Source organism: Novosphingobium guangzhouense (genome assembly GCF_002896965.1).
Classification (GTDB): Bacteria; Pseudomonadota; Alphaproteobacteria; order Sphingomonadales; family Sphingomonadaceae; genus Novosphingobium; species Novosphingobium guangzhouense.
Map to the genome: position 1 here is coordinate 115343 of NZ_LYMM01000084.1, position 114849 is coordinate 230191.

Annotated in this window: 87 protein-coding genes and 2 pseudogenes (1 of these 89 running past the window's edge); 49 read left to right on the forward strand and 40 right to left on the reverse strand. The window is 62.5% G+C overall.

Going from position 1 to position 114849, the window contains the following annotated elements; genetic code table 11:
• The 4 genes from A8V01_RS25040 to A8V01_RS25050 all read left to right on the forward strand — a co-directional run.
• Positions 1-547: the end of a PepSY-associated TM helix domain-containing protein gene (locus A8V01_RS25040; RefSeq protein ID WP_103098973.1), read on the forward strand. Its footprint begins 1049 nt before the window's first position; the window shows 547 of its 1596 coding nt (coding positions 1050-1596); its start codon lies off the left edge, out of view; it ends in the stop codon at positions 545-547.
• Between the two features lie 44 nt (positions 548-591).
• On the forward strand, positions 592-915 hold the full coding sequence (locus A8V01_RS25045) for a hypothetical protein (protein ID WP_146037385.1): 324 nt from the start codon (positions 592-594) through the stop codon (positions 913-915).
• Positions 916-1221: 306 nt separating this feature from the next.
• A complete protein-coding gene (locus A8V01_RS28825; RefSeq protein ID WP_170066062.1) occupies positions 1222-1377 on the forward strand; it encodes a hypothetical protein in 156 nt (51 codons plus the stop codon).
• Between the two features lie 66 nt (positions 1378-1443).
• Positions 1444-2295: a siderophore-interacting protein gene (locus A8V01_RS25050; protein ID WP_103098975.1), complete on the forward strand. Its 852-nt coding sequence runs from the start codon at positions 1444-1446 to the stop codon at positions 2293-2295.
• 18 nt (positions 2296-2313) lie between these two features.
• On the opposite strand, the gene A8V01_RS25055 is transcribed toward A8V01_RS25050, so the two are convergent.
• The 7 genes from A8V01_RS25055 to A8V01_RS25085 form a co-directional block, all read right to left on the reverse strand.
• On the reverse strand, positions 2314-3345 hold the full coding sequence (locus tag A8V01_RS25055) for a c-type cytochrome (RefSeq protein WP_103098976.1): 1032 nt from the start codon (positions 3343-3345) through the stop codon (positions 2314-2316).
• Positions 3342-3932 carry a cytochrome c oxidase assembly protein gene (locus tag A8V01_RS25060; RefSeq protein WP_103098977.1) on the reverse strand — a complete coding sequence of 197 codons (591 nt, stop codon included), beginning with the start codon at positions 3930-3932 and terminating at the stop codon, positions 3342-3344. Before A8V01_RS25060 ends, A8V01_RS25055 begins: the two co-directional genes overlap by 4 nt.
• Positions 3929-4306: a hypothetical protein gene (locus A8V01_RS25065; RefSeq protein ID WP_103098978.1), complete on the reverse strand. Its 378-nt coding sequence runs from the start codon at positions 4304-4306 to the stop codon at positions 3929-3931. Before A8V01_RS25065 ends, A8V01_RS25060 begins: the two co-directional genes overlap by 4 nt.
• On the reverse strand, positions 4306-6828 hold the full coding sequence (gene ctaD, locus A8V01_RS25070) for a cytochrome c oxidase subunit I (protein WP_103098979.1): 2523 nt from the start codon (positions 6826-6828) through the stop codon (positions 4306-4308). The genes A8V01_RS25065 and ctaD overlap by 1 nt, the downstream gene beginning before the upstream one ends.
• Positions 6825-7775: a cytochrome c oxidase subunit II gene (gene coxB, locus A8V01_RS25075; protein ID WP_103099049.1), complete on the reverse strand. Its 951-nt coding sequence runs from the start codon at positions 7773-7775 to the stop codon at positions 6825-6827. The genes ctaD and coxB overlap by 4 nt, the downstream gene beginning before the upstream one ends.
• 83 nt (positions 7776-7858) lie before the next feature.
• Positions 7859-9163 carry a PQQ-dependent sugar dehydrogenase gene (locus A8V01_RS25080; RefSeq protein WP_103098980.1) on the reverse strand — a complete coding sequence of 435 codons (1305 nt, stop codon included), beginning with the start codon at positions 9161-9163 and terminating at the stop codon, positions 7859-7861.
• Positions 9160-9579, reverse strand: a complete 420-nt coding sequence (locus A8V01_RS25085; protein WP_103099050.1) for a DUF2231 domain-containing protein — start codon at positions 9577-9579, stop codon at positions 9160-9162. The genes A8V01_RS25080 and A8V01_RS25085 overlap by 4 nt, the downstream gene beginning before the upstream one ends.
• A 390-nt stretch (positions 9580-9969) precedes the next feature.
• Here A8V01_RS25085 and A8V01_RS25090 point away from each other — a divergent pair, with 390 nt between their 5' ends.
• Both A8V01_RS25090 and A8V01_RS28830 read left to right on the forward strand, forming a co-directional pair.
• On the forward strand, positions 9970-12072 hold the full coding sequence (locus A8V01_RS25090) for a TonB-dependent siderophore receptor (protein WP_170066063.1): 2103 nt from the start codon (positions 9970-9972) through the stop codon (positions 12070-12072).
• A gap of 211 nt (positions 12073-12283) precedes the next feature.
• Positions 12284-12445, forward strand: coding sequence for a hypothetical protein (locus A8V01_RS28830; protein WP_170066064.1), 162 nt, complete (start codon positions 12284-12286; stop codon positions 12443-12445).
• 273 nt (positions 12446-12718) lie between these two features.
• Here the strand turns inward: A8V01_RS28830 and rpoD are convergent, their stop codons facing one another.
• Positions 12719-14752: an RNA polymerase sigma factor RpoD gene (gene rpoD / locus A8V01_RS25095; RefSeq protein WP_103098982.1), complete on the reverse strand. Its 2034-nt coding sequence runs from the start codon at positions 14750-14752 to the stop codon at positions 12719-12721.
• A 219-nt stretch (positions 14753-14971) separates the two neighbouring features.
• The gene (locus tag A8V01_RS29605; RefSeq protein WP_103098983.1) at positions 14972-15643 is read right to left on the reverse strand and encodes a cold-shock protein; all 672 of its coding nucleotides are present in this window, start codon (positions 15641-15643) and stop codon (positions 14972-14974) included.
• Between the two features lie 314 nt (positions 15644-15957).
• Here A8V01_RS29605 and A8V01_RS25105 point away from each other — a divergent pair, with 314 nt between their 5' ends.
• From A8V01_RS25105 to A8V01_RS25165, 13 genes are all read left to right on the forward strand, one after another.
• Positions 15958-17187: an FAD-dependent oxidoreductase gene (locus A8V01_RS25105; protein WP_103098984.1), complete on the forward strand. Its 1230-nt coding sequence runs from the start codon at positions 15958-15960 to the stop codon at positions 17185-17187.
• Between the two features lie 220 nt (positions 17188-17407).
• Complete coding sequence (locus tag A8V01_RS25110) at positions 17408-17926, forward strand: sigma-70 family RNA polymerase sigma factor (RefSeq protein WP_103098985.1); 519 nt, start codon at positions 17408-17410, stop codon at positions 17924-17926.
• A gap of 58 nt (positions 17927-17984) precedes the next feature.
• Entirely contained in the window at positions 17985-18974 is a 990-nt protein-coding gene (locus A8V01_RS25115) for a FecR family protein (protein WP_103098986.1), read from the forward strand.
• A gap of 151 nt (positions 18975-19125) precedes the next feature.
• On the forward strand, positions 19126-21525 hold the full coding sequence (locus A8V01_RS25120) for a TonB-dependent siderophore receptor (protein WP_103098987.1): 2400 nt from the start codon (positions 19126-19128) through the stop codon (positions 21523-21525).
• A 4-nt stretch (positions 21526-21529) separates the two neighbouring features.
• The gene (locus A8V01_RS25125; RefSeq protein WP_103098988.1) at positions 21530-22243 is read left to right on the forward strand and encodes an energy transducer TonB; all 714 of its coding nucleotides are present in this window, start codon (positions 21530-21532) and stop codon (positions 22241-22243) included.
• A gap of 383 nt (positions 22244-22626) precedes the next feature.
• The gene (locus tag A8V01_RS25130; RefSeq protein WP_170066065.1) at positions 22627-24033 is read left to right on the forward strand and encodes an OprO/OprP family phosphate-selective porin; all 1407 of its coding nucleotides are present in this window, start codon (positions 22627-22629) and stop codon (positions 24031-24033) included.
• 69 nt (positions 24034-24102) lie between these two features.
• Complete coding sequence (locus A8V01_RS25135; protein WP_103098990.1) at positions 24103-24630, forward strand: MaoC family dehydratase; 528 nt, start codon at positions 24103-24105, stop codon at positions 24628-24630.
• Positions 24631-24727: 97 nt separating this feature from the next.
• Positions 24728-26113 (forward strand): MFS transporter, encoded by a 1386-nt coding sequence (locus tag A8V01_RS25140; protein ID WP_103098991.1) that lies wholly within the window; start codon positions 24728-24730, stop codon positions 26111-26113.
• Between the two features lie 2 nt (positions 26114-26115).
• On the forward strand, positions 26116-27531 hold the full coding sequence (locus A8V01_RS25145; RefSeq protein ID WP_103098992.1) for an MmgE/PrpD family protein: 1416 nt from the start codon (positions 26116-26118) through the stop codon (positions 27529-27531).
• Between the two features lie 2 nt (positions 27532-27533).
• The gene (locus A8V01_RS25150) at positions 27534-28706 is read left to right on the forward strand and encodes an acyl-CoA dehydrogenase family protein (RefSeq protein ID WP_103098993.1); all 1173 of its coding nucleotides are present in this window, start codon (positions 27534-27536) and stop codon (positions 28704-28706) included.
• Positions 28703-29941 (forward strand): CaiB/BaiF CoA transferase family protein, encoded by a 1239-nt coding sequence (locus tag A8V01_RS25155; protein WP_103098994.1) that lies wholly within the window; start codon positions 28703-28705, stop codon positions 29939-29941. Before A8V01_RS25150 ends, A8V01_RS25155 begins: the two co-directional genes overlap by 4 nt.
• A 70-nt stretch (positions 29942-30011) precedes the next feature.
• The gene (locus A8V01_RS25160) at positions 30012-30761 is read left to right on the forward strand and encodes a GntR family transcriptional regulator (RefSeq protein ID WP_103098995.1); all 750 of its coding nucleotides are present in this window, start codon (positions 30012-30014) and stop codon (positions 30759-30761) included.
• 11 nt (positions 30762-30772) lie between these two features.
• Positions 30773-31591, forward strand: a complete 819-nt coding sequence (locus A8V01_RS25165) for an HpcH/HpaI aldolase/citrate lyase family protein (protein ID WP_211295162.1) — start codon at positions 30773-30775, stop codon at positions 31589-31591.
• A 4-nt stretch (positions 31592-31595) separates the two neighbouring features.
• On the opposite strand, the gene A8V01_RS25170 is transcribed toward A8V01_RS25165, so the two are convergent.
• A complete protein-coding gene (locus A8V01_RS25170; RefSeq protein ID WP_170066066.1) occupies positions 31596-32477 on the reverse strand; it encodes an acyl-CoA thioesterase in 882 nt (293 codons plus the stop codon).
• Between the two features lie 389 nt (positions 32478-32866).
• On the opposite strand from A8V01_RS25170, the gene A8V01_RS25175 reads away from it, so the two are divergent.
• The 5 genes and pseudogenes from A8V01_RS25175 to A8V01_RS25195 all read left to right on the forward strand — a co-directional run bounded on the left by A8V01_RS25175 (position 32867) and on the right by A8V01_RS25195 (position 42298).
• A complete protein-coding gene (locus A8V01_RS25175) occupies positions 32867-37111 on the forward strand; it encodes a beta strand repeat-containing protein (protein ID WP_245892816.1) in 4245 nt (1414 codons plus the stop codon).
• A 23-nt stretch (positions 37112-37134) separates the two neighbouring features.
• Positions 37135-38208 carry a TIGR03032 family protein gene (locus A8V01_RS25180; protein WP_103098997.1) on the forward strand — a complete coding sequence of 358 codons (1074 nt, stop codon included), beginning with the start codon at positions 37135-37137 and terminating at the stop codon, positions 38206-38208.
• 122 nt (positions 38209-38330) lie between these two features.
• On the forward strand, positions 38331-39695 hold the full coding sequence (locus A8V01_RS25185; protein WP_103098998.1) for an LLM class flavin-dependent oxidoreductase: 1365 nt from the start codon (positions 38331-38333) through the stop codon (positions 39693-39695).
• 743 nt (positions 39696-40438) lie between these two features.
• Positions 40439-40825 (forward strand): hypothetical protein, encoded by a 387-nt coding sequence (locus A8V01_RS25190; protein ID WP_103098999.1) that lies wholly within the window; start codon positions 40439-40441, stop codon positions 40823-40825.
• A 12-nt stretch (positions 40826-40837) separates the two neighbouring features.
• Positions 40838-42298: pseudogene (locus tag A8V01_RS25195) on the forward strand (amidohydrolase).
• A 107-nt stretch (positions 42299-42405) separates the two neighbouring features.
• Here A8V01_RS25195 and A8V01_RS25200 read toward each other — a convergent pair.
• Genes A8V01_RS25200 through A8V01_RS25210 form a run of 3 tightly spaced genes read right to left on the reverse strand, consistent with a single transcriptional unit; the run spans position 42406 to position 46741 of the window.
• Positions 42406-42765: a response regulator gene (locus A8V01_RS25200; protein ID WP_103099000.1), complete on the reverse strand. Its 360-nt coding sequence runs from the start codon at positions 42763-42765 to the stop codon at positions 42406-42408.
• Positions 42762-46184, reverse strand: coding sequence for a CheR family methyltransferase (locus A8V01_RS25205; protein WP_103099001.1), 3423 nt, complete (start codon positions 46182-46184; stop codon positions 42762-42764). Before A8V01_RS25205 ends, A8V01_RS25200 begins: the two co-directional genes overlap by 4 nt.
• Positions 46181-46741: a PAS domain-containing protein gene (locus tag A8V01_RS25210; RefSeq protein ID WP_245892817.1), complete on the reverse strand. Its 561-nt coding sequence runs from the start codon at positions 46739-46741 to the stop codon at positions 46181-46183. The genes A8V01_RS25205 and A8V01_RS25210 overlap by 4 nt, the downstream gene beginning before the upstream one ends.
• 283 nt (positions 46742-47024) lie before the next feature.
• On the opposite strand from A8V01_RS25210, the gene A8V01_RS25215 reads away from it, so the two are divergent.
• Both A8V01_RS25215 and A8V01_RS25220 read left to right on the forward strand, forming a co-directional pair.
• The gene (locus A8V01_RS25215; protein ID WP_103099003.1) at positions 47025-47276 is read left to right on the forward strand and encodes a hypothetical protein; all 252 of its coding nucleotides are present in this window, start codon (positions 47025-47027) and stop codon (positions 47274-47276) included.
• A gap of 44 nt (positions 47277-47320) precedes the next feature.
• Entirely contained in the window at positions 47321-47464 is a 144-nt protein-coding gene (locus tag A8V01_RS25220) for a hypothetical protein (protein ID WP_211295164.1), read from the forward strand.
• Positions 47465-47507: 43 nt separating this feature from the next.
• Here A8V01_RS25220 and bdcA read toward each other — a convergent pair whose 3' ends face one another.
• Positions 47508-48221, reverse strand: a complete 714-nt coding sequence (bdcA, locus tag A8V01_RS25225; RefSeq protein ID WP_103099004.1) for an SDR family oxidoreductase — start codon at positions 48219-48221, stop codon at positions 47508-47510.
• Positions 48222-48406: 185 nt separating this feature from the next.
• Between bdcA and A8V01_RS25230 the strand changes: the two genes are divergently transcribed.
• Positions 48407-49318 carry a LysR family transcriptional regulator gene (locus A8V01_RS25230; RefSeq protein WP_103099005.1) on the forward strand — a complete coding sequence of 304 codons (912 nt, stop codon included), beginning with the start codon at positions 48407-48409 and terminating at the stop codon, positions 49316-49318.
• A 33-nt stretch (positions 49319-49351) separates the two neighbouring features.
• Here A8V01_RS25230 and lldD read toward each other — a convergent pair whose 3' ends face one another.
• Entirely contained in the window at positions 49352-50500 is a 1149-nt protein-coding gene (gene lldD, locus A8V01_RS25235) for an FMN-dependent L-lactate dehydrogenase LldD (protein WP_103099053.1), read from the reverse strand.
• 34 nt (positions 50501-50534) lie between these two features.
• The gene (gene fucP / locus A8V01_RS25240) at positions 50535-51848 is read right to left on the reverse strand and encodes an L-fucose:H+ symporter permease (RefSeq protein ID WP_211295166.1); all 1314 of its coding nucleotides are present in this window, start codon (positions 51846-51848) and stop codon (positions 50535-50537) included.
• 160 nt (positions 51849-52008) lie between these two features.
• Here fucP and A8V01_RS25245 point away from each other — a divergent pair, with 160 nt between their 5' ends.
• From A8V01_RS25245 to A8V01_RS25285, 9 genes are all read left to right on the forward strand, one after another.
• On the forward strand, positions 52009-52890 hold the full coding sequence (locus tag A8V01_RS25245; RefSeq protein WP_211295168.1) for an amidohydrolase family protein: 882 nt from the start codon (positions 52009-52011) through the stop codon (positions 52888-52890).
• The gene (locus A8V01_RS25250; protein ID WP_245892818.1) at positions 52887-55262 is read left to right on the forward strand and encodes a glycoside hydrolase family 95 protein; all 2376 of its coding nucleotides are present in this window, start codon (positions 52887-52889) and stop codon (positions 55260-55262) included. The genes A8V01_RS25245 and A8V01_RS25250 overlap by 4 nt, the downstream gene beginning before the upstream one ends.
• A 9-nt stretch (positions 55263-55271) precedes the next feature.
• Positions 55272-56015 (forward strand): SDR family oxidoreductase, encoded by a 744-nt coding sequence (locus tag A8V01_RS25255; RefSeq protein WP_103099006.1) that lies wholly within the window; start codon positions 55272-55274, stop codon positions 56013-56015.
• Entirely contained in the window at positions 56012-57283 is a 1272-nt protein-coding gene (locus tag A8V01_RS25260; RefSeq protein ID WP_103099007.1) for an L-fuconate dehydratase, read from the forward strand. The genes A8V01_RS25255 and A8V01_RS25260 overlap by 4 nt, the downstream gene beginning before the upstream one ends.
• A complete protein-coding gene (locus tag A8V01_RS25265; protein WP_103099008.1) occupies positions 57283-58059 on the forward strand; it encodes an L-fucose dehydrogenase in 777 nt (258 codons plus the stop codon). The genes A8V01_RS25260 and A8V01_RS25265 overlap by 1 nt, the downstream gene beginning before the upstream one ends.
• Before the next feature lie 243 nt (positions 58060-58302).
• A complete protein-coding gene (locus A8V01_RS25270) occupies positions 58303-59313 on the forward strand; it encodes a zinc-binding alcohol dehydrogenase family protein (protein ID WP_103099009.1) in 1011 nt (336 codons plus the stop codon).
• A 13-nt stretch (positions 59314-59326) separates the two neighbouring features.
• Positions 59327-60172: a fumarylacetoacetate hydrolase family protein gene (locus A8V01_RS25275; RefSeq protein ID WP_103099010.1), complete on the forward strand. Its 846-nt coding sequence runs from the start codon at positions 59327-59329 to the stop codon at positions 60170-60172.
• Between the two features lie 58 nt (positions 60173-60230).
• Positions 60231-62963 (forward strand): TonB-dependent receptor, encoded by a 2733-nt coding sequence (locus tag A8V01_RS25280; RefSeq protein ID WP_170066067.1) that lies wholly within the window; start codon positions 60231-60233, stop codon positions 62961-62963.
• 117 nt (positions 62964-63080) lie between these two features.
• Positions 63081-63884, forward strand: coding sequence for an IclR family transcriptional regulator (locus A8V01_RS25285; RefSeq protein WP_103099012.1), 804 nt, complete (start codon positions 63081-63083; stop codon positions 63882-63884).
• 105 nt (positions 63885-63989) lie between these two features.
• Here the strand turns inward: A8V01_RS25285 and A8V01_RS25290 are convergent, their stop codons facing one another.
• The 11 genes and pseudogenes from A8V01_RS25290 to A8V01_RS25345 all read right to left on the reverse strand — a co-directional run bounded on the left by A8V01_RS25290 (position 63990) and on the right by A8V01_RS25345 (position 85177).
• Positions 63990-66044 carry a TonB-dependent receptor gene (locus A8V01_RS25290; protein WP_146037386.1) on the reverse strand — a complete coding sequence of 685 codons (2055 nt, stop codon included), beginning with the start codon at positions 66042-66044 and terminating at the stop codon, positions 63990-63992.
• A gap of 287 nt (positions 66045-66331) precedes the next feature.
• Positions 66332-66946: pseudogene (locus tag A8V01_RS25295) on the reverse strand (alpha/beta fold hydrolase); the annotation flags it as partial.
• Positions 66947-67389: 443 nt separating this feature from the next.
• Complete coding sequence (locus A8V01_RS25305; RefSeq protein WP_103099015.1) at positions 67390-70902, reverse strand: glycosyl hydrolase 2 galactose-binding domain-containing protein; 3513 nt, start codon at positions 70900-70902, stop codon at positions 67390-67392.
• A 22-nt stretch (positions 70903-70924) separates the two neighbouring features.
• A complete protein-coding gene (locus A8V01_RS25310; RefSeq protein WP_103099016.1) occupies positions 70925-73504 on the reverse strand; it encodes a glycoside hydrolase family 3 protein in 2580 nt (859 codons plus the stop codon).
• A gap of 81 nt (positions 73505-73585) precedes the next feature.
• Positions 73586-76528, reverse strand: a complete 2943-nt coding sequence (locus tag A8V01_RS25315) for a TonB-dependent receptor plug domain-containing protein (protein ID WP_211295170.1) — start codon at positions 76526-76528, stop codon at positions 73586-73588.
• A 219-nt stretch (positions 76529-76747) separates the two neighbouring features.
• Positions 76748-77653 carry an ROK family protein gene (locus A8V01_RS25320; protein WP_170066068.1) on the reverse strand — a complete coding sequence of 302 codons (906 nt, stop codon included), beginning with the start codon at positions 77651-77653 and terminating at the stop codon, positions 76748-76750.
• A 184-nt stretch (positions 77654-77837) separates the two neighbouring features.
• Positions 77838-79796 carry a glycoside hydrolase family 84 protein gene (locus A8V01_RS25325; protein ID WP_211295179.1) on the reverse strand — a complete coding sequence of 653 codons (1959 nt, stop codon included), beginning with the start codon at positions 79794-79796 and terminating at the stop codon, positions 77838-77840.
• 7 nt (positions 79797-79803) lie between these two features.
• Positions 79804-81984 carry a hypothetical protein gene (locus tag A8V01_RS25330; RefSeq protein ID WP_103099019.1) on the reverse strand — a complete coding sequence of 727 codons (2181 nt, stop codon included), beginning with the start codon at positions 81982-81984 and terminating at the stop codon, positions 79804-79806.
• Between the two features lie 4 nt (positions 81985-81988).
• Positions 81989-83320 carry a GntT/GntP/DsdX family permease gene (locus A8V01_RS25335; protein ID WP_103099020.1) on the reverse strand — a complete coding sequence of 444 codons (1332 nt, stop codon included), beginning with the start codon at positions 83318-83320 and terminating at the stop codon, positions 81989-81991.
• Between the two features lies 1 nt (position 83321).
• Complete coding sequence (locus A8V01_RS25340; protein ID WP_211295181.1) at positions 83322-83714, reverse strand: RidA family protein; 393 nt, start codon at positions 83712-83714, stop codon at positions 83322-83324.
• Entirely contained in the window at positions 83711-85177 is a 1467-nt protein-coding gene (locus tag A8V01_RS25345; protein WP_103099059.1) for an N-acyl-D-amino-acid deacylase family protein, read from the reverse strand. The genes A8V01_RS25340 and A8V01_RS25345 overlap by 4 nt, the downstream gene beginning before the upstream one ends.
• An 86-nt stretch (positions 85178-85263) precedes the next feature.
• On the opposite strand from A8V01_RS25345, the gene A8V01_RS25350 reads away from it, so the two are divergent.
• The gene (locus A8V01_RS25350; protein ID WP_211295183.1) at positions 85264-86514 is read left to right on the forward strand and encodes an alanine racemase; all 1251 of its coding nucleotides are present in this window, start codon (positions 85264-85266) and stop codon (positions 86512-86514) included.
• A gap of 39 nt (positions 86515-86553) precedes the next feature.
• On the opposite strand, the gene A8V01_RS25355 is transcribed toward A8V01_RS25350, so the two are convergent.
• Together A8V01_RS25355 and A8V01_RS25360 are read right to left on the reverse strand one after the other, a co-directional pair.
• Complete coding sequence (locus tag A8V01_RS25355) at positions 86554-88881, reverse strand: GH92 family glycosyl hydrolase (protein ID WP_103099021.1); 2328 nt, start codon at positions 88879-88881, stop codon at positions 86554-86556.
• Between the two features lie 59 nt (positions 88882-88940).
• A complete protein-coding gene (locus tag A8V01_RS25360) occupies positions 88941-90407 on the reverse strand; it encodes a glycoside hydrolase family 125 protein (protein ID WP_103099022.1) in 1467 nt (488 codons plus the stop codon).
• A 212-nt stretch (positions 90408-90619) separates the two neighbouring features.
• On the opposite strand from A8V01_RS25360, the gene A8V01_RS25365 reads away from it, so the two are divergent.
• From A8V01_RS25365 to A8V01_RS25375, 3 genes are all read left to right on the forward strand, one after another.
• Entirely contained in the window at positions 90620-91834 is a 1215-nt protein-coding gene (locus A8V01_RS25365) for an ROK family transcriptional regulator (protein ID WP_103099023.1), read from the forward strand.
• 218 nt (positions 91835-92052) lie between these two features.
• On the forward strand, positions 92053-92457 hold the full coding sequence (locus A8V01_RS25370; RefSeq protein WP_103099024.1) for a (R)-mandelonitrile lyase: 405 nt from the start codon (positions 92053-92055) through the stop codon (positions 92455-92457).
• Positions 92458-92503: 46 nt separating this feature from the next.
• Positions 92504-92962 carry a (R)-mandelonitrile lyase gene (locus A8V01_RS25375; RefSeq protein WP_245892820.1) on the forward strand — a complete coding sequence of 153 codons (459 nt, stop codon included), beginning with the start codon at positions 92504-92506 and terminating at the stop codon, positions 92960-92962.
• Positions 92963-93066: 104 nt separating this feature from the next.
• On the opposite strand, the gene A8V01_RS25380 is transcribed toward A8V01_RS25375, so the two are convergent.
• From A8V01_RS25380 to A8V01_RS25405, 6 genes are all read right to left on the reverse strand, one after another.
• Positions 93067-93798, reverse strand: coding sequence for a YoaK family protein (locus A8V01_RS25380; RefSeq protein WP_103099062.1), 732 nt, complete (start codon positions 93796-93798; stop codon positions 93067-93069).
• 52 nt (positions 93799-93850) lie between these two features.
• Positions 93851-94159 (reverse strand): alkylphosphonate utilization protein, encoded by a 309-nt coding sequence (locus A8V01_RS25385; RefSeq protein WP_103099025.1) that lies wholly within the window; start codon positions 94157-94159, stop codon positions 93851-93853.
• On the reverse strand, positions 94156-94443 hold the full coding sequence (locus A8V01_RS25390; RefSeq protein WP_103099026.1) for a helix-turn-helix domain-containing protein: 288 nt from the start codon (positions 94441-94443) through the stop codon (positions 94156-94158). The genes A8V01_RS25385 and A8V01_RS25390 overlap by 4 nt, the downstream gene beginning before the upstream one ends.
• A 102-nt stretch (positions 94444-94545) precedes the next feature.
• On the reverse strand, positions 94546-96786 hold the full coding sequence (locus A8V01_RS25395) for a CHASE2 domain-containing protein (protein WP_103099027.1): 2241 nt from the start codon (positions 96784-96786) through the stop codon (positions 94546-94548).
• Positions 96786-98150: a FecR family protein gene (locus A8V01_RS25400; protein ID WP_245892821.1), complete on the reverse strand. Its 1365-nt coding sequence runs from the start codon at positions 98148-98150 to the stop codon at positions 96786-96788. Before A8V01_RS25400 ends, A8V01_RS25395 begins: the two co-directional genes overlap by 1 nt.
• On the reverse strand, positions 98131-98817 hold the full coding sequence (locus tag A8V01_RS25405) for a response regulator transcription factor (RefSeq protein ID WP_103099029.1): 687 nt from the start codon (positions 98815-98817) through the stop codon (positions 98131-98133). Before A8V01_RS25405 ends, A8V01_RS25400 begins: the two co-directional genes overlap by 20 nt.
• 274 nt (positions 98818-99091) lie before the next feature.
• Between A8V01_RS25405 and A8V01_RS25410 the strand changes: the two genes are divergently transcribed.
• Positions 99092-99976 carry a sensor domain-containing diguanylate cyclase gene (locus tag A8V01_RS25410; RefSeq protein WP_170066069.1) on the forward strand — a complete coding sequence of 295 codons (885 nt, stop codon included), beginning with the start codon at positions 99092-99094 and terminating at the stop codon, positions 99974-99976.
• Here A8V01_RS25410 and A8V01_RS25415 read toward each other — a convergent pair.
• From A8V01_RS25415 to A8V01_RS25425, 3 genes are read right to left on the reverse strand one after another with little or no spacing between them, the layout of a single operon-like run.
• Positions 99967-101343, reverse strand: coding sequence for a HAMP domain-containing sensor histidine kinase (locus A8V01_RS25415; RefSeq protein ID WP_103099031.1), 1377 nt, complete (start codon positions 101341-101343; stop codon positions 99967-99969). The genes A8V01_RS25410 and A8V01_RS25415 overlap by 10 nt on opposite strands.
• Positions 101336-102010, reverse strand: a complete 675-nt coding sequence (locus A8V01_RS25420) for a response regulator transcription factor (RefSeq protein WP_103099032.1) — start codon at positions 102008-102010, stop codon at positions 101336-101338. Before A8V01_RS25420 ends, A8V01_RS25415 begins: the two co-directional genes overlap by 8 nt.
• A gap of 34 nt (positions 102011-102044) precedes the next feature.
• Positions 102045-102731, reverse strand: a complete 687-nt coding sequence (locus A8V01_RS25425) for a DedA family protein (protein WP_103099033.1) — start codon at positions 102729-102731, stop codon at positions 102045-102047.
• Between the two features lie 289 nt (positions 102732-103020).
• Here A8V01_RS25425 and A8V01_RS29470 point away from each other — a divergent pair, with 289 nt between their 5' ends.
• Positions 103021-103206 carry a hypothetical protein gene (locus tag A8V01_RS29470; protein ID WP_245892822.1) on the forward strand — a complete coding sequence of 62 codons (186 nt, stop codon included), beginning with the start codon at positions 103021-103023 and terminating at the stop codon, positions 103204-103206.
• Between the two features lie 112 nt (positions 103207-103318).
• Positions 103319-104662 carry a GMC oxidoreductase gene (locus A8V01_RS25430; RefSeq protein WP_245892823.1) on the forward strand — a complete coding sequence of 448 codons (1344 nt, stop codon included), beginning with the start codon at positions 103319-103321 and terminating at the stop codon, positions 104660-104662.
• 10 nt (positions 104663-104672) lie between these two features.
• Here A8V01_RS25430 and bktB read toward each other — a convergent pair whose 3' ends face one another.
• Positions 104673-105854 carry a beta-ketothiolase BktB gene (gene bktB / locus A8V01_RS25435; protein WP_103099034.1) on the reverse strand — a complete coding sequence of 394 codons (1182 nt, stop codon included), beginning with the start codon at positions 105852-105854 and terminating at the stop codon, positions 104673-104675.
• Positions 105855-105899: 45 nt separating this feature from the next.
• Positions 105900-107540, reverse strand: coding sequence for a long-chain fatty acid--CoA ligase (locus A8V01_RS25440; RefSeq protein WP_103099063.1), 1641 nt, complete (start codon positions 107538-107540; stop codon positions 105900-105902).
• Positions 107541-107848: 308 nt separating this feature from the next.
• On the opposite strand from A8V01_RS25440, the gene A8V01_RS25445 reads away from it, so the two are divergent.
• From A8V01_RS25445 to A8V01_RS25470, 6 genes are all read left to right on the forward strand, one after another.
• Positions 107849-108628 carry an IclR family transcriptional regulator gene (locus tag A8V01_RS25445; protein ID WP_103099035.1) on the forward strand — a complete coding sequence of 260 codons (780 nt, stop codon included), beginning with the start codon at positions 107849-107851 and terminating at the stop codon, positions 108626-108628.
• A 104-nt stretch (positions 108629-108732) separates the two neighbouring features.
• Positions 108733-109434, forward strand: a complete 702-nt coding sequence (locus A8V01_RS25450) for a carboxymuconolactone decarboxylase family protein (RefSeq protein WP_170066070.1) — start codon at positions 108733-108735, stop codon at positions 109432-109434.
• A complete protein-coding gene (locus A8V01_RS25455) occupies positions 109427-110314 on the forward strand; it encodes an SMP-30/gluconolactonase/LRE family protein (RefSeq protein ID WP_245892825.1) in 888 nt (295 codons plus the stop codon). Before A8V01_RS25450 ends, A8V01_RS25455 begins: the two co-directional genes overlap by 8 nt.
• Positions 110315-110379: 65 nt before the next feature.
• Entirely contained in the window at positions 110380-111555 is a 1176-nt protein-coding gene (locus A8V01_RS25460) for an acyl-CoA dehydrogenase family protein (protein ID WP_103099038.1), read from the forward strand.
• A 7-nt stretch (positions 111556-111562) separates the two neighbouring features.
• Positions 111563-112684 carry an acyl-CoA dehydrogenase family protein gene (locus A8V01_RS25465; protein ID WP_103099039.1) on the forward strand — a complete coding sequence of 374 codons (1122 nt, stop codon included), beginning with the start codon at positions 111563-111565 and terminating at the stop codon, positions 112682-112684.
• A 127-nt stretch (positions 112685-112811) separates the two neighbouring features.
• On the forward strand, positions 112812-114455 hold the full coding sequence (locus A8V01_RS25470) for a flavin-containing monooxygenase (RefSeq protein WP_245892826.1): 1644 nt from the start codon (positions 112812-112814) through the stop codon (positions 114453-114455).
• Positions 114456-114849 lie beyond the last annotated feature (394 nt).

Below are 114849 nucleotides of genomic sequence, written 5' to 3' on the forward strand. Positions count from 1 at the left end.
CCGATGGGCCTATTTCCTGATGGGACTGGCCGGCGCCTTCCTGTTCTACACGGGTAACCTGCTGTGGGTGGAAAGCCGCCGCAAGCGTGAGCGCAAGTCTGGTGCGCCTCAACAGACCCGCGCCACGCGGGTTCTGGGCGCGCTGACCGCAGGAGTTCCGCTTGGCTGCGTGGCAGGAATTGCGGTGACGCTGGCCGCGGCGAAACTGCTTGGCCCCGCTGCCACATATGGCGTGCACAGCGCCCTCTATTACGCCGTCTTTGTGGTCTTCACCGTCTGGGCGCTTGCACGTGGAGCGGCCAAGGCGGGATCGGAACTCTGCGTCTTTGGCGCCATCGCCATGCTTTGTATCCCTGCAGCAAGCATCTTGGGCGGCAAGAGCCTTTACGATCATTCGGAACTGGTGCTGGTGGATATAACGGCGGTGCTGATGGCAATCGCATTGCTTGCAATGGCATCCGCAGCACGATCCCGTGCCCGGACCGGGTCTCGCGATAGTGTTTGGTCGTCCTTGTCGGCCGAACCTGCACCCCGGTTCGTGCCTTGACGAAAACCCGCTCCCTGAGCCGACGCCCGCACGTGGAACGGCAGGTGCTTGCCATTCTACGAGGGCATGAGGGGGCAGCCGGCGGCCGCGGCGTAGCGGACGACTTTGCTCGTCTGCGCGATCTGGCACGGGCGGGCGGGTACCCCGTCCTGCCGGTTGGCACCCCATACGTCGGCGCCAGTGAACTGATGCTGCTGTCGTGGCTCGCCGTCGCGCAGCGGGTCGTCGCTCCCGGATGCCAGGCGCCATCGCAGGATGACCTTGCATCGGTGATATCGACGTGCGCCGAAAGGCTGAGTGCCAAGGGTCTGCGGCTCTATCCGCTCACGTTATACGCGCACCGGCTGCGCGAATTCGCCAAAACCTGAGGATTGCGAGTTTATATTCGCGAATGAAAAAGAAACTGCTTGCATATGAGAATGTGTCGCAATAGCATTTGAATCGTAGCTTGTCTCTCTCGTCAAGCCACAAGCCCGCAAGGAACGCTTGTCATGGGGCGTTCCTTCATCCTGTGACCCTTGGTCGGGGCGGCTCCTTGCCTTGCTCGTCCCGACCACCTTTTCCGCCCCCGTGTCGTGTCACGTTCGGCCGTTAAGAAAGGCGCAGGCCCGCAGATCGCTTCGAACGAGGCATAGCGGCTGACGCGGAGCGTCATGGAAAGGAGATCGTCTGTGATGTTCGATCAGATCGACGTCGCCTATTATCGCCGCCTTGCCCGGGAAGAGCGCGACAAGGCGACCAGAGCTGTCGGAAGGCTGGCCGAACGCTGCAGGCAACGTGCCTTGCACTACGAAGCCAAAGCCTGTGCACTCGCGGCGCCCCCATCCTGAGCGCATGCCGCGATCCGCGCCTGCGTTGCCTCCATGTCCCGTCTATCTTTGTCCGAGGATCATCGAATGACCGAATCCACGACCGCCCCAGTCAGTCCCGCATCCCGCCCGTCCAGCGCGCTGCGGGGTGAGGACCATGACAAGGGCCTGCATGATGTCCTTGCTGTGGTGGAAACAATTGAGCGTCCCGGCTTCTCGGTCCAGCGCATCGGAGTGCGGCTCCAGGGCTCGACGCAAGACCCGAACTGGTGCGTGCCCAATGTTGCCTTTCGCTTGCATTTTCGTCACGAAGGAGAGGAAATTTCACGGATTTATACGGTACGTGACAGCGACGGAGCGGGGCGTTTTCGCTTCGACGTGGTGCTGCACGAGGGCACGAGCCCGATGATGCAGTGGGTCGCGGGCGTGAAGGTTGGCGACAGTTTCGCCCTGACGGGGCCGCGTCCGCATATGAGCCTGCCCGAGACAGGGGGGCGCAAGATGGCGCTGTTTCTTGATGAGACTGCGATCCCGGCGCTATATTCTCTGCTGCAGCGCTGGCCCGATGGGGTGACCGGCGAAGGCTGGGTGGTTACGCGTGATCCGGTTGCGTTTGCCGAACTGCCCAGAATCGATGGGCTGCACCTGGCTCATCTCTATCCTGTCGAGGGAGAGGATATGCTCTTGCGCTACGCCAGGGAACTGCCGGATGCCCCGGACCGGGTGGTCTGGGCCGCTGGTGAGCGCCGCGAAATGCGCGCGATCCGCCAGCACTTCACGACGCTTGGTGTTTCCAAAAAGGACGTGGCGATCACCGGCTATTGGGGCCGCGGTCTAAGCAATACGCAGATCGATGAGCGGCGTAAGGCCGATTACGAAGCCGTGTTGGCCCGTGGCGGGACTCTGTCTGATTACGACGACCTCGCTGTCGAAGTCTGACGGCGGTTCCTACCGGCCTTATGGTGTTGCGCGCGACAGCGCTTTGGCGAGCTGGTCGATGTCTTCGGCCGGGATGCGCCGGGCGATCACCGCCATCGGTTGCCGGGGCTTGTGCACATCGATTACGGTGTCGTCTCCGCGCCATTGGCGCAGGCGTTCGGCGAGGTATTCCGGTCTTTGCCCGGCGATGCGGGGGGGCGGCTTTCCTTCGGCGTGGCAGCTTGCGCAGGCGGGAAGTTGCGCCTCGGGCAGCCCTTGCGCCGCGATGGGGTGCAGAGGGACGATGGAGGTGCGCGGAAGTCCTTCAAGCCCTGCATAGTATGCGGACAACGTGCGGATAGCGCGGTCGTCGAGCCCGGCGGAAGCGGCCTGCATTGCCGCGCTGCCTCGCTTTCCTGCGCGGTACTGGCGCAAGGCTTGCGCGATGTAGGCGGTATCCTGTCCGGCGATGACGGGGATGTCGGGCTGACCCCTGCCCATTCCGTCCGCACCGTGGCAGCCAGTACAACCGGCGGCGGCGGACGGCGCGGCGGCTGTCAGGGCCTGCTCCGTGAAGTCGCGGTACTGCTGCGTAGTCATCGTCGGCAGGCGACGCACGAAGCCGACCATGCGGCGCACTTCGTCGTCGCGGCCCGAGGCAGGCCATGCGGGCATGCCGGTGTACTTGACCCCGTGGCGGATGATCCAGAACAGTTCGCGGTCGGTGTAGTGGCCTGCCGTCTTCGCAAGATCCGGCGCGGGTGGGGTTGCCGCCTGCATGACCGGGGATGGCGGTTCGCCCGGCGCGCCGTGGCAGACCTGACATGCCTGTCGGAAGTGGCCGGCCGCGCTGACGAGGCCGCTGTCGTCGCGCACCGACTTCGGCGTTTGCACCGCGCTGTAAGTGCGGGCGGAGTTCTGCATGGTCCAGTGGAGGAACCAGTCGGTGATCTTCCAGTGGCCGGAGGACGCGGCAATCGGCACCAGCCCTGCCGCAGCGACACCAAGACCCAGCGCTACAAGCGCACAGAGGACGAGCACGACGCGCCCGATCGTGATCTTTACCATCATGCCGAAGCGCTCCTTTCTCCGCGCAGCAAGGCGCCAAGCAGGGCAAGGCCGCCGACCATGTAACTGATCCCGCCGACCACCAGCATGACCACGCCGCCAAGCTGTTGGTCCGCCAGCGGGTCGAGCTCGCCGGAGTGGTGCATCCCATGATAGAGCGGGCGAGGCGCCAGGCCGATCAGCACGCCAAGTAGGGTCATGTGCATCGAGGTTAGCAGCAGCGCACCGATGCCGCTGACCCGTGCGGGGCTGTGGAGAGCTGCGCTCCACAGCAGGAAACCGGCGGCAAGGAAGCTCAGGTGTTCAAGCGCTGCCAATACCGACGATGCATCAGCAGCGGCGCGCAGGGTGGGGAGGTGCCAGCCCCAGACAGTCAGGAGGTCCAGCAGCATCATCTTCATTGGCGTTATGACGCGGGGCCAGCGCTGCGCCGGATCTGCGTGGTTCCCGGTCGTCGCAAGCGCCAGCAGCGGTGCTGCCACGGCCACCGCGATCATGTGGCCGGCCATGTGCCCGGTCATGCCGTGGTCCGACAGCGCCCAGCCCACCGGCATCAGAACAAGGCAGGATATCAGCGCCATACGCCTCATCGGCAGTCTCCGATGAACACGACAGGCAGTGCGCTGAACAGCACCGACACGAAACTGAGGCCCGCCAGCAGCAGGGTCGATTTCGCCAGAAAGCGCAGCCGGTCGACCTCGGTGCCCTGCTCGTGTGGAGGCGGGTCGCCAACGGTGCGTTGCTGCTTCCAGGCGACCCAGCCGGACAGCACGATCAGCCCGAGCGCGATCACGGTGCCGACCGTGAACAGCATCGGGAACTTCGCGAAGCGCCCGTCCTTGGCGCAGGAAATCGCCGCCCACAGGTAGCTGAACAGGAAGTGTCCGGCCCAGACCGTGGGCGGTACAATCAGCGTCCAGAGCGTGACCTTGAGCCTTTCGTGCCACTTGCGCCGCTCACCCATCATGCGAACTCCGGGAACAGACCGATGGTAAGGTAGGTCACCGCCACCGTCAGCGCGAGGAAGTGCATGTAGACCGTGACGTTGCGGATGTCGGCGTCGTGCTGCGGCGTCATCTTGCCTGCCAGGCTGCGGGCGAGCACGTAGGCGAGCATGATCGCTGCAACCCCGCAGTGCGCCGTGGTCCAGATCGCCAACGTCCAGACGATCGCGGGGTAGCTGTGCGCCTGCGGGTCCATACCCGAGAGCCATGGTCCGGCAAGACCTGCGTAGATACCGGCAAGGCTGGCCGCGATGCCCAGCAGCACCAGCACGCGGGCAAGACCGATCTTGCCGCGCGCGTGTATTTTTCGCGCCCCGACTGTTGCCAACCAGCTTGCCAAGCCGACTGCCAACGCCGCCATCGGCCAGAGGACACCCGGCCCATCTGCCATCGCCATCGGCGGAAAATCCGCGTGCCGGGTCCAGAAGAAGTAGTATCCGAACACCAGCCCCGAAAATGCCGTCGCATCGGCCATCATCGTGATGAACATCGCCCACCACCCCGGCGCTGCATCACCCGAGATATAGAGCGGCAGTTCGATGCCGTGGCCGATCGGCTTGCAGGGCTTTTCAGGAATCTCCGCAGTCCCGGTCCATAGCCATGCTAGCACCAGCGCCAGTGTCAGCATGCCCGAGACGAGCGCGGCCCAGTAGAAGTGGTAGGTCGTCAGGATGAACACCCCGCCCAGCGCCACCGCCGTCAGTATCGGCAGCCAGCTCGGCCCGCCAAGGCGGATGACGGAAACCGGCCGCGCGTCCAGAACCGAGGTCACGATCGTTTCGCGCCGGCCCTCCTCAGCATCGGGCAGGAAATAGCGGCCTTCGTCCACCTTGCGCACGAAATCCTCCTGATCCCAGATCGGATAGCGGCTCTCGATCAGCGGGATAGATCGGATGCCCCAGTCCTCGTCATCGGGATGGGCGAGCCACTCCAGCGTGCCCGCAGCCCACGGATTGCGCGGGGCCTTCTGTCGCCACGGCGAGCGGCACAGGTCCAGCACGATCACCGCCACGCCCGCCGCGATCACGAACGAACCGATAGTGGATGCCAGGTTGAGCCCGCCAAGGCCAAGCTCCTCCGGGTAGGTGAAGACGCGGCGCGGCATCCCCTCCAGCCCCGACAGGTGCATCGGAAAGAAGCACAGGTTCGCGCCCACGAAGATCAGCCAGAACGCCGTGCGCCCCAGCCTGTCGGACAGCTTTTTGCCCGTAATCAGCGGCCAGTAGTAATAGAGCCCGGCGAACAGTGGCATCAGCGTACCGCCGATCAGCACGTAATGCAGGTGCGCGACGACGAAGTAGGTATCGTGCGCCTGCCAGTCGAACGGGGCCACGGCCACCATCACACCCGTCAGGCCGCCGATGACGAAGATCGCAAGGCTGCCCGTCGCGTAGAGCAGCGGCGTCGACCAGACCACGCGGCCCGCCCAGAGCGTCACGATGAACACGAAGATCTGCACCGCCGTGGGTATCGCGACCGCCTCCGACGCGGCGGAGAAGAACGCGAGGCTGATCTTGGGCAGCCCGGTCGCGAACATGTGGTGGACCCAGAGGCCAAAGGACAGGAACGCGGTGCCCACCGCCGCCAGCACGATCCATGGATAGCCCAGCAGGTGCCGCCGCGCGAAGGTGGGCACCAGCATCGCGAACAAGGCGATGGAGGGCAGGAAAACGATGTAGACTTCCGGGTGACCGAAGATCCAGAACAGGTGCTGCCACAGCAGTGGATCGCCGCCGCGCTGCGCATCGAAGAACGGCCAATCGAGCAGGCGCTCCATCTCGAACAGCACGTCACCCGCGATCAGCGGCGGGAAGGCGAACAGGATCATCACCGCGACGACGAGGATGTACCAGGCGTAGAGCGGCATCAGGTTGAGCCGCATTCCCGGCGGACGGCACTTGAGCACGCCGACGATCAGTTCCACCGCAGCGGCGACCGAGGACACCTCGATGAAGGACAGCCCCAGCATCCAGATGTCGGCACCAAGGCCGGAGAGGTCCGTGCGCGTGGTCAGCGGCGGGTACATGAACCACCCGCCATCGGGCGCGGCATCGAAGAAGATCGAGCCGGAAACGAAGACCCCGCCGATCAGGAACGACCAGTACCCGAAGGCGGAAAGACGCGGGAACGGCAAGTCGCGCGCGCCCAGCAGCTGCGGCAGCAGGATGATCGAGACGGCCTCGAACATCGGCACGGCGAAGAGGAACATCATCACCGAGCCGTGCAGCGTGAACAGCTGGTTGAATGTCCCCGCATCGACGAGATCGTTGTCCGGAACCGCCAGCTGCATGCGCATGATGAGCGCGAGCACGCCTGCGAACAGCATGAAGCCGAAGGCGGTCAGCACGTACCACACGCCGACGCGGTTGTTGTTGGTGTCGGTCCAGCGCAGGAACAACCCCTTGGGCGGCTCCCACACTTTTCGGAGCCGCGCTTCCTGCGCTTCGCGCAGTGCAACGTCGTCCTGATCGTAGAGGCTCATCGTCCGTGCTCCTTCAGCCAGCGGGCGATGGCCAGCGCGTCCGCTTCGGGCATCGCGGCGTAGGCTGGCATGCGGGCTCCGGGCTTGGACTTGTGGGGATCGCGGATGAAGGCGGCGGTGTTCGCCACGGTCGGAGGAAGGATGCCTGCGCCCAGCGTGCGGCGCTCGCCGAAGCGGGTGAGGTCGGGGCCGATGCCCTCGCCGCCGTTCAGGGAGTGACATGCATTGCAGCCACTGGCCTCGAACAGCGCGGCGCCGCGTCCCTCCGTGCGCATCGGCGGTTCGCGGCTGGCGGCGAGCCATGCATCGAAGGCGGCGGGCTCCATGGCGATCACGTCGAACGCCATCAGCGCGTGGCTGAGGCCGCAGAACTCCGCGCAGATGCCGCGATAGGTGCCCGCCTTGTCGGCCTTTACGACGAGGCGGTTGGTGCGTCCCGGGATCATGTCCATCTTGCCTGCGAGGCCGGGTATCCAGAAGCTGTGGATCACGTCGGTCGCGGTTAGTTCGAACACCACGGTGCGACCCACCGGGATGCGCACCTCGTTGGCGGAGATCAGGGGCGGCTGGCCTTGCGGCTTGTAGCGCACGCGCCACCAGAACTGCTCGCCCTCGACATGCACGCGCAAGTTCTGCACGGCGTCAGGCAGCGGGCGCATCGCGGGCAGGGCCCAGACCAGCAGCGCCGTCAGCACCACCGTCGGCACGATCGCGCCGAGCCAGAGCACCATGCGCATGCCGCCCGCGTGATCGAGTCGCCCCTCCGGCGCGCGCACCGCGAGGACAAAGACCAGCGCTACCCCCAGCGCGATAACGACAGCGCCGATCACCAGCACCGTGGTCATCGTCAGCGTCGAGCGCGCCTCCAGCCCGAACGGCGCCAACGCGGACTGATGGCTGTTGCAGCCCGCTAGCAGCAGCGCGCCAACGATGATCGATTTACGCAAGCATTCTTCCCCTGTGTTGCGCAAGGCAACGCATGGGGCGGCCGGGGGTTCGATCCAGTCGCGTTACAAAGGGTTTCTGCTATTCAGCGCGCGGCGGAGGGCGTGATGCGCCATACCGTGTTGGACAAGTCGTCGGCGACGATCAGCGCGCGGCGGACCGGATCGTACGTCACGCCGACCGGACGGCCCCGTGCCTTTCCATCGGGGCCGATGAAACCGGTCACGAAATCACGCGGCTTGCCGGAAGGGCGGCCGTTGGTGAAGGGAATCCACACGACCTTGTATCCGGCCAACTGGCGACGGTTCCAGCTCCCGTGCTCACCCACAAAGGCGCCGTCAGCGTAATTGCCTCCGAAGCCGCCTCCGGTCAGGAATGTCAGCCCGAGCGCGGCGACATGCGAGCCGAGCGCATAATCGGGGGCGATGGCCTTGCGCACCATCTCCGGCTTCTGCGGACGGACGCGCGGGTCTACGTGATCGCCGTAATAGCTGTAGGGCCAACCATAGAACGCGCCCGGCCGCACGGAAGTCAGGTAATCCGGCACAAGATCGGCGCCCAGTTCGTCACGCTCGTTGACGACGGCCCAGAGCGCCTGTGTCGCGGGATTGATCGCCAGCGCTGTGGGATTGCGGATGCCCGAGGCGTAAGTACGGTGCGTGCCGTTCTCGCGGTCGATTTCCCAGACGACGGCGCGTTCTTCCTCCAGAGCCATGCCGCGTTCGCCAACGTTGCTGTTGGAGCCGATGCCGACATAAAGGCGGGTGCCGTCGGCGCTGGCGGTGAGCGACTTGGTCCAGTGGTGGTTGGGATTGGCGGGCAGTTTCGTCACCACGTCGCCGGGACCGTCGATGTGAGTCGCGCCATCGCGATAGGGGAAGCGCAGAAGCGCGTCCTGATTGGCGACATAGAGGTCGCCATCGACCAGCGCCAGGCCGTAAGGTGCATTAAGGCCGTTGATCAGCACGGTCTGCAATTCGTATCTGCCGTCACCGTCGCGATCGCGCAGAAGAGTTACGCGGTTGCCGCCCTTGCTGCCGCTCTTGCCAAGGCTCTTGATATAGCCGGCGATCACGTCCTTGGGGCGCAGCTTGGGAGCGCTGCCGCCGAGGCCCTCGGAAACCAGCACGTCGCCGTTAGGCAGAACCAGGGTCTGGCGGGGGACTTTGAGGCCCGTCGCGATCGGGGTGATCGTAAAGCCCTGCGGGACACTGGGCATGGCGCCGTTCCAGCCCGTGGGGCGCGCGATCTTCATCGGCGGGAGCAGCGTTTCCTTCTGTCCCGGAAGTTGGGGGCGGGCTCCGGTCTGGTCGAGATTGGGCGCCTTGTCGCAGGCGGAGAGGGCCAGCGGGACGGCTAGCGTCAGCACGGCATGTCGAAGTGTGGTCATGCGTGCGCCTCCTTCGGCACCGAATAGCCGATCCAGCCCGCAGCCAGAGCCAGCACGGTGGAGATCACGGATAGGGCAAGACCGGTTGTCCCGACCGAACTCCAGCCGTCATGGCTGTGCTGGAATGCGTTGATAAGGCCGACAACGAACAGGGCACCCAGAATTATCGCAAGCCCGCGGCTTCCCGTGTACCGCATTACCGCCCGCACGAGCGCCCATGCCAGCGACAGTCCGGTGAAGACCAGTGCTCCTGCGATCAGCCAGGCTGCGAAATTCGACCACTGCATCTCGGAACTGTTGAGATAGGTTGCGTCCGCCGCCAACGCTCCGGGAAACAATGCCACCGGGAATGCGAGCAGGATTCCGTGAAGAGGATGCAACGCCGTGGGAGCGTTGCGTGAAAAGGCTGCGGGCAAGTCGGGTTCCTTCAATGCCTCGGGTCAGGATACAATCTGCAAATGCGCCGGGTAGCGATGAGTTGCCGACAAAGCCCTGCAGCCCGATATCGCAGGTGAACACCGCTCGGTCTGCGCTTCCCTTTCATCGAAGTAGTCAAGCGCGACAAACTGGCGTGTAATCCGCACCGGTCTCGTCCGGTCCTGGCAGTTAGCTCTCCTGTGGTGTTTCGGCAGCCATATGGCGTTGCAATATGTCACTAAAGCCGCTTGTTCACCGTAAGGCGCTGATTATTATACTTTTGGGCGATGACAATAATGCGATTGATTCGCATAAGCGATATCACTATTGCAATGCAGCATTTTGCAAGGGGGCGCGTCATTCGTAAGTTTGTAGTTCTGAAGTCACTGGTGCTGGCTGCTCCGATCCTCTCCACCCCGGCTTGGGCGGAAGGAGAGGAGAATGACGCTATCGTCGTTAACGGGCGCTCCGAAAGCCTCTACGGGATCACGAATGCCAGCACCGGCATGAAGATCGACGTACCGGTGCTTAAAACACCGCAGTCGGTCACGGCGATTTCCAATCAGGTAATTCTGGAGCAATCGGCTGAGACGCTGACCGACGTTCTGCGCAATGTCAGCGGTATCACAGAGGCGAATTCCTTCGGCAACACTGGCGACAATTTCATCATTCGCGGGTTTGAAAGCGGGCAAGGCTCAGTGCTGCGCGACGGCTACCTGAGTGTTCAGGTTCGCGCGCTCAATGCCTCTACCGAGCGGGTGGAAGTGCTTAAGGGGCCAGCCTCACTGCTCTATGGGCGGTTCGAGCCGGGTGGCCTTGTTAACGTTGTCACAAAAAAGCCGCTGGACACCTTCCACTATACCGTCAGCGGCAATTTCAGCACGCGCGGCCAGAACCGCCAGATGGCAGACGTTACCGGTCCGCTGGGCGGCGGTTTTGCCTTCCGCCTGATCGGCGAGCGTGAAGACAGCGATTACTGGCGCAAGCACGGCCACGACATAGAGCGCACGTTTATAGCGCCCAGCCTGTCGTGGAGCGGTGGCGCCCTCAGCATGCTGGCGACCTACGAATACACCGATAGCACCCAACCGTTCGATCGTGGCCGGGTCTATTACAACGGAAAGCGGCTTGATACCCCCGCCACCCGCTACTTTGGCGAAGCGTTCACCACGCTCAAGCAGAAGCTTCATTCAGGGAATGTGCTGCTGGCTTACGGCGTTGCCCCCGGCTGGCGGGTCGAAGCGAAGTACGCCATCCAGCGGACGTCCGGCTCGGACCTGCAGGTCCGTCCGCGCAGTCTGGTCGTCGGTCCCGATGGTCAGGCGACCGGCGAGCTGATCCGTAGTCTGGATGGCAACCGGGATCTGCACGACAACCGCGACTACTTCTCGCTGAACCTGCACGGTGACGCGCGGCTGTTGGGTGTGCGCCACAAGCTGCTGTTCGGCGCGGATTACGAAACGTTCGAGAGCCTGCGCGGCTTTCAGGTGGACTCGCCGCGCCGGGGCGGTTTCAATGTCTTCGATCCGGTCTATGGATTGTTGGATCAGAACTACGCCAATCTGACCGTCACGCCCAATTCGTCGACGGTGGACCGGTACAAGACGATCGGTCTGTATGTCCAGGATCTGGTGATGCTGGACGACGCCTGGACGCTGGTGTTTGGCGGGCGGTATGAGACGTTCAAGGACTTTACGCGCAGCGGCTCCAACATCAGTGATCGCTCGGAAACGGACACGTTTCTGCCGCGCCTTGGGATTGTCTATCAGCCCCAGCCCAATGTCTCGGTCTATGCCAGCTACTCTCGCGCATTCGCGCCCAATCCCTCGGTTCCGGCGGAGGGCAGCCAGCCCGCTTCCGGTCCATTCCCGCCGGAGCGCAGCCGAAGCTACGAGGCGGGTGTTAAGGCGCAGGTGTTCGCCGGCGTCACCACCACGCTGGCGGTCTACGACATCCGCAAGAACAACGTGCTGGAGACGGTCGATATCGGCGATGGCAACACGATCACTGAGGCCCGCGACAAAGTGACGTCACGCGGCGTGGAGTTTGATCTCGTTGGTGAAATTACGCGCCGATTGAGCGCCATAGTGTCCTATGCCTATACCGATGCCCGTGATCCGCAGAGCACCTTCAGCGACAGCGTCATCAACGTGGCGAAGCACACCGGTAGCATCGCGCTGTCCTATCGGCCCGGCGGAGTACTTGAAGGCCTGTCGTTGGGCGGGGGCGCTTATCATGTCGGACGACGCTATGGCGGCCTTTCGCAAGCGGCAGATGGCTCGACAACGGTGCCGTTCCATCTGGACAGCTATACGACGTTCGATCTCAACGCCGGCTATACGCTGCAAGTGGCAGGCGGTCACAGTGCCTATGCGCGCCTTACCGTGCGCAATCTCACCAATCGGAACTACGACCAGTCCGCTGGGAACGCCCTACGCGTCGTGCCGGGGCAGGCTCGTACTTTGTTCGCGACGATCGGCATGAGGATGTGAAGTCAACCTGACCGTGGGCTCAGTTCTTGGTCAGGGAGCTGCATCCACTTTCCTCAGGTCAATGTGGTGTCAGAACTCTCTTCTAGGCAGGCAGCCCCGAAGTCGGACGATCCAAGGCCCTCAGCCGCAAGCGTGCTGTTGCAGGTACGGTCAGTCCAATCTTTCATCCGGCGCTGCAAAAGGCTTTCGAAATGGCGTGTTCAGCAAGGAAATGCAGACGAAGTTGAGCGGCGCCTGCATGTCATGCGTGGTTCGCGTCGGCGAACCGGTGCTGGCGACCAGCGGTATCGAGCCGACGCTTGACTCGATCAACGACGTCCAAATGAAGAATATGCAGCAAGAGGCGGAGAAAAGCCTGAGGAACATCGCTTGACGTGCCGCCTCGCAGCCGGTCGATGGACCGGCTGACGAATTTGAGGAACCTGGTGCGGGGGCAGCTGTAGACTCCGCATAATTTCAACGCTGCCCGCACGAAACGAAAAATTTGGCCCTATCCGTCTCGGTGAGACAATCGGGCAAAAGCGGAGATGTTTTCCTATAGCCAATGCGGTTCGGACCCGATCTTCTCAATACAGAGCGCCTGCACCGCCGATATCGGGGATCGGTGCAGCCGTCCGCACTTGATCAGATGTTGAGCGAACTGCGTTTAATCGAGGAACGCTCTCATGATGCGTGAACGGCTTGGGTGTTTGAGCTTGCGCAGTGCCTTGGCCTCAATCTGACGGATACGTTCTCGGGTTACGGAGAACTGCTGCCCGACCTCTTCCAGAGTGTGGTCGGTCGGCATGCCGATGCCGAAGCGCATGCGCAGCACGCGCTCTTCACGCGGCGTCAGCGATGCCAGCGTGCGAGTGATCATTTCCTTCAGGTTGTTCTGAATCGCCGCGTCCACCGGGATCACGGCGTTCTCGTCCTGAATGAAGTTGCCGAGGCTGCTGTCTTCCTCATCGCCGATCGGCGTTTCGAGGCTGATCGGCTCCTTGGCGATCTTCAGGACCCTCTTCACCTTTTCGAGCGGCATCGAGAGTTTCTCGGCCATTTCCTCAGGCGTAGGCTCGCGGCCCTGATCGTGGAGGAACTGACGGCTGGTGCGCACCAGCTTGTTGATCGTCTCGATCATGTGAACCGGGATACGAATCGTGCGGGCCTGATCCGCGATCGAGCGGGTGATCGCCTGCCTGATCCACCAAGTCGCATACGTCGAGAACTTGTAGCCGCGGCGATACTGGAATTTGTCGACCGCCTTCATCAGGCCGATGTTGCCTTCCTGAATGAGATCCAGGAATTGCAGGCCACGGTTCGTGTACTTCTTGGCGATCGAGATCACCAGACGCAGGTTCGCCTCGACCATTTCCTTCTTGGCGATGCGCGCTTCGCGCTCCGCCTTCTGGACCATGTTGACGATGCGGCGGAATTCGGGAAGCGCCATGCCGGTGGCCGTGGCGATGTCCGAGACTTCGAGGCGGATGCGCTCGGCAGGGCCAGCCTCGTTTTCCGCGAAGGCAGCCCACTTCTTGTCCTTCCCGGCCACTTCGGCGACCCAGGTGTCGTCCAGTTCGCGGCCCGTGTAGGCTTCGAGGAAGTCGGCACGCTTCACCTTATGACGTTCGGCCAGACGCAGCATCTGGCCGCCCAGCGTCGTCAGGCGGCGGTTGAAGGAGTAAAGATTGTCGACCAGCTGTTCGATCTTGGTCGCATGGAACTGCACCGATTCCACTTGCGCGGTAAGATCCTCGCGCAGTTGAAGGTACTGGTCTTCCTTCGCGGCTGGGAAATCGATGCCCAGCGCCAGCGCTTCCAGGCGATCGCTCTGCAGGCGTTCGAAGGTGCGGAACAGTTCGGTGATAAGCGCGAACTTTTCCAGCGCCTCAGGCGTAAGTGCGGCTTCCATCTGGCTGAGGGAGAGGGTGTTGTCCTCCTCATCGTCCTCGACCCTGCGCTTGGGGATCGGGTTGCCGTCCTCGTCGACTTCCTCCGAGTTGTCCTCGCCGGAATCGTCATCGTCCTTGAAGGTAGGGCCGGCCGTGGCAGCGGAAATCTCGCCGTCGGCTTCACCGTCCTCGCCCAGATTCTCCGGCTGCGGCTCCTTGGAAAGCATCGCGTCGAGATCGAGAATCTCGCGAAGTTGCATGTCGCCGTTGTTGAGCGCTTCGGACCAGCCGATGATCGCGTGGAACGTCATTGGGCTTTCGCAGAGCCCCATGATCATCATGTCGCGGCCGGCTTCGATGCGCTTGGCGATGGCGGCCTCGCCCTCGCGGCTGAGCATCTCAGCGGCGCCCATTTCCTGCAGGTACATGCGGACCGGGTCGTCGGATCGCGCGGCCGTGTCGGCCTTGCGGGTCTCGCCGGGGCGGCGCCGGGAATTGCCTTCGTCGAAATCGGATTCCGAACCCGAATCATCATCGCGACCATCGATGGCCTCGGCGTCGCCTTCCTGCTCGCCGTCCTCGTCGTCATCATCGTCGTTTTCGATGATCTTGACGCCCATTTCCGAGATCGCGGCCATGATGTCCTCGATCTGGTCGGTGGTCATCTGGTCCTGCGGCAGAGCGGCATTCAACTCCTTGACCGTGATGACGCCCTGGCTTTTGGCGCGCGCGATGAAGCGCTGGACCGAACCTTTGTCCAGGTCGAGAAGGGGAGAGTCGTTGTCGCCGCTGCGATCGTCGTTGGTCATGCTATCCATTGTCGTCTTATTGGCCTGCCCATGATGATTACGCCAGGACAAGGCTAGGTTCCGAGGTCATCAGCCAGAAATGAAACGTCTAGGGTCTGTGTTTCAAGCACTGTGGGCGGGTATCGGTTCCGATCGGATCAGGTCCGCCCTGTTTTTGCGCATTTGAAGCACGAGATGAAACCATGGCCACCTGAAGCAAGGTGGCCATGGCCAGGTTGGTCAGCGCTGGACCAGATTTACGGCCGACGCCTTGCCGCGGCGATCGATCTCGATCTCGAATTCCAACTGATCACCTTCCGCAAGGCCATGCAGGCCGGAGCGCTCGACGGCGCTGATGTGCACGAACGCATCAGGCTGGCCATCATCACGGACGATGAAGCCGAAGCCCTTGGTGCCGTTGAAGAACTTGACCGTGCCGGTGGCCTTCTCGCCAGTCGACTGGCGCTGAGCGGGAGCCGGAGCACGCTCGCGACGTTCGGCGACGATGACTTCGCCAACGATGGTCAGTTCGGATGCGGAAACCTTGCCGTTGCGCTCGACCAGCTGGAATTCCAGCTGCTGCCCTTCCGCCAGCGTTTCGAGGCCGGCGGCCTGCACCGCGCTGATGTGCACGAATGCATCGTCGCCGCCGTCTTCAAGCTGGATGAAGCCGAAACCCTTGTCGGGGTTGAAGAACTTGACCGTTCCACGGCCCTGACCCACGACCTGGCCCGGACCGCCACGCGAACCGCCGCCGCCAAAACCACCGCCGCGCGATCCACCGAAGCCACCGCGCTGGCCACCGCCGAAGCGATCACCACCACCGAAGCGATCGTTGCCGCCGCCCCAGCGATCATCACCACCGCCGAACCGGTCGCGACCATAGCCGCGATTTCCCCTGTCGAATGTCATATTCTTAATACCTTAAGCTACGTCCGAAGAAATCTATCCTCGCGAGTGAACGTAGCACGCAAGGCCCCGGAGCCTGTTTCTGGATCCAGAACAAGGGCCGTAGCAGCACAATCGCGTCTTGGCGACCAGAGTTCTGCGGACGGTTCGATCTAGCACGCAGACCGCCTTTTCAAGGCGGCGAGAACACTTTCGTCCAATCTGGATGAATAGTCCGGTCGCCGTCGGCGGGCTTCGGCCGAGCATCCCGCATTCCACGATGCCGGTTTTGCGGCAATCTTGTTGGATGGGCCGGTATACTGCGTTAGAGACCCATTATGCGGGGGCTGAATATTGCGATTGCAGGCTGTGGGCCATGCGGACTGGCGACGGCGCTGATGTTTCGTCGCGCGGGGCATCATGTCACACTGTTCGAGCGCTTCGACACACCACGGGCCCTAGGGTCTGGTTTGATGCTGCAGCCCACGGGCATGGCAGTCCTTTCTCGAATAGGATTGCTGGATGACGCGCTGGCGCGCGGTGCACGCATTGATCGGTTGTTCGGCAAGGCTGGAAAGCGGGTCGTCCTCGACGTTCGTTATTCCGCGCTGCGCCACTCAGGCATGTTCGGCATCGGCATCCACCGCGCCAGCCTGTTTGCGATCCTTCACGAGGCAGTTCGCCATTCGGGCATTGTAATCCACACCGGACACACTTTGGTCGGGAGCGCCTTGGTCGGGACGAAGCGCAGGCTGAACTTTGCCGATGGCGGCACGAGCGATGTCTATGATCTGGTGGTGGACGCGCTTGGCACGCGCACGCCACTGGCCCCGCCGACCGGCCGGGAACTGGCCTATGGAGCGCTGTGGGCCAGCCTTGACTGGCCGCAGGATGCCGGGTTCGATCCCCATGCGCTTGCGCAGCGTTACCAACGCGCAAGCATCATGGCAGGCGTCCTGCCCATAGGAACCCCGCCGGGCGAAACGACCTTCAAGGCCGCATTTTTCTGGTCCCTTCGTGCCGATCGCCTGGAGGACTGGCGCCGGGCGGGTCTGTCGCCATGGAAGGCGCAGATTGCTGCGATCTGGCCTGAGTGCATGCCTTTGCTTGATCAGATCCATGATCCCGACCAACTGACATTCGCACGCTATGCACATCGAATTCTTGCGGTGCCGGCGGAACCGGCGCTGGCTCATATCGGCGACGCCTGGCATTCGGCCAGCCCTCAGCTTGGCCAGGGCGCCAACATGGCCTTGCTCGACGCCTGGGCGTTGGCGAAGGGCCTTGCGGAGCATGACAGCGTCGATGAAGGGGTTCGGCACGGTATCAGACTGCGCCGCCGCCATGTGCTGACCTACCAGTGGCTTACGGCGCTGTTCACCCCGGTCTATCAGTCAGACAGCCGCTTGCTGCCGTTGATCCGCGACTGCGTCGTTGGCCCGCTATCCAGGCTTTGGCCTGCCACGACGATTCAGGCCGCGATGGTCAGTGGGCTCACAGGCAATCCGCTGCCGCCACTGGAGTTGGCTGATGACCTGCAACTCGGAGCCCTAACCCGCGCGGCGTAAGGATTGGGTTTGAGCGAAAAACTGCTTCCTTCGGCCAGATGCTGGCCTTCAGAGGGCGGTGAGATTGGTGCCAGCGCGCCCTTCTCGGAGTCTTGCAGCACAAATTCGGTTTGCGATTGAACCCTGATGGAAGGCTTGTCCCGCGCAGCGTCCACCCGGCGCTGTTTTCCACACATTCAGATGAATTGCATATCCTTCGCAATAGCATTAATGGGCGCGCATGAGTGGAAATGCGGCTGCTCTTTCAAGCCTTATCATCGCCGAGCGCAACGCCTTGCTTCGCAGGGCCGAGCGCCTTGTCGGAAACCCGGCCGATGCGGAGGAGGTCGTCCAGTCGATGTGGCTCAAGGTACAGGGGCTGACGGACGATCAGCCGATCCTGTCCAAGCGCGCGTATCTGTTTCGGCTGGCGCGCAACCTTGCGTTCGATATGCGGCGCTCGCAACAGCGGCGTGGGCGTCTGGCCGATGATGTACAGGGTATTCTGACTGAAAGCGATGATGCCCCCGGGCAGGATCGAATTCTGGATTCCGCGCGCGTGCTGGAGCGGGTACGTCAGGCGGCGCTTGCGTTGCCGGAACCCACGCGCACCATTTTCCGCCTTAATCGCTTTGAAGGTGAAACACACAAGGGCATCGCGCGAAGGTTGTCGATCAGCACCACGACTGTGGAGAATCATATACGTCGCGCGCTTGAAGCGTTGGCTGCCGCGCGTGACGGGTACGATCCGGCGGCGTAGTAGGTCTTAACAACTGACGGGTTGGGTGGCGCCGCCGCCCGTGCGTCTAGGCAATATCATGGGCGGAGCGATCAGGACCATCATGACGGTGCAGGGGAACGACACTGCCGAAACGCGCGGCGAGAGGGCGCGGGCATGGGTGGTGCGGCTGGCGTCAGGCGACATGACGGCGGCAGAACTGGACGAATTGAGCCACTGGAGCGCTGCCGACCCGCGCAACCGGGCTGCATTTCTGCACGAAAGGCAGTGCTGGCAGGACCTTGCTTCGCTGGAGAGCGCCTTCGCGGCTGACCCGGAAGTAGGCGTGGTGCCGGGGGCCCGATCCGCAAAGTGGGGGCGAGGTTCTGTGCTGTTTTCTGCTGCCGCAGCAGTCGCGATTGTCTGGTTGGCTGGGCCAGCAGCTTATGTGTGGCTGAATGCCGATGCCATCAGCGCTCCAGGCGAGATCCGGCACGTCGCTCTGCGTGATGGTTCTCAGGCCGTGCTTGACAGCGACAGTGCGATCTCGATCGATTACGGCAGGGGCGGGCGCAAAATCAGGCTGCTGAAAGGGCGAGCCTGGTTTACGGTGCGTCACGGCGATACACGGCCGTTTCGGGTAGACACTGCCGGTGGCACGGTGCGTGACATTGGTACGGCGTTTGAAGTAGACGATACCGAAGCTTATTCGCGCGTGGGCGTGACCGAGGGCGCGGTGGCGCTTGAAAGTAACAGGCCGCTTGTCCTTCATGCAGGTCAGCGAGCGCGGTTTGGGGCTGGTGGACAAGCGGTACTGCTGAACGGACTGCCCGTTGATCGGATCGGCACCTGGCGTCGAGGCGAATTGCTGCTGCGCCAAGTGTCGCTGGAAACCGCAATACGCGCCGTGGCTCGTTATCGCCGCGCGCCGGTGTTCATTCTGGCCAATCTTGCGGATAGCAAGCCGATAAGCGCAAGTTTTCGCACCGATCGGCCCGACGAAGCGCTTGATACTCTGGCTGCCATGCGGGGGCTGGAATTGGCCCGCCTGCCCGGTGGAGTGCTCCTGCTGCGTCGCGCAACGCGCTGAATTTTTACTCTGCCGCAGATTTTTTGTTTTTCAACTTGGGTGCCGGGCATGCCCGGACGTCAAACCCTGTGACGCGATATTGCAAGTCGCTTGCAATATCGCCCCGCGTCCTTCCGGGAGGCGGGGCATGATCCGCTTTACGGGGGAATAGATGAATTCGGTTTCCAAACGTCTGGCCATGGGGTTTCTGGCCAGTACCACACTGCCGCTTGGGGTGATTGTTCCGCAAGCGGCAGCGGCTCAAGGAGCGCAGGCGCGTTCATTTGACATCGCGGGGCAGCCGCTTGAAGGAGCCTTGCTGGCGTGGATGCGGCAGGCCGGGATGCAGGTAGGCTATGAGCCGGGCGATGTCGCCGGGCGCACTTCTGCCACAGTATCGGGCACCTATTCTGCGCAGGAGGCACTGTCGGTGCTTCTGGCCGGGTCAGGGCTTGGATATCGGCAGACCGGCAGTGGAGCGGTTCGTCTGGTTCGTGCGCCTCAAGGGGCTGAGGCTTCGCCGGGCGGAACGGTGCTGGGCCCAGTCCGGGTGCAGGGACAGGGTGCACGCAGCGCGAACAGCGATGTCATCGAGACGGCGACAGGCCCGGTTCCCGGCTATCGCGCTACGCTGAGCGCTACGGCAACCCGCACCGACAGCGTCATCCGCGACGTGCCGCAATCCATCCAGATCGTGCCACGCGTGGTGATCGAGGATCAGGCGGCGGTACGCCTCACCGACGTCATCCAGAACGTATCGAGCGTTCAGTTGAATGGCACCGCAGGCAATCGTGCCGAGACATATAGCATCCGCGGCTTTGTCAGCGCCCGCTATGCGATCAACGGCTTTCCCCTGACCAGTGGCATGGACCGGCCGGAAGCCTTCTTTGACCTTGCCAACGTCGAGCGCGTCGAGGTGTTGAAAGGCCCGGCTTCGGTGATGGTAGGGCTTAGCGAGCCGGGCGGCGTGATCAACATCGTCACCCGTGCGCCTGCGAAAGAATTCCACTTCGACGGCAGTTTCCAGGGCGGCAGCTTCGATTTCTATCGCGGCGAAATGTCGGTAACCGGTCCCCTCAATGCGTCAGGCACGCTGGCAGCGCGGGCGACTGGCGCCATCCAGACAAGCAACGGATTTCGCGATGGGGCCCGTAAGAGCGAGCGTGCCTTTGGCGCTGCCGCCTTGCGCTGGCAACCCGATGGCCTGACGCAAGTGGATCTGACCGCAGACTACGTCGATCAGAAGGTGCCCTTTGATCGCGGATTGATCGCGGATGACGACGGCAACTACGTTCACGATGCGCGCACTTATTACGGTGAGAACTGGTCTACCACCGGCGCTGAGAAACTGGTGCTGGGGCTTGCCGCACAGCGGCAGATGAATCCGTGGCTGATGCTGCGCTTCACCGGGCGGTACACCGATGCGCTGGTAACCGACAGCAATGCGGTCGACCTGCAGGGGATCGCAGATGGCATGGTGCGCAGGCGCATCACCAACCGAACCGAGGATTCGAAAGACCTGACAATGCGATTCGAGGCACTGGCGGATGCCTTCACCGGCCCGCTGGAACATCGCATCATGGCAGGTGTCGAGCACAATCGCGGGGATTTCGCGTTCTGGTCCGCCCGGGCCAACATCTCCTCGATCGACATGGTCGAGCCGATCCATGGCGTAACGCCGACGCCGGTAGCCACGGTCAACAACATCTACGATTACGAAGGCCGCAACTGGGGCTTCTACCTTCAGGACCAGATTGCCCTGGGCGAGAAGTGGAAAGCATTGGCCGGGCTTCGCTATGACCGTGCCCGTTCATATACGTGGGACAGGCTTGACGAGAGCGAGACACCGACCCACGATAACGCGCTGACCTTCCGCACCGGCCTAGTCTATCAACCCAGTGCGTCCGTTTCGCTATATGCCAGCTATACGCAAAGCTTCCAGCCACAGCAGGGGCAACTGGTTGATGGCACGCTGCTCGATCCCGAAAAGGGCGAGCAGTACGAAGCAGGCGTGAAGCTGGATATTCTGGATCGCCTGTCGATTACCGCCGCGGCATTCCAGATTACCAAGCAGAATGTTGCAACGGAGGATCTGGATAATCCCGACTTCTCGATCCTGACGGGGGAGCAGCGGGTGCGCGGCCTGGAGATCGACCTGACTGGCGAAATCCTGCCGGGCTGGAATATAATCGCCAATGCCAGCCATCTCGATGCTGAAATCACGCGGGACAATACCTTTGCGGTGGGCAATCGCCTGAACGGCGTGCCGGCTTTCAGTGGCCGACTCTGGACGAGTTATGGCTTTTCGTCGGGGACGATGAAGGGCCTTACACTTGGCGGTGGCATCCGCGTGGTCAGCAAGCGTGAAGTCGATCTCGACAATCGCTTCTCTATCGCCGGGTACGAAACGTTCGATGCATCCATTCGCTACGCGTTCAATGAACATTGGGAAGTCTCGGTCAATGCAGAGAATCTTGCCGATCGCTTCTTCGTGGAGGCGGTGCAGGGCGACAACAACCTTTACCCAGGAACGCCGCGCCGCGTGATCGGCACGCTGCGGGCGCGGTATTGACACTATGTTGATGCGCACGGGGGCGGGAGGGGAAACAGTCATCGTCGTAAGGGGCTATCGCCCCGAACGGCAGCGCGGTTTCGCGCTGGCATTGACGGCGCTTGTCTTCTGCCTGCCCCCGCTATGCATCGCTCTGCTGAGTTGGCATACGGTGACGCAAGGTGCCCCTGCAGCGCCGCATGTTGCAACCTTTGACGTGGCGGATCCGGCCCCGCAACACGATGAGCCGGTCCTGCAGGAACAGGAAGTGTCAGAGAAGTCGCCTCCTGTTCCGCAGGCCGTGCCCGAGTCCACGCCACGTCCGCTTGTCGCGCTGCAAAGTCCGGTCTCCCCGAAGCCCGCACCGTCGCAATTGCCCAAGGTTGCCGCAGCGGTCCTTCCTGAAAGCGCTCCGCCGCCGGCACAGAAGCCACGTCCGGGCGGCAGAAGTGAAGCTCCCGAAACCTGGCATGCGCGGGTCCTGGCTCGGCTCAACGCCAGCAAGATTTACCCCTCTTCGGCACGCGCACGCAGGCAGCAAGGCGCGGTGTGGGTGAGCTTCACCGTCAACCGCCAGGGGCAGGTCCTGAGCGTGACCCTGAAAGAGTCTTCCGGCTTTGCATTACTTGACCGTGAGGCACTGGCGCTGCCTAAGCGGACATCCCCATTGCCGGCGCCGCCCGACGATGTGGTCGGCCGCGAAATCGAACTAACCGTGCCTGTCGAGTTCTATTTTTAAGCCATCAGACGCGGTCGTCCGCGGATTGCTTCGCATTCGACGTCCCACTTCGGTGCGCAATCGCATTTAAGGGATGTGCCATATCGGGCCAGCCAGCGCGCGTCCGAGGCATCTTTGGGGCTCCGGGCGCAATCCGCACCCATCTCATCCGAACTTACATAAAATGTTTGTACGGACAATTTACAATCTGTCTCACATCGGCAATGACGGCCCCTCTCAGCCCGCACAGACGGGCGAACTCGACAGAGGATGATTTGATGCGGGTACGTCATGCCATTTTAATTTCCAGCGTCTTTCTATCGGTAGCGCCACAATATGCCTTGGCGCAGTCGGCGCCGGAGGCTGACACGACATATCGGACCCTGGTGGCATTGATCGACGAGATGGTTGCCAACAAACTCATCACTAGGGAAAAGGCAGATGCCCTGCTGGCTAGCGCAAAGGCCAAGGCAGGGGAGCCGGTGACGGCACCAGTGCCATCGACGCGCTCCACCCCCGGTCAACTCGCAGCGCAGTCCGGCACGCCGCCGCCGCCCGCGCGGAATAATACGGCTTCAGAGGCCAAGGTTGCGGCGGTAGAGGCCGGTAACGCACAAGTCCAGGACGGCGCCGGGGGCGTCAACATCCCGGCCGACCTCAATGTCGACTGGAGTCGCGGTGCACCGGTCTTCTCCAGCAAGGACGGCAACTTCACCTTCAAGCCGCGCGGGCGCATCCTGGCCGATATTTCTTCCACCAGTGGATCTGACTACGACAGGCGTAACATCACCGTCTCGACCCTGCGCCAGTTCCGCTTTGGCGGCGTTGGCACGGTGGGCGACCACCTGTTCTACCAGTTCGAGGCGGATTTCCGTCGTAACTCAGTGGAAGTCGTGAACACATTTCTGGGCTATAAGACCAAGTTCGGAAAGGTTAATGCCGACATCCGCGCGGGTAATCTCATTACGGATCGCGGCATCGACATCGGCACCGCGGCTACGGCGAACCCTTTCATCACAACCAACATTAACACGATCGCACTGGCGACCCAGGGTGGGCGGGCCTACCTTATGGGGATCGCCGCAAGGGCAGGGCAGAAGAATTGGCACTGGAGCGTTGCGGTTCACGGCGATGCGCTGGATTCGGACTTCACCCGCAACGACCACCGCATGTTCCTCAGCCGCGCGCACTGGAATCCCGTCCTGACCGACAAGGCCATCGTCCATGTCGGCGGCTGGGCTTATTCCGAGCACATTCCCGCCGCAACGGCATCCGTGTCGGTCAACCAGTTCATCTCGGGCGCGCTCAACAACAGCGTACAGGTGAATGTCGCGACGCTCAACGGCGCTACTGGATCTAAAGCGTTCGGTGTCGAGTTTGGCGGCGTATATGGCCCGGTCTACGCCTTCTCCGAATATGGCGAGCGCCACGTCAAAGGCGGTCCGGCGGCTGCTTTCGACACGGCGAAGTTCAAGACACTTTCCGTGAATGGTGGCTTCTGGCTGACGGGGGAGAAGCCTACCTACACTTCGGTCAGCGGCACCTACGTAGCACCCAAGGTGCTTAACCCGATCACCGAAGGCGGATCGGGCGGCATCGAACTGGTTGCTCGCTACGAGCATCAGGACAGTTCCGGCGCACCGCTGGGCGGCACCGGATGGGCCGCAACCGCAGGCGTAAACTGGTATCTCACCAACTACTTTCGCCTGATGCTCGACGGCATCCACTGGGAAACCAACAACCTTACCGGATCGTACCTCGGCAAGGATTCCGGCAACACGATCGCCGCACGCGCCGAAGTCGCTTTTTAACGTTCAGACGCTTGCGCCAAGGCATGTCTGTGATAATGTCCGGACAAACATACAAGGAGAGTCGATAACATGACCTTGACCGCGCAGAAGGTCGGTGAGAACCGATACCGCGCCAGCTATGGCCGCTATCTGGAAGATTTCACTGTCGGCGACATCTACGAGCATCGCCCCGGTCGAACGATCACTGATGCAGACAACATCCAGTTCTCGTTGATGACGATGAACTACCATCCGATGCATTGCGACGCGCATTTCGCGAAGGAGAGCGAATTCGGTAAGTTGCTGGTCAACAGCGGCCTGACCCTGGCGATTGTGCTGGGCATGACGGTCAATGACGTCAGCGGCAAGTCGCCCGCCAACCTGGGCTGGACCGACATCAAGCTGACCCATCCGGTCTTCGCCGGGGATACTCTCTACGCCGAATCCGAAGTGCTGAACGTGCGCGATTCCGCATCCCGTCCCACGCAGGGTATCGTCACCACGCGCACGCGTGGTTTCAATCAGGACGGTAAAATGGTGATGGAGTTCACCCGCAACTCCCTGATTTACAAGCGCGGCTACGCGCCGGGTGACGTTCAGTCAGCAGCGGGCGCGTAATTCCAGCAGGCGACGAGATAGCGCCGGTCGCCGTCCGAACGACCTCTACAAGAGGCGGGAGGCGCCCGGTGGTAAGGAGAGGATTAACGTGACTTTGATGCCAAGAACCGTTCATGCAGGGGCCAGGCTTGATCGCTTGCCGGTCTCGCGTTTCCATTGGCGTATCCTTGGCCTAATCAGTGCCGGTGCGTTCCTTGATGCTTTCGACGTCTATCTTGCAGGCGGCGTGATGGCCGCAGTGAAGTCCGAAGGTTTCGGGACCTTGCCGCAAGCCGCAGCGTTCATGTCCATGACGTTCCTTGGAATGCTGCTGGGCGCCGCGATGGCTGGCTACGTGGGTGATCGGTTCGGGCGTCGCTATTCCTATCAGTTCAACCTCGCGCTCTTCGGGTTCGCATCCATCGCGGCGGTTTTCTCTCCTTCGATGACATTCTTGATCGTCTGCCGCTTCATAATGGGCCTAGGTCTAGGGGCGGAACTGGTCGTCGCGGCAGGCACGTTGGGTGAATTCATTCCGCCCAGCCATCGTGGCCGTTGGGGCGCGATTCTGGGCGCGATCATCGGTTCGGGCCTGCTGATCGCAACTTCGATCGGCTATCTTGTCATCCCCAATCTGGGCTGGCGATACATGTTCGCAATCGCCGGAGCGGGTGCCATCGGCATCTGGGTCCTGCGCAAGAACATGCCGGAATCCCCGCGCTGGCTGGAATCGATCGGCCGCGCCGAGGAGGCCGAGGCAGTCCTGAAGGAGATTGAGGCAGAGATCGCAGCCGAAAAAGGACCGCTTGCTCCTTACCCGAAGACTGCAAGCGCCGCTCCGGCCCATGCGCCGCTGTCGCGCCTTTTCGCATCGGACATGCGCGGACGGCTTGCTGCCGCCACGCTCACGGCGATTGCCGCCAACGTCTCGGTCTATGGCTTCGTTGCATGGCTGCCCACTTTCCTGGTCAGCAAGGGGCAGACGATGGTGCAGTCGCTGGGCTTCACCACGCTGATGTCGTTTGGCAGCATCGCCGGTTCGCTGGTGGCTGTGGCCATCGCCGACAAGGTCTCGCGCCGTGCTTCGCTGATTATTGCGGGGCTTCTCATCATCCTGTTCGGGGCGATCTACCCCAACGTCGAGGGCACCGTGCCGCTTGCGATCGCCGGCTTCCTGCTGGTGAGCAGCATCTACATGCTGACCGCCATCGGCCTGTTCCTCTACGTGCCCGAGATGTTTCCCACAGCCTATCGCCTGCGGGGCACCGGTTTTGCGGGAATGTGTGCCCGCGCGGGTTCGATGCTGACGCCGTTCATGACCGTTTGGCTGTTCGAGCACTTCGGTCTTGAGGGTGTTCTCATGATGGTTGGTACGGTTCTGGCACTGATGATGATCGCCGTGGTGGCCGTTCGGGTCGAAGGACGCGGTGCCTCGCTTGACGAGATAGCGCAGGACCCGAGCGCAACTTCGGAAAAGCACGCTGTCGGCTTTGCGGGAGAGTGAACATGATTGCCCGGAATTACGCCGATTTCGCTAGCCGTCTGACGCTTGACGCCGTGCCGGAGCGGGTACGCGAGCGCGCCTGCCACCTGATGCTGGATTCGATCGGCACCGGCATCGCGGCTCTTGGCGAAACCTGGGAACAACGCGCCTTTGCAGCTGCGCAGGATCTCGGGAAGGGGCGCTCGGCCGTCCTTGGCCATGGACGGTCGTTGGCTCCGCGCGAGGCGGCGCTGGTCAACGGGTTGCTGATGCATGGCCTGGATTACGACGACACGCATTCGCGCGGCATCATCCACGCGACGGTAAGTAGCCTTCCCGCTGCCCTTGCTGCCGCCGACCATGCCGCCGCCGACCATGCCGGAGCGAGCGGCGCCGATCTGCTGCGTGCCTACATCGTGGCCATGGAGGTTTCCACCCGAGTTGCCACCGTTGCAGCCGGCGGCTTCCACCGTCACGGCTTCCATCCAACGAGCCTGTGCGGTGCCTTCGGGGCGACAGTGGGCGCGGGGCTTCTGATGGGGCTTGATGCGCAGCAGATCGGCATGGCCCAGGGGATTGTCCTGTCGATGACGGGCGGCAGCCTCGAATTCCTGGAGGATGGCGCCTGGACCAAGCGTCTGCATCCCGGCTGGGCAGCCAGTTCCGCGCTGACCGCCGCGACGATGGCCAAGCACGGGTTCGTCGGCCCCAAAGCAGCTTATGAAGGACGCTTCGGGCTCTATTCGCTCTATCTGCGCGATGGTGCGCCTGCCGGTCTGGCGGATGCCTGTACGGGCCTTGGTGAAAATTGGGAGATCGAAAGCGTCTCGGTCAAGCCGCTGCCGGCCTGCCACATGACTCACGCCTCTGGCGATGCGGCCGCTGCGATCTGCGCCGAGCATGGCTTGGCGGCCGGCGATATTGCCCGCGTCACGGTACTGGTCCCTGAAGCGGTGATCCCCATAGTGTGCGAGCCCGCCGCGCCCAAGAAGGTGCCAGCAACCAGTTACGATGCGCAGTTTTCGATCCCCTATGTCGTGGCGACAGGGCTGCTCAGGGGCCGCTTCACGCTCGACGAACTGGATGGCGCGGCTCTGGCCGATCCGGAGGTGCTCAGACTGGCGCAGAAGGTGGAGTACGCAGCCGACCCCGACACAGACTATCCGGTGCACTTCACTGGCGAAGTGATCGTCGAGACGACAGGCGGCCGTCGCATCACGAAACGCGAGGCGGTCAACCGGGGCGCGGCCGACCGCCCGCTTTCCAATGCCGAAATCCGCGCCAAGTACCACGACAACGCAGCCCGCTGCGTGACGGCTGCGCAGGCCGACGCGATCGCCGATGCCGTGCTGGACATTGCCAACCATCCCGCAGCGCGCCTGAGCGATTTGCTCGCCGCTGCCGCCCCCGTTGAAATTCTGGAAGGAACCCCCGCGTGAACATGGAAAGCCCGATCACCAGCCAGGGCGCCACGCCCGAAGAGGAACAGATGATCCTCGACACTGTCGAGAAGTTCCTTGAGGCTGAAGTGAAGCCCCACGTCCACCAGTTGGACCACGATGACGAATATCCGCAGGCCATCGTCGACAAGATGAAGGAGCTGGGCTTCTTCGGCCTGATGATCGATCCGGAGTTCGGCGGCTTCGGCATTTCGACGCTGACCTATGCGCGCATCATCGAGAAGATTTCCGCGGTGTGGATGTCCGTTTCGGGCATCATCAATTCGCACATGATCATGGCGATGACCGTCCAGCGTTGCGGCACCGAGGAGCAGAAGGCGCATTACCTCCCGAAATTCGCGACGGGCGAGCTGCGCGGCGGCATTGGTCTGACTGAGCCGGATGCGGGCACCGACCTGCAGAACATCCGCACCGTCGCCAGGCGTGAGGGTGACGAATACGTCGTCAACGGCAACAAGATGTGGATCACGAACTCTGGTTCGGGCAACTGCATCCTTCTGTTGGTCAAGACCGACCCGACAGCAGAGCCGCGCCACAAGGGCATGAGCCTGCTGATCGCCGAAAAGGGGCCCGGCTTCGTCGTCTCCAAGAAGCTGGAGAAGCTGGGTTACAAGGGGATCGACAGCTGCGCGCTGGCCTTCGAGGATTACCGTGTGCCGGTGGAGCGCCTTGTCGGCGGTGTCGAGGGCAAGGGCCTGAAGCAAGTGCTGGGCGGTCTCGAGCTGGGTCGCATCAACGTGGCCGCGCGCGGCCTTGGCATCGCGCAGGCGGCTCTCGAAGAATCCGTCGCCTACGCGCAGACCCGCAAGACCTTCGGCAAGCCGATCTGCGAACATCAGGCGATCCAGCTCAAGCTGGGCGAGATGGCCACCCGCGTCACCGCTGCGCGACTGCTGACCGAGAATGCGGCAATGGCCTATGACCGTGGCGAGCGCTGCGACATGGAAGCGGGCATGGCCAAGTACTTCGCCACCGAAGCTGGCCTTGAGAACGCAACCGAGGCGATGCGCATCTTCGGCGGCTATGGCTATTCCAAGGAATATCCCATCGAGCGCCTCTACCGCGATGCCCCCCTGCTGACCATCGGTGAGGGCACCAACGAGTTGCAGCGGATCATCATCGCCAAGCAGATCATCGCAAGGAACCCGGCATGAACGCCCCTGCTTCCGAAATTATGGCTGACACTCTGCAATCCGGCCTGCAGCCGCTGGCGGGCCTGCGCATCGTCGCGGTCGAACAATACGGCGCCGGTCCCTTCGGCACCCAGCAACTGGCCGACCTCGGCGCCGAGGTCATCAAGATCGAGAACCACAAGGACGGCGGCGACGTGGGCCGTCATGTCGGCCCGTACTTCTTCGGCCCGGAGGACAGCCACTTCTACGAAGCGTTCAACCGCAACAAGAAGAGCCTGGGTGTAGACCTCAAGAGCGCTGAGGGCCGCGCCGTGCTGGAACGTCTGGTCGCTTCGGCGGACGTCGTCTTCAACAACCTGCGCGGCGATCTTCCCGCCAAGCTGGGCCTCGATTACGCCAGCCTTTCGGCCGTCAATCCGCGCATCGTCTGCGCACACCTTTCGGCCTACGGCCGCACCGGCAGCCGCGCCAACTGGCCGGGTTACGACTATCTTATGCAGGCAGAAGCGGGCTATCTTTCGCTGACCGGCGAGCCGGAAGCACCACCCTCGCGCTTCGGCCTTTCGATCATCGACTTCATGACCGGCACTACTGCGGCCATGGCAATCCTTGCCGGTGTCGTTTCGGCGCGGGCACAGGGGGTGGGCCGTGACTATGACGTCAGCCTGTTCGATGTGGCGCTGTCCAATCTCAACTACGTGGCCGAATGGTATCTCAACGGCGGCGTCACCGTGGGGCGCACACCGCGTTCGGGTCACCCGTCGTTGACCCCCAGCCAACTTTACACCACGCAGGACGGCTGGATATTCATCATGTGCAACAAGGAGAAGTTCTGGCAGGCCATGGCACCGCTGATAGGCAGGCCGGAATGGGCATCTGACCCGCGCTACGCGACCTTCAAGGCGCGCCTTGAGAACCGCGACGCGTTCAATGCAGACCTCGACGCCGTGCTCGCTACTCGCACCACCAATGAGTGGATGGAGGTTTTCGCGGGCAAGGTGCCTGCCGCCCCTGTGCTTGACGTGGGACAAGCGCTGGAGAACCCCTTCGTGCGCGAACAGGGCCGGATCATCGACTTCGCTCATCCCGAGCATGGCGCGCTGCCCGGAGTGGCCGCGGCGGTGCGGGCGGGTGGCGCGGCTCATCCGGCCAAGGCTGCGCCTGCGCTGGGTCAGGATACCGACGAGGTGCTTGCTTCGCTTGGTTTCGGCGCGCCGGAAATAGCGTCCTTGCGCGAAAATGAGATCATCCGCTGACATCTGCCATATCCTTGGGCTACGGAGAGATTGTCCGGACCATCGGACATAGCGTGCCAAAGGATATGAGATGACGCCGCCGCTTCAGCAGCAACCCCGCTATCTTCAACTCGCCCAGACCCTGATTGCAGAAATCGAGTCCGGGCGGTTCCCCGTTGGCGCGCTCATCCCGACCGAGTTCGAGCTGTGCGCGCAGTTCGGGGCGAGCCGCTTCACCGTGCGCGAGGCGATCAAGCGGCTCGTGCAGTTGGGGATGGTTACGCGGCAGGCCGGTGTCGGCACGCGCGTTGTGGGTCCGCGCCAGCAGAGCGGCTATGTGCAAGTGATCGAAGGGCTGACCGACCTTCATCGCTTTACGTCCGAAACGCGGCTCGACCTGCATGGACGTGAAGTGGCAGAGGTGACGGGCGACCTGGTGGATGCATTGCAGGCGCGGCCGGGCGAGGCATGGTTGATTCTCGACGCTACCCGTCGCACCGAGGCCGGGGTCGCCATTGCTCTGTCACGGATTTACATACACCCCGCTTTTCGAGGTGTAGCGCTACGGGAAGGCGAAGATCACACGCCGATCTATACCCGCATCGAACAGCAGTTCGGGGAACAGATCGTCGAAGTGCGACAGACCATCGAAGGTATCGCCGTCAACGCCGCCTCGGCCGAGCGGCTGGGAGTAAAGCGCGGGACGCCCGCCCTGCGCGTAACCAGAACTTACTACAACCGACGCGGGGAGGTGGTTGAAATGGCCGTCAGCACTCATCCCGCCGACCGTTATTCCTACTCGCAGACTTTCCGCCGCGACGATCGCGGCAACCTAACCTGAGAGGACCTTTCATGTCGTTGCCCGCCCGTTCCATCCTGTTCGTTCCCGGCGACCGGCCCGAGCGTTTCGAAAAGGCTGCCGCCAGCGGGGCGGACATGGTAGTTGTCGATCTGGAGGACGCTATCCTGCCCGAGCGAAAAACGGAGGCCCGCGACACTGTCTATCAGGCCCTGGCGATGCTTTCCGCACCGCGCTTCGTGGTGCGCGTGAACAGCGTGGGATCGCAATGGCATGAGGACGATGTCTGGGCGCTGTCCGGTCTGCCGGGCCTTGCCGGCCTGATGCTGCCCAAGGCGGAAAGGGCTGACGATTTCGCCGCTATGCGGGCTGCCGGGGTGCCGCTGCACGGGCTGGTGGAGACAGTGCGCGGCGCGCTTGGCCTTCCGGGCCTTTGTGCGGCCGAGGGGCTGGTGCGGCTGCATTTTGGCACCGTCGATTTCCAGGTCGATGCCGGGATCGACGGCGACCGTGAGGAGATTGACGCGATTCGTACGCAAATGGTGCTACATTCGGTGGCTGTGGGCTTGCAGGCCCCCGTGGATGGCGTTTCCACGGATTTGTCCGACGAGGGGCAACTGATTGACGACGCGGCACGCGCGCGGCGGTTCGGCTTTGGCGGCAAGCTTTGCGTGCACCCGCGCCAGGTTGCGTCGGTCAACGCGGCATTCTCGCCCAGCGCGGCCTCGGTAGACTGGGCGCGCCGCGTGGTAGCGGCGCTTTCGGGCGGGCATGGCGCGGTGGCGGTTGACGGCAAACTGATCGACAAACCGATCGTCGATCGTGCGAACCTGGTTCTGGCGGCGGCCGAGAGTTACGGCGTGCCTGCCTGAACCGTCAGGGTGTGTGAGGGACCGTTCCGCCTGCGGGACGGTCCGGCCGCAGGCGGATGAGGCCTTCCTGCACGGTGCTGGCGATCAGTCGGCCGTCGCGGGTGTAGATCGAGCCGGACGCCCGGCCTCGGCCACGTCCGGCCCAGTTGCTTTCGGTTGCGTAGAGCAGCCAGTCGTTCAACGTGGGTTCTCCATGGAACCAGACCGCATGGTCAAGGCTGGCGGTTTGCATGCTGGTTTCGAACATGTTGATGCCGTGCGGGATCAGCGCGGAACTGAGCAAGGCATAATCCGACACATAGGCAAGCATCGCCCGTTGTACCGTGTCATCCGCCATTACGGGTGCGCGCAGGCGAAACCATGTGCGCGAAACCGGTTCGTCCTTCCCTTGTTGCAGAAATGAGGGGTAGCCGATCGGGCGCATCTCGAACGCCGATCGGCGTTCCAGATATGCGCGCGCCACGTCATCAATGCTGTTGCCGTAAGTCTTGGCGAGTGCGTCAAGCGGCAACACCTCTTCCGGGGCGGGTACTATCGGCATCGCCGTGGCATGCTCAAGGCCGTCTTCGCTCTTGTGGAATGAGGCGGTGAGGCTGAGCAGGCGCACGTCGTTTTGCTCCACTACGACGCGGCGCATCGCGAAGCTGCCACCATCGAACTCTCGATCGACCCGCAATGCAAGCGGTTCTGCCTCGCGTCCGGGGCGCAGGAAATGGGCGTGCAGGTTATGCGCGGACTTGCCTTCGACCGTATGTTGGGCAGCGTTGAAAGCCTGCGCCACCAAATGGCCGCCGAACGTTCGCCCTGTTGCTCCGGGAATGGGAGGTGCGATGAACAGGTCAGTGTCCTTACGTTCAAGCATGAACTGGCTGACAAAGGCGTGCACCAGGTCAGCATCGGTTGAATGTACGGACAAATCTGTCATCGGCGTTTGGTATAGGATTTTGAAGCGCTGCGCTAACTGAATTCCTGGCTTCTTTCAGGGCGGATCAAGGTCGGTGCTGACCGCTTCCTCGATCGCTGAACGAGGTCTCATTGCCTTGAAGGGCCTTGCGCATGGGGCCTGTCGTTCCGGCCGCGAATTGTCGAGCGCCAAAAATACCACCTTACGCAATATCATCAATGACATGCGACCTTTGTTTCGTGGCGATAATCCCGGCCATTTGCGGTGAGTGCAGAGTCGATATGTAGTTCTACTCTGCTTATCGCATACGTACTTGCCTTATTGAGATACTTTCGTAGTCTACGTACTTATCCATATTGAGGGGCACCAAAATGGATAAGCGCGTTGCGTTGCTGGGCAGGTCGTCACATCGGCAGGCTACCAATCTGTTTCTCGGATCCGCTCTGGCAAGCATGGCCGTTGGCCTTGCCGCGCCTGCGCAAGCACAGCATGCCTGTGGGTCGCCGGAAGATGGCGTAGTGATCTGCGCGCAGGCTGGAAATCCTTATCCCGATGGGATCGAATATTCGGCGCCTGCTGCCGATCCGGCGCTTGACCCCGGCCTCGATCCGTCCGCGCCGGTGCTTGACCTGACGGTCGTGCTGGAGTCGGGGGTGCGCATCGCGCCCACCAGCAGCGTGCCGGGTGTGGCGGTGATCGGCTTCAACGATGGCTCGGTGACTCTGGACGGCGGCAACAATACGACGATCGAGGTGAGCGGCACGGGGGCGCTGGGTGCGTTGGGGCTCACCAATTATGGCGATCTTACGATCAACACTGACAGCATCGTCGCCAATGGGCGCGCCTCGGGCGGGATCAACGCCAACTCCAACGAAGGCGACATCACCATCACCGCCAACACCATCGTGGTGACGGGCAACAGCGGGATGGGCATCAGCACCAATTCCTATCGTGGCGACGTGGCCATCGACGTCGGTACCGTATCGTCCTCGGGATACTATGTCGGCGGCATCAATGCCTATGCCGGGCATGGCGATATTGCGATCACGGCGGATGAAGTCCACACAACAGGCGGCAGTTTCTATAGCTACGGCTCCACCGCGATCGAGGCGCGGGCCTACGGCGGTTCGGTCGGCATGGATCTTGGAGTCGTGTCGACCGAAGCGGATTACTCGAACGGCATCACCGCAGTGTCCTTCGCCCCAGATGGCGTGGTCGATATCTCCGCTGACACGATCACCACTGCCGGCTTCGCTTCGCTGGGCGTGCTGATGCAGGGCGACATGGCTAACCTCTCGGTCGAGAATGTCAGAACAAGCGGTGATGGCGCGTATGGCGCTGTGATGTTCAGCACCGGTGCCGCCGGCGCCAGCTTTACTTCCACCGGCACCGTATCGACCAGCGGTGAGGACGCGGCGGGCGTCTTCGTGAAGTCGTATTATGGCGGTAGCACCGTGATCGACGTTGCCAACGTCACCACGCAGGGTGCCAATTCAACTGCCGTCTACGGCTATTCACAAGTAGGCGAGGTCACGATTACGGTCCATGACGCATCGACCGTGGGCAACAATTCGCCGGCCGTGGAAGCGATAGGCTATAGCGCTGCCGTCACCGCGACAGGTACGGTCGCGACGCAGGGCGACACTTCGCAGGGCATCGTGGCGGTGGGGTTGCTGGGCGACGCCACCGTCGTCAACACCGGATCGATCAGCACCAGTGGGGACGGTTCGACAGGTATCTACGCAGGCGCCTATTACGACGTGAGCGTGAGCGGAGCGGGCTCCGTACAGACGAGCGGGGACGGCGCGATCGCCATAGAGGCGTTCAGCCTTTACGGCGGGATCAACGTCACCGCAGGTTCGGTGGCGACGAGCGGTGAATACGCGCAGGGCATTCATGCCTATGCGGCAAGCTTCTACGGCGGGAGCGATGTGACTGTGAACGTCGGCTCGGTAACGACCAGCGGAACACTGTCGGACGGTATCGCCGCACTTTCTCTGACCGGCAACGTCGATGTGGCATCGACCGGGGCGATCTCGACGGCGGGAGACGGCGCGTTCGGTGCCTATGCCTTCAGCCTGCTGGGCGACGCCTCGATCACCGTGAATGACGTGACCACGACCGGAGACGATGCTGTCGGCGTGCAAGCCTATGGCTATAATGCGCAGGTCACCGTCAACGGCGATCTGTCCACCAGCGGAACCGACGGCGGCTTCTACTTCGGTGCGGACGGCGTGCAGGCGACAGGCTCGTTCGGGACGGCTGCCGTCACCATCAACGGGTCAGTCACGACATCGGGGAACTACGCCACGGGCGTTTTCGCAAGCGGTTATTACGGTGCAACTGTCACGAATTCCGGTGCGATCGCAAGCAGTGGAGATTTCGCCAACGGCGTTACCGTGCAGGCGATCTACGGACCCGGTGTGGTAGTCAACGAGGGCACGATCGCGACATCGGGAGAGAGCAGCGCGGGCATCATTGTCGACGGTTATGACGATGTTGGTGTGCAGGGCTCAGGCTCAGTGACAACTTCTGGCAATTATTCGGCAGGCATTGGTGTATCGACGATCTACGGCACAGCGACGGTAGCCATCGGCTCGGTTGCGACTACCGGTGAAGTGGCGACGGCAATCAATGCCTATGGTTCGCAGGAAGCCACGGTAAGTGTCGGGACGGTTGCCACGCAAGGAACGAATTCGCTCGGTGTGTTGGCGGGGAGTTATGGCAACGTCAGCGTGACGGCCGGTAATGTCTCCACCACCGGAGATGATAGCGACGCGATCCGCGCGGCGGCGTTCGGTGCAGGCAGCACGATCAGCATCAATGCCGGTACGCTGAGTACGACAGGCGCGAACAGCGCTGCGATCACCGCGCTCGGGTTTGGCGGCGATGTGGAGGTCAACCTTACGGGCGCGGTTTCGGCGGCGCAGGGTACGGCGGTGACGATCCAGTCGGCAGGCGATGTGACCGTTGTAATCGGCGCGGCATCGTCGGTAACGGGGGGGAACAACGGCATCGACACCGACGTCGAGGGCACTTCGACAATTACTAATGCAGGCACGCTCAACCCTGGCAGCGGTTATGCCATTGCCGTGGCGGGCGGCCCTGCCTTGATCGCCAATTCCGGGACAATCAACGGGCGCGTGCTGCTATCGGCAGGCGATGATCGCTTCACCAATACTGGTCTGTTCCGCGCCAGTGCCGGCAGCGACTTCGGCGCGGGCTATGACGTGTTCACCAATACCGGCACAGTGCTTGTTGATGCGCCGGGTACCATGCCGGTCAGCGTGTCCTTCACAGGGCTGGAGACATTCGCCAATTCGGGCCTCGTCGATATGCGTAACGGAGTGGTAGGCGATCAGTTGACGCTGCCCGGCGCCTTTACCGGATCGGGGGCGAGCCGGCTGGGTCTGGACCTTGTCTCAAGCGAAGCGGGCGTGATGACGGCCGATCGGATGAATGTGGGCACGGTGACCGGGACGACGCAAATCCGGCTGGCGCTGAACGGCACATTCTATGTCACTCCAGGGCTGACACTGGTACAGGCTGGTGCAGCATCCTCACCCACCGCCTTTACCCTTTCGCCAGATACTGCCGAAGTCGGTTTCGTGGCGCTCGATCTTGTTTATCGGCCGACGACGTTTGCATATCAGCTTGTTGGCACGCCGGGCGCGGGAGCGTATCGCGCGGCCAAGGCGCTGGAGGGAGCGCAGAGCCTTTGGTATCGCTCGGCAGACGCGGTAACTGCCCATCTTTCCTCTGTGCGTGACGGGCGGTTGTCCAATGGTGCAAATGCGGGAGGTTTCTGGCTGCAGATGTCCGGCGGCGTCGACAAACGGGACGAGATGCGTGCTGTCAGCCAGTTCGGCATCACGCGCAGCTACGACCTTGATTATCGGCAGGATTACTTCGGTGGCCAGCTTGGCTTCGATATCGGCACTATGGGCGAAAAAGGCGGCGTCGTCTTTGGCCTGACGGGCGGCTATCTTTCATCCTCCTTGCGCTTCAAAGAAGCCACGCGGTTCGATTATGACGGGGTTAACCTGGGTGCTTACGCATCGCTGCAGGCGGGTGGGTTCTTTGCCAATGCGCTGGTCAAGTATGACCATTATTGGATCGATGCGCATGGCGGATCGACTGGCTACAAGGCCAGCTTCGGCGGCGATGCCATCGGGGCTCAGGCAGAGGCCGGGGCGCGTTTCGGATCGACCGGATTTTTCGCTGAACCGCTGGCAAGCATCGCCTATGTGCGCACCAGCCTCGACGATCTTGATGCGCTTGGCCAGGTGCTCGACTATGGCCGCGCTGACGGGCTGCGCGGCAAGGCGGGATTGCGCATCGGCGGCACCAGACCTATCGGCGGCGGCAACATGCTTACCTTCTACGCCAGCGGCATGGCGGTGAAGGAATTCAAGGGCAGGGATGGTGCGACCTTCGTGTCCGGCCCTTACGCCCTGGCGCTCGGCAATCGGCGCATCGGCACTTATGGGCAGGGCTCTCTGGGCCTGAACGTGACGACGCCGGGCGGCATCAGCGGCTTCATCGAAGGGACGCTCGATGCCAGCGGAGAATATAGCGGTGTAGGAGGGCGGGCCGGGATCAAGATCCCGTTCTGAGGCATCCCGACAAGTAGGACATCATGACAGAGACAGACAAGGCTCCGGCGAACGGGCCGACCAACATCTCGGTCTCGCGCGGGCTGGCGGACTGGCTCGTGCGGCATCGCGCCAGCTTCGCCTTCACCTCCTACCAGACGGGGCAGCTTTTTCTGACCGGCGTGCTGGCGAACGGCACAATCTCGTTCAACCAGCAGAATTTCACCCGCGCCATGGGGGTCTGTTACCAGCCGGGGCGGCTTTATCTCGGTTCGCTTCATCAGGTCTGGCGGCTGGAGAACATGCTGAAACCCGGACAAGTCGCCAACCAGCAGTTTGACATGACGCTGGTGCCGCGCAACGCGCAGACGACGGGCGATGTGGACGTTCACGAAATCGGCACCGACCGGGCGGGGCGGGTCATCTTCGTCAATACGAAGTACAGCTGCCTGGCCACGCTGGATCTCAATCACAGCTTCCGTCCGATCTGGAAGCCCCCTTTCATCTCGAAACTGGCGCCAGAGGATCGTTGCCATCTGAACGGAATGGCGTTTCACGATGGGCGCCCCCGCTACGTCACGGCCGTCAGCCGCAGTGATATCGTCAACGGCTGGCGTGAACGACGATACGAAGGCGGGGTGCTGATCGACGTGGAAACCGACCGAATCGTTACCGACCAGCTTTCGATGCCGCACAGTCCGCGCATCGATGGCGCGTCGGTACTGGCGCTTGACAGCGGGCGTGGACAAATCATCCGCATCGATCCGGCAACCGGCGTAAAGACTGATATCGCCTTCTGCCCCGGCTTCCTGCGCGGTATGGCGCTGCATAACGGGCATGCGTTCGTCACCGTTTCCAAGCCGCGCAACGGAACGTTCGCAGGGCTCGAACTTGATGGCGAGATGAAGCTGCGTGACGCCGAGCCGTGGTGCGGTGTTCTGATAGTGGACCTTGCCAGTGGCAGCATCGTCGAGTGGATCAAGCTGGAAGGCGTCATCACGGAACTGTTCGACGTGGCGGTGCTGCCGGGTGTCCGCTGCCCGATGTCGATCGGACCTGAGACGCTGGAAATCCGCTCGACGATCAGTTTCGATGATATGGTACGACCGCTGGATTGAAGATCGGCGGCACGTCCGCAGACGAATTGCAGGTGCGGTTGGACGTCCGGCACTGTGCCTGTGTTGGATCATTTGGGTGGAATCGGCCTAGTCCGGTCATATTGATCGGGAGCGGTTTCGATATGAAGAGCAACAACGGACACATGAAGCTGGGTGCCTTCTGCGGGGGGAGCTATCATCAGGCGGGATGGCGCCATCCGGACGCGGACAATGCGTTCGGTCATGACTTTTCTCGCTGGGTCGAACTTGCGCGCAAGCTGGAGGCCGCGAAGTTCGACATGATGTTCATCGCCGACACCGCCTCGCCCAGCGATGCGCAAAACCCGGAGGTATTCCGGTCCATCAGCGGCGGCGACAATTTCGAGCCGATGACCCTGCTGGCGGCCTTGTCGGCGCATACTACGCATCTGGGCCTCGCAGCGACGATCGCAACGTCGTATCGCCCGCCCTACGATGCCGCGCGCGAAATCCTCTCGTTGGATCGGATCAGCGGAGGCCGGGTCGGCTGGAACATTGTCACCGGCATTTCGCCGGACGATGCCGCCCAATATGCGGATCAGACTTTCGTGCCGCAGGAGCAGCGCTACGACCGGGGCGAGGAATTCGTCGACGTCGTGCTCAAGCTCTGGGGGAGCGTGGAGCCTGGAGCTTACCCGCGAGATAAGGAGGGCGGTGCCTACAAGGATCTTGACCGCATCCACCTCATCAACCACGTAGGCAGGTATTATCGGGTGCGGGGGCCGTTGAAGGGCGTCGCTTCGGAGCAGGGGCGACCGCTGCTGATCCAGGCGGGCCAGTCCGAGGAAGGGCGCGCGATGGCCTCGCGCGTCGCGGAAGCCATCTTTACGGCGCAATCGACGTTCGAGCAGGCAAAGGCGTTTCGCGACGACATCCGCCGCCGTGCGGCTGCCTGGGGACGTAACCCGGATCACGTCAAGGTCATGCCCGGCGCGCTTGTGGTGGTGGGGGAAACGCGCGAGGAAGCGCGGGACAAATGGGCGGAACTCGACACCCGCATCGATCTGCGCGCCGCACAGGCAAGGCTTCAGCTGGCGCTGAAAGCCCATGATCTGAGCGGACACGATCTCGACGCACCATTCCCCGACGTCCCGCCCGAATCCATCGTCAGCCGGGGGCGGCATCACGTTGAGGCCGCAAAGCGCGAGGGTCTGACATTGCGGGAGGTGCTGATCCGTTCTTCCGCCTCCAACGCACATTTCGCCGTGATCGGGACGGTCAGGGATGTTTCCGACGAACTGCAATACTGGTTCGAGGAGGGCGCGTGCGACGGGTTCAACATCATGCCTGCCGTCAATCCGGTATCGTTCGAGGAATTCATCGCATACGTCATTCCCGAACTGCAGCGGCGCAGACTGTTCCGCACCGAGTACGAGGGGAGCACTCTGCGCGAAAATCTGCAGGTGCCGGTCGATCCGCTGCCATTGATGGATGCCTGCAGATGGGAAGAAGCAATGCTGGCGAACTGACAACTACGTCTTTTCAGCCGAGAACCGCAATTACAGAATGGCCCGCCTGGATGAATTTCGTTCATCCGGGCATGTAAACGTCGAGTTTGTCTCCTTGCATTTGGTTGTGCGGTGGAGCGCGGCTTCGCGGTCAACCTTGGCGGCAACCCCGGAAGCGCAGGGCTTTGCAAGATCGGCATATTCTACAACAACACCGGATCGTGCGGGGAAGCTGGGCTGTTGGGCGCTTCCTCGGTAAAACATCCTATTATTGCTCAATGGCTTAGCGTTTGACGGGACAACTTCGAACGAACAGAAAAGAGGCGGCGGGGCGTGCAGTTCTGAGCGATGCAGCAAGGTCAGGCCTGATCGTGGGCAGGTGGCTACTGGCGCAGTGGCCACCTGAATATCGCAACACGCCAAGTTGCTCATGGATCAGGGCCGCAGCTTTCGCTTGAAGAGAAGCGCCAACACCTATAGCCACGGCGGACCAGGGAAAACTCACTGATAATCGCCAGGAAAACGTCGGGGTGCGTGCTTGCATCGGGATCGCCATCGGTGCGATCGCAGTTATCACTGCATCAGACACGTTCGCACGCGAAGCCTCATCTGTCATCAATGTGCCAGCTCAGCCACTATCGGTCGCGATTGCAGCTCTGGGGCGGCAAACTGCAGTCGAAGTCCTCCTGAACGTTCCGGGAGAGGAGCGGCGTCACACGCGGGCGGTGCGGGGACGCATGTCCGTAAAGGAGGCTCTTTCCCGCATGACGCAGGGCCTGGGGCTGGCCGTCCGCGCGGTGGCGCCCGGAGTCTATCTAATTTCCAGAGCGCCCGAGAGAACGCGCCAGCCATCAGGCCAAAGTGCTGCTGCGGCGGCAGAAGCCCCTGATATCCTCGTTTCCGCCCGCCGCCGTCCTGAACTGGATCTCGACGTGCCCGTACTGGTGAGTCACCTTGATGCGTCCGCGCTTGAAGGCGGAGCGGTACGAACCCTTGCCGATCTGGCACGAATGACCGCTGGCTTCGTTGCTACCGGCCAGACCAGCAGCGCCACGCCGTTGCTGGTTATGCGCGGCCAGCGCCGGGCGATCAGTGATGAGAACCGTCTGCCACTGGTGGTCTGGTATTCTTTCGATACGACCTTTCGATGAGGATGTAGCCCGATGAAATCCCGTCTTCGTACCGCCCTGCTTTCCCTGTCCGCACTCACTTCCACTCCGGTGCTTGCCGAGCCGCTGGCCGATGCCGATCGCACCGCGATCCTTGCCGAAGTCGATCGCGGCGCGCCCGCCATGGCCCGCAACGCGCTGCAGATCTGGTCATGGGCCGAAGTGGGCTTTCAGGAGACGAAAAGTTCCGGGCTTCTCCAAAAGGATCTCAAGGCAGCGGGCTTCAAGGTAACCGCCGGTGTTGCCGGAATGCCCACCGCATTCGTCGCTAGCGTCAGGACCGGGGAAGGCCCGGTCATCGGCATCCTTGCCGAATAAGACGCACTTCCGGGGCTTGCGCAGGCGGCTGAGCCGGAGCGCCATGTCATCGACGGTATCGCCGGTCATGCCTGCGGCCACAATCTGTTCGGTGCCGCCTCGGTTGCTGCTGCCATCGCCACGAAGAACTGGATGGTCGCCCACGGCATCAAGGGCGAACTGCGCGTCTACGGCGCGCCTGCCGAAGAAGGGGGCTCGGGCAAGGTCTTCCTCGTCCGCTCGGGGCTGACCAAGGACGTTTCCGCGATGCTGCACTGGCATGCGGGTGACGGATACAGCGCCATGCAGGGCCACGCGCTTGCCAATGTAAGTGCCAAGTTCCGCTTCAACGGCCTTGCCTCTCACGCCGCCGCCGCGCCGGAGCGCGGCCGTTCGGCACTGGATGGCGTCGAGGCTATGGACAACATGGTCAACATGATGCGTGAGCACGTGCCGCAGGAAACGCGCATCCACTACGTCATCACCGATGGCGGCAAGGCACCTAACGTCGTGCCCGATACGGCAGAGGTCTACTACTACGTGCGCCACCCGGATCAGCAGCAGGTGGCCGATATCATGGAGCGGGTGAAGAAGGCCGCCGAAGGTGCCGCGTTGGGCACCGGCACGACAGTCGAATACAACTAGATCGGCGGCACCTTCGACCTGCTTCCCAACGATACGCTGGGCCGGATCATGTACGACAATCTCAAGCAGGTGCCTTTGCCAACCTATACCGCGCAGGAACAGGCTTTCATCGACAAGATCGAGATGACGCTACCCAAGGGCGGCCGCAAGCGCACTACCGGGGTGGAGCCCTATTCCAGCGGAGAGATCATGTCGGCTTCCACTGACGTCGGCGATGTAAGCTATACCACGCCCACGGCGGGCATGTCCGCCGGCACCTGGGCTCCCGGAACGCCGCCCCACAGCTGGCAGGCGGTTGCTGCCAGCGGGAACAGCGTCGGCACCAAAGGCGCGGAAGTCGCCGCCAAGACCCTGGCGCTGACGGCGGCGCAGTTGTTCCAGAGCCCGGACACGCTGGCCGCTGCCAGGAAAGAACTGGATGAGCGGCGCGGGCCAGATTTCGTCTATCGTTCCCTGCTCGGGGACAAGGCGCCTTCGCTTGACTACCGCAAGACGCCTTCCGTCAAGAATTGACACGAACCCATCCTGACCCCGGTTCCGCCTTCCTCTGGCGGGACCGGGTCTTTTTTGAGATTCGGCCTTCCTTCAGATAAGCGGTGTGGACACTGAATTCTCATGCGTCAGCCCCGTTGAGCAATGGCTCTCTGCAGCGCGGCGCGTAGCTGAGATGGTGAACTCGGCTTCGGGCAAATCTGGGCTTCCGGGTAGCGCGATCGCAGAGCAGCTTCGTTTGCGTGGCCGGAATGGAAGATGAGCGGGACATTCATTTCGCGCATACGGTCTGCGGCGGGGAACACCTCTCCGTCCGGTAGCCGAACGTCAAGGATGGCGCAGGCGGGGCGCTGCAGATCGATCGCACGCATTGTGGCGGCAACGGTGCCGCAGTGTGCGGAAACCGCGAAACCTTCTTCGGAGATCAGGTCTTCCAGATCGAGAACGACAAACAGTTCGTCCTCGACGATCAGTACGGTATCGGTCATCGCGCCATCACACCGTCAGGCAATCGCAGCCGCAACGTGAACAGACCATCCCGCGTTTCATGAGAGATGTCGGCGCCAAGTTGGCGTGCAGACGTCGTGACGAGAAGGGTTCCGAACCCGGACCCTTCGACCGCATTAATCGTATCTTCACCGTCCTCATCCCACAGCAACTCGATCCCATCGGGCACTAAAGTCCAGATGATGCGCAGAGTTCCCGCCCGCGGTCCCAGCACCCCGTATTTCGCGGCATTTGTAGTCCATTCATGCAGGATCAGAGCGAGCGGAGACAGGCAGTTCCTGTCGATGTCCACATCGGGGCCCTCGATTTCAATCCGCGACTGCCCGTTATAGGCCGCAGTCGTCGTCTGCAGGAGTGTACGCAGCGAGAATGCTTGCTGATCGTCGCCTGAAGGTGAAGCCAGCGAATGCGCCCGGCCCAGCGCTGCTATGCGTTCGCGCAGATCTTCGCCATAACTGCGGACGTTGTCATGGGAGCGGCCGGCAACAGCGATCATGCCGCTGACCACGGCGAAGAGATTCTTCACCCGGTGGTTCATTTCGCGCAACATGAGGCCCCGCGTCTCGGCAACGGCGTACTCGGCCGTCAGGTCGATCGTGGCACCTACGAGGCGACGCGGGCGCGAGCCTATGAGCCGGCCATAGGCTTTGAGCTGACGTGCGCCGCCTTCGCCATCACGCCGCGGACTGACACGGAACGCGACTTCCATGTCCCGATCGCTGTAGAGGGCATGGGCAATGCCATCTTCGACAGCGGCGCGGTCTTCGGGGTGTACCCGTGCCAGCACGTCGCTCAGCCCCACTTCGCCCTGCACGGATAATGAAAGCTGTGTCCTGCTGGTGCCATCAAGGATGACGTTGTCTTCATCGGGGCGGAATTCCCAGACCCCAATGCCACCTGTCCGCACGGCCAGGTCGAGCCTTTCGCGTTCAGCGGCCAGATCGTCTTCCATCAGAAGGGCTACCGTGATGTCCGTCAGCACAAGGGTGGCGCCATCGATTTTCCCGTGCTGCGTGCGATAGGGCAGCACGCGCAGCGACAACGTCCGGCCGCCATCGCGGGTCCGGACGCGGCGCTGCAAGGGCTCGCCGCTTGCCGCCACGCGCTGTGCGTCGTCGAGATAGGCCCCGTCGTCAAGACGGGTGGCAACGTCTGCAAGCAGGCGGCCCTTGTCTGTCTGCTGCAAGGGAAATATCGTGGTGGCTGCTTCTGTGAAACTGCGAATGCGCAGCCCGCCGTCCAGGACTATGACCGCCAGTTCGGTGGACTCAAAGAAATTGCGCAAGTCGGAATTGGCAACGGTCAGCTGATCGACCTTGCTCTTTAGTTCGTCGTTGACGGTGGAAAGCTCTTCGTTGGTGGACTGAAGCTCCTCGTTCATCGACATCATTTCTTCGTTGGAGCTTTTCAGTTCCTCGTTGGCGGTTTCCAGTTCCTCTACCGCCGTGCGCAGCTTGTGTCGGGTGAGACGCAGTTCCTCTTCCAGCGCCTCCATATGGTCGTCGCCGCTTTCGATTTCGGAGAAATCCGGGCCATCGAAGGGCAGGAAGGGACCACGATCGCGCAAGATCAGCAGCAGTGAGCCGTCAGGCAATGGCTCGCAGATGGCCTCGACCGGCTGTATGCCGTAGTCCGAACGCACCTCCACCTCGCGGGCTACCACCCGCTTGCGGGCATCGCGAGCCTGGCGGACGAGGGGGCCCAGAACGTCGCGCAGGCCCGGCTTGGCGAGAGAGATCGCGTTGGAGCCGCCGGTGCGGGTTACAGGAAAATCGAAATAGCGGCTAAGCTTGCCATAAGCAGCCAGAACTGCGCCATCCTGATTGAGCACCATGGCAGGCGGCGCGTAGCGATCCACCAGACGTTGGATGGCGATGCCGCCGTCGGATTGCCTTTGACGATTTTCCCGCTCGCCTCCCGCTTCCCGCCTGCGCGGAATGCCCCGTTCTCCCGCAGGAAGGTCGATGGGATAGCTGGGGTTGCCGGGGCCGCGCTCGAAGATACGGGCGTGATGATCCAGCGCCGGGAAAAGGTGGTCGAATCGGCCGATGCTTTCCGACGGGCCAAGGAAAAGATAGCCGCCCGATCGGATCGCGTAATGGAGTATTGGCATCACCGATTGCTGCAGTCGGTCATCGAAATAGATGAGCAGATTGCGGCACGACACCAGATCGATGCGCGAGAACGGCGGGTCCTTGACTACGGAGTGATTGGAGAACCGGATCAGATCGCGGATCTGGCTTGAAATCGCGAACTTTTCTCCATGCGGAATGGTCCAGCGCTCGCGCATCGGTGAGGGAATATCGGCAAGGGCCGATGCAGGATAAATGCCTTCCCGTGCGATCTGGAGCATTTGCTCATCTATGTCGGACGCGAAGATCTGCACCGGATTGGCAAGGCTCATCCGTCTTGCCGCTTCGGCGAAAAGCATGGCGATGCTGTAGGCTTCCTCGCCGCTGGAGCAGCCCGGCACCCAGACGCGGATGTCGTCGTCGCTGGCCCGGTCGCGCAACAGCGGTTCGATCACCTTTTCGCGAAGGGCGTCGAACATTTCCGGGTCACGGAAAAAGCGGGTTACGTTGATGAGCAAGTCGCGGAAAAGCGCCTCGCACTCACCTTGGTCGGACTGTACCCGTTGGAGATAAGCACTGGCCGAATCGATATTCAGCACGTGCATCCGTCGTTCTACCCGACGCACCAGGGTGGAGCGTTTGTATCCCGAAAAGTCGTGGCCGATCACCCTGCGCAAGGTGGAGCACAAGTCGTCTACATGATCGGCGACAAGTTCGGCTTCGCGCTCGTGGGGTTCTCCCCGGCGGCGGGAGAAGAACGCGCTCAGGCAATCGAGGATTTCAGCCGGCTCCTTGACGTAGTCGACCAGTCCTGTGCCGACGGCCGACACCGGCATTCCATCGTACCGAGCAGTCTCCGGCTTCTGGGCGACGCAGACACCGCCGTGCTCCTTGATGGCGCGCAGTCCTGTCGATCCGTCTGCCCCGGTGCCGGAAAGTATCACGCACGCCGCGTCGGTCTGTTTTTCTGCGGCCAGAGAAATGAAGAAGTCATCGATCGGGCGGCGAAGGCCGCGCGGCTGGACAAAGTCGGTCAGTTGCAGCCTGCCATCCTGCAAGGCAAGGCCGCGCCCCGGTGGAATAATGTAGACGCGGTCGGCCCGCACTTCTTCGCCGCCTTCGCATTGCAGCACGTCGAGCGGGCTGGCCCGGTCCAGCAACTGGGCCAGCATGCTCTCGTAATTGGGATCGAGGTGCTGGACGACGACGAACGCCATCTGCGTCGGCAGTCGCGCCGCCGAAAGCATCTCTCGCAGGGCCTCAAGCCCACCTGCCGATGCACCAATTCCGACAATGGGGACGCCGGGTGTTCTCTTGCCGGTGCTCACAGGATCGAACTGTTGTCTAGATTGGCCAGGATCATTCTTGCCTGAGCGATGGCAGCTGCGGAATTCGCGATGGTGGTGAGAGTGCCTTCGACGATGATGCCGCTTTCCGCGACGACCGGGCTCAGGCGGTTGAGTGTCTGGCCCAGGTCGCTGTCATATGTGCGTAGCCGATCGGGCTGCGCGCGACTGATGTCGAACTGGGATGCAAAGATGTAGCGCGTCCTGCCGGACAGATCGCGCAATCGCGACATGTAAAGCAGGTTCACAAACGGAGTGCCGTCTTTCCGAAAGTTGAGGATCGGGGTACGAACCGTAGTGGCAGCGTCATCGCGAAGGAAAGCGCGCAATCTGGCGCGGGGCTCGTGGTCTTGCGCGGGCCCTTGCAGGATGCGGCAATTGTGCCCTGCCAGATCTTTTTGCGAATAGCCCGTCAGGTCCCCGAAGCGGCCATTCACCATGATAAGCGGATTATCGCCTTCCGCAGCGCCCAGCGCCAGGGCGACTGGCGAATTTTCGAAAAAGGAGCGCAATTCGTCAGGCATATTCAGATCGGACACGTCGATACTCCGGGCCGCCGCAGGTCGCTATAAGAAGCTGATTTACCCGGCCAAAGATAGAAATTCATTCCCCGCCGTGCACCATTTATACAGCCGGGGTAAGCACGGACCGGCTTTCATGGCCCGGAAATTTCCGTCATGTTCATTCTGTCGGAGGCGCCGAGATATACGGAAATGTGCAAAGCCATGCACGGCGCAACGATTGAAAGGACAGTGTGTTGCATCAAGGGCGTCATCGGCATTCAGGCTTTGCATCGCGGCGTTTGCGCGATAGGCGAATGCGATGATGAATATTCCCTGGGATCAGCCCGCGACGCTGATCGATCTTGACGGCAAGACGCCGATCATCGGCACAATCTCCGATTGCGTGCGACACTTCTCGATTTTCAAGCCCTTTGCCAAGGCGCAGGCCCGCATTCTCCTGACCCGCCCCGTGTTCCGAGAAGGGCAGAGAACCCGGACATGGGTGCTTAACCCGAACGAAATCGATGCGCTGGCACAGCGTTGGGCAGCCGAATACGGGTCCGAACAGTAGGGTTTCCGGGTGACGCCCAGCGAAAACACGCGTTCTACGCGGATATGTCGATAACGGTCGATGCGGTCAGGTTGCGCCTGCGCGATCGGGACGGAAGCAAAGCTCCGCGCCACTGGATTCTGGAAATCGACCTTGTCTCGCCCGATCGCAGCTTCCGCGGCTTTTACGAACGCTTGCTTGAAGGCTGACCGCCACCGGCAAGGAAGTGTGCCTGCCTTGCCGGATGAATGGTCATGCCGCGAACCCGCCGTCGATGGTGTGAAGCGCGCCCGTTACGATCCCGGCTTCTGGGCCGGCAAGGTAAGCAACCATGCCTGCCACTTCTTCCGGGTGGGCGTGGCGTTTGATTGCCATGAACGTATGCATGAAGTCCTTCATGGGTCCATCGCCGGGGTTCATGTCGGTATCGGTCGGCCCCGGCTGGACTGTGTTGACGGTAATGCCTCTTGCACCGAAGTCACGCGCCAGTCCTCGCGTCAGCCCCTGGATGGCGGACTTGGTGAGCGCGTAAGCCGCGCCGCCCTCGAAGGGGATGCGATCGCCGTTGGTTGACCCGATGAAAATAATCCTCCCATTGTCCGGCATGCGCCGTGCTGCTTCCACAGCGGCATGGTAAGGGGCACGGATGTTGATATCCAACATGCGATCGACGACATCTGCTTCCTGTTCAAGTGGGTCCCCGAACACCAGGACACCAGCGTTGACGACGAGAATGTCGATCGGGCCAGCTTCTGCCACCAGACCGATCACCGCATCGCGGTCTGCCGCGTCCGAGCGCACCGCCCTAGCGCCCGTTTCGGTCGCAAGGGCATGGGCGGCGTCGGTCGCTCCGGAATAAGAGAACGTAACCGCCGCCCCATCTGCGGCGAGCCGTCGCACGATGGCGGCTCCGATGCCCCGGCTACCGCCGACGACAAGGGCTGCTTTTCCTGAAAAGTCTGTCATTGATAATGCTCCTGCCTTGTAAGGAATCGCCTGCGTCTGAAGGAGAGAGCGGCAGCCCGAACAAGGGCCGTTCGGTTGCCTCTTTCATCCTCCGCCTGCTGCGAGTGGTCGACGGCAAGATGATTTCAGGTCATCGTGCGCACTAGCCGCCAAATTCCGGAACCGGCTTTCGGGAATGCCGAACGATGATGAAGCTGGATGGAGTGGCCGCGTTCATTGCAGTGGCCGAAGCAGGGTCGATCAGCGAAGCGGCGCGCCGTCTGGGGCTCGCGAAATCGGTGGTCAGCGAACGTGTAGCCGAACTTGAGCGATTGCTCGGCGCCAGCCTCATGCAGCGCACGACCCGCAAGCTGTCCCTGACCGGCGAAGGGGAGCTGTTTCTCGACCGGGCACGAAAGATCATCCGCGAAACCGTAGAAGCGCAGGCGGAAATCGCCGAACGCCGCGGCTCCCTTTCCGGACCGTTGCGTCTGGCCGGGCCGATCGGATTCGGCACGTTGCATCTTGGCCGGATGTTGAACGCGTTTCTGGCCGTTCACCCCGCCATCGATCTCAGCCTCGATCTTGATGACAAGTTCGTCGACGTGGCCGCCGATGGTTATGATGCGGTGATCCGGCACGGGCCCATTCAGGATACGCGCCTGATCGCCAAGCGCCTTGCATCAAGCCGGCGTGTGCTTGTTGCGGCGCCTTCCTATCTGGAAAAGCACGGCGCCCCTACGTCGCTGGATGAACTTGGCCGGGCTTGCGCGATCCTTTATTCCAACCGCTCGGCCGACTGGCGGTTCAGTGCCGGTGTTCGGGAAACCGTGCTGCGGCCCCGGGCGTGCCTACGTGTGAACAATGGAATCGTCATGCGCGACGCAGCACTCGCAGGGCTTGGTATTGCCTTGCTCCCGACATTCTTCACATATCAGGAACTGGCGAACGGGACGCTGCAGCAGGTTCACGTAGGTGCAGAGGCGCAGGGCGCTGAACTCTACATTGCCTATACGCGTAACCGCAGTGCTTCAGCCAAGCTCGCCGCTCTTACCGAATGGCTGCGCGCCGAGATCGGCACACCCGCTTATTGGGAACGCCCATTCATCGAACCGTAGCGGGCTAGCTGTCGGGCTTTTGCAGCGGCCCATTTAGCCAAGCGAGGCCAGGCAATCGCGGTTGATCTGGTCGACGCGTGTTGTGCCTGTCAGCGCCATGGCGACCCGCATTTCGGCTTCGATCAGCTTGAGCATCTTTGCCACGCCTGCCTCTCCATTGGCAGCCAGAGCCCAAGCCCAGGCGCGCCCCAACAGCACGCCCTTGGCACCCAGCGCCAGCATACGCACCACATCCAGCCCGGATCGTATGCCGCCATCGGCAAGCACGGTCAGGCGATCGCCAACTGCCTCGGCAATCGGCGCCAGGGCGCACGCGGTGGAAAGTACGCCGTCCAACTGGCGTCCGCCGTGGTTGGAAACGACAATGCCGTCCGCTCCGAGGTGAACGGCCTCCTTTGCGTCTTCAGGATCAAGGATGCCTTTGATCACCAGTGTCCCCTTCCATTCGGACCGGATGAAATCGAGGTCGCGCCAGTTGATCGAAGGATCGAAGTTGTTGCGCATCCATGCAAAGAAGTCCTCGATCCCGGTCCGGCCTTGCAGCACCGTCGCGACGTTGCCCAACGTGTGTGGGCGGCCGTTCATCCCCACATCCCAGGACCATACGGGGCGCATCGCGGCCTGACTGAAGCGCCACAGCGCGCCCTTCATGCCGCCGGCACCTGCAAGGCCCGTGTGGTAGTCCCGGTAACGACTGCCTGGAACCGGCATGTCGACGGTAAAGACCAGTGTGGAGCAGTCAGCCTCCACTGCCTTCGCCAGCAGGTCCTTCATGAAAGCGCGGTCGCGGATCATGTAGAGCTGAAACCAGAACGGCTTCCTTGCGGACCGGGCCACCTCATCGATGGTACAGACCCCAACGGTCGAGAGCGTGAAGGGCACGCCTGCGCTTTCGGCTGCCCGCACCGCCTGCACTTCGCCCCTGCGAGCATTGAGCCCCGCCAGCCCGACTGGGGCGAGAGCCAACGGTAGGGAGAGCTTCTCGCCGAACAGCTCCGTAGACAGGTTAAGGTCCGACACGTCGCGCAGCACGCGCTGCCGCAGGGCCAGTTCGGACAGGTCGGAGACGTTTCGCCGCAGCGTGGTCTCGGCATACGAGCCGCCATCGATGTATTCGAAAAGAAAGCGCGGTAGCCTGCGGCGGGCCGCTTCGCGAAAGTCCGGGATGGAAGCAGTGATCATGGATTCGCTTTCGGAGATGAAGCCCTTTGTCGTGTCAGTCTTTCGCAACCCGCGCGAAGATGCCAACTACGCCAAAACAGACGAGCGGCAGCAGGAGCGCCGTCTGAAGGTCAGTCCATTCACTGAACAGACCCATCAATGGCGGGAACACGGCGCCGCCGATGATAGCCATGATGATCAGCGAGGAACCCAGCGCAGTTCCTTCACCAAGATCGCGGATCCCCAGCGCGAAGATCGTTGGAAACATGATCGACATGAAGAAGCTTGTCAGAGCAAGCATCGCCACCGCGAGCCCCCCGGCGAACGACATGGCCAGTATCATGAGTACCACGTTGATTACGCTGAAGATGCCCAGAAGCCGGGTCGGTCGCATGCGGTTCATAAGCGCGGCGCCTGCAAAGCGTCCGGTCATGAACAGGATCAGGCTGCCGGAAAGCAAGTAGGCTGCCGTTTTTTCAGGGGTCTCGGGTAAAAGGTGCTTCACGAAATCGACGAAGTAGCTCCAGACGCAGACTTGCGCACCGACATAAAAGCATTGTGCGATAACCGCGCCGGTCAGTTGCCGGTTGCGCAGGATCACGCGCGCGCTGCCACTTGTGGGGTCAACGCTGCGCGGGATGGCAGGCAGCCGCACTTTGGCAATGGCGATTGCAAGCAGGAGAACGAACAGCGCAAGGGCCACGTAAGGCCCCTGAACCATTGCCGCTTCCGAGGCGCGGTAATCCGCAAGCTGCTCCGTCGGCATCGCGGCGATAGCGCCGCTGGAGTGTTCGATCCCCGAAAAAATGAAAAGCCCGCCGATCGTGGGTGCGACTACGGCGCCAAGCCCGTTGAACGCTTGGGCCAGGGTCAGCCTTTGGGATGCGCGTGACGGATCGCCGAAGCGTGCGATGAAGGGATTGGCTGAAGTTTCCAGAAAGGCTGCGCCAGATGCCAGTACGAACAGGGCAAGAAGAAACGCCCAGTATCGTTGAACCTCTGCAGCCGGGTAGAACAGGGCCGCACCGGCTGCGTAAAGCGTCAGGCCCAGCAGCAGGCCGGCACGATAACCCAGACGCCGCAGTACTAGCCCTGCCGGGATCGCCCATACGAAATAGGCGAGATAGAAGACGAACTGGATGAAGCCGGCCTCTGCGCGGGAAAGCGCAAGCGCTTTTTGGAACTGCCGGATCAGGATGTCGTTCAGGTTATTCGCCAGCGCCCATGTGAAGAACATGGCAGTTACCAGCACGAAGCCCGCCCGAAAGCCGGGGGTGACGAAGGGGGCGGCCATGGCTTTGGCTGCGCTGGTTGCAGCAGGTTCGTCCGGCAGGCTCTCCATTGCAGCAGGCGGCGTGCTGATACCCATGCGTTCCTCTCCAGTCTTCCGCTCACCCTGTCGCGGTGCGCTTGTGAAGACAATGACATCCGCATGCCGGTGATATTTCCGGCTTGCACATGCTTTGATATAGCGCTAACTTTCACATATAGAACAAACTGTCAAATACGGCAGCTTAGCGGGGCGACGGATGATCGAAGGCCGGATTGATGCGCACCACCATTTCTGGCGATATGACGCTGCGCGTTACCGCTGGATCGAACCCGGCTCCGTGCTGGCGCGGGATTACACTTCGCGCGATCTGCGGAATGAACTGGATGCGGCAGGCGTCGCATACAGTATAGCCGTTCAGGCCCGGCAGACGGAAGAAGAGACGCAATGGCTGCTTGACCTGTCCAGGCGCGATCCTTGGATTATTGGTGTCGTCGGCTGGATCGACCTGAGGGCAGAAGATATCGCCTCTCGTCTGGATGCCTTGTCCGGGGAACCACGGCTGATCGGTTTTCGCCACGTCGTTCAGGATGAGGCCGATCCGCGGTTTCTCCTGGATATGGCGTTTCAGCGGGGTGTCCGCTGCGTGCTGGAGCGCGGGCTCGCTTACGATCTGCTCATCCGCGCGCCGCAGTTGGAACATGTGCCGGCCTTCCTCGATGCGATCGGGGCGAAGGGCGCTGCAGGGTGCTGCGTTGTGATCGATCATGGGGCGAAGCCGGCGATCGTCGATGCAGAGTGGGAGCCTTGGGCCGGGCGCATTGCAGCCATTGCCCGTGCCTATCCGGTCTATTGCAAATTGTCCGGTCTTGTCACCGAGGCGGACCCGGCTGCGTGGGAGGAACAGCACGTCATGCGCTACATGACGCACCTCCTCGAATGCTTTGGGCCGGATCGGCTGATCTACGGTTCCGACTGGCCGGTTTGCCTGCTCGCAGCGCCATATGCGCGCGTGCACGGGCTGGTCGAAAGCCTGCTCGCGTCGCTGACTGAGGATCAACGCGAAGCGATCATGGGTGGCAATGCGCGGCGCGCTTATGCGCGTATCCGGGCACGAGTTCAGGGAGAAATAATACAGTGAGCCTTGAAGATTTCGCCGTTTCCCGACGTGCGCTGCTGGCTGGCGGCTCCACCGTCACTGCGCTTTCGCTGCTGGGAACCCCCTCGGTGGAGGCGGCAACCACTCAGTCGCACGGCAGTGACGATATGCTGTGGTATCGCCACCCGGCAAAGGAATGGACCGAGGCGCTGCCTGTCGGCAATGGGCGCATAGGGGCCATGGTCTTCGGCGGAATAGCCGAAGAACGCTTGCAACTGAACGAGGATACGTTGTGGGGCGGCGGCCCTTATCATCCCGTCAACCCCGAGGCGAAGGCCGCACTTCCTCAAGTCCAGCGGCTGATTTTCGAAGGGCGCTACGATGAAGCGCAGGCGATCGCCAAGGAAAAGCTGATGGCGGTGCCCGTGCGACAGATGTCGTACCAGGTACTGGGCAATCTTCGTGTCTCCTTTCCGGGGCTCGGCGAACCGACGGAGAACAGTTACCGTCGTCAGCTGGATATAGACGCGGCGTGCCATACCACACGCTTCACCGCAGATGGCGTGGACTATGAACGCAGGGTCGTCGCTTCTCCGGCGGATCAGGTGATCGCGGTGCAACTCAAGGCGTCCAGGCCGGGCACGCTGGCGTTCGACCTCAGATTGGAAGTGCCTCAGACCAGGCATGACGTGCGTACTCTGCCCGGTAACGTGCTGCTGCTGGAGGGCGAAAACAATGCCCAGCACGGGATTTCCGGTGCGCTGAAGTTCCAGGGACGGGTCAAGGTGATCGCGCGGGGGGCTAAGATATCGGCCGCGGCGGATAGTCTTTCGGTTCGGGGTGGGACAGAGGCGGTGATCCTGATCGCCATGGCAACCAGCTATCGTAATTACGCCGATGTGAGCGCCGATCCCGATGCGATTACCAGCGCACAAATAGCCGCAGCTTCACGCAAGAGCTTCCGCGCCATCGCCGACAAAGCCGCAGAGGATCATCGCGCGATATACCGTCGTGTTTCCATTGATCTTGGCCGCAATGCCGAAGCTGACAAGTCAACGGATGAACGTATCCGCCAGTCCGAAACCGCCGATGACCCGGCACTTGCGGCGCTGTATTTTCGCTATGGGCGCTACTTGCTCATTGCATCGTCGCGGCCTGGGTCGCAGCCGGCGAACCTTCAAGGCATCTGGAACGACAGTGTCAATCCGCCGTGGGGATCGAAGTACACGATCAATATCAATACGCAGATGAACTACTGGCCGGCGGAACCTGCCGCGATGCCCGAAATGGTCGAGCCGCTGATAGCGCTCGTTCGGGACATTGCGCAGACCGGGGCTAGGATGGCGCGCGACATGTATGGCGCGCGCGGTTGGGTGTGCCATCACAATACGGACCTGTGGCGCGCTACCGGTCCGATCGACGGACCGCAGTTCGGCCTCTGGCCGATGGGCGGCGCGTGGTTATGCCTGCACTTGTGGGATCGCTATGATTACGGCCGCGATGCGCAGTACCTTGCTACTGTCTATCCCATTCTGAAGGGGGCGTGCGAGTTCTTCCTTGATACGCTGGTTCGCGATCCGAAGACCAGCTGGATGGTCACCAACCCCTCTCTCTCGCCGGAGAACAATCACGGGCATGGCGAAGGCTCGCTTTGTGCGGGCCCCACGATGGATATGCAGATCCTGCGCGCGCTCTTCACCGCCACCGCGCAGGCTGCAAGCGTGCTGAAGACCGACGCTTCATTCGTGGCCGAAATTGCGACGATGAAGGGTAAGCTGATTCCCAATCGGGTGGGTGCCGAGGGGCAACTGATGGAATGGAAGGATGATTGGGATGCAAGTGCGAAGGACCTGCATCACCGGCACGTCTCACATCTCTTCGGCCTGTTTCCCGATGCTCAGATCAATCTGGACGATACCCCGGACCTTGCAGCCGCAGCCAGAAAGTCTCTGGAAATCCGCGGCGACAAGGCAACCGGATGGGCCACCGCATGGCGCATCAACCTGTGGGCGCGCCTGCGCGATGGCGATCATGCGCATTCCATCCTGCGCTTCCTGCTGGGGCCCGAGCGGACCTATCCCAACATGTTCGATGCACACCCCCCTTTCCAGATCGACGGGAACTTCGGCGGCACTTCGGGCGTGATTGAAATGCTGCTGCAGAGCATCGGCACGAATATACACCTCTTGCCTGCCCTCCCGTCTGCCTGGCCTACCGGCTCGATCAGGGGGCTGCGCGCGCGAGGTGCTTGCATGGTCGATCTTTCGTGGAAGGGCGGCGCACTGGCGCAGGCACGGGTCGTATCGACGATAGGGGGCAGTCACGAAATCCGTTGCGGCGACGTGCGCCGGACCATCAATTTCCAACCGGGGAAGGCGGTCTTGCTGACCGGCCCGGAATTGCGCAGCGCATAAGGAGCTAACATGAGACTTGCCGGAAAGAGGGCGGTAGTGACAGCTGCCGCCGCCGGGATCGGCCGCGCCATCGCCGAGCGCTTCGTAGCCGAGGGGGCGACTGTCCATGCGGTGGACCGCAACGCCGATGAGCTTGTGACGCTGGCCGGCGTGACCGGGCACATCGCAGACCTGACAGCCTCCGACGCCGCCACGATGCTGGCAGAGGCCACTGGCAGGGCGGACATATTGGTGAACTGTGCCGGGATCGTCTACCCCGGCACATTGCTGGATTGCACGGAAGATCAGTGGGCGACCTCGCTTGACCTCAATGCGACAGCCATGTTTCGGCTCATCAAGGCATACCTTCCCACGATGGTAGAGCGGCGCGCGGGATCGATCGTCAACGTCTCCTCGGTCGCATCCTCGATCATCGGCGTGCGCAACCGCTTCGCCTATGGTGCCAGCAAGGCGGCGGTAATCGGTCTTACCAAGTCTGTCGCAGTGGATTTCGTGGCGGACGGTGTACGTTGCAATGCCATCTGCCCCGGAACCGTCGACAGCCCGTCGCTGCGCGTCCGAATGCAGGCGCAGGCGGAGGCTGCGGGCGAGAGCTTCGAGGCGACGCATGCGGCATTTTCGGGGCGGCAGCCGCTCGGTCGCCTCGGCCAGCCGAACGAGATCGCTGCGCTCGCGCTTTATCTGGCGTCTGATGAAAGCGCCTTCACCACAGGGACTACAGCGGTGATCGATGGGGGGTGGACGGTCGAATGACACGCATTACCGGTCTGCGTACCGCAGATATCCGCTTTCCGACCAGCCACGCGCTGGATGGTTCTGACGCGATGAACCCGGACCCGGATTACTCCGCCGCTTATGTGATCCTTGATACCGACGATGGGCTGGAAGGGCACGGCCTGACATTCACCATCGGGCGGGGCAACGAGATCTGCGTCGCTGCCATCGAAGCGTTGCGCCCTCTTGTGGTCGGCCTGGACCTTGACTGGGTACAAGCCGATCCGGGGCGGTTCTGGCGGCACGTAACCGGCGATAGCCAGTTGCGATGGATCGGTCCGGACAAGGGGGCGATGCATCTGGCGACAGGCGCGGTAGTCAACGCCGTTTGGGACTTGTGGGCAAAGGCGGTGGGCAAGCCGGTGTGGCAACTCGTCGCGGACATGAGCCCGGAAGAAATCGTGCGTTGCATCGATTTTCGCTATATGACCGACTGCATCACCCCAGAAGAGGCTCTGGCCCTGCTGACCGAACGGGCTGCTGGCAAGACGCAGCGGCTGGAGCGTCTTACCGCGTCCGGTTACCCCTGCTACACGACCTCGGCAGGTTGGCTGGGATATTCGGATGACAAGTTGCGGCGGTTGGCAACGGAGGCAGTCGAAGCGGGGTTTCGTCATGTAAAACTCAAGGTGGGCCGGGACCTTGAAGACGATATTCGCCGCGTCAGAATAGCGCGCGAGGCTGTCGGGCCGGACTGTCGCCTTATGATTGACGCGAACCAGATCTGGGAAATCGGGCAGGCCATCGAATGGGTCAAGGCGCTTGCTTTCGCTGACCCCTGGTTCATCGAGGAGCCGACCAGCCCTGACGATGTGGAGGGGCATCGCGCGATCCGCGAAGCCGTGCATCCGATCCGTGTCGCAACTGGCGAAATGTGCCAGAACCGGGTGCTGTTCAAACAGTTCATGATGCGCGGTGCGATCGACGTGGTGCAGATTGACAGCTGCCGCATCGGCGGCGTGAACGAAATCATGGCGGTGCTGCTTATGGCGGCGAAGTATGGTCTGCCGGTATGTCCCCATGCGGGCGGGGTGGGGCTTTGCGAGTATGTTCAGCACTTGTCGATGATCGACTATTTGTGCTTCTCGGGCACGCTGGAGGATCGTGTGGTCGAATATGTCGACCACTTGCACGAGCATTTCGTCGACCCCTGCGTGATCCGCGATGCCGCCTACATGCCGCCATCGCGGCCCGGCTTCTCGATCGAGATGAAACCGCAATCCATAGCGCAATATCGGATGGACTGATGGATCTGGAACTTCAAGGAAAAGTCGTCGTCGTAACCGGCGGGGGAGCGGGTATCGGGGGCGCAGTGTCCCTCGGGCTGGCTCGTGAGGGAGCTATCCCGGCGATCCTTGGTCGCAGTGCTTTGACGGCCGGGTTCGAGGCTGAAATCCAGCAGTTGCAACCTGAAACGATCTTTCTGCAGGTTGATGTCACTGACGACGATGCCTGCCGCGATGCGGTTGACCGGATCGCGGCCGAGCGCGGCGGGGTCCATGGCCTTGTCAACAATGCCGGGACCAATGACGGTGTGGACCTTGACGCGGGGACGGCGGCCTTCATGGCCTCGGTCCAGTCGAACCTCGCGCATTATTACGGCATGGTACACCACTGCCTGCCGCATCTGCGGGCCAGCAAAGGGGCCATCGTCAATATCTCGTCCAAGACTGCGGTGACGGGGCAGGGCAACACCAGCGGGTATGTTGCCTCGAAGGCGGCGCAACTCGGGCTTACGCGTGAATGGGCGGCGGCGTTGCTGGAGGATGGGATTCGCGTCAACGCCGTTTTACCTGCGGAAGTCATGACGCCGCTCTATGCCCGCTGGATCGAAAGCTTCGACGATCCGCAGGCGAAGCTGGACGAGATCAATAGCCGGATCCCGCTAGGGCGGCGCATGACCACGGATCGCGAAATTGCCGATACGGTGCTGTTCCTGCTTTCGGCGCGGTCCAGCCACACGACCGGGCAATGGATATTCCCCGACGGCGGCTACACGCACCTGGATCGATTGCTGGCTTGATGGGGCGAAGCGCTTCCGAGGCGCTTTCACAATAACGCGTACTCTCAATCGAGGCTCGCCGGGCGTTGCTTGGCGGGCCTTCCTTTGTTTTGCGTGCCGCGCGCAAGGCGTGTTCGGCCACTTACCCAAGCTTTCAATAATTCTGCATATAAAAATGTATTGCATATATGGTAATATCAGTTGTACATCGCTTTTATCAGCCGGCAAGACCTGGCGCAGAATCGGAGGGGTTCTTTGCAAAGCATGGCGAGGATCAGTTGCGTTGAGCCGGGCCAGTTGATGCTCGATGCCTGCGCGATGCCGGTTCCTGTGCACGGGGAAGCGCTTGTCCGCATTCGCCGCGTCGGCATCTGTGGCACCGATTATCACATCGTGCGCGGCACCCAGCCGTACCTCACCTATCCTCGGGTGCCGGGCCATGAACTGGCCGGAGAGATCGTGGCAGCAGGGGAGTGCAGCGAATGGCGGGCCGGGATGCCGGTCTGCATCATGCCTTACCATTCCTGCGACACATGCATTGCCTGTCGGCAGGGCAAACCCAACTGTTGCACTGCAATCAGCGTACTCGGCGTCCACAAGGATGGAGGCTTGGCCGAATATCTTGCGATCGACGAACGATATCTTATCGCCGCTGATGGCCTGTCGCTTGACGAGATCGCGATGGTCGAATTCCTCGCGATAGGCCGCCATGCGGTATGTCGTTCCGGAACAGTGGCGGGTGAGCGCGTACTGATCGTAGGCGCCGGCCCGATCGGCATGGCAACGGCTTTCTTCGCGGCGCGCAGCGGAGCGGAAGTGACGGTGCTTGATGGCAATGCGGATCGTGTGAGGCTGTGCGTTGACCGACTTGGCGCGTACCGGGGCGAAGTGCTTAATACCGATACGGCTGACCGACTTGCGGCCCTTACCGACGGCGATTTCTTCGATTGCGTGTTTGACGCTACCGGTAATGCCGGGGCGATCGAGGCAGGTTTCGCCTATGTCGCGCACGGTGGGCGCTATGTCTTGGTGTCGATCGTTACAGCCGATATCCGGTTCAGTGATCCCGAATTCCACAAGCGTGAGATGAGCGTGATCGGCAGTCGCAACGCCACGCATCAGGACTTTGCGGACGTCATCGAAGTGCTGCGCGCCCGAGCGTTTCCGCTGGATGCGGTAGTCAGCCATAAGCTGCCTTTCGCCGATGTCCCCGAGGCAATCTGGCGGCTGATGGAGCCGGGCACGGGTGTCATCAAGGCGCTTGTCGTTCTGTGAAGGAGAGTATTGCGTGAAGTTGCTCAGGTTCGGTGAAGCAGGCCATGAACACCCCGGCGTACTCGATGCGCAAGGTCGCGTCCGTGATCTTTCGGCCCACGTCGACGATATTGCCGGGGATGTGCTAAGTGTCGAAGGGCTGGCCAGACTGCGCGCTCTCGATCTTTCGACCCTGCCGGTGATCGACAGCACAGCACGCCTTGGTGCCTGCGTTGGTCGCATCGGAAAGTTCGTGTGTATCGGCCTCAACTATAGGGACCACGCAGCCGAAAGTGGCATGTCGATCCCGACGGAACCGGTCGTCTTCAACAAGTGGACAAGCGCGGTCTGCGGTCCCAACGATGATGTGATTAAGCCGCGTGGTTCGGACCGTCTCGACTGGGAAGTCGAACTGGGCGTGGTTATCGGCAAGGCCGGAACCTACATCGACGAGGCGGCCGCTCTTGATCACGTCGCCGGCTATTGCGTTGTCCATGATGTCAGCGAACGCAGCTTCCAGTTTGACCGTGGCGGCACCTGGGACAAGGGCAAGGGCTGCGACACGTTCGGCCCTATCGGCCCGTGGCTCGTCACCGCCGATGAAGTCCCCGATATCGCCGCTGCCCGCATCTGGCTGGAAGTCGATGGCGAGCGACATCAGGATGGCACGACCGCAGACATGATCTTCACAGTCCCGCAAATCATCGCACATTTGTCGCAATTCATGAGCCTGCAGCCGGGTGACGTGATTTCGACCGGTACGCCTGCAGGTGTCGGTCTTGGCCTCAACCCGCCGCGTTACTTGCAGGCGGGCAATGAAATCCGTCTCGGCATCGAAGGGCTCGGGGAACAGCGCCAGCGCGTCGTGGCAGCGAGATAACAAGCATCAAAATGCCGGCCCTGCAAAGACTGTGGCGGTAGAGGAGAGGAATAGGACAATGAGGTATCTCTACGAAACCGTATCGCTGACCGCCCTTCTAGTGGCTGGCGTTTCCGTGCCTGCGCTTGCGCAGGAGGCGGCGCAGCCGGAAATCACTGCGTCATCCGAAAATGATAGCGCTACCTATCAGGAGATTATCGTTACCGGCATTCGCCGAAGCCTTGAGGACGCGGCGAACATTAAGCGCGCGGCGCCTAATCTGGTCGAAGCGATCTCTGCTGAGGACATCGGCAAGTTCCCCGACCGCAACCTGGCGGAATCGTTGCAGCGCGTGACCGGCGTGCAGATCACCCGCAACAAGGGAGAGGGCAGCGGCGTTAGCGTGCGCGGCCTATCGGAGAACTTCACCCGCACGCTCTACAACGGCCGCGTCCTTACCTCGCCTAATGGAACGCGCGGCTTCTCGTTCACGTCTATGCCGACCGACTTCGTCAGCACCGTGGAAGTCAGCAAGACCCCCACCGCCGACATGATCGACGGCGGCCTGTCGGCGACGGTCAATGTCAGGATCAACCGCCCGGCGGATGTGGGCAAGAATGTCGTCACCGTGGTAGCCGAAGGGCTTTACGAAACGAACCCGAAGAAAGTGACGCCGCACGTCTCGGCCTTCGTCAACCGTGTGTTCGGCGATGGCAGCTTTGGCGTGAACCTTGGCGTGAACTATGAGAAACGCAAGGTCATCCAAGCGGGCTTCACCGGTTACGGCATCGAGCAGCGCAAGGAGAACGCCAGCGGCGGCTACGACTACAACCTCGACGGTACGCGTTCCGACACGGCCTATGGCTTCGATCACGCGACCACGTTCGTGTCAGACGAAGGCGACTTCGAGCGCAAGGCCGTGGTCGGCGGTGTGCAGTGGAAGCCGGCGGACAACGTCAACCTTTACGCCGATGGCCTCGCCACCTGGTTCACCGACGGCTTCAACCGCTTCGAGCACCAGCTGCGCTGGACCAATATCGGCGGCCCGACCGGCGCCGTGCGCGGCAGCACCGTGGGCGAGAACAACCTGCTCACCTTCCTCGACGCGGACGGGGTGGATCACCAGTCCAATAACCTCGACTGGGTGACGAAGGATCGGACGCTGAACTTCGCGGTGGGCGGCGATGCCACTTTCGATCGGCTAACCGTTTCCGGCGAGGCGACTTATGGACGATCGGTGCGCAACGTATCCGACCGTAACTCCTTCGCACCCATCTCGCGCGCTTCGGCGTCCTATGACATTGGTGGCGATATTGGCGGGGTGCCGGACATCGAATACACGCGTGGTTACGACCCTCTTGATCCGAGCACATTCTACTTCCGCAGCTTCTCGGCCATCCGTGGCCAGAAGACCACCGAAACGAACAAGAGCGGTCGTCTTGACCTCACATACGATTTCGACGCAGGCTTCATCCGCTCGATCAAGCTGGGGGGCTATTATGGCGAAGATGAAGTCGAATTCGGAGCCCGCCCGCGCTATTTTGTGAGCCCGCAAGTCCTGTCTGAAATCTATGGTACGCCTTATCTTCCGGGCGTTGAAGGCGGCGCCATTTCTGCTGAAGACTTGCTCAAGGTGGTCGATTATTCGCGCTTCATAGGCGACGGTCTGGGCGTATTTCTAGTGCCGGACTATTCCAAGCTGTTCGCCAATGTCAGCCTGGACGATGTGCTGGCGCGGGGCACCCTTACCATCGATCGTACCAACCAGTTCACGGTTGGGGAGAAAGTGCTGGCCGGCTATGTCCGCGCCGACTTCGCCACTGCCGACGATCGCCTTTCGGGCAATATCGGCCTGCGTTATGTGCGCACTAGGGTTACGTCGGATGGTTTCGGCGCGGATATTGCCAATGCCGAACTTCAGAACGACAGCATCACTCTGATCGTGCCGGACAGCGGCCCGATCGCATTCAGGAACTCGTATTCGAATTGGCTGCCCAGCTTCAACGCTCGCTTCAATGCAACTGACAATCTCATCGTGCGGGTGGGTCTTGCGCGGGCGATGACGCGGCCTGACCTTAACCGCCTTTCGCCCTCGGTCGCGATCAATGCGAACGTGCGCACGATTACCACTCAGAACCCGTTTCTCAAGCCTTACCTGGCCGATCAGGCAGACCTTTCGCTGGAGTATTACTTCGGCAAGACGGGGCTGCTTTCGGCAGCCTTGTTCTACAAGGATGTGAAGAATTTCATCGTCGACACTACTTCGGTCGAAACGCGCACGATCAAGTCCACGCTGACGGGCACCGTGACGATGGATTTCCGCACCTTCCGCCCGGACAATGGCGAGGGCGGCAAGATCAAGGGCATCGAACTCAGCGCGCAAGTGCCGCTGGACATGCTGCCCTCGCCCTTCGACGGTTTCGGCGTGACTTCGAACCTTACCCTTCTTGATGTGAGTGACGTGGCAACGACTGAAGGTGGTCCAAAAGTGCCTATTCCGGGCGTTTCCAAGCGCAGCTACAACCTTGGCGCCTATTACGAGAAGGCAGGGTTCGGTATCCGGGCCAACTATTCGTATCGTAGCGCGGCAGTGAACAGTGTCGCAGGCACCTTCGGCGATGGCGATCGCCAGAAGCCCTACGGCCAGCTCGATATCTCGGCGAACTATGACGTGACCGAGTTTCTTTCACTTACTTTCAACGCGAGCAACGTTACCGGCTCAACGCTCAAGCGCGAAACGCTGCAGGGTGTGCTCCTGAGTGAATATGACTTCGGGCGCCGCTTCACGGCGGGGGCACGCGTAAAATTCTGACCCGGCTACTCCCCCTGTCGGCCGCAGCTTATCCCCGCTGCGGCCGATCGTTTTGGCTGAGACCGGCAGCCCCCAACCGAGTTGCACGCACCCGCGCGCTCCACTATCCGCAATACCATGATCCAGACAGATGAAGATGGCGATGAAGGCACCCCCGGCGGCAAGCGCGCCTATTCCGCGCCTGCGTTGGAAAAAGGCATCCAGATTCTGGAACTGTTCGCGACCGAACCGCGCGGGCTCACGATAAGTGAGATCGCGCAGAAGCTGGGGCGCTCGATCAGCGAGGTATTCCGCATCATCATCGTGATGGAGCGCCTTGGCTGGCTCGCCAAGGACCCGGTGAACGATCGCTATGCGGTGACCTATCGTGTGCTCGACGTCGCCTTTCGTGCGACACCTGCGCAGACGCTCAGCAACGTTGCCGCACCTGTGATGTATGAACTGTCGAGCGGGACGAACCAGTCCTGCCATCTTGTCGTCGGGACCGGCGCAAGCGCTACGGTTATTCATCGACAGGAAAACATGGGGCCGGTAGGCTTCGGTATCCGGCTGGGCACGGTAGTGGATCTGGTTACAAGCTGCTCTGGCCATGTCCTGCTGGCCTTTGCGGCCGAGGACCGCCGCGCACGTGCGCTGGCCGGATTGGCAATGCCCACCGATGTTCGGGCACGGCTGGAGCGGCGGCTGGATGCCGTGCATTTGCAGGGCTATGAAATGCAACCCAGTGCGCGAACGGCGGGGGTCACCGACATCAGTTTCCCGGTGTTCGGGTTCGATGGCCATGTCTGTGCGGCACTGACGATACCTTTCCTCGTTACCATCGATGGTTCGCAGAAGACTGGTCTGGACGAAACACGAGAGTCGCTCGGCCGGGCAGCGCAGGATATTTCTCGTGGGCTGGGGTGGTCGGCTGCTGATTAATAACAGTCCGTTTCAGCTTCCGACCTTTCCCCGACGGTCGCCGTCATACCACCATTGAGACCTGTATTCCATTGATGGCAAAAGGCTTACTGGAATGGCCCGGCCCTAGAACGCATACCGCGCGCCGATACCGACCTCACGCTTAGGCGCGAATTTGACGCTGTCTCCGCGAACGTTCGGGACATAATCGGTGTAGTATTCGGTGTTGGTAAGGTTGTTGCCCCAGACCGAGAAGGTGAACCGCCCACCGGGTTCGGTCCAGCCCAGGTTGGCGTTGACCAGTACGAAGCCACCCTCGCGCGAGAAATTGCCGGGCTGCCAGTTCTTGGCAGACGCATAAGAGGTCGAGATCGAACCGTCCAGGGCGCCGCCAGCGATCTCGCCAGCATAATTGAGCCGCAGGTTGGCGGTAACCTTTGGCGTGCGTACCAGACGACTACCGGAGGAGTCGTAAGGCACCAGTACTTGCGAGATGACCGGTCCCGTCGCGCCGGGAATGGGTGCCACGACCTGAGAGGTGGTGAAGCGGCTGTACCGGGCGGTCGGCTCCCAGCCCATGCCCGCGTTGAACGAGAAGCCCGCACCAAGCTTGCCGTCCGCATTAAACTCCAGACCACGCATCTTTGCGCTTGCCGCGTTGCTCAGGGTCAGTTGCAGAGTGGGCGGAGTGCCGACGAACGAATAGGCGCTGACCTGAATGTCGCTGTACTTATAGGCGTAGGCTGCGAAGGTCAGGTTTATGCTGCCGACCCGCGCCTTCGTCCCGGCTTCGAAGGCTGTTACCTTTTCGGGGTCTACGGGGATGCCAAGTGGCGAATAGGCGTTGTAGACGCCGCTTTTGAAGCCGGTGCTCGCCGAGACATAGATGTTGGCGTCACCGGAGATGTCATAACGGGCGATCCCACGCCAGGTGGTGCTGTTCCAGGTCTGCTCGCGATCTACAGGTGCTGCAGCGAGGTTGACAAGGTTCTGCCAATGGAACGTCTTGGTCTCGGAATTGTAACGCAGACCGCCGGTTACATGGACCTGCCCGAAGTTTGCCGTGACATCCGCGAAGCCGGCGTAGGCTTCGCTTTTCATCTTGCTGGTGAAGTTGGAAACGATGGTGCCGCCGGGAGAATCGCCGGAGATCGTCCGGAAGTAGGGGTTGCCGGCGTCTGAGTGCCAGTAGAACGCTCCGATCAGCCAGGTGATACGCCTGTCTGTTCCGCCGGAGAGATTGAACTCCTGACTGAACCCGTTCTGATACTGGCTGAGCTGATTGGAGCCGGTGGGCAGGTTGGTGCGATCCGTATCGGACTGAGACTGCACTTCCACGTGACGATATCCGGTGAGCGAACGCAGGCCGATATCTTCACCGAGCTGCCAGTTCATGTCGAGGCTGAACCCATACCCCTTCAAATCCGCCTTCGGCTGTGTGACGCTGGCATACCGGTAAGGAGTATTGGCCACCGATCCTGGGTCGGGGAAGGGGTTGAGGCCATCCTTGACCATCGAGATGAAGACAGAATCGTTCTGTTGCTTCCAGCTGTCGGCAGACAGGACCGCCGAAAAGTCGCTTGTCGGTTCAATCAGCAGTTTGCCGCGTACCATGTAGTTCTTCGGAGCCCCGTAATACTCGCCCTCGTTACCGGCGATGCCCTTGATGAAGCCGCGCCCGCGTCTTACCGCTCCGCTGATCGAACCGGCGACGCCATCGGCGATTTTTCCGGTCAGGTAGGCATTCGCCCGTAGCTCTCGATAGTGGAAGCCATAGTCCAGAGAAAGCGAGCCCTGCGTGTCGAAAGAAGGCTTTCGCGTAACGATCTTGATGGCGCCGCCAGTGGCATTGCGTCCGTAGAGCGTGCCTTGAGGGCCTTTGAGGACCTCTATACGCTCGATATCTGCGAGGTCGAAGAAGCCTGCGATCGGCGTGCCGAGCGATATGTCATCCAAGTAGACGGCGACGTTGGTTTCATCACCCGGCGAGGTTCCTGTCGACTGGATGCCGCGAATGATCGGCAGGAACCCGAAGCCATTGTTCACCGTAACCACGCCGGGCGTGGTTTGCTGGAGGTTGACCGTCGAAAAGACACCGGATGAGGTGAGCTGAACGCCGGAGATCGCCGAAACCGACATAGGCACATCGAGAAGACGTTCGCTGCGCTTTTGAGCCGTCACGACGATTTCATTCGTCGCCTCATTTGGGATCGCCGCTTTGTCCGCAGACGTCTGAGCAGCTGCAACGCTGGCCTGGCAGGCGAGGACAGCACCGGCGAAAAGTGTTGATTTACGCACTTGAAAACCCCTCCCATTGTCCGCTGCCGAGGCGCTTCGTTTGTGAAGTCATCCTTCAGCCGTCAGGTGGAGCGAACGGGAAGACTCTGCGTTCGCGGGAAGTGTCGTGTCCAGATTCTGATTGCTGATACCGAGCATCCAGGCAGGTTTACCGCCCCGGCGTTTTGCGATCAGCTCTGCACGAATGCCAGCAGATCGGGATTGAGGATTTCGGCATTGACCGTGAGCATGCCGTGCGAGCAGCCCTCGTAGATCTTGAGGGTGGCGTTGGGCAGGATTTCGGCTTGGAGCACCCCGGCGTTCTTGCAAGGCACGACCTGGTCGTCATCGCCGTGGAGGATTAGTGTGGCGACGGTGATCGTCTTTAGATCGTCGGTCTGGTCGGTTTCCGAGAAGGCCTTGATACCCTCGTAGTGAGCCTTGGCGCTGCCCATCATGCCCTGGCGCCACCAGTTGTCGATCGCTGCGCTCTGTACGTCCGCGCCATCGCGGTTGAAGCCGTAGAACGGGCCGGCGGCCACGTCGCGGAAGAACTGCGCGCGGTTGGCGGCAAGGCCGGCGCGCGGGCCGTTAAAAATCTCGATCGGCGGGCCGCCCGGATAGGCTTCGGTCTTGAGCATGATCGGCGGCACGGCGCTGACCAGAACGGCCTTGGATACGCGGCCCTGTGGAATGCCATAGCGGGCGACATATGCCGCCACTTCGCCGCCGCCGGTCGAATGTCCGATGTGGACGGCATTGCGAAGGTCGAGATGTTCCATCACGGAAGCGGCGTCGGCTGCGCGTCCTTTGGCCCTCAGTCCTTGTAGAAGATATCGACGCCATCCGTGGTGGCTACATATGCTATCGTTCTGATGCTTTTTGGTTGAGAGGATGTCTTCTTTCCAAGTGCTTTGCAGTTTCAGTCTACGCGGAAATGGTACGGTAATATAAATCCCCGGGTCTGAGCTGCTGGAAATTCCTCAGGCCAGATTGAGGGACGGGTGAAGTCCGGGATGAGACGTTACCGGTACTAAAGCGAAGGTGTATTTAGTCGGCGTCGACGAGGACGATTTCACTGTCTTCGATTGCGGTGACGCGGATCAATCCAGGTCGCGGATTGCTGCGCCGTCGCGGGCATTTACCTGGACGTCGTCGGCTTCGGTGCGCCCCCTGTTGCCTAGGCATGTCGATGGCCTGCGCGCCAAAGTGAAGGGCATGCTCGACGGGCTTGAGTCTGAGGTCAATCTCACTCGATAGCGCCTTCCGGCAGGTTCCAGCCTCGCATCCTGACCGTGGCAGTGCCGCGTGAAGCCGGATATCTTACGGATATACGTCGGGTTTCGCCGGCCAGCAGGGACACGTAGTTGTCGCTAAAATATGCGGGCAGGATCTGCTCTCCCTGGCCGTCGAAAAGCGTCAGTTTCGTTTGCAGCGCGGGATCGGGACCTGCGTTGCGCAAGTCTATTGTGATCATGCGTTCCGTGTTGCCGGCGGGCTCATCCGCCACGCGCTGCGCGGCGATTGTCGGGCGGGGCAAAGACGCCAGCGCCTTGAGATCAGCCGGTGTCGCGGCCTGCCAGTAGAAGTTGTCGGAAAGCCGCGCGCCATCGGCATTGAAGGCTTCAAGCCGTACCAGCACCGGCCCCTTTTGAAGCGCCGCGTCGATATTCAGCGCGAAGACTTCGATGCTGCTTCCGGACGGAAGATCAAGCTTGGTTTCCTTTGCCAGAACTTCGTGCCCGGAAAGGTTGGTTACGCGCGCAACCACGCGCACGTTTGCTACCATTCCACGGGTGGTGTTGACCATCCGCACATACCGGCTGGGCTGATCCATCTGGACGTGAACCGGCTCCGAACCTTTCATGGCTCCGTAGAAAGCAGCGTGCGTGTCGTAGTCTGACGAATACATCTGGAAGTCGGCGGAGGGCCATGCCGGGTGCGTCATCCACAGCATCCGCGCACTGTTGGTCTTCCATAGTCCGGCATTAAAGCCTTCAAAGATGGCGCGATAGGATTCGTAGTTGAGCATCTGCGCCTTGCTTTCGAAATCGGCGAGATCTTTGGCGGGGCCGAATTCAGTGTTCATCGCGGCCATGAAGCTTGCCATCGAGACGCCGCGCTCTTGGTGCCAGTCATGATAGACCCATGCATCGCTGATGGGCCAGCGGTCAGCGGCGGCGGGAACGGTCCGCTTCCATGATTCCAGCGTCGGGAAGCTGGACGTACCTACTTCCACGGCGAAGCCATGCGGATAGCTGGTGAAGTAATCCTCGGGCGGGTGCCATTCGTAGGGACCTGAACCCGCGAGGTTGATGATCCGCGAATTGCCTTTGTAAAGCCGCGTACCGTCCTCTTCCCAGACGAGGTTCTGGAGAGCCTCCTGTAGCACAGGTTGAGGCACGCCTTCATTGCGGCCGAACCACAGCACGATCGAAGGATGCGTGCGGTAACGCCGCACGACATCGCGGGCATTGGTGACGAACAGCGGGACGTCTTCCGCCTCGGCATCATTGTCCTGCGTCGATTCCCAGAAATCGTTAAGCACCATCAGCCCGTAATGGTCCGCAAGGCTATAAAACGCCTCTTCCGTGCTCTGCCCCATCCAGTTGCGGATGATGTTCATGCCTGCTTCGCGGTGAAGGCGGAAATAGGGTTCGAGCCGGTCCTGGCCAACTCGTTTCATCATGTCATCCATGCCCCAGTTCCCGCCCCTCGCGGCGATCCTTACGCCATTGACGCGCAGCACCATCTGGGTGCCCAGCGGATCGTCTGGCAAAGTCTGGACGGCAGACGAGTGCTCGGCACCGGGCATCAGCGAGTTGGCCCAGCCCCCGCGTACCTTGCGCAGTGCAGCATGTCGTTCATCCATGACCGGGGAGCCCAGTTCGCGAGCCTTCGCAGAGTCCACCAGAACCCGGCGTAGGGCGCCTTCGTCGTCGAGCGAGGCCAACTCGTAAGTCACCGTGCGCATCCCGAATTCGAGCGAGCGCGTGTCCGATGGACGCTCGCCTGCTGAGGTGGTCAGGTGCAGCGTATGAAGGGCAGGGTCGCCGTAGCCATTGGGCCACCACAGCCGGGGGTTTCTTACCTGCAACTGCGGGAATTCGGCGGAGCGGAAGTGCACGGTGGAGCTTTGCCCAGCGGCAAGGGTGATGGTGCGCGCTACCGAGATGTCGTCGAATTCGGCGCGGACTTGCGTGGTTATCGATGCATCTGAGTGGTTTGTGACAGGTACGTCTATCGATACTTCCGCAAGCGAATTGTCAGACTTGGGCAGAGCGGTCGAGATTGCCGGATCGCCGATCGTTACGGCGCCGGTGCGCGCCAGTTCGACGCCTAGCCAGAGCCCGGTATTGCGATCGCGCACGCCGGGGATCCAGTCCCAGCCTTCGCTCGCGCCAAAGGTGGGGCCGTCGACCATCAGTGCCCCGCCGTTGTCACCGCGTCCGCCGGTCAGCGATTGTTCGTGAGCGATCCCCGGGTGCGGCGGTGGTGAGACACGCACGGCAATGGCGTTGCGTACCCCCGGAACGAGGTAGCGCCCCATGTCGAACCGACCGCGCACGAAGGCGCCTTTCATCGTGCCGACTGGCTTGCCGTTGACCCAGACCTCTGCGGCGTAGTTGATGCCCTTGAAAGTCAGCGTCAGCCGGTCATCATGTGTCGCGTCGCTCCCGGCAGGCAGGACGAATTCGGTGCGATACCAGTAATCCTGGCGCGACAGGCTTTCGGGGATCGCCATGTTGTTCAGGCCGATCGTGGGATCGGGATAGACGCCGCGATCGACCAGCGTGGTCAGGACGGTGCCGGGGACGGTAGCGGCATACCAGTTGCTTGCATCGTAGCCTGCCTGGGAGAGCGTTGCGCCGTCCCTCGCGTCGCCACTCGGAAGGCGCGGGGCTTCGATCAGGCGCCAGCCATTGATCGTGTAGCGGCCATCACCTTCGTTCTGCAGCGCGGGGACCTGTACAGGCTGCGTGGCGCGTGGAGTGGGCAAGGGCGCCTTGCTGACGGGCAGGGTCCATGCCGGTTGCGGGGTAGCAAGACCGTACTGGGTCTTGATCTGGAGAGGCCAGGACGGGCTTGCGTCCTTGAACCGCAGAAGGGTTTCGTCGGGTAGTGTCCGGGCAAGGCTTGCCACGGCCCGCGCGTCTTTCAGGCTGGGTGAGAGGGTTAGTCCGGAAAGGTCGCCTGCGAACCCTGCGGTGCCTTCGCCACGCGGTCCCATTGCTATCAGCGCCGCGACCGGCCCCGCTGCGGCAGCTTTACCGGATCCGACCCGCCTGCCGTCTACGTAGAATTGTAAAGCCGCCCCATCGCCAGTTGCGACCAGCAGGTGCCAGTGTCCAGCCTTCAGTGCATCGCCTGCGCGCAAGACCGCACTGCCGAGGGTGAAGGCCGGCCGGCCGTTTTCCAGCACGAACTGGCGTGATGCTGTGGACTCTCCCGCGCCGAAGCGTGCGATGACCGCGCGGCCTTTTGGCAGGTGTGAAGGCTTGATCCATACCTGCATCGTCCAGCGCGGCATGGCGGGCAATGTTTCGCCCTCCGCATAGCCTTGGGGCAGATGCTCGATCGTATCCGATCCTTGCAGGAAACGGGCATCGTAAGGACCGATGACATCAAGTTTGGGGTGAGGTATACGGCTGCCGGGCCAAGCGATCTGCTGCGCCTGGGCGCATGTCGTCCAAGCCCCCGTGCCCTGCGCAAACAGAGCACATGCGATCAGTCCTGTCGTGTGGACCGTCTTCCTCTTCATGCTGTACTCCACCTTCGATGGTTCAGCGCGGCATGACCTGCCGTTCGCCGGTGATGGTCAGGTCGGCCCAGACGCCGGGCGCATCTCCGGGCTGGCCGCCCCCCAGATAGAGCCGATAGGTGCCGGGTACGATCGCACGCTCGCCTTCAGGGGAAACAGTGCTGAGGCTGCGCGGATCGATGTCAAAGCTGACGTCGACGGTTTTGCCTGCCTTCACGTTGACTCGTCGAAAGGCGACGAGTTGGCGTTGCAGCTCGGCAAGCATGCGCGCCTTGGGTTGCGGTGCCGTCGGGACCAGATATGCCTGCACCACTTCGTCGCCATCGCGCTTACCTGTATTGGCGAGCTTGACCGATACGTGCAGCGGCTGTCCTGCAATCACGCTGGCGGCCGCCGCGCCGGTATAGGCGAAGCGGGCATAACTGAGGCCATGACCGAAAGGGTAGAGCGGCGTGCCGGTAAAGAAGCGGTAGGTGCGCTCCTTCATGTTGTAGTCGATGTAGGGCGGAAGATCGCGCGTGGCGGCATAGAAAGTCACCGGCAGGCGGCCCGATGGGTTTACATCGCCTGCCAGAACTCTTGCGATGGCGGTGCCGCCGGCTTGACCGGGATACCAGGCATTGAGCACGGCGTCGGCATGGGTCTTGCTCCAGGTGTCCGCGATCGCCGAGCCGGTCAGCTGAACGACAACGACAGGCTTGCCAGTGGTGGCCAGTGCGGCGAGCAAGTCCCGCTGCGGTGCGGGCAGTTCGATCGCAGTACGGTCGCCGCCATTGAAGCCGGGAACCTCCAGCCGAAGCGCCTCGCCCTCAAGCGTGGGAGACAGGCCGGTGAAGACTATGATGACGTCCACGTCGCGCGCGGCCGCAAGGGCTTCGGCCTGCTGGGCTGCCGCTGGAGCGACCCAGCGCAGGCCGATACCGCCGTCCTGGCTCTGGTGCACGTATTCTATACGGATATCGTGGGGCCGCGTATCGGTGAAGGAAATGGTGGCTTCGACCTTGCTGTCGTCGCTTTCTCCGGCACCGGTCATGTCGGCGATCAGCGGCTTGCCGTCGATCCACAGGGCGACCGGGTCGTGCCCATCGCAATCGAAGCAGCGCGGCACGTCGAGGCGCAGGCGGTATGTGCCTACCGAGGGCGGCGTCAGTTGGCCGGTCCAGCGCACAGCGTAACGTTCCTGCGCCAGACCGGCGGGAGGAGCGCGATCCCAATCGAAATCGATCTTGCGGTCCTGCCGGCTGGCCAAAGGCGTTCCGATCATCGCGGTGCCGCGGAAATATTCGCCTTTGAGGCCCTGCCGGCCACCGGAAGAGAGGGCGGTTTCAGGCACAGGCAGTGCAACGCCCTCGGCAAGCCCGCTTCCTTGTGCATAACGGACCATGTTCGCTCCGAAACGTTCGCGCAACCCCTCAAGCGGGGTCACCGGGGCGGCGGCGGTGCCGTGGTAATTGGCTTCGAGCACATCGAGGGTGTCCGCGTTTGGTCCGATTACCGCAATTCGTGTGCCGGACTTCAGCGGCAGGCGATCGCGGTTTGAAAGCAGCACGAGCGACCTTTCCGCAGCCGTAAGAGCCAGGGCGCGGTTAGCCGCAGTATCGGTCTGCGAAGGCTTGATCCTGTCCCACGGGCTGGACTGCCCGAATGCAATGCCGAGAGCCGCGCGCGAGGCGAACGTGCGCCGCAGCGCGGCATCGATCGTGCTTTCGGAAACAAGACCGCGCTTCACCGCTTCGGGGAGGGCAGAGTAGCTGGGGCCGCAGTCGACATCGGTTCCGGCCTTGAGTGCGGCGGCGGCGGCGCTGGGCAGGTCGGGCGTGTAGTAATGGAAAGTGGTGATATACCCCACCGCGTCGCAGTCCGACACGACAAGGCCCTTGAAGCCCCAGTCCCCGCGTAACCGGTCGGTGAGCAGGGCCGATGAAGCGCAGGCGGGCACGCCATGCAGTGAATTGTATGCGCACATCGTTGAGAGCGCCCCGCCGTCGGTCAGCGTCATGCGAAAGGCGGGAGTGTAGGTGCTTACCATATCGCGCGCGGGAATGTCCGCATCGAAGCTGTTGCGCCCCACTTCCGGCCCGGAATGTGCGGCAAAGTGCTTGGGCGTGGCGATGACGCGGGGATGGGTGGGGTCGGGCCCCTGCAGACCTTTCACGAATGCCATGCCGAGATGGCCGGTCAGATAGGGATCTTCGCCGTAGGTTTCCTGACCGCGGCCCCACCGTGGGTCGCGGAAGATGTTCACGTTGGGAGACCATATATGCAGGCCAGCGAAGCGCGAATGATTTGCCTTGCGGGGTACGGCGTTGAAGTGCGCGCGCGCTTCGGTGGAGACGACCTCGCCAACCCGGTGCATCAGGTCCGGGTCCCAACTGGCGGCAAGGCCGATCGCTTGCGGGAAGACGGTGGCGATACCGTCGCGTGCGAAGCCGTGCAGGCCTTCGCTCCAGTAATCGTATGCGGGGAGATCGGCCTTTGACAGCGCGGGTGCGCTGCTGCCGAGTTGCTGCGCTTTCTCTTCCAGCGTCATCGTCGCGATTGTCTCGTCGATGACGATGTCCGCGCTCGGTGCCTGCGCAGCGATCAGCAGTAATGACAGCATCGGTTCCCCCTGGCGTCGTATTCTGGCGGCAAGACCGTAAGCAAGCCCGGCCACGAGGGATCGTGACCGGGTATTTCACGATCAGAAGTTGGCGCGCATCCCGACGCGGAAGGCTCGGCCGATGACGTCGTAGAGCGTTGGCGTCGTGACGTTGCCTGGAACGTTTTCAGCGTCGCGATTGAACAGGTTGTCGACCTTGAAATACGCCTCAACTTCGGGAGTGACTTGCACCGAGGTGCTGAAATCGACGTAGAATGCGCCGGGGACGTGGTTGTAATCGATGGTTGGGTTATTGACGGTGGAGACCGGGCAGTTGCTCGTGCACACGACGTATTCGTTGGAAAGTACCCCGGCGCTGAACCAACGTTCCTGGAAACGAACCGAGAACTTGTCGGTGCTGTAATCCTGCGACAGTAGCAGTTTCCACTTCGGGGTCGCCGTTGCCTCGATGTTCACGCCGGCCAACTGGTGCGGGATCGTGCCCGGCAGCCCGGTATCGGTGATGTAGTTGCGGGTATTGGTTGCAAGTCCGCGCAGAGTCAGGCGACCGGGCAGACCCAGCCCTTCCAGATCGGTCTGATAGCTTGCTTCAATGTCGAAGCCGTCAGTCATGATCGACGAGAAATTAAACGGCTGGAGCGTAACGTAAGCAGCATTCGGATCGCTGAGATCGAACGAGCCGCAGGTAAATTCCACACCACCGTAGCACAGGTTGATCTGAGTCTGCGCATCGAGCGATGCGATGGCGTCGTCGATCTTGATGTGGAAGTAGTCCAGCGACAGGCTGAGGCCGGGCAGCCATTCAGGCTGTGACAGGACGATGCCGACTTCGGTGTTACGGGCGATCTCCGGCGTCAGGTTGGGGTTGCCGGTGGTCGTCTGCAACACTGTGACGACGCGGTTATTGAAGGGGTCGACGGTTCCCGTGCGGTTGCTGGTGACCGGCGCGGCGTAAAGTTCGCTCAGGTTCGGTGCGCGGATATCGCGGGATGTCACGCCGCGAAGGGTGATCCCGTCGAGCGGGGTCGCCCAGGTTCCGCCGACCTTCCAGGTCCAGACCGTGCCAGAGGTGCTGTAGTGGGTGCCACGGCCGGCGGCGTTGAGGTTAGCCGATCCTAGTGCGTCCGACTTGAAGATAGGGACATTGACTTCAAGGAAGCCCTCGTAAACGTCATAAGCGCCCGAGCCGTTGCGGTAGTTGCCAGCGTACCAGTTGCCGCCATTGGTATCGAGCAGCGGATCGGCGGGATACTCTTCCGAGTAGGACGAGCCGGTGGCACCGTTGACGCCATTGCCGTAGGGATCGGCGGTGACGCGGTAGAATTCATGGCGATACTCGCCGCCAAAGGCGATAGAGACAGGGCCAGCGGGCAGGGCGAAGGGCTCACCATTGAACGCGATGCTGGCTACGTCCTGGGTCTGTCGAGTATGTTGATACGGCCCATAGGCGGGCTCGATGTAACTGGCCGCCGCCGCGCTCGGCGCGCTGCCGCCGAAGATGTTGAGCGGGCTGCAGCCGCTTGCCACTGCTGCTGCGCTCGCGCAGGTGATGGTGCCATCAGGTCCCGCGACAGCATCGATCGCTGCGCGATATCGCGGCATCAGCGCAATATTATAGACGTTGATGTTCGTGATCTCGGTGCCGTGTTCGTAATAGGCGTCATAGCGCCAGTCCGAACCGAATACAGGGAACTTGCCCTTGGCTCCTGCAACGAAGCGGTACTGCTCGCGCTGGGTGTGTACGTCGATGTTGTCGAACATCGCGTTGTTCACGCCATAGCCGAAGCTGGTGATCTCGTTTTCGGCACAGGCCTGCTGGATTGAGGCCGGCACATAGGGGTTCGAGCACTGCATCGTGAGGTTGCCGAACTGCGCGAAGCCCGGGTTCGGCGTGTTACTGGTGCGCACGCGCGCTACGTTGACGGTGGTATAGATCTCGTTGTCGGGGTCGATGTCGAATCCGATCCGGCCGTAGCTGTTAAGGCGCGTGATCTCCGACATCAGGCTGTTGCCGTTTGCCACGCTGCCCGAAAGGTCGCCACCGACGCATGAACCGTTGTAACATTCGTTGCCGTACTGGAACTGGTAGGGGTTCCCGTTCCTGTCGAACGCGGTTCCTGCCAGCGGGCCCGAGGTGATCAGGCCATACATCGAATTGAGGCTCGACTGGACATGGTTGCGATAGAGGTACTGCGGCGAGCCATCGTCGGTGATGCCGCGGTTGATCAGACCTACCGCCGTCATCCAGTCGCGGCCGTTGGGGCCGTCACCGTCAGGGCTGTTGCCGACGCCGAAGCCGGCGCTGGGGATGCCATCTTCGTGGCTGTATTCGCCACTGACGATGACGTGCAGGCGATCGTCCATGAACGCCTTGCCGGCTGCTGCCTGGAACGTATAGTTCGCGTTGTCGCCATAGGTGCTGATGCCGCTCATCGCGTTGGCGCGAAAGCCTTCAAAGCGGGTATCGGTAACGAAATTGACGACACCGCCAACCGCATCTGAACCATACGAAGCAGATGCCCCGCCTGTAACCACGTCGACGCGCTTGATCAGCAATTGCGGGAACAGGCTGACGTCTGCCACGCCCGTCACGTTGGCGCCAACGACGCGTTGGCCATCGAGCAGGGTCAGCGTGCGGATCGGCTGCAGTCCGCGCAAGCTGAGGGTGCTGAGCCCCTGAACGCCGGTTGAGGTGCCATTGGCGCCAACCGACGCGCCGGTGCTTCCCTGGAGTGAGGGCAACTGCGCAATCGTGGTGAAGACGTTCGGCTGCGCGCCTTTGGTGAGGTCTTCGGTTGAAAGGACCTGCGTGGGCGTCGGAGCAGTAAAGCCGCTGGCGGTGATGCGCGAGCCGGTGACCACGATGTCGCCTTGCGGAGCAGCGGTATCCTCGGCCGCCGGCTGCGGGGGGGCGGATGGTGCGGCCTCCTGCGCCAGCGCAGCCGTGGTGAGCAGGGAGGACGCCAGCATCGTCGACGCGGCAAGGGACGTGCGCAGCAGGTCCATGCAGAAATGTCGCCTCATAGTTATATCCCCCTCAATTGGGCCGGTGCGATGCCGGGCCGGATTCACTCTCTTTCAGGCAGGATAAGTCGAAATCGCGACGACCCGCAAGATACATTTCGCAATTTTATTTAATAAATCGAAATGCGCGGAAAACTTAGGATTTCTGCGTTGTTCAGAATGGCCGTTTGGCTCAAAAATCGCACGGTTTGCCCTTGCCGGCACCATGCGAGTGGTTGTCTAGCCTGCGGCGCAATCAACTTTTGTTGCTGCCAGCGCGAGGGCGATCGGGCCGAGCGGACCTGCTTTAACGCCGAGTCCCGGTGGGGTGATGAAGTCTGTCTGCGGAAGCGTGAGATAATCGCCGATCAGAGAGCGCACGCGTGCTTCGATCCGCTTGATCAGTACCGGGCGCGATGAGATCACACCGCCGCCGAACAACACGCGGCGCGGTCCTGCAATGGCGATGATGGCTTGTGTCATCTGGGCCAGCGCTTCGACCACTTCATCCCACACCGGATGATCGTCATCCAGAGCATCGCCTGAGACGCCGGCGCGTGCCGCGATTGCAGGGCCGGACGCAAGTCCCTCCACACAGTCGCCATGGTATGGACAGGCCCCGTGCCAGCCAGCGTCATCCGCAACGGGCAGTCGGGCGACGCGCATGTGCCCAGCCTCGCAATGGCCGATGCCGCGCGTCGCCATGCCATTGACGATCAGGCCTACCCCAACGCCCGTGCCGACGGTGACGTAGGCCAGATCGTCGAGTCCCTGTGCCGCACCCCAGCGACGTTCAGCAAAAGCGGCGCCATTGACGTCGGTATCAAAAGCAGCGGCCAGGCCGTACCGTGTACTTAACCGGTTCGCGACTGATGTGTCGCGCCAACCGGGTTTTGCGGTGCTGGTGATGCAACCATACTCTGGAGAAGTGGGGTCAAGGTTGAGAGGACCAAAAGAGGCCACGCCGAGCATATCGAATGGCGCCTCAGCTGCCCACGCGTCGAGCACCGCTTCTATGCCACAAAGCGTTGTCGCAGGTGCGAGCGTGGGCACAATCTCTTGCCGGGAGATAGTGCCATGCGCATCGGCCAGGACGACGATGCATTTGGTGCCGCCCAGTTCAACTCCCGCGATACGCCTCATCATCTCTCCTGCTGTCGTACAAAGCCCGATCGCGGCGCGTCGTCTGGAGGAGTGACGGGAGGCGCCGCGGCCGGGCCGCAGCGTCGGCGGATCGCTCGAAAGAAAGCCGGGGGGCATTCGAAGCGGAATCGCGCTGACGAAGACCGTCCTACCCGCCCTCCACATTTAATCAAACAATTTTCTTTTTTTAATTTTGCAGTGCGGCGGACGAGACAAGTGCGGGCGACCAGACCAGATGCGGGGCCGCGTCAATGAAACGATCCAGCACGCCATCCCCCATCCTGATCGGACCTTGCGGACGGGTCGTGCCGGGGATTGTCGTGGCGGCCTTCGCGGTGGCGACATCGTGAGCAGCTGCGTCGAAATGCGCCCGCGCAGAAGGATCATCCGCCAGCGCGGCGATTATGCCGTTGGTGCTCGCACGCAATGCCTTGCCCCAATGCTCCATCGCGTCCAGCCATGGCGCCGTTTGCGCAAGAAAGCCGGCATCCTGAACTCCGGCACGGATCTGTTGCGGCGCTGCGGTGATGCGGTTGGCAAGCGTCGCAAGTTCACGCAGCCTAATCTCGCGATCGCTGGGAGGAGCGTTGGCAATGGCGTCTGTGACGACGCCCAGAGTGCGTGCCAGTTGCGGTGATTGCGGTTGCCAGGGGGCGCCGCCGAACGTCGGGGCAAGATGCTCAAGGTCAAACAGTAGCAAAAGTGCCCGCGTCGTTGCCGCATCGCCTCCTGCAAGTTCGCGTGCAGCCCAAAGCGCTGTGGCACGCGGATCGTAATGGCGATCGTTCCAAGCGAAAGCGGCGCTGCCGGAAACTCCGATGCGATTGGGCGCTTCCTGGTTCATGGGATTTGCAAGGACACCGTCCAGTTCATCGGCAAGTCCCGGTTCGCGGCGATCGTAGGGAGCAAGCAGCAGGCGGCCGGAGGATTTGGCATAGTCGTTTACCGGATAGTTGTCCCAAAGCAGGGGCTTGCGGCCGAATGCCTGTTGCGCCGCCTTGGCATCGCGCAAGCCGATTGCGGCGGGAACCACGTCAGGGCCGGTCCGCTGAACCCGTACGCGCGGATCGAGCGCGCGCAGTGCCCCTTTGTAGGGGCTGTCGGTGGCGTTGTAGTATTCGGTCGGTACGATCATCAACTGCGCCTGCGGTCCGTACTGACCGACCAGCCAGTCCATCATAATGCCGGCCAAGTGCGCCTGTGCCTCCCCGGCGGCAGCCTCGCCGGGCTTGCCCAGCGCCGTATGGTCGGCTTCACAGTTCCATTTGTCGTAAGTGATATCGTCGAAGGCAATGTAGAATGAGCGCACTCCCAACGCCGCGAAGGTTGCGAACTTGCGTTTGAGCGCTGCAAGGTCGTCGGGATTGGAGTAGCAGATCGAAAGCCCCGGAGAGATCGCATAGGTAAACCTCACGTGATGCGATCGAGCCACGGTGACCAGTTCCCCAAGCTGTGCCAGCGTATTGGCCGGGTAGGGGACACGCCAGCGGTCGCGCGCGTAAGGGTCGTCCTTGGGGCTGTAAATGTAAGTGTTGCCCTTTACGCTGCCCAGAAACGCAATGTGAGCTAGGCGGTCGTGCATTGACCATGGCGCACCATAAAAGCCCTCAATTACCCCGCGGACTGCCATACGGGGCTCATCGAAGATTCGCAGCGCGGGCAGCGTGCCCCGCTTTGCTGCCTGATGCAGCGTCTGTGCCGCGTAGTACAGGCCGTCTGCGTCCTTGCCTGCGAGTATGATCAGCGTGCTGTTCACAGTCCTGGCGATACTGGCGATCGTATAGCCCTCTGCCTTCGTCGGAGCCGGGCTTCCCGATCTTGCCAAAGCTTCGGTGACGGCAGGTGAGGCAAGTGTACCCAGCACGACCAAAGTTTCTTTGGCCGTTGTGGGTATCCGATCAACTACTCGCGTGCGTTTCACGCCAAGCGCAGTCAGCGCGGCGCGGGCTAGGCGCAGTGTCTCGGGGTCGTCAGGCCCCATGACGGCGATCGTTGCCGATCTGCTGACCTTCAACTCTCCGCCCGTCAGTTCCATTTGCGTGGGCTGCGGGATGATTTGCGGCAGCGTCGTCGCGGCCGAAAGCGGTGCAGTGCCACCGATTGTCAGGAGCGCGCCGAAGGGTAGGAGCGAGGGGGCAAGTCTCACGGCCATTTCACCATATGATATCGATGGTTCTTGGGCGTTCGTCAGAGGAAGTGCGGATGCGCAGAACTCCGTCGGCGAAGGTTGTATTGGCCAATCGCTCGCCGTCGCATAGGACGCGCTTCGGCGCCGATTTGGCGACGATGGAAATGAGGGCGGTGGTCCCTGCGTTGCCCCGCATGCCGCTTTGCTTGAAGCTCAGGTGTCTTGCATCGGATGTTACACCGGTGATGCGCGCTCCGGCGGCAGCGATCGTGTGCGTTGCCAGTTGGTCGAGATCGACCAGCAGCCGACGGGAGCCTGCGCTTACATTCACTTCACGGATCAGCGGCTGCTCAGCATCGAACAGATCAAGATAGCGGCCGCTAAGGACGATCGGCCGGGCATGGTCCGCGACTTCGATCCCGGCGGCAATTATGTAAGGTCCACGCCTTAGCACCAGCGCGGGGGACTCGCGCCATGGCAGGCCCACGGCAACGGCCGCACTGCGGGCCAGTGCACGCACGGTGTCGCTTCCGCCCATTGCCCGCCCGAGAGCAGATGGTGAACGCAAGGCGAAGTGCACCCATCCCTTGCCTGTCGCCACTCCATGCTTCGCTGCCGCGTCGGTTATGCCAAGAGTCTCGAACAGGTGCTGGCGAGGCGTGGCATAGTCATTGGCGCCGGTATTCCACCAGTCGCTTGCACGATGGTAGGGCTCGGCATCATCGTCGACCACGACCAGCGCGCCGCCACGTCTGACCCAGTTTGCAAGTTGCGTGTGGAACGCGGCGGAAGGGGGCTTTTGGCCCTCGTAAGTCAATACGAGAAGTTTGTAGGCGTCAAGCGGGTCATGGTTCGCGCGCGGGTGCGAGGTTTCGACCTGTACCGGTTCCACCGGTATACCGCGCATCAGCAAAGGCAGCGCGAGGCCATAGAAATTGCCAAGCGCCGGGTCGGACGGCGCGGGGGCGGCGCGCTGAAACATGATACTGTCGCTGACAAGTACGCCTACACCCGATGTACCTGCCGCCTGCCATTGTGCCGTTGTGCCGGGCAATTCGCTCAGCGCATGGAAAACTGTCTGCAGTTCCGCGAAGTAGGCAGGTGGTATCAGGGATTTGCTACTTTTGCCGGCGCTCGTCGGGGTGTGCTCGGCCGTGGGATACAGGGCATCTGCGCCGAAGATGCGGTCGGGCCAGGGCAGGACTTCGTAGTTGGCCACATCGGGTTGCATCAGCGAAGCCGTGAGAGTGGATTCCCAGTTGCGGCGATAGTCGATCCAGGAATGGTTCGGGTTGTCCTCGATCGGATCATTGAGATACCAGATCGTCTTGCCGGATGAACGGGCGATATTCTGCAATGCCCCGTATTCGAGGAATGCGGATTCGAAAGTCCGTTCTGCCTTCACACCTTCATAGACCGTCGGAGTGCGCGCCGTTCCCGTCCAGACTTGAGCGATGTAACCGTCCGCGCCGACATCGAGCAGTGAGGATTCAGGAGAAACGATCTTCCACTGCGCATAGTTGAGGACGGAATGCGTGGCGACGTAGCATGGGATCATGCGCCCGTGCGCCGCGCCCCACTCGCGCACGAAGGTGAAGACCTGGGCCAAGGCATCGCGGTACAGTTTATACTTCAGACGTGAAGCACGGTATTGTGCGTCCGGCGAGGAATCGGGCGCTTCCCATGATCTGCCGTAATGTGCCCGCCATGCTGCCTTGAACGCGCTGGACCAGCCGGCCTTGGCCCAGAACTCGGGCTCTTCCAGGTAGATTGCTTCGGCCCCAGCTTCCAATGCGCGCCTGATACCTTGATTGAGGTAGCGGCCATATGCTTGGGTTGGCACCATGTAAGGAACTTCACGGCCTGTGTGCAGCAGCAGTTTGCCGCCTTGCGCCTCCTGCGTTTCGTCCCAGTGTTCACGTCCATCGAAGTCGCCTCGGAGGTAATCGGCATAGAAGCCCCAGGATACCCCGGTCATCACCGCGACGCGGTAGCCGTGTTCGCGCCAGCTACGGATGCGCGCGCGCAGGCTTTCGTCAATGCCGTAAACCATGACCGTGCCGGCATCGACGTTGACGCGGGGCGACCAAGGCTTGTCGGTCTGGAAGATGAGGTTGCCGGAAGGCCGGGCGCTCGTCGGGACTTCGGCCAGTGCGGTGGCGGACAGGGTCAGGGCGCATAGCATCAGGGTCAGATTCTTGCGCATAGGGTCAGCACACCAGCGAGAGGGCCAGCGCCAGCGCCAGCGCGACCAACGAGATCAGCGTTTCACACACGGTCCAACTGCGCACGGTATCGGCCATGCTCAGGCCGAAGAACTCCTTGACCAGCCAGAACCCGCCGTCGTTGACGTGGCTGAGAACTACGGAGCCGGCTCCGGTGGAGATCACCAGAAGTTCCGGCCGCACACCTGAAATCGGGACAAGCGGTGCGACGATCCCTACCGTGGTCGCCATCGCTACCGTAGCCGATCCGGTGGCAATGCGCAGCAGCGCGGCAATCAGCCAGGCGAGCACCAGCACGGGGACATGCGCTTGCCCGGCGGCGGTGATTATGGCGTCGGATACTCCGCCTGCGGTAAGCACTTTGCCAAAGCCTGCGCCGACACCGACGACAAGGGTGATCATCGCCGTTGGGGCGAGGCAGTCGTTAGTGTAATCGCGCAAGGTGCCGAGTGAGAGCCCGCGTGCAAGGCCCAGCGTCCAGTAGCTGACCAGCACCGCGAGCAGCAGCGCCACCACCGGGGTGCCGATGAAACGCAACCCTTCGTCCAGCGCGGAATCTGGGGAAAGGAACAGGCTGGCAAGGCTGCCTGCAAGCATCAGCGCGACGGGCAGCAGCAGCGTGAATAGCGTCACTCCGAAGCCGGGTAAGTCGCGATGGGCGCTCTCGTCCGATGCTGTAGGCGGCTTTGTCGGTCCGGTCAGTCGAGGGGCTATCCAGCGAGCGTAAAGCGGCCCGGCGACCATTGCCGTCGGGATACCGACGATGAGCGCAAACGCGATGGTAAGGCCGAGGTCAGCGCCATAGGCCTGTGCTGCCAGCATTGCAGCGGGGTGAGGGGGCACCATTGCGTGAACCACCGAAAGTCCCGCAGCCATGGGCAATGCAATGCGGATCGGATGCGCGTTTACGCGCCGGGCCAGTGTGAAGACGATCGGCACCAGCAACACGAAGCCAACTTCGAAGAATACCGGCAGGCCAACGATCAGTGCAACCGTCATCATCGCCCAGTCGGCACGGGCAGGGCCGAACCATCCGACGATGGTGCCCGCCACCCGCTCCGCTCCGCCCGACTGGACGAGCATCCGGCCCAGGATCGTGCCAAGGCCGACCACCAGCGCGATATGGCCAAGTGCGTTGCCAACCCCGCCTTCGAAGGTACTGACTATTGCTGCGGCTGGAATGCCCACCACCCATGCCAGCCCCAGCGAGACGAGGATCAGGGCAATGGCGGGACTGAGTTGAAGCCGGACGATCAGCGCGATCAGGATGACGATCGCGATCAGCGCCTCGATCAGCAGCAGTCCGCCATGATTCATGTCAGGGCCGCTTCCAGGCGACGCAATCCACTTCTACCTTGCAGTCCACCACCATGGGCGAGACGACGCAGGCGCGTGCCGGAGGATTGGTGCCGAAGTATTCTTTGAACACGCGGTTGAACGACTGAAAATCGCGCGCATCATCAAGCCACACGCCACAGCGCACTACATGTTCAGGGCCGTAGCCTGCTTCCTCAAGGATCGCGATGACATTGCGGATCGCCTGGTGGGACTGGGCGACGATGCCGCCATCGATCACTTCGCCCTCGACCATAGCCACCTGGCCGGAAACGTAGAGCCAGCCGTCCGCCGCTACTGCGCGTGCGAAGGGAAGGTGCTGGCCGCCGGTACCGGTGCCGCCTTCTACGCCAAAACGTTTAATGCCGTCTGTCACTTGATCATTTCCTCGGTTTGTTGGGAATGGGATTGGCGGCGCAGCATCGCGCCGCCGCGCCGGCCGGTGGGGCTTCCCGCCTTGACAGTGGCAACGCCGTTGACCCACACGCCATAGATGCCTGCGGCCGTCTGTTGCGGATCATCATAGGTTGCACAGTCGGCGATCTTGGCAGGGTCGAACAACACGAGATCGGCGGCCAGCCCTTCGCGTACATAGCCCCGGTCGGTAAGGCCGAGCGTGTCGGCGGTGAGGCCTGTCATCTTGCGTACCGCCTTGGAAAGGGGAAGCACCGCGCGCTCGCGCACGTAGTGGCCGAGAACCCTTGCGAAACTGCCCCACAAGCGCGGATGGGGCTGGGGGTCGCAGGGGAGCCCGTCCGAGCCGATCATGGTAAGTGGGTGCGAGAGGATACGATCGACGTCCTCTTCGGTCATGCAGTGGTAGACCGCGCCCGCCGGTTGCAGTCGAGACGCCGCTGTCTTGAGGTCGACGGCCCAGTCGGCTGCGATTTCGGACAGCATACGTCCTGCCTGGGTTGGCTCCGGGTCGGACCAGGTGATCCGGATCGGGGTTTCGGGAACGACCTGCTTGATATCGAGTGTCGAGGAACTGGCGCTATAGGGATAGCAGTCGCACGCGACGCTCTGCTGGCGTGCAGCGGCTTCCATGCGTGCAAGGATGGCGGCGCTGCGGCCGTATTGCGCGGCGCCTGCACACTTGAGATGTGAGACGATCACCGGGGCATTGCCATGACGGGCGATAGCGAAAGCTTCGTCCAACGCTTCGTCGATCGCCGCACCTTCGCTGCGCAAGTGGGTACAGTAGAGCGCGCCACTATCGCGCAGCGCATCGGCCAGCGCCATGACTTCTTCGGTCGAAGCTGCGTTGGCGTTTGCATAGGCAAGGCCGGTGGAAAACCCGAAGGCTCCTGCGGCGAGGGAGGCGGCAAGTTCGCTGCGCATCGCTTCGCGTTCGGCCTGTTGCGCGGCACGGTCGAGCCGGTCCATGTGGCGGGCGCGCATCGCGGTATGGCCAACCAGGGCAATCACGTTGGTCGCTGGCCGAGCCGTCTCTACCGCGTTGGCGTAGGCGGTGAAGTCTGCATAGCGGAACTGCGCGGCCGGCCCAAGCAGCACCAAGGGGTCAGGAAGTTCCGCCTGCGACGGGAATGGGGTTGTCGCGCTGATCCCGCAATTGCCGACCACGACAGTGGTGACGCCCTGCGTGACCTTCGCGGTCATTTCGGGGGCGACGATTACCGCTAGATCATCGTGCGTGTGAACATCGATGAAACCGGGCGCCAGCGTGAGGCCATGGGCTTCGATCACGATGTCGTCAGGCTGGGGCGAGACTGTGCCGACCGTCACGATCACGCCTTCGGCAAAAGCGACATCGACCTGATGCGCAGGGGCGCCGCTGCCGTCCAGCACATGGGCTCCTATTATGATAGTACGTGCCATGCTGCTGCCGCCTTTTGTAACGGAGGGCATTGTCACTCAGGGCAAAGATAATGTAAATAAATTTCTTTATTTAATGGAGGTCTGCCGTGAGCCCCGCTGAGAACGCAGTCGCAATCGATCATCACAAGGGCGTGGGGCGAGGCGATCCCAGGCAGTGGAACCTTCTTCGCGGTGATGTGCCTTTTCCAGCTGCGGTGCTCAGGGAATCGCGGATCGCCCACAATCTCGAATGGATGCGTACGTTCATGCAGGCGTATGGGATGGCGCTGGCGCCGCATGGGAAGACCACGATGGCACCGGCATTGTTCCGTCGGCAGGTTGAAGCCGGAGCCTGGGGTGTCACCGTGGCGACCACGCAGCAGGCAGAGGTTGCGGCGAACGCCGGGGTCGACCGGATCCTGATCGCGAACCAGGTCGTCGGTGCGGGCAACATCGCGATGCTGGCAGATTTGCTGAAGCGACCGGAATTGCGGGTGATGTGCCTTGTCGATTCCCCGCAGGGAGTGGCCATGCTGGGCGCCGCATGTCGTTCGCGCGGGCTTGTGCTTGAGGTGCTGCTTGAACTTGCGCCCGAACCTGATCAGCCCGGCTTCCGTACCGGCGTGCGAGAAGAGGCGGGATTGCAGGCGGTCCTTGCGGCGCTGGATGATTGGCCGGATGCGCTGCGCCTTGCAGGCGTAGAGTTCTACGAAGGCGTACTGCCCGACGAGGCACAAATCCGCCGCTTCATAAGCCGCGCCGTGGCAACGACCGACCGTCTGATCGCCTGCGGGGCGATAACGGGAGATAAAGCCATCCTCTCTGGCGCGGGTTCTGCGTGGTATGATGTGGTAGCCGAGGAGACTGCCGACCTTGCGCGGCGTGGCGTGGCCGAAGTGGTCCTGCGGCCGGGCTGCTACATCAGTCATGATGACGGCCTTTACCGCGAGGCGCAGGCGCGCATTCTTGCACGTAACCCTGTAGCGCCGACGCTGGGGACGGCTTTGCTACCGGCCTTGCAGGTCTGGGCGGTCGTCCAGTCCATTCCCGATGCGGGCCGTGCGGTCGTTGCGATGGGCAAGCGTGATGTCGCTTTCGACGCCGGGATGCCGCGCCCCGCGACGCAGTTGCGCCCTGGCCGTGATACCACGATACAGCCGGCGCCTTCGAACTGGGAAGTGACCGGGATGATGGATCAGCATGCCTATCTGACTTTTGCGCCCGGCGATGACATCGCCGTTGGCGACGTCATCGCGTTCGACATATCGCATCCATGCCTGACTTTCGATAAGTGGCGTCGCCTGCTTATCGTGGACGACGCCCTCAACTGCATCGAGGTTGTGGAGACGTTTTTCTAGGGGTTGGGGGTTTATGGGGAAGTGTGGGCAGCGCGCGCCTCACTTTCCGGGCGGGGAGGGCGGGCGGTCTTCCTTGGCCGTGCCGAAGCGCGAAGGCGAAGCGCCCATCGTGAATTCCAGATCACCGCCTTGTGCCAGATCGCGGTGCGAGATCCAGTTGTGCTTCCACGGCTTGCCGTTCCATCGCACGGACTGGACGTAGGGGCGGTCAGGTGCATTGCCGACCGCGTGCACGCGCAGCGTGCGGCCTTCGCCCAGTTTTACCTCGGCCGTATCGAACAGCGGAGAGCCCAGCACGTAAACTCCGGTGGTAGGGTCCGCGGGGTAGAAGCCCAGCGATGAGAAGATGAACCAGGCGCTCATCTGGCCGCAGTCGTCGTTGCCGATGACGCCGTCGGGATCGTCCTTGTACATCTCGGTGCATAGACGGCGCACCATCGCCTGGGTTTTCCAGGGCGCGCCGACATAGGCGTAGAGGTAGGGGACGTGGTGCCCCGGCTCGTTGCCGTGCGCGTACTGGCCAACCAGTCCGGCGATATCCGGCGGCGCGTTGTCGGGCAGGGTCGAGGGCGCGTTGAAGAACGAATCCAGTTTTGCCTCGTAAGCCGCGTCGCCACCGAAGTGGTCGATCAGGCCATAGAGATCGTGCTGGACGAGGAAGGTCGCCTGCCACCCGTTGGCCTCGGTATAATCACGCCAGCGCGGCTGGGGCATGTGGCCCAGTTGCACCGGATCGTAGGGCGCCCACCAGCTTCCATCGGCGAAGCGCGGGCGTGCGAAGCCGATTTGCGGGTCGATGACGTTGCGCCAGTTGCCGCTGCGGCGCCGTAACTCGGCAGCGTCCGCGCCGGCGCCGGCAAGGTCGGCGATCACGGCGGCGGCGTGGTCGTCATACGCATATTCCTGAGTGCGGCTGACGGATTCCTTGACCTTGTCCGCCGGGATGTAGCCCTGCTCCATGTAGGGGGCGCGCCCCTGCGTGGCGAGCGTGTCCGGGTACTGCACGTCGAATGCGCGCTTGCGGATGTTGGGCCAGGCAGCCGCGTAATCCGCGACAATGCCCTTGGCGTGGGCTTCGGCCAGGACGACGACCGAATGCCACCCGTTCATGCATCCGGTTTCACGCCCCTGAAGCGGCCACGTGGGCGGTCCGAAAGGGCTGTCCTGCGTCTGGCGGATCAGGTCGTGCACGAAGCGCTGCGCCATGTCCGGGCGGATCAGCGTCATCAGGGGATGCAGCGCGCGATAGGTGTCCCATAGCGAATAGGCGCTGTAGGCTCGCTCGCCCGCGGGCAGGGTGCGCACCTGCTGATCCAGTCCGACGTAGCGCCCGTCGCGATCGCTGAACAGCGTGGGGCCCATCATCGTGTGATAAAGCGCGCTTGCAAGAATGGTGCGCTGTGCCGGCGTACCGCCGGTTACCCGCACCGCATCGAGGTGGCCGGCCCAGATGCGCCGCGCGGCGGTGACGGTGCGGTCGAAAGCCCAACCCGGCGCTTCGTCCAGCGCGGCGCGTGCACCCGCCACGTCAACTGCGGAGATGCCGGTCTTGATCTCGATCGGGGCTGCGCCGGCGTCATCGAAGAAGAGCGCAGCCTTCAGCCGGTGGCCGCTGACGCCACTGGCGCCGGCGGTTGCGGGGACATCGTCATCACCGAAGAATTCGATGCGGTCTGGCTTACGCGAAAGCTGCATCGCGAAATGGATACGGCGCCCCTCGGCCCAGCGGAACACCTGCCGACTGCCGGTAAGCACGCCATCAGGGCCAAGCACCAGCGAAGCATCCTCTATGCGGATCGGCTCGTCGGCGGTTTCCTGCTTGCAGTGTGCGAAGTCGATCAGCAGATGGCCGGGCCCCTTGGCGAAGGTGTATCGGTGCAGGCCGGTGCGCTCGGTGGCTGTCAGTTCGGCCAGAACGCCGGATTCAAGGCGGACGCGATAGTATCCCGGCTCTGCATGTTCATCGCTGTACGTCTGGCGATAACCAGAGGCCGGGTCCTGCGGTGTGCCGGAAACCAGTTTCAGGTCCTTGCGGGTAGGCACGACCAGCACGTCAAGCATGTCGCCGATGCCGGTGCCGGACAAGTGCGTATGGGAGAAGCCCATGATCGATCGATCGGACTGGTGATAGCCGGAACATGCGTCCCAGCCCGCGTTGTTGGTGTCGGGGGAAAGCTGCACCATGCCGAACGGCAGCGTCGCGCCGGGGAACGTGTGACCGTGACCTCCGGTGCCGATGAACAGGTCCGGCGCGCTCGCCTGGGGCGCGGTCGATGCGCGCGCGGCGGCGGGGAACGCGCCCATGGCGGAACCCAGGGCGGCAAGGGTCGAGCCGGCCAGCAGCCTGCGACGGGTGGTTCGGGTCATGGAATGTCTCCCTGATTATGCGCGCGATGCAATTGTGTCCGAAAGGATCGGCTGCGTGCTTAGTAGCGTTCGGCCAGAAGCGCCGGGCGGCGGCGTTCGAGGTCGAGGATCAATTCCCCGAACAATCCATTGGCCCAGGCGAACCATGATCGCGAGAAATGCGAAGGGTCGTCCTTGTCGAAGGATTCGTGCATGAAGCCCGTGCCGGCGTGCGTGGTCTTGAGCCAGCGCAGGCACTGACGGATTTCGTCGTCGTCCTCGGTGGTCATGGCGCGTGTGATGATTGACATCGGCCAGATCATCCCCAGCCCCTTGTGCGGGCCGCCGATACCTTCTGCTGCCGTGCCTTTGAAGAAATAGGGGTTGCGCCCGGACCAGGCGAGCGCGCGGGTGCGCTGGTAGGTCGGATCGCTCATTGCGCAGACGCCCAGCAGCGGCAGCGCCGAAAGGCTGGGTACGTTGGCATCGTCCATGAAGAGAGTGTTGCCGAACCCGTCAGTCTCGAACGCCCAGACCTTGTTGCCGGCACCGTCGTCCATCACGCCATAGATTTGCAGCGCCGCCTCGACTTCGGCGGCAAGGGCGAGGCAATCCGTTGCCGCCGCCGCGTCGCCGCGAGCCTCGTTCAGCACGGTCGCCAGCATACGCAGGGCCGCAACGGCGAAAAGGTTGGACGGGATGAGGAACGGCAGCGTGCAGGCATCGTCCGAAGGGCGGAACATCGAATGGATCAGTCCGACCTTGCGCGTCGGCGCCCCCACTCCCTTGAGCATCAGCGTCTCAGTGGAGCGGCGGGTATCGCGCTCGAATGTGTAGGGGCCGTCGCCATCCTTGCGCTGCTGTTCGCGCAGGGTGCGTACTACGGTGCGCATCGCATCGGCCCATTCGTCATCGAACGGAGCTTTGTCATGTGTCGCCTGCCAGTATGCATCGGCCAGGCGCAGCGGGTAGCACAGCGAATCCAGCTCCCATTTGCGCTCCGCGACACCGGGTTTCATCTCGGTCGCGTCATGGACCGCGCCAAGGTTAGACCCTGCCTGCGGGTCGTGCATGAAGGCATTGGCGTAAGGGTCGATCAGGATGCAGCGCGCCTGCCGTCGGATCGCACCGCGAAACAGGCGGCGCAGGGCCTCGTCCTTGTCTGCAAGGTGGACGTAGCTTTGCAACTGGGCGGAACTGTCACGCAGCCACATCGCCTCGATATCGCCGGTGATGACGAACGTATCGGGTTTGCCGTCGAGCGTGGCGACGTGGACCGTGGTGTCGAGCGTGTTGGGATAGCAGTTTGCAAAAAGCCATGCGATTTCAGGATCGGCGATGCGCGCGGTTACGCGGGCGATTTCCTTTTCCACCGCCATGCTGGTGAAGTTGCGCCGGGCGATATCGGGACGGCGGCTCTGGAAAGAGTTCGAGGCTGCCATCGCCCGAGGCGCAGAGGCCAATGCGAGCCCGCCTGTAGCTGTCAGCGCGGCGCGGCGTGTCAGCCGTATCTCATTCACAGTTCCCGCCACCCTGGTCCCTTCCATTGATTTTCGCCCCTGCTGCCCGTCGCTTCCGGCAAAAGGCTACGCGACGCAATCGACGCTAACAATACAATAAATAAAATTATTTTTTATTGTGGAGATGCACCGTCCCTGCTTGGCGTGCGCCGGGCTTGCGGATAGCATCGCCAGTTCGGCTCCGCTAAGGATTACCCGTGTCGGGAAAACCTGTTAACTGGCGCCGGAAAGGCGCATCAATGACCGTAGACGTAATTCCCGAAAGGCGCGGCAACCGGCTGTCGGTCACTTTGTCCGGCACCAATCTTGCGCGTGCGGGGGATTACAATCAGCGCGTTGTGCTGCAGGCAATCCGCACCATCGGTGAAGCGACGCGGGTTGAGTTGTGCCGTACCACGGGTCTTACAGCGCCGACCATTGCCAATATCACGCGCCGCTTGATCGATGCAGGGCTGATCAAGGAAACGGGCCGTCTTCAGGGCGCGCGGGGACAGCCGGCGATCCAGCTGAAGATCGAGCCGCTGGGATGCGTGGCGATCGGCCTCAACATCGATCGCGACCACGTGACGATGGTGGCGATCGACCTTGCCGGACAGGTTCGCGCACGGGCTATGCGGGAAACGGAATACGCATCGCCCGAAGACGTAGTCGAGTTCGTGGCGGGGGCGCTCGATACCTTGCTTGCCGACGCGGGAGTAGGGCGCGAAAGGGTGCTGGGCGTCGGCGTGGCCTTGCCGGACGATCTGGGGGCGATTGCACTGCCCGGCCGGTCCCAGCCTTTCGCGCGCTGGGCGGAATTGTCGATCGCCGACCTGCTGGCGCCGGTGCTGCCCTGGCCGGTGCTGGTTGACAACGACGCCGCCGCCGCCGCCGTGGGAGAGGCGCAATCAGGCACGGGTCTGACGCTGCCCAGCTTCTTCTACATTTTCATCAGTTCCGGCCTGGGAGGCGGCCTGATGATTGACCGGCACTATGTCGAAGGTGCGAACCGCCGCAGCGCCGAGCTTGGCCTGCTTCCCGACACCACCAACCCGATTCCCGGAGCCGTGGTGCAGGATGTCGTCTCGCTTTCAGCACTGATGCACTATCTGGCGACCGCCGGAATACCTGTCGCTCGCCTTGCCGATCTGGACCCCGAAGATCCTGCATTGCAGCCGGTGCTTGACCGGTGGCTGGAAGATGCGACGCGTGCGCTGACGCCGCCGCTGCTGAACATCAACTACCTGATCGATCCACATGCGATCATCCTTGGCGGTCGGCTTCCCGACTTTCTGGCGGATGTGCTGATTCAGCGCCTGAATGAGCGGCTGGCCTCCATGAGCCTTCCCGCGACCGCGCCGATCATGCGCGCTGCAATGGCTGAGGATGCGGCTGCGATTGGCGCCGCAATCCTGCCGTTCCTTGACCAATTGCTTCCTTCGGACGCGACGCTGATGCAGGCCGGCCGGGGGTAGCCTGACGTTTCCCGTTGCGGTCACCAGGCAGCGATTTGAGATAGCGGGCAATGGTGCCCAGGTCATCGGTTGGGCGCGACAAATTCCGTCCTTTACGTGACTTGTTGAGGGCTGCTCATCGCTGCATGAATTCGGGCGAAGGGTGACGATCGGGCCTTGCGAACGTTAGATCGCGACAGACGCACATTCGTTTTTTCGTCCGTTGCAAGGATCACGTCATGAAGCTTTTCCGCGCTGCTTCGCAGCCGTCCCAGAAGGGGCCCGCCGAATACTTCACCGGCAGCGTGCGCATCGATATGCTCAACGCGCCGCCGGAACCCGCCCGTCACGCCTGCGCCGCAGTAACCTTCGAGCCCGGCGCGCGAACCAATTGGCATACGCATCCGCTTGGCCAGACGCTGATCGTTACCGCCGGCTGCGGATGGACTCAGTGCGAAGGTGAAGAAATCGTCGAGATTCGGGCGGGTGACGTGATCTGGTGCCCGCCGGGGCATCGCCACTGGCATGGTGCCACCTCTACCACTGCGATGACTCATATTGCGGTACAGGAAGCGCTTGATGGCAGTCCGGTCACGTGGATGGAGCCGGTTACTGACGCACAGTATCTTCGCATTGACGCCTGAGCCTTGGAAGACAACGCTTCGGGGGCCTGATTTTAGAGGAATGGCAATGAAGTTGCTTCTGCCGGGCATCGCGCTTTCCATCGCTCCTATGGCGGTGGGTGCGCAGGTCGTGGAATCCGGGAAAGTCGAGGCTCAGCCTGCGCCCGCAGCCTTTTTCACCGGCAAGGTCTCCCTGAAAAGACTGACCAGCGCTGTAGCGCCCGGTCAGGCGGGGACGGCGCTCGTGATGTTCGAGAAAGGGGCTCGCAGTCATTGGCATGTGCATCCCGCAGGCCAGACACTTTATGTGACTGAGGGTTGCGGGTGGACGCAGGAGGAGGGAGGACGTGTTCACCGGATCTGCGCGGGTGACGTGGTTTATGTGGCGCCGGGTGTTAGGCACTGGCACGGCGCCTCGTCCGACAGCGCCATGACTCATCTGGCAATCAGCGAAGTCCTGAATGGCGGGAACGTCGATTGGGCCGAGGCCGTTGATGATGATCAGTACCGGGGGCCGTCATTCTAGAGCATTCTCCAATCAGGTGACGTCATCTGACAACTCGGAGAGCAGGAAGAGTTTTTATATCGAAATGGCTTGTCGTGCCTGACCGACACGGATGCGGCGCTGAATCAGGTTGTCGGAGCCTTGGCTGCAACGATCGAAAACCATGCGATCAGGGATAGCAGTGCACCTGCGGCCGTGAAGCTCAGATCACCGATCAGACGCCATGCCAGCACCCCGGCAACGCCTCCGGTGCAAAAGGACAGCACCGTGCCGGCATGGAGGCGCAATTTGGTGATGATCGCTGCTCGAACGGCAAGAGGCACTTTGTCCGGGCCGCGGTCGAGCAGCCGCGCAAGGCCGATGCCGATATCGGTGGCCATGCCCGAAATGTGGGTGGTTCGTACACGCGCATCCGAAATATGGGTGACTATCGCGTTCTGCAGACCCATCAGGAAACTCAGCGCAAGGACGAGCAGCGGCACGCCTGATGCCCGGTCGGCCGTAGCGCGTACAAGCCAAAGCCCAAGCCCAAGCATGGCAAGGCAGGCCGCTTCGGCCAGGATGATGCGTGCATAGATCGTGACTACGCCGCGCCTCAGCCCGGCGGCAATCGCCAGCGTCGATACAGCAGCGCCCACGATGAAGGCGACGACGATGGCCAGGTAGCCAAGCCCGTACCACCACTGCCCCGTAGCTATCAGGCTGGACAGGGCAGAGACGTTTCCGGTCATGTTCGCTGCGAAGAAGCCAACCTCGTGGAAGGCCGCAGCATTGAGGCCGCCGGCGACCGCAGCAAGGGCAAAGGCAAGCTTGCGATCAAGGCGGCTGTCTCGCGCGTCTCCCTGCCGGATCAGCACCGTGCCGTCACATTCTGTGCGACGGCACGGCATGGTTCAGCGCTGGCAATCATCAGCGCTTGCGGACGAATTCCGCCCTGAGGACGAGGCCCTTGATCCCGTCGAATTTGCAGTCGATCTCCTGACTGTCACCGGTCAGGCGGATCGATTTGATCAACGTGCCGCGCTTTAACGTCTGGCCCGCCCCCTTTACGTCAAGATCTTTGATCAGTGTCACCTGATCGCCGTCCGCAAGCACATTGCCAACGGCATCACGCACCTCGGGCTGAGCGGCGGCACGCTGGCGTTCGGCCAGTTCCGAGGCGGGCATCCATTCGCCGCTGTCTTCATCGTAGACGTAATCGTCGTTGGCGTCTGTCATATCTTCTTGTCCGTTTCCGGCCCCCGAGCGGAGGGGGCAATACTGCGCAGGCGCACGCCGCGCCCGATGCCCTGACTGGGCGCGTTGTCACCGATCAGCTCGATACCTGCAGCTTCGAGGGCGGAGATGACTTTGACGAGCGTTTCCACGACGCCGCGCACCTGCCCTCCGGAGGCTTCCATCCGCTGGATCGTGGGCAGGGAAACGCCGGAAAGGTCTGCCAGATCTTTCTGGTCAAGTTCGAGCATCGCCCGGGCAGCGCGCATCTGCTGTGAGGTGATCATCAATCAATAGTGATGTATAAAACATCAGTAATCAAGATTTATATATAACTCTTCCATCTTTTTCGGACCGTCCGGTGAAAGCTTCGCAGGCGATCACCGGGCTCAGTCGACGATCAGCGGCAGTTGCAGCAGGAACGTTGCGCCGTGCCCGGTTTCGCTTCGGCATTCGATGCGCCCGTGATGACGAACCATCACCGTATGCGCGAAATTGAGGCCAAGCCCTGCACCGCTTTCTCTCGGACCCAGACCGACCGGCCCTCGCCGGAATCGTTCGAAGATCGTCTGCCGCAGCGCGGGTGCGATACCCGGTCCCTGATCCTGGATGGCATAGACCGCACACAGCACGCCGTCGCCGCGCACCTGCGACGAAAGCGAGCAGGTGATCGTCGTTCCTTCTTCGCTGTACTTGATGGCGTTGCCGATCACGTTGACCAGTGCCCTTGTCATCAAGGACCGTTCTACCGTGGCCACAAGCCGTTCTTCCGCCTGCGTCACGATGTCGATCGATTTCGCACGGGACTGCGGCCACAGATCGTCGATCGCGTCCATCAGCATGTCGCCCAGGTCCGTCTCTTCAAGCGCGTATTCGAGGTTTTCGGCGCGGGCCAGTTGAACGAAGCCGTCCGCAAGTTGCAACGTGCGTTCGGCGTAATAGCGGATGGAGCGGGACTCCTGGGGCGCGATACGGTCGGCGGGCGCGGTTTCAAGCACGGCAAGGATCGACGCCTGCGGCGATCGCATGTCGTGAGTGAGCAGTTGCACCACGTCATCGCGCTGCTTTTGCGCAGCCTTGGCTTCGCTGATGTCCACGAAGCGCACGACCCACCCGACATGCGCGCCGTCCGTGGAAGTCTGCGGCGCCATTCCGAACAGGAAGTATCGGCCCTGATCAAACTGCACTTCGCAGGCCGAAGGCGGCGCCATGCCCGGACAAAAGCGCAGCATATCCCCGCTCCCGGTAACGCGGCAGCGGTTCAGGATCGGGCCCAGACCGGCAGTTTCCGCAAGGGCCTCAGGCTGATCGGCGAACAATCTTCGCGCCGCAAGGTTCGTCAGAAGGATGGTTCCGGCAAGGTCCGCCACGATCGTCGCGTCGGGTAGCTGGTCAAGCCGACCCGCGACGAAATGACGCATTTCGCGGTTACGGGCGATAGCGTTTCGCAACAGGGAAATCGTGTAGGCGACGCCTCCTTCGCGGCGGATGAAGGCGGTGCGGGGGACAAGCGCGGGTTCTTCCTCCAGCCGTTCAAGCTGCGCGCGCATGAAGCGTTCAGCCGCGGCCAGCTGCCGCCACCCCCACACCGGATATGCCAGCGCAAGGCCCGTCAGCGCTGCGGACGGTGGCAGCCATACGCGCAGCAGCATCAGGGCGCAGACCGATGCCCCAAGCACCAGCGCCGAACACAGCCCCAGGCAGGCGAGCGCCGGAAGCCTTCGGAAAGGGCCCAGCCCCATCATGAGCATGCAGAGAGGCAGGAGTGCGATAACAAGGCATGCCGTCAGGCCGGCCCGCGTCATCATTGCATTGCTGCGCAGACCCTGAAGAAGATAAGCCTGAATTTCGAGGCCCGTCATCACGCCGCCTGTGGGCGTGGCATAGCGACTGCCCAGCCCCGGAGCGGTCACACCGACAAGCACGATCTTGCCTTCGATCAGTGCGGCAGGCACTTGCCCGGCAAGGATCGCGGCCGCCGACACTTCCGGCCAGCGCCCCTCGCCACCGCCGAACGGTATCAGCCGTGCATCTGATGGCACATGGCCGGAATGCGGCAGGGATCGTGCCATTTCCGCCATGAGGTGCCCCGGCCGACCCGGTGCACCGTGCGAAGCGGCTGCACCGCGCACTACGCCATCCGGATCGGGTGCGATGGTGGCGACCCCGATCCCGGCGGCGGCATCCCGGAACCTGTCGATCGGCAGGATGGCGGACCCGGCCCCACCTTCGTTCAAGGCGCCCGACGGCAGGGCAGGCAGAAAGACCGGACTTGCGCCCGCGATCGCACGGGCAAGCCGTTCGTCATCTTCTTCCCCGGCAGGTTCGGTGAACAGTACGTCATAGCCGATCGCCTTGGCACCGGCAGCATTCAGCCGATCGATCAGCGCGGCATGAACGCTGCGGTTCCACGGCCAGCGGCCCAGCCGCCCGATGCTTTCGTCATCGATTTCGACGAGCAGGATCGCATCGGATCGCGGCGATGGGGCAAGTTGCAGCAGGTGATCGTAGATGGCATTGTCGAACCGCTCAGCCGTGCGGTCGACCGTCATAAGCGTGACAAGCAGGCTGGTGGCGAAAAGGATCAGCCACCATTGGGTGCGCAGCCTGAGATGCCGCCTTGGGCACATCAGCGGCTTTCGACCCGAAGTTCGCCATAGTCCGACCATTCGGCGCTTATCTTGCCTTCCACCACGCGGCTGGTCTGGACCCGCCAGCGATAGCGGCCGCGCGGAATGTCGATCACCGTCTGCGACGTGTTCGAGAGTTCCGGCATGTCGACGATCGGGCGTTCTTCCTTGCCCGCCTTGGCAAGCTGGAAGCGGAACCGGGCACTTGTGGCATCGCGGGTATCCCACCAGAACAGGTACTGGCGGTAAGGTCCGACCCAGCCCATGTCGATGCCCATGCGCATTCGTTGCAATTGGCGCTGGAACCGGTATCCCGCGGGCTCTCCTTCAAGTTCGTTGCTATCGATGGCGGTCGCCCGCACGAAGTACGCGCCGTCGGGCAGCGAGGCGAAGCGGACCTGCGAAGAGGTGCTTGTCGCTTCGTCCACCACTTCAAGGAACCGGTCGTCCCTTGCGATCTGCACGTGGTAGGCCACGGCGCCGGGCAGCGGCTTCAACGCGAAGAACAGCCCATCGGCGGTTTGCGGCGTGCCGGGCATCAGGAATTCCGGGGCGGGCAGCAGGGCCACGGGGCTTGCCAGTTCGCTTGTCGTGCCGAAACCTGCAGGCAGTGTCTGTGTGCTGTCCTGTCCGGTATCGAAGCCGACCTTGCCTTCCAGAACCTCGCTTGTCGCCAGCCCGGCCTGCGCATCATAGCCCATGCGAAAGTGCGTACCCCGCACCGAGGTGACGGCCCGCGGCGTGGAGAACCGAAAGTCGCTGAGGGGATCGGTCATCGGCGTGACGGTGGCGCTTGCGCGCCCATGCTCGATCGCGAAAAGACGCTCGACGTGGCTTTCGAACACAACCCTGCGCAGGCGCTGGACGCGTACCGCCGATTGCGAGGGCAGGGCGATGGTTGTCGCATCGGGCAGCGTAAGCGTAACGAACGACTTCTGCCCGGTTTCGATGAGCATGCCCTCGCCGACCGCCATCCCGACTGACGCAGGCTTGCCCCCGATGCGCACCGCGCCGCGCATGCTGTGGACGGTCCCCTTAACGGCTTCGTGGCGCAGCAATCGACGCGGAATGACAAGCACCATACCGACAGGCAGGCGCAACGGATCGGCCACGCGATTGAGCTTTTGCACGATGCGATAGTCGTCGGTGCGGACAAGGTAGTTGGCGGCAAACCTGAACAGGTTGTCGCCCGGGCGCACCACGTATCGTACATCGGGGCTGGCAGCCTCTGCGGCACTGGTGTGATCGGGGGCGCGATCAGCGGCGCGATCAGGGGCGGCAACAGCGCCGTTGCCCCCGATCGCGGCCAGCAGCAGCAGGGCGGCGGCTGCCGGCTTGCGAATTCTACGAGGCCAGGGCTTCAAGTCGGTATCCATACGAATAGATCGGAACCAGCTTGACGCCATTGTCGGGCCGCAGGTTCAGCTTGGTCCGGACGTTCGAGATATGCACGTCGAGCGTTCGTGTGGGCAGGTTCGGATTGCGGCCCCATACCGCCTCGAAAATGTAGGCCCGTGCCAGCGCGCGATGCATGTTCCGGAACAGCAGCAACGCCAGCGCGAATTCCTTTGCGGTAAGCGCGATGCCTTCACCCGACAGTTCGACCGTTTCCGCGCGGGTATCGAAACGGTAACGTCCGTACTGTTCGAACCCGGACAGGGCGGTCGGGTATGCCCGGCGTGCAAGGGCGTTGACCCTGGCCTTGAGCACTGCCGGGGCCACAGGCTTGATCACATAGTCGTCTGCCCCTGCGGTCAGGCCGGCAACGATGTCCTCCTCGGCAGATCGGCTCGTCAGCATCAGCGAAGGCGGCGCGACGTCGAGATTGGCCTTGATCCAGGATATCACTTCCAGACCGGTCAACCCCGGTACGTTCCAGTCCAGGATCAGAACGTCATACGTGGAACGGTGCAGCGCCCGCACGAGGAACTGGCCTTCGCCGAAAACCTCGCAGGTATGGCCTGCATCGACCAGTGCCATTTCCACGAGGCCCGCAAGAGCCACATCGTCCTCAAGTATTGCTATCCGCACGGCTGCCCTTTTGTACCCCCAGCACAGGGCTGTATTTTTTGCATAGCAGCGTCGTCGTCGATTGCGAGGCGGACCGGCGGGACTTTGCAATGTTTTACAGCAGGTGTCTCGAAGGTGGGCAGATCTGATTTTGCATTCATTTACATGACAGCGTCCATCGCCCGCGCCTATGCGACTGCGCAAGGCACCGGGAGGCAATCCCGGCAGAGCAAGGATATGGCACCACGGCCAGGCCGTGGCCGCTCAGCATTCCATTGCAGTGCCATGGAGGATCGTGAAGCACCTGTTCGGATCGACGTCGCTGGCTGTCTGCATGATTGATCGCAGTCTCGGGATCAGCAAGGCGAGCGAGGCAGCGGCCGCGCTCTTCGATCTGCCGACGCTGGCAGGATTGCAGGCGCGTGATCTGATCCCCGAAGCGGAAGCCGTCCTTCGCGAATATTTCGACCTTGCAGGGCGCGGTCTGCCCTTGCCGGATAGCCGCTTCATCGCGGACGGGCGCCATTACGCCGTCACGTTCCATGCCGTCACGGATCCGGATAGCGGCGCCGAAGCGCTGCTGGCCATCGCCATGGACGTAAGCCCCAATTCGCGGATAGAGCAGGCGCTGCGCACGTCCCGGCGGCGGCTGCTGCGGGCATCGCGCCGGGATCATCTCACCGGGCTGCTGAACCGCAAGGGCTTCGACATGGCCCTTCACCGCGAGCTTCGCCGGGCTCGCCGTGCGGCCAGTCCGCTGTCGCTGCTGGTCATCGATATCGACTGGTTCAAAAGCTACAACGACAGTCTGGGCCATCAGGAAGGCGACCGCTGCCTGCGGCTTGTCGCGGGTGCGCTGGAAACATGCCTGCGCCGGGCAAGCGACCATGCCTGCCGCTATGGCGGGGAGGAATTCGCCATCATCCTGCCGGACACGGTGGCAACCGGCGCGGCCTCGGTGGGGGCTGCCTGCCTGCACGCTCTGGAGGCGCTGGATATCCCCCATCCGACCAGTCCCTACGGCCGGCTCTCGGCAAGCATAGGGGCCGCGAGCTTCGATCCCGGAGCGGTTCCGGTCAGTGCCGAGGCCCTTTTCGCCACGGCCGATGCAGCCCTTTATCGCGCGAAGCAGGGCGGCAGGAACCGGTGTGAACCCGCTGCTGCGCCAACTCAGCCCTGACCGTCGGTTTCCGCAATCGGAAGCGGAAACTCCATGTCAGCCCGCAGTCCCGGCTCCGCATTCGACAGCCGAAGCCGCCCGCCATGCACTTCGGCCACAGCCTGCACCAGATGCAGCCCCAGGCCATAGCCCGGAGTCCCGCGCGACCGGTCCCCGCGTGTGAAGCGCTGCGTCAGTATTTCTCGCCTTTCCTCAGGCACGCCGGGGCCGTTGTCGGTGACCGACAGCAGCACTTTCCCGCCCTCCGTACCCAGCACCACCTTCATGCGGGAACCGGGAGGGGTATAACGCAGGGCGTTTTCCAGCAGGTTGACCAGCGCCTGCGACACCAGTTCCACATCGCCGGTGATCAAGACGGCCGGAGCCAGACGGCATGTCAGCGTCCTGTCGCTGTCCTCGGCGACGGCAACGTAGCTGTCGCAGACCCTTGCGACGGCGGCGCTAAGGTCGAACATCCGGAAATATTGCCGCAGCGCGCCTGCCTCTACCTCGGCGATGCGCAGCAGGGCGCTGAACAGGGAAAGGGTCGTGTCGATTTCAAGGATCGACCGCTCGACCTCATCGTGCAGCGGGCCTTCCACGGGGCCCAGCACCATCATCCGTTCCAGACGCTGGCGGACTTTGGCCAGCGGGGTGCGCAAGTCGTGCGCGATGTCGCTCGAAACTTGCCGCAGGTTCTCGATCAGCGCGCTGTTGCGATCCAGCATGGCGTTGAGAGTTCCGGCCAGTTGCCCGAATTCGTCATCTGGCCGAGCGATGGGCATGCGCAGGTTCATGTCGCCCGAAATGATGCCTTGCGCCGTGGAATTCATCTCGCGCAGGCGGGACCGGATGGCACGGGTCAGCAATACGCCGCCGATGATGCCGCCCAGCAAGGTCGCGCTGACGCCCGCCAGCAGGAGCAGTGCTGTAGTGCGGCGCAGTTCGCGTTCGGGGGCCATTTCCATCGCCACCGTCAGGCTGTTGCCATCCGGCAGGCGGACGGTAAGCGCATGCGCCACGTTGCGGCGGTCATCCTGATCGAGAAATTCAATCTGCGCCCAGCCGGCAGGAGGGCGATCCGTCTTCAGTTCTCCGCCCAGCCTGCGCCCGGAGGCGCTCGTCAGAAGATAGCCCAGCGCGTTGACCCCGCGATCGTCGCGGCGCTGCAGCGTCTGGCGCAGCCCGCCCACCCCCATGTGCCGATGGACGTCGACCAGATACGCGCTTTCGGCGAGGATACGGTCGTCCATCTGTTCGCGCAGAGCCCCTTCGCCGATGACATAGATGGCGGCGCCCAAAGCCAGTGTGGCAATCGTGTAGAAGACCACGAACCACCCGGCGATGCGTGTTATTGCGCCCAGCCGCCCCGGACGCAGATCAGGCATCGCTGCGCAGCTTGTAACCGACCCCGCGCACGGTCTGGATCGGATCGCGTTCAAAGTCCGCGTTCAGCTTTTGGCGCAGGCGGCTCATATGGGTTTCGACGATGTTGGTCTGCGGATCGAAATGGAAGTGCCAGACCTGTTCGAGCAGCATGGCACGTGATACCACCTGATCCTGCTGCCGGATAAGCTGTTCAAGCAGTTCGAACTCTCGTGGCTGAAGCACGATCCGCTGCCCTTCGCGCCACACCTCGCGGCGGACACGGTCGATCTTGATGGTTCCGCACACGGCCGTGTCGCTAAGCCCGCCGCGCCCGCGGCGACCGAGCGCATCGATGCGTGCGCACAATTCCGCCATCGCGAAAGGCTTGACGAGGTAGTCGTCCGCACCGCTGCCAAGCCCTTTGACGCGGTCCTCGATGGCGCCGAGGGAGGTCAGCATCAGGATCGGCTCCGACAGCCCAAGCCCGCGCATTTCCGCGACAAGGTCTGCGCCGTCGATATCTGGAAGCATGCGATCCACGATCAGGACATCGCAATTCTCGCTCTGGGCGCGGCGCAGGCCGGGGCGTCCTTCGGGCTCGATCAGGGAGACATGGCCTTGCGCGGCAAGGCCATCGGCGATGAGCCCCGCCATTTCCGCGTCGTCTTCTATGACAAGTATGCGCATTGCAGTTGCCCCGCTTGTGGTGCCGTAGCCGTCGTTAGCGCGGGTTGCCTGCCGACCCAACCCGTCGCGACCGGTTGCGCTGACGCCGTCTGGACCCGCCCAGCAGACGGGACGCGATGGCCATTGCTGCAATAGTGATCAGCACTATGCCTGCACCAAAGGCGAACAGGTGGAGTTCGGTGATGCCCGTGCCGATGACCATGATACCGGCCTGCGCAAGCCGCGTGGCAAGGATGCCGGGCAGGAACATCGCCGGCACCCACAAGGCCGCAGAAGCGATGTTCGCGATCTGGAAGGGGCGGCGGGGCATGTCCAGCACGCCTGCGACAAGCGGGACCGTGGCACGGATCGGGCCAAGGAACCGGCCAAGGAATACGGCCATGAACCCGTACTTGCGGAAGAACAGGCGGGTGCGGGCCACCATCGGGCGATAGGCCCTGAGCGGCCAGCGGTGGTAGACCGACGGGCCGATCCAGCGGCCAAGGCCGAAAGATATCCAGTCCCCCAGTACCGCGCCGCCGATGGCCCACAGCACGATCGGCAAAGGGGCCAGCACATCGCTTCCCACCAGCCCGCCGATCGCCAGCATCACGGCCGTTGCCGGAATGAACAGCCCCACGACGGCCAGTGATTCCCCGAAGGACAACAGGCCCACGATCGGTCCCGCCCAGACGCCGTGCACGGCCACGAATTGCGTGACCCGCGAGATGAACTCTTCCATTGCCTTGTTCCTATGTCCTGATCGTCAACAGCGCAGGCGCGTGTCGGTTGCAGAACATCGGGGGTGGACCATGGCGATCGGCGTAAGACACCCGCCGCTTATACAGCGGTGATCAGCGATCCGGTCAGCATACCGGCGCGACATTGGGAAGAATCAATGTTGCCGATGCGGAAGCGCGGGCCCTGCGCCCCTATCTCCCAAGCATCGTGAGCTTTCATGCGATCGGCGGGCTGGCTGTCCAGTTTCCGCACCGGGTCGAAGGCTCTCCGGGTTCTGACTGAGTGACGACATGCATCTGGATTTCGAAAAGACCGACTTCTCCACTTACGCGACGGATATCTGCATCATCGGCGGCGGCGTGGCAGCCATCACGATGGCGCGTCGTCTGCTTGCAGCGGGCAGGACGGTGACCATGCTCGAATCCGGCGGCATCGACTACGAGCCGGCGACAGCCGATCTCAACCAACGTCGGTGAGGATTATTACGAACTGCATCACGCGCGGCTGCGCTTTTTCGGGGGAACGACGGCGATCTGGGGCGGGCGGGTCGCCCAGCTTGACCCGATCGACCTTGAGCCACGCAAATGGGTGCCGCATTCCGGCTGGCCGATCACGATGCGCCAGTTGCAGCCCTATTATGACGAGGCTGCAGGCGTCTTCGGACTGCCGCCTGGCCGACCCTCTGCCCAGGCGCTGCGGGAAGCGGGCGTGCAGATGCCGGATTTTGACCCCGACGAGATCGCGCTGAAGCTCTGGTCGTTCGACCCCAGTTCCAGCCGCTTCACCATGAAGGCCTGTGCGGATCTGATCCGCCATCCCCGATGCACCGTATTCACGCATGCGACGGTGACCTCCATCGATACCGACCATACGGGGCGGAGCGTGGCCTCGGTGCGGGTTCGCAGTCTGGGCGGGCGCGATGCCCTTGTCCATGCGCGCACTTTCGTTCTTGCGGCAGGCGGGATCGAGAACCCGCGGTTGCTGCTGGCCTCACGCTCCGTTCATTCCGGCGGGATAGGGAACGGGTGCGATCTGGTGGGGCGTTTCTTCATGGAGCACCCTCATGCCCGTGGCGGCAAGGTGCTGTCGGCCAAAGCGTGGTCGCTGCTGCGGCTCTTCGGCAATCGCCATGCGGTTCAGGGGCAGACGGTGGCAGCGCTGGTATCGCCGGGGGAGAAAGCGCAGAGGCGCGAAGGAATGCTCAACAGCGCACTCACCATCGCGTCCCGTCAACCGGCCAGCGCCGCGCAGTTCATGGGTATGCGCGCCTACAACCGGATCAAGCATGATCTTGATCCATCGCGCGGTGCGCGCACCTTATGGCTCTATGCCAAGAAAGCGGCGATGATGGCGCAAAAGGTCATCGATCCGGCGCGGCCGTGGTTGCTGCAAAAGCTGGGGTACAGCGAAATGGCGCTGGTCATCCGGGCAGAGCAGGCTCCCAACCCGGCAAGCCGCGTGACGCTGGGCACAGAACGCGATGCGCTGGGCATGCCGCGCGCGCAGTTGGACTGGCGGCTGAATGACCTGGACATCCATTCGGTGGACCGCCTCGTCGATCTTCTGGGGCGGGAAATGAAGCGGCTGGATGGCGGCAGTGTCGTCCCGGCGGAGTGGCTGCTTGAGCCCGAGCGTCGCTGGCAGACCGATCCCATGATCAGCGCGCATCCGATCGGAGGCTACCACCACATGGGCACCACGCGCATGTCGGACAATCCGGCGACCGGCGTGGTCGATGCCGATGGGCGCGTGCATGGCGTGAGCAATCTTTACATCGGCGGAAGTTCGGTGTTCCCGACTTCGGGCTGGGCGAACCCGACCTTCACGATCGCGGCCCTGGCCCTGCGCACTGCCGACTGTATCCAGCGCAGCGCCGAAAGCGAATTCGTGATCCAGCGCCAGAACACGGCATCGCGCAAAGGCGGCGCGTGAAAACGCCGGGTCAGGTGCGCTCCCAGATCGCAGCGATGCCCTGACCGCCGCCGATGCACAAGGTCGTCAGGCCGTAGCGGCCGCCGGTGCGGCGCAGTTCGTGGAACAGCTTGGTGGCAATGATCGCGCCCGTTGCGCCTACCGGATGGCCCAGCGCTATGCCGCTGCCGTTCGGGTTGACCTTGTCCGGGTCCAGCCCAAGTTCGGTGGCCACCGCGCAGGCTTGCGCGGCAAAGGCTTCGTTGGCCTCCACCACGTCAAGATCTGCGACCTGCAATCCCGCCCGTGTCAGCGCGGCGCGTGTCGCCGGGACCGGGCCGATACCCATATGGGCCGGGTCCACTCCCGAATGGCCGTAAGCCACCAGCCGCGCCAGCGGGGTCAGCCCATGGTCGCGCACTGCCTGTTCACTGGCAAGGACCACCGCCGCCGCGCCATCGTTGATGCCCGATGCATTGCCCGCCGTGACGGTGCCGTCGGTCTTGCGGAAGGCGGGGCGCAGTTTCTCGAAGTCTGCGGGGGTAGCATCGCGGCGCACGTATTCGTCGGTATCGAACAGGCGCGTGCCGGAACGGGTGCGCACTTCGAACGGCGCGATCTGGTCCCGGAAGCGACCCTCGGCGATCGCCCGCGCGGCGCGTGTCTGGCTGACAAGCGCCAGCGCGTCCTGCTGTTCGCGGGTGATGCCGTAACGCGTCGCCACGTTTTCGGCAGTCACGCCCATCAGGATTTCGTGGAAGGGGTCGGTGAGCGCTCCGTTAAGGCCGTCGATCGCGGCGGCGTCGCCCATCTTGCGGCCCCAGCGCATGTCGGGAAGATAGAACGGCGCCCGGCTCATGACTTCGGTGCCGCCCGCGATCGCGACGGCGCAATCGCCCAGCATGACCGACTGCGCGGCAGAGATGATCGCCTGCAGGCCCGATCCGCACAGCCGGTTCACCGTCAAGGCGGGCGTTTCCACCGGCAATCCGGCGCCGATCCCGGCGATCCGGGCAACGAAGTGATCGCGCGGGTGGGTGGGGATGACGTGGCCGAATACCACGTGCCCAACCGCATCGGCGGCAAGGCCGGACCGGGCAAGGGCCGCGCGGGCCACATGCGCGCCCAGATCTCCGGGTGTCTGGTCCTTGAGGGAGCCGCCGAACGATCCGATGGCGGTGCGAGCGGCGGCAACGGCGTAGATGGTGGTCACGGGGCAGTCCTAATCAATGTGTGGCCTAATCAATGCGCGGCCTGATCAATGCGCGGGGTCGAGGTGATGGCGGTACTGATCGCGCAGCTCTGACTTCAAGACCTTGCCCGAACCGGTGTGCGGCAGTTCGTCGACCACGACGATGTCGTCCGGCAGCCACCAGCGCGCGACGTGTTCGCCAAGGTGGGCCAGCATCTCGTCTCGCGATACGTCCTCGCCGGGCTGGAGGACCAGCAGCAGCAGCGGGCGTTCCTGCCAGCGGGGATGCGGCACGCCGATGACCGCGGCTTCCTTGACTGCCGCGTGGGCGACGGCGGCGTTTTCCAGGTCGATCGAGGAAATCCATTCGCCGCCCGACTTGATGACGTCCTTCGAGCGGTCGGTGATCTGGACGAAGCCATCGGCATCGATGCGCGCGATGTCGCCGCTGTCGAACCAGCCGTTGGTATCGAGCGCAGATCCGGGAGCCTTGCCGAAGTATCCGCTGGCCACCCAATGCCCGCGTACCACCAGAGCGCCTACCGTGTCCGCGCCGGGGCCTGACACGTTGCCGTCGGCGTCGGCTATACCGACCTCGCAGCCGAACAGGCAGCGCCCCGCCTTGGCCCGCAGTTCCAGTTCATCGTCCCACGACTGGCCATGATGGCGCCCCATCGGGTGAGTGACGGCGACGACCGGGCTTGTTTCGGTCATCCCCCAGGCCTGCATGGTTTCCACGCCCAGCAGGTCGCGGAACCGTTGCACTAGCGCGCGAGGGGTGGCGGCGCCGCCCATGAACACGCGCTCCAGACGCAGGCCGGCGCGTTCTTCGGGGGTGCAGGTGCGTTCCACATGGTCAAGCACGCTGAACCAGACGGTGGGCACCCCGAGCGAGAAAGTGATGCCCTCATCACGCAGCAGGCCATGGAGAGAGGCGCCGTCGAGCTGTGCGCCGGGAAGTACCAGCCTGGCACCGCACATCGCCGCGCCGTAAGGCACGCCCCACGAATTGACGTGGAACATCGGCGGCAGCAGCAAGGCATTGTCACGTGCGGACAGCGCCATTGAATCCGCCGTCATCAGCGACATGGCGTGCAGCACGGTGGAGCGGTGGCTGTAGAGCACCCCCTTGGGCGCGCCCGTGGTGCCCGAGGTGTAGCACAGGCTGGCGGCGGCGCGTTCGTCGAGTTCGGGCCAGCAGGCCAGCGGGTCGGCCGCTGCCAGCAAGTCTTCATAGGCGATAAGGTCCGTGCGGGCGGAGCAGGGCATATCGCCTCGATCGCAGAGCACCACCACGGTGACCGGCGCGTCGTGGATCGCCAGCACGCCTTCGGCCAGCGCGAGGAGATCCGGGTCCACGAACAGCACGCGCGCGCCGCCATCGGCAAGAACGTAACGGATCTGATCTTCGAACAGCCGTGGGTTCAGGGTGTGCAGTACGCGTCCGCTGCCGGGGACGCCATAGTAGAGTTCCAGATGCGGTGTACGGTTCCAGGCCAGGCTGGCCACGCATTCGCCCCGCGCCACGCCCAGCGCGTCAAGAGCGCTGCCCAGTCGGCGCGCCCGCTCGGCGACTTGCGCCCATGTCGTGCGCTCCAGCGATCCATCGACGCGGCGGGAGACGACTTCGGTTGCGCCGTGGTTGCGCTCGGCATGATCGATCACGCTGCCGATCGTCAGCGGCAGGCACTGCATCAATCCCATCATCGCAGCCTTGCTCCTTTCCCGCGGGTTTTCGGCTCGGCTCCGCTGGGTGCCGGCTCTCATCACGGCAGGGGTAGACGGCGGCCATGGCGCAGTGGAACCTGATGGCGACGCTGCGCGCGAATATCACAGGAGGAATATGCCCTTGTGGTGCCGGGTTGGCCTAAATGGCTGTCATCCGGGAAATTCTCCTGCCGCTCCATCATCACATATGTGATATGACTCGGCCGACATTCCGTTCGGGCGCCGGATGGGATTAGAACGAAACCAACAAAGCCGCGCATGATGCGGCCGCATATGGAGAGGCGGATATGATCCGGCGGACTGTCAAATCGGCGTCGCGGACCCTTGAGGTTCTTGAGCTGTTTGCGGAAGAGCGCAGGCCCATGCGCCTGCATGAAGTCTACACGACGCTGGGCTACCCCCAGTCAAGCGCCACCAACCTGCTCAAGAGCATGGTCGTGATGGGCTACCTCAACTACAACCGCATGACGCGCACGTACCTGCCGACGATGCGGGTGGGTGCGCTGGGCAACTGGTTGCCGGGCTACGTCTATTCGGACGAGAGCTACCGCTGGCTGGTGGACGAACTGCAGCGCCGTACCGACGAGACGGTGGGCCTCAGCACCCAGAACGACCTGTTCGTGCAGTACATCATCCTGAAAGCTCCGGACCATGAGTTCAAGCTGCCGCCCCCCGTCGGCACCATGCGTCTACTGGTCGATTCCGCGGGCGGTCTGGCCCTGATGAGCGAGATGAAGGATCGTGAGATCGACAAGATCTGCCGCTACACCAACTACTATCAGCTGGCCGAGCGTCAGCGCTTCGACCTTGTCGACCTGATGCGCGAAATCCGCTGGGCGCGCCACACCGGCTACGCGTACATGGCCAACAAGCCGACGAAGGAAGTGTCCTCGATATCGATGACGCTGGGAGAGAAGATCCACGGCATTCCGCTTGCGGTCGGCGTGGGCGGTTTTGCCGATCGCATCTCGCGCGCTCAGTACGACATCATCGAAGCGATGAAGGAGTGCATCGCCGAATTCAAGGCGATCCGCGAGGAACAGCACTACGCGCAGGCTGCCGAGTAGTTTGCCATCACGCTGATGATTTTCGCGCGGATCGCGCGCGTGGGAATCGACACGGCTACGCCTCGTGCGTTCATCCTCCCGCCTTGATGGAGAGAGGATCAACGGTGAAGACCGAAGCGGAAAAGCAGGCATTCAAGCACGCCTACATCGAGGCGCGCGGGTATTGGGCCGAATTCAACGACGGCCTTCTGGAATACAGTCCCGAATGGCTGGAAGCCTACCTTGCCTATTCCTCCAGCCCTGCATGCACCGGCCCGCTTTCGGCGCGGATGCGCGAACTGATTTACGTGGCCGTCGATGGTTCGACCACGCATCTGTTCCAGGCGGGGCTTGAGGTCCATATCCGCATCGCGCTGGATATCGGATGCAGCGCGGCCGAACTGGTCGAAGTGCTTCAGATCGCCACGATGCAGGGGCTCGACAGTGTGGCCATGGGCATGGATGTGCTGGTGCAGGAACTGGCGGCGCGCGGAACACCGCTGGCCGGGCCGCAGGACTGGCTCTCGGCCGCAGCGCGTGTGTCGCCTGAATGGGCTTCGGCGCTGGCGAACCTTCAGGTGGTCGCGGAGCGGACCTCGCGTCTCACTCCTTGCGAGCGGGCGCTGATCCGGTTGGCGCTGGCCGCGTCGCCTACGCATCTCAATGAAAGGGCCGTGCGCATCGAAGTGCGCGAGGCGCTTGATGCCGGCGCCTCGGCAGAGGAGATCGCGCAGGTTTTCCAGCTTGTGGCGCACCTTGGCCTTCATGCCTGCACGGATGGTATCCCTGCGGTGATGCGCGCCGTGGCAGAGCCTAAGGGTGACTGACGGGATGGACATCCGCTTCTTTACCGAAGTCGCCAATGACCTTGGTGAAAGCCCGGTCTGGGACGCGCGGCGGGGCTGGCTGTGGTGGGTCGATATCCGCCATAACCGCGTCATGGCGGCAGATGCCAGCGGCCGGGTTCAGCGCGAATGGACGTTCGCGAGTGCAGTCGGATCGATCGGCCTGGCCCAGCACGGCCTGGTTGCCGCGTTCACCGACCACTTCGCGCTGATCGACGCACAGGGCGCGGTGCGGCCGCTGGTATTCCCGCCGATCGGCAGCGGAGCGATCCGCTTCAACGATGGCAAGGTCGATCGGCAGGGGCGGTTCCTTTCGGGAACGATGCAGCACGGCGGGCAGGAGCAGCCATTGGCCACCGTCTGGCGGCTCGATGGCAGCGGCAATGCGGCGCAAGTTGAAACTGGCCTGAAGCTTTCCAACTCGATCTGCTTTTCGCCATGCGGCCGCTGGCTTTATCTTTCCGACACGCTCGAAGGCGTGATCCGCCGCTATCCCTACGATCCTGAAACCGGCGCCCTGGGTGCGCGCGAGGATTTCTTCGACTGCACTGCAATCGGCGCCCCCGATGGCGCGACCGTTGATACCGAAGGACGCCTTTGGGTGGCGCTGGTGACGACGCAGCGGATCGGCTGCATCTCGGCGCAGGGCCGATTGCTGCGCAGCATCGATGTGCCGGTGCCCTACCCGTCGTGCCCGGCTTTCGGTGGGCAGGATATGGCGACGCTCTACGTTACCACCATCGCCGATTCCGGGCACAAGCTGAAGTCCGACCATCCCGATGCCGGGCGGATGCTGGCGATCACCGGGCTTGATGCGCGCGGTATTGCCGAGGCGATCCACGTTCCGGACAATCACACTTGAAATTAGCGGGGCTGCAAGGGCCTCAGGCTGGAACTGAGCAGGCCCCTCAAGGCAGTCACCTGCCCATGGACCTCGATTTTACCCCCGCCGAACTGGCATTCCGCGACGAAGTGCGCGCTTTCTTTGCGAAGACGGTGCCTGCCGAATGGCTTACCCGCGTGCGGGCCGGGCTCCGGCTCGAACCGGCCGAACTGATCGCCTACCAAAAGGCGCTCGCCGCGAAGGGCTGGGGCGCGCCGACCTGGCCCGTCGAATACGGCGGCCCCGGCTGGACCCCGGCGCAGAACTACATCTTCGAAAGCGAATCCGCCCGCGCCGGGGCGCCGATCCAGTTCCATCAGGGCCTCGAACTCATCGGCCCGATCATCTTCACTTACGGTTCGCAGGAGCTGAAGGACCGCTACCTGCCCGGCATCATCAATGCTGACGACTGGTGGTGCCAGGGCTATTCGGAGCCGGGCGCGGGGTCCGACCTCGCCTCGCTGCGCACCACGGCGGTGCGCGACGGCGACCACTACGTCCTCAACGGGCAGAAGATGTGGACCAGCTATGCGCAGGTCGCCAGCCACATGTTCGTGCTCGCCCGCACGTCTCAGGAACCCAAGCGTCAGCAGGGGATCTCGCTGATGCTGGTCGATATGAAGACGCCCGGCATCGCGATCCGCAAGATCGAGACGATGGACGAGAAGTACACCACCAACGAAGTCTTCCTCGACGACGTGCGGGTGCCGGCGGGGAACCTCGTCGGCGCCGAGGGCAAGGGCTGGGAATACGGCAAAGTGCTGCTGGACCGCGAGCGCATGGTCTGCTCGGCCACCGCGATCCACCTGCCGCAAGTGCTTGACGGCGTGCGCGATGCCGCGCGTGCCCGCAAGGTGGGCGGCATGCCGCTGATCGAGACGCCGGCCTTCGCCGCGCAGCTTGCGCAGCTGGAGATCGAGGCGATGGCGCTTGAAACCATGGTGCTGCGCCTGCTGGCAGACCTTGCCTCAGGTGCCGATTCCGGTCCGCGCGGGTCGATGGTGAAGCTGCGCTGGTCGGATCTCTATCAGCGCGCCACCGCGTTGTGGATGGACGCGCTTGGCCCCGAGGCCGCGCATTTCCGGGCGTTGGACGGCGAAGGCCCGGCCGACATGCCCTACGGCATGCAGGGGGCGCTCTATTCGCGCGTCACCTCGATCTACGGCGGATCGAGCGAGATCCAGCACAACATCATCGCCCGCCGCGCGCTGGGTCTGTGAGGCTGCCATGAACTTCGAATATTCCGACGAACAGCGCATGCTGGCCGACAGCGCCAACCGTCTCGGCGCGGACCTGTGGCCGTCCAGCGACCGGCTCAAGCTGCTGGAGCATTTCGATACGCTGACCGCGCATACCTCTGCGCAGATGGCCGAACTGGGCTGGCTGATGCTGCCGATCGCCGAGGAGGACGGCGGCCTTGGCGGTTCTGCGGTCGACGTCATGGCGATCATGGAAGGCATCGGCCGCCACCTGATCCCCACGTCCTACGTCGCCAATGCCGTGCTTGTCCCCGCGCTGGTGAGCGGTGATCCCGCCGCCGCTGACCTGCTTGGCGCGATCGGCGAGGGCAGCGCGAAGGCGGCAGCGGGCCTGCTCGAACCCGATGGTGGCTTTGACCTTGGCTGGGTCGAGTGCGCCGCAGCCGGCAGCTCTGGCGGCAACGGCACCGACTGGACCCTCACCGGCGAGAAGCTGCACGTCGAGGACGGAGCCGATGCCGACTGGTTCGTCGTTACCGCGAGGACCGATGCGGGCATCAGCCTGTTCCTTGTGCGCGCCGATGCGCCGGGCCTTGCCGTTTCACGCTTCCGCGCCATCGACCAGCACCGCCACGCCCGCCTGAAGCTTGACGGCGTTACCGCCGTGCTGATGGGCGAGGCGGGCGCGGCGCTGCCCACGGTCGAACTCGCGGTCGACAAGGCTATCTGTGCGCATCTGGCCGAGGCGGTCGGATCGATGGAGGCGGCCCATGCCGCAACCCTCGAATACTTGCGCACCCGCAAGCAGTTCGGCGTGGCGATCGGCAGCTTCCAGTCGCTCCAGCACCGCGCAGTGGACATGGCGATTGCGCTGGAGGAGGCGCGTTCGATGGCGTACCGCGCCACGCTCAGCCTCGGCCTTCCCGCAGTGGAGCGCCGCCGCGTGGTCTCCGCCGCCAAGGCGCGGGTGGGGCAATGCGGGCTCTATGTCGGGCGACAGGCAGTGCAGTTGCACGGCGGCGTCGGCTTCTCGGACGAACTGATCATCAGCCACCACCTCAAGCGGCAGATGATGCTCGACTGCGCCTACGGCTCTGCGGAGCACCATGTCGCGGGCTTCGTCGCGCTGCAGGGTGTCGCGGGCGCATGAAGGCGCTCTCACGAATGTGATTTTGGGTCCGCCGGACCCCCAATGGTCGGTCCGCCGCAGCGCCTTGCGGCATAGTCGGTGGATCGAACCTCCCCCCAAAAGTTGATGCCAGGAGATGATGGGCGAAATGGTTGAAGCTGCTAACAAGGGCATCGACGGCAAGTACGATGCGGTCGTCGTCGGCGCGGGCATCGGCGGTCTTTACGCCGTCTACAAGCTGCGCGAGATGGGCCTTTCGGTGCTGGGCATCGAGGCGGGCGATAACGTCGGCGGCGTGTGGTACTGGAACCGTTATCCGGGCGCGCGGTGCGATCTGCTGACGATCGACTATTGCTATACGTTCTCGCCCGAAGTCGATGCCGAATGGTCCTGGTCCGAGCAGTTCGCCGCCCAGCCAGAGATCCTTGAATACATCAACTTCGTTGCCGACCGCCACGAACTGCGCAAGGATTATCTGTTCGACACCCGCGTCAACCGGGCCGAATACGATGAGGCGCGGCAGGTCTGGACCTTCAGGACCGAGACCGGCAAGACCTTCGAGGCGACTTATGCGGTCATGGCCACAGGGCCGCTCTCGGTGCCCAAGCGCCCCGATTTCGAGGACTTCGACAGCTTCAAGGGCGAACTCTACTACTCCGGCCGCTGGCCCAAAGAGCCGGTGAGCTACGAAGGCAAGCGGGTGGGCGTGGTGGGCGTCGGTTCCACCGGCATCCAGATCATTCCGGTGGTGGCGCAGGAGGCGAAGGAACTCGTCGTATTTCAGCGCACTCCCAGCTTCACCATGCCGATGCGCAATCACAAGCATTCGGCCGAGTACACCGCCGAGATCAAGCGCAACCTGTCTGCGATGCGGGCCCAGGCGCGCAACAGTCCGCTTGGCGGGGTACGCCCGGCGACAACGCGCCCCTATTTCAGCCTGCCGCCCGAGCACCGCGTCAAGATCATGGAATCGGCGTGGCAGAACGGCGGCCATACCTTCCTTGGATCGTTCTCCGACCTCATGCAGAACGAGGAGGCGAACGAGCAGGTCGCCGAATTCGTGCGGGGCAAGATCAGCCAGGTCGTCAGCGACCCGGCCACCGCCGAGGCGCTGAAGCCGCGCGGCTACCCGATCTTTGCGCGCCGGGCCTGTCTGGATACCAATTACTACGAGACCTACAACGAAGAGCACGTCAGCCTTGTCGACTGCTTCAAGGAGCCGATCGTCGGCCTGACCGAGAAGGGCGTGCGCACCGCGGAGCGCGAGATCGAGCTGGACATGTTGATCCTTGCCACCGGGTATGACGGGCTGACCGGCGCGCTGATGGCCTTCGACGTGGTTGGCCGGGGCGGCAAGACCATCAACCAGGAATGGAAGGACGGCGCGCATTCGTACCTTGGCCTGATGATGAAGGACTTCCCCAATCTGTTCATGATCTGCGGTCCCAACGGCCCGTCGGCGCTGGCGAACATCTTCACCATCAACGAGCAGAACGTGAACTGGCTGGCCGGTGCGATCGACCATATGCGCAGGTCAGGCCTGACCGCCATGGAGCCCACCGTCGAGGCCGAGCATGAATGGATGGACCACGTCCACGACCTTTCGCTCAACACCTTGGTTCGCAAGGCGAATACCTGGTACACCGGCGCCAACGTGGCCGGAAAGGCGCGCGGGTTGACGATGTACACCGGCGGGTTCAAGGCATACCGCGAAGCCTGCCAGGACGCCGCTGACGACAACTGGCGCGGCATGGTCTTCGAGAAGACCGGGGTGCCCGAGACGGTGGCCTGACCCTTCACCTTCGATCCGCCGCCGAACAGGGCCGAACAGCGCTGGGCTGGGCAGGTTTACACGGTTGACACGGTCCAGAGGGAAAGGGTGTCACCTTATGCCGGAAAGTGTCACCTTGGGGGCGCAAGGTGACACATTTCGCGGCCGATGTGTCACTTTGGAAGGATGATGTGTCACCTTGCGGTGTAACCTTATGCAGTTCGGGGCGGTAGGATCGGGCATGGGGCGCAGTGTATGGGACGGCGCCGGATGTAGGAAAGCGGACTTTCTGGAAACGCCCCAAGCAGGCCCCTCAGAGACAGTTACACGGTTCCTGATTGCGGACCTTCGTGAAGCAACCACTAGCAGGCGTTCAAGTCGCCCGATAACATCAGCCCATGAGCGAACAATCTTA

Coding starts and splice junctions, on each gene's coding strand:
- A8V01_RS28825 (WP_170066062.1), top strand. CDS start 1,222: ATGTTCGATCAGATCGACGTCGCCTATTATCGCCGCCTTGCCCGGGAA.
- A8V01_RS25050 (WP_103098975.1), top strand. CDS start 1,444: ATGACCGAATCCACGACCGCCCCAGTCAGTCCCGCATCCCGCCCGTCC.
- A8V01_RS25055 (WP_103098976.1), bottom strand. CDS start 3,345: ATGATGGTAAAGATCACGATCGGGCGCGTCGTGCTCGTCCTCTGTGCG.
- A8V01_RS25060 (WP_103098977.1), bottom strand. CDS start 3,932: ATGAGGCGTATGGCGCTGATATCCTGCCTTGTTCTGATGCCGGTGGGC.
- A8V01_RS25065 (WP_103098978.1), bottom strand. CDS start 4,306: ATGGGTGAGCGGCGCAAGTGGCACGAAAGGCTCAAGGTCACGCTCTGG.
- ctaD (WP_103098979.1), bottom strand. CDS start 6,828: ATGAGCCTCTACGATCAGGACGACGTTGCACTGCGCGAAGCGCAGGAA.
- A8V01_RS25080 (WP_103098980.1), bottom strand. CDS start 9,163: ATGACCACACTTCGACATGCCGTGCTGACGCTAGCCGTCCCGCTGGCC.
- A8V01_RS28830 (WP_170066064.1), top strand. CDS start 12,284: ATGCAGACGAAGTTGAGCGGCGCCTGCATGTCATGCGTGGTTCGCGTC.
- rpoD (WP_103098982.1), bottom strand. CDS start 14,752: ATGACCAACGACGATCGCAGCGGCGACAACGACTCTCCCCTTCTCGAC.
- A8V01_RS29605 (WP_103098983.1), bottom strand. CDS start 15,643: ATGACATTCGACAGGGGAAATCGCGGCTATGGTCGCGACCGGTTCGGC.
- A8V01_RS25105 (WP_103098984.1), top strand. CDS start 15,958: ATGCGGGGGCTGAATATTGCGATTGCAGGCTGTGGGCCATGCGGACTG.
- A8V01_RS25110 (WP_103098985.1), top strand. CDS start 17,408: ATGAGTGGAAATGCGGCTGCTCTTTCAAGCCTTATCATCGCCGAGCGC.
- A8V01_RS25115 (WP_103098986.1), top strand. CDS start 17,985: ATGGGCGGAGCGATCAGGACCATCATGACGGTGCAGGGGAACGACACT.
- A8V01_RS25120 (WP_103098987.1), top strand. CDS start 19,126: ATGAATTCGGTTTCCAAACGTCTGGCCATGGGGTTTCTGGCCAGTACC.
- A8V01_RS25125 (WP_103098988.1), top strand. CDS start 21,530: ATGTTGATGCGCACGGGGGCGGGAGGGGAAACAGTCATCGTCGTAAGG.
- A8V01_RS25130 (WP_170066065.1), top strand. CDS start 22,627: ATGGTTGCCAACAAACTCATCACTAGGGAAAAGGCAGATGCCCTGCTG.
- A8V01_RS25135 (WP_103098990.1), top strand. CDS start 24,103: ATGACCTTGACCGCGCAGAAGGTCGGTGAGAACCGATACCGCGCCAGC.
- A8V01_RS25140 (WP_103098991.1), top strand. CDS start 24,728: ATGCCAAGAACCGTTCATGCAGGGGCCAGGCTTGATCGCTTGCCGGTC.
- A8V01_RS25145 (WP_103098992.1), top strand. CDS start 26,116: ATGATTGCCCGGAATTACGCCGATTTCGCTAGCCGTCTGACGCTTGAC.
- A8V01_RS25150 (WP_103098993.1), top strand. CDS start 27,534: ATGGAAAGCCCGATCACCAGCCAGGGCGCCACGCCCGAAGAGGAACAG.
- A8V01_RS25155 (WP_103098994.1), top strand. CDS start 28,703: ATGAACGCCCCTGCTTCCGAAATTATGGCTGACACTCTGCAATCCGGC.
- A8V01_RS25160 (WP_103098995.1), top strand. CDS start 30,012: ATGACGCCGCCGCTTCAGCAGCAACCCCGCTATCTTCAACTCGCCCAG.
- A8V01_RS25165 (WP_211295162.1), top strand. CDS start 30,773: ATGTCGTTGCCCGCCCGTTCCATCCTGTTCGTTCCCGGCGACCGGCCC.
- A8V01_RS25175 (WP_245892816.1), top strand. CDS start 32,867: ATGGATAAGCGCGTTGCGTTGCTGGGCAGGTCGTCACATCGGCAGGCT.
- A8V01_RS25180 (WP_103098997.1), top strand. CDS start 37,135: ATGACAGAGACAGACAAGGCTCCGGCGAACGGGCCGACCAACATCTCG.
- A8V01_RS25185 (WP_103098998.1), top strand. CDS start 38,331: ATGAAGAGCAACAACGGACACATGAAGCTGGGTGCCTTCTGCGGGGGG.
- A8V01_RS25190 (WP_103098999.1), top strand. CDS start 40,439: ATGACGCAGGGCCTGGGGCTGGCCGTCCGCGCGGTGGCGCCCGGAGTC.
- A8V01_RS25200 (WP_103099000.1), bottom strand. CDS start 42,765: ATGACCGATACCGTACTGATCGTCGAGGACGAACTGTTTGTCGTTCTC.
- A8V01_RS25215 (WP_103099003.1), top strand. CDS start 47,025: ATGATGAATATTCCCTGGGATCAGCCCGCGACGCTGATCGATCTTGAC.
- A8V01_RS25220 (WP_211295164.1), top strand. CDS start 47,321: ATGTCGATAACGGTCGATGCGGTCAGGTTGCGCCTGCGCGATCGGGAC.
- bdcA (WP_103099004.1), bottom strand. CDS start 48,221: ATGACAGACTTTTCAGGAAAAGCAGCCCTTGTCGTCGGCGGTAGCCGG.
- A8V01_RS25230 (WP_103099005.1), top strand. CDS start 48,407: ATGATGAAGCTGGATGGAGTGGCCGCGTTCATTGCAGTGGCCGAAGCA.
- lldD (WP_103099053.1), bottom strand. CDS start 50,500: ATGATCACTGCTTCCATCCCGGACTTTCGCGAAGCGGCCCGCCGCAGG.
- fucP (WP_211295166.1), bottom strand. CDS start 51,848: ATGGGTATCAGCACGCCGCCTGCTGCAATGGAGAGCCTGCCGGACGAA.
- A8V01_RS25245 (WP_211295168.1), top strand. CDS start 52,009: ATGATCGAAGGCCGGATTGATGCGCACCACCATTTCTGGCGATATGAC.
- A8V01_RS25255 (WP_103099006.1), top strand. CDS start 55,272: ATGAGACTTGCCGGAAAGAGGGCGGTAGTGACAGCTGCCGCCGCCGGG.
- A8V01_RS25260 (WP_103099007.1), top strand. CDS start 56,012: ATGACACGCATTACCGGTCTGCGTACCGCAGATATCCGCTTTCCGACC.
- A8V01_RS25265 (WP_103099008.1), top strand. CDS start 57,283: ATGGATCTGGAACTTCAAGGAAAAGTCGTCGTCGTAACCGGCGGGGGA.
- A8V01_RS25270 (WP_103099009.1), top strand. CDS start 58,303: ATGGCGAGGATCAGTTGCGTTGAGCCGGGCCAGTTGATGCTCGATGCC.
- A8V01_RS25280 (WP_170066067.1), top strand. CDS start 60,231: ATGAGGTATCTCTACGAAACCGTATCGCTGACCGCCCTTCTAGTGGCT.
- A8V01_RS25285 (WP_103099012.1), top strand. CDS start 63,081: ATGATCCAGACAGATGAAGATGGCGATGAAGGCACCCCCGGCGGCAAG.
- A8V01_RS25305 (WP_103099015.1), bottom strand. CDS start 70,902: ATGAAGAGGAAGACGGTCCACACGACAGGACTGATCGCATGTGCTCTG.
- A8V01_RS25310 (WP_103099016.1), bottom strand. CDS start 73,504: ATGCTGTCATTACTGCTGATCGCTGCGCAGGCACCGAGCGCGGACATC.
- A8V01_RS25315 (WP_211295170.1), bottom strand. CDS start 76,528: ATGAGGCGACATTTCTGCATGGACCTGCTGCGCACGTCCCTTGCCGCG.
- A8V01_RS25320 (WP_170066068.1), bottom strand. CDS start 77,653: ATGATGAGGCGTATCGCGGGAGTTGAACTGGGCGGCACCAAATGCATC.
- A8V01_RS25330 (WP_103099019.1), bottom strand. CDS start 81,984: ATGCGCAAGAATCTGACCCTGATGCTATGCGCCCTGACCCTGTCCGCC.
- A8V01_RS25335 (WP_103099020.1), bottom strand. CDS start 83,320: ATGAATCATGGCGGACTGCTGCTGATCGAGGCGCTGATCGCGATCGTC.
- A8V01_RS25345 (WP_103099059.1), bottom strand. CDS start 85,177: ATGGCACGTACTATCATAATAGGAGCCCATGTGCTGGACGGCAGCGGC.
- A8V01_RS25355 (WP_103099021.1), bottom strand. CDS start 88,881: ATGACCCGAACCACCCGTCGCAGGCTGCTGGCCGGCTCGACCCTTGCC.
- A8V01_RS25360 (WP_103099022.1), bottom strand. CDS start 90,407: ATGGAAGGGACCAGGGTGGCGGGAACTGTGAATGAGATACGGCTGACA.
- A8V01_RS25365 (WP_103099023.1), top strand. CDS start 90,620: ATGACCGTAGACGTAATTCCCGAAAGGCGCGGCAACCGGCTGTCGGTC.
- A8V01_RS25370 (WP_103099024.1), top strand. CDS start 92,053: ATGAAGCTTTTCCGCGCTGCTTCGCAGCCGTCCCAGAAGGGGCCCGCC.
- A8V01_RS25375 (WP_245892820.1), top strand. CDS start 92,504: ATGAAGTTGCTTCTGCCGGGCATCGCGCTTTCCATCGCTCCTATGGCG.
- A8V01_RS25385 (WP_103099025.1), bottom strand. CDS start 94,159: ATGACAGACGCCAACGACGATTACGTCTACGATGAAGACAGCGGCGAA.
- A8V01_RS25390 (WP_103099026.1), bottom strand. CDS start 94,443: ATGATCACCTCACAGCAGATGCGCGCTGCCCGGGCGATGCTCGAACTT.
- A8V01_RS25395 (WP_103099027.1), bottom strand. CDS start 96,786: ATGTGCCCAAGGCGGCATCTCAGGCTGCGCACCCAATGGTGGCTGATC.
- A8V01_RS25415 (WP_103099031.1), bottom strand. CDS start 101,343: ATGCCTGATCTGCGTCCGGGGCGGCTGGGCGCAATAACACGCATCGCC.
- A8V01_RS25420 (WP_103099032.1), bottom strand. CDS start 102,010: ATGCGCATACTTGTCATAGAAGACGACGCGGAAATGGCGGGGCTCATC.
- A8V01_RS25425 (WP_103099033.1), bottom strand. CDS start 102,731: ATGGAAGAGTTCATCTCGCGGGTCACGCAATTCGTGGCCGTGCACGGC.
- A8V01_RS29470 (WP_245892822.1), top strand. CDS start 103,021: ATGCATCTGGATTTCGAAAAGACCGACTTCTCCACTTACGCGACGGAT.
- A8V01_RS25440 (WP_103099063.1), bottom strand. CDS start 107,540: ATGATGGGATTGATGCAGTGCCTGCCGCTGACGATCGGCAGCGTGATC.
- A8V01_RS25445 (WP_103099035.1), top strand. CDS start 107,849: ATGATCCGGCGGACTGTCAAATCGGCGTCGCGGACCCTTGAGGTTCTT.
- A8V01_RS25460 (WP_103099038.1), top strand. CDS start 110,380: ATGGACCTCGATTTTACCCCCGCCGAACTGGCATTCCGCGACGAAGTG.
- A8V01_RS25465 (WP_103099039.1), top strand. CDS start 111,563: ATGAACTTCGAATATTCCGACGAACAGCGCATGCTGGCCGACAGCGCC.
- A8V01_RS25470 (WP_245892826.1), top strand. CDS start 112,812: ATGGTTGAAGCTGCTAACAAGGGCATCGACGGCAAGTACGATGCGGTC.